120 protein-coding genes (2 of these 120 running past the window's edge) are annotated in these 115,343 nt (G+C 47.3%); 69 read left to right on the forward strand and 51 right to left on the reverse strand.

The features are described from left to right. On the reverse strand, positions 1-5 hold the start of the coding sequence (locus RIG61_06905; protein ID MEQ9618887.1) for an FAD-dependent oxidoreductase. It extends 1,270 nt beyond the left edge of the window; 5 of the gene's 1,275 nt are visible here — the first part of the coding sequence; the start codon lies at positions 3-5; its stop codon lies off the left edge, out of view. 176 nt (positions 6-181) lie between these two features. Here RIG61_06905 and RIG61_06910 point away from each other — a divergent pair, with 176 nt between their 5' ends. Continuing rightward, positions 182-388 (forward strand): CopG family transcriptional regulator, encoded by a 207-nt coding sequence (locus RIG61_06910; protein ID MEQ9618888.1) that lies wholly within the window; start codon positions 182-184, stop codon positions 386-388. A 439-nt stretch (positions 389-827) separates the two neighbouring features. On the opposite strand, the gene RIG61_06915 is transcribed toward RIG61_06910, so the two are convergent. Beyond that, entirely contained in the window at positions 828-992 is a 165-nt protein-coding gene (locus tag RIG61_06915; GenBank protein ID MEQ9618889.1) for a hypothetical protein, read from the reverse strand. Here RIG61_06915 and hflX point away from each other — a divergent pair. Further along, positions 984-2,384: a GTPase HflX gene (gene hflX / locus RIG61_06920; GenBank protein ID MEQ9618890.1), complete on the forward strand. Its 1,401-nt coding sequence runs from the start codon at positions 984-986 to the stop codon at positions 2,382-2,384. The two genes, RIG61_06915 and hflX, sit on opposite strands and share 9 nt — an antisense overlap. Positions 2,385-2,453: 69 nt before the next feature. Here the strand turns inward: hflX and RIG61_06925 are convergent, their stop codons facing one another. From RIG61_06925 to alr, 7 genes are all read right to left on the reverse strand, one after another. Beyond that, positions 2,454-3,371, reverse strand: coding sequence for a MaoC/PaaZ C-terminal domain-containing protein (locus RIG61_06925; GenBank protein MEQ9618891.1), 918 nt, complete (start codon positions 3,369-3,371; stop codon positions 2,454-2,456). 462 nt (positions 3,372-3,833) lie between these two features. Continuing rightward, the gene (locus tag RIG61_06930; protein MEQ9618892.1) at positions 3,834-4,781 is read right to left on the reverse strand and encodes a hypothetical protein; all 948 of its coding nucleotides are present in this window, start codon (positions 4,779-4,781) and stop codon (positions 3,834-3,836) included. Beyond that, on the reverse strand, positions 4,782-5,774 hold the full coding sequence (locus tag RIG61_06935; GenBank protein ID MEQ9618893.1) for an MlaD family protein: 993 nt from the start codon (positions 5,772-5,774) through the stop codon (positions 4,782-4,784). Between the two features lie 6 nt (positions 5,775-5,780). Further along, a complete protein-coding gene (locus RIG61_06940; GenBank protein MEQ9618894.1) occupies positions 5,781-6,617 on the reverse strand; it encodes an ATP-binding cassette domain-containing protein in 837 nt (278 codons plus the stop codon). Positions 6,618-6,628: 11 nt separating this feature from the next. Then, entirely contained in the window at positions 6,629-7,396 is a 768-nt protein-coding gene (locus RIG61_06945; protein ID MEQ9618895.1) for an ABC transporter permease, read from the reverse strand. After that, positions 7,397-8,887 carry a hypothetical protein gene (locus RIG61_06950; GenBank protein MEQ9618896.1) on the reverse strand — a complete coding sequence of 497 codons (1,491 nt, stop codon included), beginning with the start codon at positions 8,885-8,887 and terminating at the stop codon, positions 7,397-7,399. 76 nt (positions 8,888-8,963) lie between these two features. Further along, positions 8,964-10,052, reverse strand: coding sequence for an alanine racemase (gene alr / locus RIG61_06955; GenBank protein ID MEQ9618897.1), 1,089 nt, complete (start codon positions 10,050-10,052; stop codon positions 8,964-8,966). Between the two features lie 61 nt (positions 10,053-10,113). On the opposite strand from alr, the gene RIG61_06960 reads away from it, so the two are divergent. The 7 genes from RIG61_06960 (at position 10,114) to RIG61_06990 (ending at position 21,397) form a co-directional block, all read left to right on the forward strand. Then, on the forward strand, positions 10,114-10,899 hold the full coding sequence (locus RIG61_06960) for a methyltransferase domain-containing protein (GenBank protein MEQ9618898.1): 786 nt from the start codon (positions 10,114-10,116) through the stop codon (positions 10,897-10,899). 200 nt (positions 10,900-11,099) lie between these two features. Continuing rightward, the gene (locus tag RIG61_06965) at positions 11,100-11,537 is read left to right on the forward strand and encodes a hypothetical protein (GenBank protein MEQ9618899.1); all 438 of its coding nucleotides are present in this window, start codon (positions 11,100-11,102) and stop codon (positions 11,535-11,537) included. Positions 11,538-11,654: 117 nt separating this feature from the next. After that, positions 11,655-13,076, forward strand: coding sequence for a TolC family protein (locus RIG61_06970; GenBank protein ID MEQ9618900.1), 1,422 nt, complete (start codon positions 11,655-11,657; stop codon positions 13,074-13,076). Position 13,077: 1 nt separating this feature from the next. Next, positions 13,078-14,301 (forward strand): efflux RND transporter periplasmic adaptor subunit, encoded by a 1,224-nt coding sequence (locus RIG61_06975; GenBank protein MEQ9618901.1) that lies wholly within the window; start codon positions 13,078-13,080, stop codon positions 14,299-14,301. A 19-nt stretch (positions 14,302-14,320) separates the two neighbouring features. Next, positions 14,321-17,440: a CusA/CzcA family heavy metal efflux RND transporter gene (locus RIG61_06980; protein ID MEQ9618902.1), complete on the forward strand. Its 3,120-nt coding sequence runs from the start codon at positions 14,321-14,323 to the stop codon at positions 17,438-17,440. Positions 17,441-17,908: 468 nt separating this feature from the next. Further along, the gene (locus RIG61_06985) at positions 17,909-19,123 is read left to right on the forward strand and encodes a Glu/Leu/Phe/Val dehydrogenase (GenBank protein ID MEQ9618903.1); all 1,215 of its coding nucleotides are present in this window, start codon (positions 17,909-17,911) and stop codon (positions 19,121-19,123) included. A 252-nt stretch (positions 19,124-19,375) separates the two neighbouring features. Then, positions 19,376-21,397 (forward strand): ATP-dependent helicase, encoded by a 2,022-nt coding sequence (locus RIG61_06990; protein MEQ9618904.1) that lies wholly within the window; start codon positions 19,376-19,378, stop codon positions 21,395-21,397. A gap of 51 nt (positions 21,398-21,448) precedes the next feature. Here the strand turns inward: RIG61_06990 and RIG61_06995 are convergent, their stop codons facing one another. Beyond that, a complete protein-coding gene (locus RIG61_06995) occupies positions 21,449-21,979 on the reverse strand; it encodes a carboxymuconolactone decarboxylase family protein (protein MEQ9618905.1) in 531 nt (176 codons plus the stop codon). Between the two features lie 149 nt (positions 21,980-22,128). Beyond that, complete coding sequence (locus tag RIG61_07000) at positions 22,129-22,455, reverse strand: hypothetical protein (GenBank protein MEQ9618906.1); 327 nt, start codon at positions 22,453-22,455, stop codon at positions 22,129-22,131. A 174-nt stretch (positions 22,456-22,629) separates the two neighbouring features. On the opposite strand from RIG61_07000, the gene RIG61_07005 reads away from it, so the two are divergent. After that, a complete protein-coding gene (locus RIG61_07005; GenBank protein ID MEQ9618907.1) occupies positions 22,630-22,938 on the forward strand; it encodes a hypothetical protein in 309 nt (102 codons plus the stop codon). Here the strand turns inward: RIG61_07005 and RIG61_07010 are convergent. Continuing rightward, complete coding sequence (locus RIG61_07010) at positions 22,935-23,114, reverse strand: hypothetical protein (GenBank protein ID MEQ9618908.1); 180 nt, start codon at positions 23,112-23,114, stop codon at positions 22,935-22,937. The two genes, RIG61_07005 and RIG61_07010, sit on opposite strands and share 4 nt — an antisense overlap. A gap of 51 nt (positions 23,115-23,165) precedes the next feature. Continuing rightward, a complete protein-coding gene (locus RIG61_07015; GenBank protein ID MEQ9618909.1) occupies positions 23,166-23,483 on the reverse strand; it encodes a hypothetical protein in 318 nt (105 codons plus the stop codon). Positions 23,484-23,743: 260 nt separating this feature from the next. Between RIG61_07015 and RIG61_07020 the strand changes: the two genes are divergently transcribed. The 4 genes from RIG61_07020 to RIG61_07035 all read left to right on the forward strand — a co-directional run bounded on the left by RIG61_07020 (position 23,744) and on the right by RIG61_07035 (position 26,725). Beyond that, complete coding sequence (locus RIG61_07020) at positions 23,744-24,160, forward strand: hypothetical protein (GenBank protein ID MEQ9618910.1); 417 nt, start codon at positions 23,744-23,746, stop codon at positions 24,158-24,160. Positions 24,161-24,383: 223 nt separating this feature from the next. Continuing rightward, the gene (locus tag RIG61_07025; protein MEQ9618911.1) at positions 24,384-24,809 is read left to right on the forward strand and encodes a CBS domain-containing protein; all 426 of its coding nucleotides are present in this window, start codon (positions 24,384-24,386) and stop codon (positions 24,807-24,809) included. A 265-nt stretch (positions 24,810-25,074) separates the two neighbouring features. Continuing rightward, positions 25,075-25,794 carry a transporter substrate-binding domain-containing protein gene (locus tag RIG61_07030; GenBank protein ID MEQ9618912.1) on the forward strand — a complete coding sequence of 240 codons (720 nt, stop codon included), beginning with the start codon at positions 25,075-25,077 and terminating at the stop codon, positions 25,792-25,794. Continuing rightward, positions 25,784-26,725 (forward strand): cation diffusion facilitator family transporter, encoded by a 942-nt coding sequence (locus RIG61_07035; GenBank protein MEQ9618913.1) that lies wholly within the window; start codon positions 25,784-25,786, stop codon positions 26,723-26,725. Before RIG61_07030 ends, RIG61_07035 begins: the two co-directional genes overlap by 11 nt. A 30-nt stretch (positions 26,726-26,755) precedes the next feature. Here RIG61_07035 and RIG61_07040 read toward each other — a convergent pair whose 3' ends face one another. From RIG61_07040 to RIG61_07050, 3 genes are all read right to left on the reverse strand, one after another. Continuing rightward, a complete protein-coding gene (locus RIG61_07040; GenBank protein ID MEQ9618914.1) occupies positions 26,756-27,337 on the reverse strand; it encodes a DUF421 domain-containing protein in 582 nt (193 codons plus the stop codon). A 324-nt stretch (positions 27,338-27,661) separates the two neighbouring features. Next, positions 27,662-28,096, reverse strand: coding sequence for a DUF4112 domain-containing protein (locus RIG61_07045; GenBank protein ID MEQ9618915.1), 435 nt, complete (start codon positions 28,094-28,096; stop codon positions 27,662-27,664). Beyond that, positions 28,093-28,275: a YqaE/Pmp3 family membrane protein gene (locus tag RIG61_07050; protein ID MEQ9618916.1), complete on the reverse strand. Its 183-nt coding sequence runs from the start codon at positions 28,273-28,275 to the stop codon at positions 28,093-28,095. The genes RIG61_07045 and RIG61_07050 overlap by 4 nt, the downstream gene beginning before the upstream one ends. Positions 28,276-28,550: 275 nt before the next feature. Between RIG61_07050 and RIG61_07055 the strand changes: the two genes are divergently transcribed. The 3 genes from RIG61_07055 to RIG61_07065 all read left to right on the forward strand — a co-directional run bounded on the left by RIG61_07055 (position 28,551) and on the right by RIG61_07065 (position 31,370). After that, complete coding sequence (locus RIG61_07055; GenBank protein MEQ9618917.1) at positions 28,551-28,817, forward strand: hypothetical protein; 267 nt, start codon at positions 28,551-28,553, stop codon at positions 28,815-28,817. A gap of 627 nt (positions 28,818-29,444) precedes the next feature. Beyond that, on the forward strand, positions 29,445-30,161 hold the full coding sequence (locus RIG61_07060; protein ID MEQ9618918.1) for a protein-L-isoaspartate(D-aspartate) O-methyltransferase: 717 nt from the start codon (positions 29,445-29,447) through the stop codon (positions 30,159-30,161). Between the two features lie 261 nt (positions 30,162-30,422). Beyond that, entirely contained in the window at positions 30,423-31,370 is a 948-nt protein-coding gene (locus RIG61_07065; protein MEQ9618919.1) for a diguanylate cyclase, read from the forward strand. 70 nt (positions 31,371-31,440) lie between these two features. Here the strand turns inward: RIG61_07065 and ppc are convergent, their stop codons facing one another. Then, complete coding sequence (ppc, locus tag RIG61_07070) at positions 31,441-34,227, reverse strand: phosphoenolpyruvate carboxylase (GenBank protein MEQ9618920.1); 2,787 nt, start codon at positions 34,225-34,227, stop codon at positions 31,441-31,443. A 320-nt stretch (positions 34,228-34,547) separates the two neighbouring features. Between ppc and RIG61_07075 the strand changes: the two genes are divergently transcribed. The 9 genes from RIG61_07075 to RIG61_07115 all read left to right on the forward strand — a co-directional run bounded on the left by RIG61_07075 (position 34,548) and on the right by RIG61_07115 (position 43,565). Further along, entirely contained in the window at positions 34,548-35,816 is a 1,269-nt protein-coding gene (locus tag RIG61_07075; GenBank protein ID MEQ9618921.1) for an alginate export family protein, read from the forward strand. Positions 35,817-35,895: 79 nt separating this feature from the next. Continuing rightward, on the forward strand, positions 35,896-36,570 hold the full coding sequence (locus RIG61_07080; protein MEQ9618922.1) for a response regulator transcription factor: 675 nt from the start codon (positions 35,896-35,898) through the stop codon (positions 36,568-36,570). Continuing rightward, complete coding sequence (locus RIG61_07085; protein MEQ9618923.1) at positions 36,551-37,930, forward strand: HAMP domain-containing sensor histidine kinase; 1,380 nt, start codon at positions 36,551-36,553, stop codon at positions 37,928-37,930. The genes RIG61_07080 and RIG61_07085 overlap by 20 nt, the downstream gene beginning before the upstream one ends. A gap of 134 nt (positions 37,931-38,064) precedes the next feature. Further along, positions 38,065-38,904 (forward strand): hypothetical protein, encoded by an 840-nt coding sequence (locus RIG61_07090; GenBank protein ID MEQ9618924.1) that lies wholly within the window; start codon positions 38,065-38,067, stop codon positions 38,902-38,904. A 436-nt stretch (positions 38,905-39,340) separates the two neighbouring features. Further along, a complete protein-coding gene (locus RIG61_07095) occupies positions 39,341-40,069 on the forward strand; it encodes a hypothetical protein (protein MEQ9618925.1) in 729 nt (242 codons plus the stop codon). Between the two features lie 453 nt (positions 40,070-40,522). After that, on the forward strand, positions 40,523-41,020 hold the full coding sequence (locus RIG61_07100; GenBank protein MEQ9618926.1) for a GFA family protein: 498 nt from the start codon (positions 40,523-40,525) through the stop codon (positions 41,018-41,020). 373 nt (positions 41,021-41,393) lie between these two features. Then, a complete protein-coding gene (locus RIG61_07105) occupies positions 41,394-42,383 on the forward strand; it encodes a mechanosensitive ion channel family protein (protein ID MEQ9618927.1) in 990 nt (329 codons plus the stop codon). 144 nt (positions 42,384-42,527) lie between these two features. Beyond that, a complete protein-coding gene (locus RIG61_07110) occupies positions 42,528-43,016 on the forward strand; it encodes a MarR family winged helix-turn-helix transcriptional regulator (protein MEQ9618928.1) in 489 nt (162 codons plus the stop codon). 288 nt (positions 43,017-43,304) lie between these two features. Continuing rightward, a complete protein-coding gene (locus tag RIG61_07115) occupies positions 43,305-43,565 on the forward strand; it encodes a hypothetical protein (protein ID MEQ9618929.1) in 261 nt (86 codons plus the stop codon). Between the two features lie 82 nt (positions 43,566-43,647). On the opposite strand, the gene RIG61_07120 is transcribed toward RIG61_07115, so the two are convergent. Then, positions 43,648-45,177: a VWA domain-containing protein gene (locus tag RIG61_07120; protein MEQ9618930.1), complete on the reverse strand. Its 1,530-nt coding sequence runs from the start codon at positions 45,175-45,177 to the stop codon at positions 43,648-43,650. Between the two features lie 100 nt (positions 45,178-45,277). Between RIG61_07120 and RIG61_07125 the strand changes: the two genes are divergently transcribed. Next, positions 45,278-46,444, forward strand: a complete 1,167-nt coding sequence (locus RIG61_07125) for an MFS transporter (GenBank protein ID MEQ9618931.1) — start codon at positions 45,278-45,280, stop codon at positions 46,442-46,444. Between the two features lie 120 nt (positions 46,445-46,564). On the opposite strand, the gene RIG61_07130 is transcribed toward RIG61_07125, so the two are convergent. Next, complete coding sequence (locus tag RIG61_07130) at positions 46,565-47,539, reverse strand: MerR family transcriptional regulator (protein ID MEQ9618932.1); 975 nt, start codon at positions 47,537-47,539, stop codon at positions 46,565-46,567. A 392-nt stretch (positions 47,540-47,931) separates the two neighbouring features. On the opposite strand from RIG61_07130, the gene RIG61_07135 reads away from it, so the two are divergent. The 6 genes from RIG61_07135 to RIG61_07160 all read left to right on the forward strand — a co-directional run bounded on the left by RIG61_07135 (position 47,932) and on the right by RIG61_07160 (position 54,452). Beyond that, positions 47,932-48,393: a fasciclin domain-containing protein gene (locus tag RIG61_07135; protein ID MEQ9618933.1), complete on the forward strand. Its 462-nt coding sequence runs from the start codon at positions 47,932-47,934 to the stop codon at positions 48,391-48,393. Between the two features lie 85 nt (positions 48,394-48,478). After that, a complete protein-coding gene (locus RIG61_07140) occupies positions 48,479-49,636 on the forward strand; it encodes a sigma-70 family RNA polymerase sigma factor (protein MEQ9618934.1) in 1,158 nt (385 codons plus the stop codon). 494 nt (positions 49,637-50,130) lie between these two features. Continuing rightward, a complete protein-coding gene (locus RIG61_07145; GenBank protein MEQ9618935.1) occupies positions 50,131-51,504 on the forward strand; it encodes a deoxyribodipyrimidine photo-lyase in 1,374 nt (457 codons plus the stop codon). Positions 51,505-51,805: 301 nt separating this feature from the next. Continuing rightward, on the forward strand, positions 51,806-52,591 hold the full coding sequence (locus tag RIG61_07150; protein ID MEQ9618936.1) for a hypothetical protein: 786 nt from the start codon (positions 51,806-51,808) through the stop codon (positions 52,589-52,591). Between the two features lie 77 nt (positions 52,592-52,668). Then, the gene (locus RIG61_07155; protein MEQ9618937.1) at positions 52,669-53,655 is read left to right on the forward strand and encodes a DUF523 and DUF1722 domain-containing protein; all 987 of its coding nucleotides are present in this window, start codon (positions 52,669-52,671) and stop codon (positions 53,653-53,655) included. Between the two features lie 182 nt (positions 53,656-53,837). Further along, on the forward strand, positions 53,838-54,452 hold the full coding sequence (locus RIG61_07160) for a hypothetical protein (protein MEQ9618938.1): 615 nt from the start codon (positions 53,838-53,840) through the stop codon (positions 54,450-54,452). A gap of 173 nt (positions 54,453-54,625) precedes the next feature. On the opposite strand, the gene trpS is transcribed toward RIG61_07160, so the two are convergent. After that, on the reverse strand, positions 54,626-55,633 hold the full coding sequence (gene trpS, locus RIG61_07165) for a tryptophan--tRNA ligase (protein ID MEQ9618939.1): 1,008 nt from the start codon (positions 55,631-55,633) through the stop codon (positions 54,626-54,628). A 339-nt stretch (positions 55,634-55,972) separates the two neighbouring features. Here trpS and RIG61_07170 point away from each other — a divergent pair, with 339 nt between their 5' ends. Further along, positions 55,973-56,428, forward strand: coding sequence for a DUF488 domain-containing protein (locus RIG61_07170; protein MEQ9618940.1), 456 nt, complete (start codon positions 55,973-55,975; stop codon positions 56,426-56,428). A 6-nt stretch (positions 56,429-56,434) separates the two neighbouring features. Here RIG61_07170 and RIG61_07175 read toward each other — a convergent pair whose 3' ends face one another. The 3 genes from RIG61_07175 to RIG61_07185 form a co-directional block, all read right to left on the reverse strand. Then, positions 56,435-57,022: a hypothetical protein gene (locus tag RIG61_07175; GenBank protein MEQ9618941.1), complete on the reverse strand. Its 588-nt coding sequence runs from the start codon at positions 57,020-57,022 to the stop codon at positions 56,435-56,437. Between the two features lie 108 nt (positions 57,023-57,130). Further along, positions 57,131-57,739 (reverse strand): hypothetical protein, encoded by a 609-nt coding sequence (locus RIG61_07180; GenBank protein ID MEQ9618942.1) that lies wholly within the window; start codon positions 57,737-57,739, stop codon positions 57,131-57,133. A 35-nt stretch (positions 57,740-57,774) separates the two neighbouring features. Beyond that, the gene (locus RIG61_07185) at positions 57,775-58,032 is read right to left on the reverse strand and encodes a DUF4186 family protein (protein ID MEQ9618943.1); all 258 of its coding nucleotides are present in this window, start codon (positions 58,030-58,032) and stop codon (positions 57,775-57,777) included. A 211-nt stretch (positions 58,033-58,243) separates the two neighbouring features. Between RIG61_07185 and RIG61_07190 the strand changes: the two genes are divergently transcribed. Together RIG61_07190 and RIG61_07195 are read left to right on the forward strand one after the other, a co-directional pair. After that, entirely contained in the window at positions 58,244-58,792 is a 549-nt protein-coding gene (locus tag RIG61_07190) for a c-type cytochrome (protein ID MEQ9618944.1), read from the forward strand. A 316-nt stretch (positions 58,793-59,108) separates the two neighbouring features. Then, a complete protein-coding gene (locus tag RIG61_07195) occupies positions 59,109-61,157 on the forward strand; it encodes a PAS domain S-box protein (protein MEQ9618945.1) in 2,049 nt (682 codons plus the stop codon). 113 nt (positions 61,158-61,270) lie between these two features. Here the strand turns inward: RIG61_07195 and RIG61_07200 are convergent, their stop codons facing one another. The 3 genes from RIG61_07200 to RIG61_07210 all read right to left on the reverse strand — a co-directional run bounded on the left by RIG61_07200 (position 61,271) and on the right by RIG61_07210 (position 63,034). Beyond that, the gene (locus RIG61_07200; GenBank protein ID MEQ9618946.1) at positions 61,271-61,690 is read right to left on the reverse strand and encodes a hypothetical protein; all 420 of its coding nucleotides are present in this window, start codon (positions 61,688-61,690) and stop codon (positions 61,271-61,273) included. Between the two features lie 323 nt (positions 61,691-62,013). After that, positions 62,014-62,382 (reverse strand): hypothetical protein, encoded by a 369-nt coding sequence (locus RIG61_07205; protein ID MEQ9618947.1) that lies wholly within the window; start codon positions 62,380-62,382, stop codon positions 62,014-62,016. A 448-nt stretch (positions 62,383-62,830) separates the two neighbouring features. Beyond that, positions 62,831-63,034: a hypothetical protein gene (locus RIG61_07210; protein MEQ9618948.1), complete on the reverse strand. Its 204-nt coding sequence runs from the start codon at positions 63,032-63,034 to the stop codon at positions 62,831-62,833. 119 nt (positions 63,035-63,153) lie between these two features. On the opposite strand from RIG61_07210, the gene RIG61_07215 reads away from it, so the two are divergent. From RIG61_07215 to RIG61_07225, 3 genes are all read left to right on the forward strand, one after another. Beyond that, the gene (locus RIG61_07215) at positions 63,154-65,049 is read left to right on the forward strand and encodes an NHL repeat-containing protein (GenBank protein ID MEQ9618949.1); all 1,896 of its coding nucleotides are present in this window, start codon (positions 63,154-63,156) and stop codon (positions 65,047-65,049) included. A 119-nt stretch (positions 65,050-65,168) separates the two neighbouring features. Next, the gene (locus RIG61_07220; protein ID MEQ9618950.1) at positions 65,169-65,348 is read left to right on the forward strand and encodes a hypothetical protein; all 180 of its coding nucleotides are present in this window, start codon (positions 65,169-65,171) and stop codon (positions 65,346-65,348) included. Between the two features lie 102 nt (positions 65,349-65,450). Continuing rightward, positions 65,451-66,020 carry a hypothetical protein gene (locus tag RIG61_07225; GenBank protein ID MEQ9618951.1) on the forward strand — a complete coding sequence of 190 codons (570 nt, stop codon included), beginning with the start codon at positions 65,451-65,453 and terminating at the stop codon, positions 66,018-66,020. Between the two features lie 155 nt (positions 66,021-66,175). On the opposite strand, the gene RIG61_07230 is transcribed toward RIG61_07225, so the two are convergent. Beyond that, a complete protein-coding gene (locus RIG61_07230) occupies positions 66,176-66,676 on the reverse strand; it encodes a hypothetical protein (GenBank protein MEQ9618952.1) in 501 nt (166 codons plus the stop codon). A gap of 331 nt (positions 66,677-67,007) precedes the next feature. On the opposite strand from RIG61_07230, the gene RIG61_07235 reads away from it, so the two are divergent. Beyond that, the gene (locus RIG61_07235) at positions 67,008-67,163 is read left to right on the forward strand and encodes a hypothetical protein (protein ID MEQ9618953.1); all 156 of its coding nucleotides are present in this window, start codon (positions 67,008-67,010) and stop codon (positions 67,161-67,163) included. A gap of 136 nt (positions 67,164-67,299) precedes the next feature. Here RIG61_07235 and RIG61_07240 read toward each other — a convergent pair whose 3' ends face one another. Continuing rightward, positions 67,300-67,587 carry a hypothetical protein gene (locus RIG61_07240; protein ID MEQ9618954.1) on the reverse strand — a complete coding sequence of 96 codons (288 nt, stop codon included), beginning with the start codon at positions 67,585-67,587 and terminating at the stop codon, positions 67,300-67,302. Positions 67,588-67,735: 148 nt separating this feature from the next. Between RIG61_07240 and RIG61_07245 the strand changes: the two genes are divergently transcribed. Continuing rightward, the gene (locus RIG61_07245) at positions 67,736-68,149 is read left to right on the forward strand and encodes a hypothetical protein (protein ID MEQ9618955.1); all 414 of its coding nucleotides are present in this window, start codon (positions 67,736-67,738) and stop codon (positions 68,147-68,149) included. Positions 68,150-68,866: 717 nt separating this feature from the next. Further along, a complete protein-coding gene (locus RIG61_07250; protein MEQ9618956.1) occupies positions 68,867-69,427 on the forward strand; it encodes a hypothetical protein in 561 nt (186 codons plus the stop codon). Positions 69,428-69,530: 103 nt separating this feature from the next. On the opposite strand, the gene RIG61_07255 is transcribed toward RIG61_07250, so the two are convergent. Beyond that, positions 69,531-70,253 (reverse strand): GH25 family lysozyme, encoded by a 723-nt coding sequence (locus RIG61_07255; protein ID MEQ9618957.1) that lies wholly within the window; start codon positions 70,251-70,253, stop codon positions 69,531-69,533. Between the two features lie 122 nt (positions 70,254-70,375). On the opposite strand from RIG61_07255, the gene RIG61_07260 reads away from it, so the two are divergent. Beyond that, on the forward strand, positions 70,376-70,747 hold the full coding sequence (locus RIG61_07260) for a hypothetical protein (protein MEQ9618958.1): 372 nt from the start codon (positions 70,376-70,378) through the stop codon (positions 70,745-70,747). Positions 70,748-70,938: 191 nt separating this feature from the next. On the opposite strand, the gene RIG61_07265 is transcribed toward RIG61_07260, so the two are convergent. Continuing rightward, the gene (locus RIG61_07265) at positions 70,939-71,334 is read right to left on the reverse strand and encodes a hypothetical protein (protein ID MEQ9618959.1); all 396 of its coding nucleotides are present in this window, start codon (positions 71,332-71,334) and stop codon (positions 70,939-70,941) included. A gap of 135 nt (positions 71,335-71,469) precedes the next feature. Between RIG61_07265 and RIG61_07270 the strand changes: the two genes are divergently transcribed. The 9 genes from RIG61_07270 to RIG61_07310 all read left to right on the forward strand — a co-directional run bounded on the left by RIG61_07270 (position 71,470) and on the right by RIG61_07310 (position 76,600). Next, a complete protein-coding gene (locus tag RIG61_07270) occupies positions 71,470-71,751 on the forward strand; it encodes a hypothetical protein (GenBank protein ID MEQ9618960.1) in 282 nt (93 codons plus the stop codon). A 185-nt stretch (positions 71,752-71,936) separates the two neighbouring features. After that, complete coding sequence (locus tag RIG61_07275) at positions 71,937-72,122, forward strand: hypothetical protein (protein ID MEQ9618961.1); 186 nt, start codon at positions 71,937-71,939, stop codon at positions 72,120-72,122. Positions 72,123-72,186: 64 nt separating this feature from the next. After that, positions 72,187-73,263, forward strand: coding sequence for a phosphotransferase (locus RIG61_07280; protein MEQ9618962.1), 1,077 nt, complete (start codon positions 72,187-72,189; stop codon positions 73,261-73,263). 53 nt (positions 73,264-73,316) lie between these two features. Next, positions 73,317-73,748 carry an SRPBCC family protein gene (locus tag RIG61_07285; protein MEQ9618963.1) on the forward strand — a complete coding sequence of 144 codons (432 nt, stop codon included), beginning with the start codon at positions 73,317-73,319 and terminating at the stop codon, positions 73,746-73,748. Positions 73,749-73,865: 117 nt separating this feature from the next. Further along, positions 73,866-74,210, forward strand: a complete 345-nt coding sequence (locus tag RIG61_07290; GenBank protein MEQ9618964.1) for a nuclear transport factor 2 family protein — start codon at positions 73,866-73,868, stop codon at positions 74,208-74,210. A gap of 52 nt (positions 74,211-74,262) precedes the next feature. Then, positions 74,263-74,607: a DUF1801 domain-containing protein gene (locus RIG61_07295; protein ID MEQ9618965.1), complete on the forward strand. Its 345-nt coding sequence runs from the start codon at positions 74,263-74,265 to the stop codon at positions 74,605-74,607. 66 nt (positions 74,608-74,673) lie between these two features. Next, complete coding sequence (locus RIG61_07300) at positions 74,674-75,705, forward strand: LLM class flavin-dependent oxidoreductase (protein MEQ9618966.1); 1,032 nt, start codon at positions 74,674-74,676, stop codon at positions 75,703-75,705. Positions 75,706-75,727: 22 nt separating this feature from the next. Beyond that, complete coding sequence (locus RIG61_07305; protein ID MEQ9618967.1) at positions 75,728-76,000, forward strand: hypothetical protein; 273 nt, start codon at positions 75,728-75,730, stop codon at positions 75,998-76,000. Continuing rightward, the gene (locus RIG61_07310; protein ID MEQ9618968.1) at positions 76,001-76,600 is read left to right on the forward strand and encodes a hypothetical protein; all 600 of its coding nucleotides are present in this window, start codon (positions 76,001-76,003) and stop codon (positions 76,598-76,600) included. It abuts the gene before it with no gap. Between the two features lie 155 nt (positions 76,601-76,755). Here RIG61_07310 and RIG61_07315 read toward each other — a convergent pair whose 3' ends face one another. Further along, positions 76,756-78,627 carry an alkaline phosphatase family protein gene (locus RIG61_07315; protein ID MEQ9618969.1) on the reverse strand — a complete coding sequence of 624 codons (1,872 nt, stop codon included), beginning with the start codon at positions 78,625-78,627 and terminating at the stop codon, positions 76,756-76,758. A 176-nt stretch (positions 78,628-78,803) separates the two neighbouring features. Between RIG61_07315 and RIG61_07320 the strand changes: the two genes are divergently transcribed. Further along, complete coding sequence (locus RIG61_07320; GenBank protein ID MEQ9618970.1) at positions 78,804-79,181, forward strand: hypothetical protein; 378 nt, start codon at positions 78,804-78,806, stop codon at positions 79,179-79,181. A 9-nt stretch (positions 79,182-79,190) separates the two neighbouring features. Here the strand turns inward: RIG61_07320 and RIG61_07325 are convergent, their stop codons facing one another. Continuing rightward, positions 79,191-79,718 carry a hypothetical protein gene (locus RIG61_07325; protein ID MEQ9618971.1) on the reverse strand — a complete coding sequence of 176 codons (528 nt, stop codon included), beginning with the start codon at positions 79,716-79,718 and terminating at the stop codon, positions 79,191-79,193. Positions 79,719-79,868: 150 nt separating this feature from the next. Between RIG61_07325 and RIG61_07330 the strand changes: the two genes are divergently transcribed. From RIG61_07330 to RIG61_07355, 6 genes are all read left to right on the forward strand, one after another. Then, complete coding sequence (locus tag RIG61_07330) at positions 79,869-80,264, forward strand: hypothetical protein (GenBank protein ID MEQ9618972.1); 396 nt, start codon at positions 79,869-79,871, stop codon at positions 80,262-80,264. Positions 80,265-80,463: 199 nt separating this feature from the next. Beyond that, on the forward strand, positions 80,464-80,856 hold the full coding sequence (locus RIG61_07335; GenBank protein MEQ9618973.1) for a MerR family transcriptional regulator: 393 nt from the start codon (positions 80,464-80,466) through the stop codon (positions 80,854-80,856). Beyond that, complete coding sequence (locus tag RIG61_07340; protein ID MEQ9618974.1) at positions 80,853-81,245, forward strand: nuclear transport factor 2 family protein; 393 nt, start codon at positions 80,853-80,855, stop codon at positions 81,243-81,245. Before RIG61_07335 ends, RIG61_07340 begins: the two co-directional genes overlap by 4 nt. Positions 81,246-81,380: 135 nt before the next feature. Then, the gene (locus tag RIG61_07345) at positions 81,381-82,982 is read left to right on the forward strand and encodes an LA2681 family HEPN domain-containing protein (GenBank protein ID MEQ9618975.1); all 1,602 of its coding nucleotides are present in this window, start codon (positions 81,381-81,383) and stop codon (positions 82,980-82,982) included. An 81-nt stretch (positions 82,983-83,063) separates the two neighbouring features. Then, a complete protein-coding gene (locus RIG61_07350; protein ID MEQ9618976.1) occupies positions 83,064-83,384 on the forward strand; it encodes a hypothetical protein in 321 nt (106 codons plus the stop codon). 4 nt (positions 83,385-83,388) lie between these two features. Next, positions 83,389-83,784 (forward strand): PPOX class F420-dependent oxidoreductase, encoded by a 396-nt coding sequence (locus RIG61_07355; GenBank protein ID MEQ9618977.1) that lies wholly within the window; start codon positions 83,389-83,391, stop codon positions 83,782-83,784. A gap of 185 nt (positions 83,785-83,969) precedes the next feature. Here the strand turns inward: RIG61_07355 and RIG61_07360 are convergent, their stop codons facing one another. Next, a complete protein-coding gene (locus tag RIG61_07360) occupies positions 83,970-84,125 on the reverse strand; it encodes a hypothetical protein (GenBank protein ID MEQ9618978.1) in 156 nt (51 codons plus the stop codon). 441 nt (positions 84,126-84,566) lie between these two features. On the opposite strand from RIG61_07360, the gene sigZ reads away from it, so the two are divergent. Together sigZ and RIG61_07370 are read left to right on the forward strand one after the other, a co-directional pair. Beyond that, a complete protein-coding gene (gene sigZ, locus RIG61_07365; GenBank protein MEQ9618979.1) occupies positions 84,567-85,166 on the forward strand; it encodes an RNA polymerase sigma factor SigZ in 600 nt (199 codons plus the stop codon). Between the two features lie 134 nt (positions 85,167-85,300). After that, complete coding sequence (locus RIG61_07370) at positions 85,301-85,663, forward strand: STAS/SEC14 domain-containing protein (protein MEQ9618980.1); 363 nt, start codon at positions 85,301-85,303, stop codon at positions 85,661-85,663. Positions 85,664-86,067: 404 nt separating this feature from the next. On the opposite strand, the gene RIG61_07375 is transcribed toward RIG61_07370, so the two are convergent. Then, complete coding sequence (locus RIG61_07375; GenBank protein ID MEQ9618981.1) at positions 86,068-89,244, reverse strand: hypothetical protein; 3,177 nt, start codon at positions 89,242-89,244, stop codon at positions 86,068-86,070. A gap of 2,387 nt (positions 89,245-91,631) precedes the next feature. On the opposite strand from RIG61_07375, the gene RIG61_07380 reads away from it, so the two are divergent. Further along, complete coding sequence (locus RIG61_07380) at positions 91,632-92,006, forward strand: hypothetical protein (protein ID MEQ9618982.1); 375 nt, start codon at positions 91,632-91,634, stop codon at positions 92,004-92,006. A 492-nt stretch (positions 92,007-92,498) separates the two neighbouring features. Then, positions 92,499-92,906 (forward strand): hypothetical protein, encoded by a 408-nt coding sequence (locus tag RIG61_07385; GenBank protein MEQ9618983.1) that lies wholly within the window; start codon positions 92,499-92,501, stop codon positions 92,904-92,906. 980 nt (positions 92,907-93,886) lie between these two features. On the opposite strand, the gene RIG61_07390 is transcribed toward RIG61_07385, so the two are convergent. The 14 genes from RIG61_07390 to RIG61_07455 all read right to left on the reverse strand — a co-directional run bounded on the left by RIG61_07390 (position 93,887) and on the right by RIG61_07455 (position 105,665). Next, positions 93,887-94,216, reverse strand: a complete 330-nt coding sequence (locus tag RIG61_07390) for a hypothetical protein (GenBank protein MEQ9618984.1) — start codon at positions 94,214-94,216, stop codon at positions 93,887-93,889. Positions 94,217-94,296: 80 nt separating this feature from the next. Then, positions 94,297-94,866 carry a hypothetical protein gene (locus RIG61_07395; protein ID MEQ9618985.1) on the reverse strand — a complete coding sequence of 190 codons (570 nt, stop codon included), beginning with the start codon at positions 94,864-94,866 and terminating at the stop codon, positions 94,297-94,299. 300 nt (positions 94,867-95,166) lie between these two features. Beyond that, the gene (locus RIG61_07400) at positions 95,167-96,642 is read right to left on the reverse strand and encodes a phage tail tube protein (protein ID MEQ9618986.1); all 1,476 of its coding nucleotides are present in this window, start codon (positions 96,640-96,642) and stop codon (positions 95,167-95,169) included. Between the two features lie 137 nt (positions 96,643-96,779). After that, complete coding sequence (locus tag RIG61_07405) at positions 96,780-97,907, reverse strand: right-handed parallel beta-helix repeat-containing protein (protein MEQ9618987.1); 1,128 nt, start codon at positions 97,905-97,907, stop codon at positions 96,780-96,782. Between the two features lie 273 nt (positions 97,908-98,180). Further along, positions 98,181-98,882, reverse strand: a complete 702-nt coding sequence (locus tag RIG61_07410; GenBank protein MEQ9618988.1) for a hypothetical protein — start codon at positions 98,880-98,882, stop codon at positions 98,181-98,183. Positions 98,883-98,926: 44 nt separating this feature from the next. After that, the gene (locus RIG61_07415; GenBank protein ID MEQ9618989.1) at positions 98,927-99,652 is read right to left on the reverse strand and encodes a hypothetical protein; all 726 of its coding nucleotides are present in this window, start codon (positions 99,650-99,652) and stop codon (positions 98,927-98,929) included. After that, the gene (locus RIG61_07420; GenBank protein ID MEQ9618990.1) at positions 99,649-100,362 is read right to left on the reverse strand and encodes a hypothetical protein; all 714 of its coding nucleotides are present in this window, start codon (positions 100,360-100,362) and stop codon (positions 99,649-99,651) included. The genes RIG61_07415 and RIG61_07420 overlap by 4 nt, the downstream gene beginning before the upstream one ends. Before the next feature lie 30 nt (positions 100,363-100,392). After that, complete coding sequence (locus RIG61_07425) at positions 100,393-101,037, reverse strand: hypothetical protein (protein MEQ9618991.1); 645 nt, start codon at positions 101,035-101,037, stop codon at positions 100,393-100,395. Between the two features lie 382 nt (positions 101,038-101,419). Continuing rightward, a complete protein-coding gene (locus RIG61_07430; GenBank protein MEQ9618992.1) occupies positions 101,420-101,605 on the reverse strand; it encodes a hypothetical protein in 186 nt (61 codons plus the stop codon). Between the two features lie 467 nt (positions 101,606-102,072). Continuing rightward, a complete protein-coding gene (locus RIG61_07435) occupies positions 102,073-102,546 on the reverse strand; it encodes a hypothetical protein (protein ID MEQ9618993.1) in 474 nt (157 codons plus the stop codon). Then, positions 102,543-102,794 carry a hypothetical protein gene (locus tag RIG61_07440; protein MEQ9618994.1) on the reverse strand — a complete coding sequence of 84 codons (252 nt, stop codon included), beginning with the start codon at positions 102,792-102,794 and terminating at the stop codon, positions 102,543-102,545. Before RIG61_07440 ends, RIG61_07435 begins: the two co-directional genes overlap by 4 nt. Positions 102,795-103,243: 449 nt before the next feature. Further along, positions 103,244-103,372, reverse strand: a complete 129-nt coding sequence (locus RIG61_07445) for a hypothetical protein (protein MEQ9618995.1) — start codon at positions 103,370-103,372, stop codon at positions 103,244-103,246. A 395-nt stretch (positions 103,373-103,767) separates the two neighbouring features. Continuing rightward, complete coding sequence (locus RIG61_07450; GenBank protein ID MEQ9618996.1) at positions 103,768-104,733, reverse strand: alpha/beta hydrolase; 966 nt, start codon at positions 104,731-104,733, stop codon at positions 103,768-103,770. 86 nt (positions 104,734-104,819) lie between these two features. After that, complete coding sequence (locus RIG61_07455; protein MEQ9618997.1) at positions 104,820-105,665, reverse strand: hypothetical protein; 846 nt, start codon at positions 105,663-105,665, stop codon at positions 104,820-104,822. A gap of 1,071 nt (positions 105,666-106,736) precedes the next feature. Between RIG61_07455 and RIG61_07460 the strand changes: the two genes are divergently transcribed. Further along, entirely contained in the window at positions 106,737-107,618 is an 882-nt protein-coding gene (locus RIG61_07460; GenBank protein MEQ9618998.1) for an SDR family oxidoreductase, read from the forward strand. A gap of 342 nt (positions 107,619-107,960) precedes the next feature. Here the strand turns inward: RIG61_07460 and RIG61_07465 are convergent, their stop codons facing one another. Both RIG61_07465 and RIG61_07470 read right to left on the reverse strand, forming a co-directional pair. Continuing rightward, positions 107,961-109,217 (reverse strand): MFS transporter, encoded by a 1,257-nt coding sequence (locus RIG61_07465; protein MEQ9618999.1) that lies wholly within the window; start codon positions 109,215-109,217, stop codon positions 107,961-107,963. A 513-nt stretch (positions 109,218-109,730) separates the two neighbouring features. Beyond that, positions 109,731-110,174, reverse strand: coding sequence for a hypothetical protein (locus RIG61_07470; GenBank protein ID MEQ9619000.1), 444 nt, complete (start codon positions 110,172-110,174; stop codon positions 109,731-109,733). 214 nt (positions 110,175-110,388) lie between these two features. Between RIG61_07470 and RIG61_07475 the strand changes: the two genes are divergently transcribed. Next, positions 110,389-111,885, forward strand: a complete 1,497-nt coding sequence (locus RIG61_07475) for a serine hydrolase (protein ID MEQ9619001.1) — start codon at positions 110,389-110,391, stop codon at positions 111,883-111,885. 168 nt (positions 111,886-112,053) lie between these two features. Here RIG61_07475 and RIG61_07480 read toward each other — a convergent pair whose 3' ends face one another. Further along, on the reverse strand, positions 112,054-112,305 hold the full coding sequence (locus RIG61_07480) for a hypothetical protein (protein ID MEQ9619002.1): 252 nt from the start codon (positions 112,303-112,305) through the stop codon (positions 112,054-112,056). A 241-nt stretch (positions 112,306-112,546) separates the two neighbouring features. On the opposite strand from RIG61_07480, the gene RIG61_07485 reads away from it, so the two are divergent. The 4 genes from RIG61_07485 to RIG61_07500 form a co-directional block, all read left to right on the forward strand. Next, a complete protein-coding gene (locus tag RIG61_07485; GenBank protein MEQ9619003.1) occupies positions 112,547-113,170 on the forward strand; it encodes a YigZ family protein in 624 nt (207 codons plus the stop codon). Positions 113,171-113,236: 66 nt separating this feature from the next. Beyond that, positions 113,237-113,596 carry a hypothetical protein gene (locus RIG61_07490; protein ID MEQ9619004.1) on the forward strand — a complete coding sequence of 120 codons (360 nt, stop codon included), beginning with the start codon at positions 113,237-113,239 and terminating at the stop codon, positions 113,594-113,596. 732 nt (positions 113,597-114,328) lie between these two features. Next, complete coding sequence (locus tag RIG61_07495) at positions 114,329-115,120, forward strand: hypothetical protein (protein ID MEQ9619005.1); 792 nt, start codon at positions 114,329-114,331, stop codon at positions 115,118-115,120. A 172-nt stretch (positions 115,121-115,292) separates the two neighbouring features. Next, positions 115,293-115,343: the start of a PF20097 family protein gene (locus tag RIG61_07500; GenBank protein ID MEQ9619006.1), read on the forward strand. It continues 690 nt past the right edge of the window; 51 of the gene's 741 nt are visible here — the first part of the coding sequence; its start codon is at positions 115,293-115,295; the stop codon falls past the right edge of the window.

Below are 115,343 nucleotides of genomic sequence, written 5' to 3' on the forward strand. Positions count from 1 at the left end.
ATCATCGAGACAAATTATAACCTAGAAGACGGGGGGTAAAACAATAGTGAAACCAGCGGTCAATATAATCCGAACGAGGAGATATAAAAGCAAATATAATGATACGGAAGCCGGATATTTCAAATTAGTTATACGAAGACGGGAATGATATGTTAGTATAAAAATACGGGGGTAGATAACCATGGCAAAAGAAACGAAGAAAATCACACTCGATATAGATTCGGGAAAATGTGAATCGCTGGAGAAGATAGCCGGAGCCTACGGAAAGAACCTGAGCATGATAATAAACGAAGCGATAGACAATTACATAAAAGACCACAAATGGCAGGCGAGCGAAACCCGTGAAAAAGCCGAAGAGGCGGAAGAGGGCGATTTCGCCACCGACTAAAAGCAATCAGGTTTTCAGACACCGCCCTACGGCATGGAATCAATTTAGGGCTTGGAAGAGATTAAATCTCCCGTACAGGAACTGCGCGGATGCTTCACCCTACATAATATCGCGTCAGACTATCACTACTATCCATAAAAATACTACTAACTATGTTATGTAATCACCGTACAGACTCCAAGAGAAAGGGTTCATGAATTCAGGCGGGCACCTAGATGTAACAATAAAATTCCGCGAACACTCCATAAATTCCTTGACTGATTAGCGCAAATGATTATCATAAAAGTAGAGGTAAATACACTCAGGAGGCGCGAATATAAGCAAAATATACGGAAAGACTTCCGGACTTACGAGAAGTGAACTCAGTAACCTTGAAAGACTTTACAGAAGAAAAATCCCCCCTAAAGAAATAATCACCCTAGAGCTTGCAAGAACATTATCACAGCTTACATACGAGCTGAAGAAGGGAATTTCCGTACTCATAGACAGAAAGGGGAAAGTTACGGTCGTTTTTCTGGGCGACTCGCACGAGCTTCCGTTCGACGAGCTTCTGGGAAGGTCGAGGGAGGCGAAGTTCAGGCTCAGGGGCTACAGATTGGTCCATACGCACCTCAAAAATTCGAGATTGAGCGAGCCCGACCTCGTCACGCTCGTAAACGAGAGGCTCGATTTGCTGGGCCTTCTTGAAGTAAGGGATCAGGGCGGGCCCGGCAAGTTCCATCTAGCTCATATCCTTCCGCCTAATCATGAAGAAAAGAAGTGGGAGGTGTCCGAGTACCACGACCTGGGAAGGGTGGACGTAAGGTGCGACGAGCTCATAAGGGACGTCGAGCAGGACCTCGAAAGATCATACTACGAGCAGGGCGGGGAAAAGGACCGCGAGGGGGTGCTGCTTGTAGGATTCTCCACCAAATTCCGCTCGGAGGCCGAGGAATCCCTCGAAGAGCTGAAATCCCTCGCAAAGTCCGCAAATAAGGCCGTGCTCGGCTCCACAATTCAGATAAGAAAAAAAATAGACCCCCGATACCTCATCGGAAAGGGCAAGCTCGGAGAAGTGATACTCACCGCCAGGCAGGTAGGGGCGGAAAAGATAATATTCGACGTCGAGCTTACTCCCGCGCAGGTGAAATCCATATCAGACGAAACGAACCTGGACGTGATGGACAGAACGCAGCTCATTCTCGAGATATTCGCCCGTCACGCTACAACCGCCGAGGGTAAACTGCAAGTAAAGCTCGCGCAGTTTAAGTACAACCTCCCGAGGCTCGTGGGGCGGGGCGTCGAGCTTTCTCAACTAGGAGGCGGAATCGGCACGAGAGGGCCTGGCGAGAAAAAGCTCGAAGAGGAAAGAAGAAGTATCAGAAAGCAGATAGATAACCTGGAAGGGGAAATATCACATCTGAGCAAAAGGCGAGAGCATACGAGAAAAAAGAGAAGGGAGACGGGAATACCCACGGTAACCTTTATAGGCTATACGAACGTGGGCAAATCCACACTCTTTAACGCGCTTACGAACAGCGGCGTTATCGTTCGAAATAAATTGTTCTCCACACTGTCGCCTACAACCAGAAAGATAAGGCTGCCCGGAGGAAAAAATATACTGATTACGGATACGGTGGGGTTTATAAGCGACCTTCCCGGGGAACTGGTAAACGCTTTCAGGGCGACGCTCGAGGAGCTCGGAGGCTCTTCGCTTCTTCTCCACGTGGCGGATGCGAGCGACCCGATGGTCGGGGAAAGGATAGACTCTGTGAATAAAATACTCGAGCAGACGGGCTATGATTCCATCCCTCAGATGGTAGTACTCAACAAGCAGGACAGAGCGCCCCGGACGGAAGCCGCGAGGCTCGGCAGGATATATAACGCACCTCTTATCTCCGCAAAGGAAAAAGAATCTCTGCCCGAGCTTATGGAATTGATAGAAAGGGAAATACAGAGAATTACATCACCGGGCGATGAGGGAACAGGAATTGCCCTGAAATTAAAAACCGCGTAAAAAAAAAGCGGCGGGTCCTGGTAGCCGCCGCTTTTTAAATCATTCATCAAAAAGGCTTAATTTTAATTGTCAGTCTACTTCTACTTCGGCGGAGCCGCCTTTTATAACTTTGACGTTATCGCTTTTTCTCGTCACATCGAATCCCAGCTTAACGTGACCGTTCTCTCTCCCCACTTCCCAACCGTCAACCATGATTGTATCTCCCGGATATACTGGAGCAGTGAACCTGACACCCAGTGATTTCAATTTCCCGGGATCGCTGTCGAGATAACTCTCTATTATCGCCCGCATGGTCATGGACATAGTGCAGAGACCGTGAACGATAATCCCGCTCAGGCCCGCCTCCTTTGCCACATCCTCGTCAATATGAATCGGGTTCATGTCGTTTGAAGCCTTCGCGTACCTGTAGGTGATGTCCTCGGGTATCCTGATTATATCCCTAAAGGCGAGCGGCGGCGGCTCGGGAGTCTCCTTGGGCTTATTGCCGTTAGACGGCGCTTTTTTGGGCTTCTGCCCGCTTCCGCTGCCCCTTATGAAGAGACCCCAGTCGGACTCGACAACCTTCTCACCGTTCCCGTTCGTAGTTAGTACGTTTATTTTAAGAAGCTCGCCCGATCCCTTGTCTTCGATATCGGTGATTTTGGGAGTAAATGTGAGCTTGTCACCCGGTCTTATGGGCCTGTAGAATTTCATGTGCTGATCCCCGTGGACAAGCATGAGCACGTTCTTTTTGGCCTCATCAGGACCTCCGTGAAGCGCGGGGTCGCTCCAGAGCTTCTCCAGTATCGGAAGCTCGTAGGTTACGGCATAGCTCGGCGGGGCCATACCCGCCGGGTTTTCGTGATCAAAGGCGAAAGCGCCGTTGTAGTTGAAATAGCTCAGGTTGCGGGCGCCTATCGCCCACGCGTAATCAATAACCTCCTCCGTGCTTACCACATGCACGGTGGGTTCGAATTCCTTTCCTATATATTCTTTATTGAGTCCCATTTTCATCTCCTTCCTGCAAATTTCAGTATTTTTACCAAGCATTTCTTCGCTATTTTATATTGCATTAGCTTACATTTTTAAGACTGCGAAGAAAAACGTTATTATTCAAATTCTCAAAAGCAATTGTATTGCGTATACCAGATAATATGCCTGAAAAGATTGACTTAACAAAATGAAATAATCTAAGATTACTTTGGGAATTAATCATAGACAGTATATAAATTAATCGGAAAAGAGGCTTTTTGTCAAGTGATTTATTCGCACATGCAAATAATTTAGGCGATAGAGCCTACGCCGTTGCGAATGGCTTGTTAGGATACGCCGGAAAGAAATTTACAACTCTTTAATCAAACCGGGAGATCGGTATGGACAATAACCCTCACGGCAAATTATTTTTTAAGTAAAAACCTGTGATTCGGAAATCTTTGACGCATTTAAAGACAGATAATTCTACAAATTAGTCTATTCTCCTTCTCTTACGATGGAGATGAGTTTTCCGATAGCTCCGTCGCCGCACACACCTTCGAGACTTGAGATGGCGTCCGACAGCTCCTGAGCGGACTTCACCCGTATTCGGATTTCTATGTCGTTTCCCTCGAAGTAAGGTCCGGTCGTTATATTCACGTTTCCCGGTAAATTCATTGACTTCAGCGCCTCTGAGTACGTCTCCTCCACCCCTTTGAGTAAAGGGTAGCGAAGCTTCCCGAGTTCCGCTCTGAAATCGTCCCTGCCCCGGTCGCCAATCACGCCCTCTATCTCGTCTATTAGCTCTGAAACAGGCCTCTTGTCCCTTAAGGCGACCTCTTCAATTTCTTTTATAACCTGCCTGAATTCATTGTTATTTAATTTGTATTTGTCGAGAACGCGCGTGAGGATTAAAACCCTTTCATTCAGCGCCGTCTCGCTTAGAGTCTGGCACTGCTCTATGGTAATCCTTTCACGGTAATACGCCTCTTTTATTTCCTTTGCAAGCGAGGCCAGACCCAGATATCTGTCGTATTGCTTCCGCGAGGGAGGGATACCGAGAAAGGGAAGCGTATCGCTTATCATTTCCCTGTCCCCGAGCCCGAGCATGTCCCTGAACTTGATTACAAGGTCAGCAAGCTCCATATCGTCTAATCTTCCGCTATTGTCGTGGTATATGTATTTGAGGCACGCCTCGTCGGATAATTCACCGGGCTCGTAGATTTTAGACATGACTTCATCGAAACCGAGCTCCGTGAGCGCGAATATTCTCTTCCAGCCCGTTACCACCTGGAGGCTTTCGCCGGTGTCTCTGAGGACCGGAAAATTGATCAGTCCTATTTCCCGGATTGAATCCCTGACAGGTGAGAATGACCCCTTGTGCCCGGTGAGAAACGTAACGTCGCCGGTATCAATGTAGGATAGGGAAACAGGCTCTATCTTCATTTAAAACAGCGTGACGACGCCGAGCGCGGTTCCGAATACTCCGAGCGGCGCAAGGTCGTCGAGGGTGTCTATGCTCTTGTCAACTTTAAGAAGCGTATCCTGAGCGTCCCTGTAGAGCTTATCGTCGTTTACGAGCTGACCGAGAGTGCCCTTTCCCGAATTAATCTTCTCGAGTATCTGATTCAGGTTAGTCGCGGCTCCGGTGGCCTCGTTGTAAAGCGTATCGTCGTTAAGCAGCTTTCCTATCGTGCCCTTTGAAGTATTGAGCTTCTCCGCCATGTTTCCGAGATTCGCAATAGCGGTTTTTGTTTCATCGTAGAGCGAATCGTCCACGAGCAGCTTCCCGAGGGTGCCCTTGCCCGCCTTGAGCGACGCGGTGATATCATTGACATTGCCAAGCGCGTCTCTGGCCTCGTCGTAAAGCTCGTCGTCCTTGAGCAGCTTACCGAAAGTCCCCTCCCCTTTCTCAAGCCCCTCCAGCACCGAATTCAGATTCGTAACGATATTATTCAACTGCTCCTTGTTGTCGCCGAGCACGTCGAAAGCACCGACAGCCGACTCTATCGAGCTCACCGCAGAGTCCACCTTTACGAGTATCTCGTTTATGTCGGTCGGTTCCTCACTGGGAAGCACCGTGCCGTCAACAGCGGGAGGGCTATCGGGCGAGCCGAAGGAAAGGTTAATGTAGCTTGTGCCGAGGAGACTCGTGAGCTTGATGGTGGCCAGGGAATCGGTTTTTACGCCGCTATTCTTATCGACTTTCATCTCGACCTTGATTTCTCTGTCCGCGATTCTGATCCTGGATATCTTTCCTATCTCGTAGCCCTCTATCTTTACGGGATTTCCGACCCTCAATTCATCAATGGATTTGAAGTAGGTCTTGAGCTTATAGTCGCTTCTGAAAAACGGTATGTCGCCCACGAAATCAAATACCGCAAGCAATATCAAAAGGCCCACCAGGAAAAATATCCCGACTTTTACATGCTTATTCATCTGCCGCTACCTCCTTTCATGCTCGAATTGAGGGGTTATAAATTCTTTGACTGCCACATCCTCGCTGGAACGTATTTCATCAGGAGTCCCGAACTCTATTATCTTTCCGTCGTTTAGCACGGCTATCCGGTCCGCCACATAAAACGCGAGGTCTATATCGTGTGTTACTACTATTTGAGTGATCTTCACGGTGTGCTTCAGGTCAATTATGAGGTCACCTATTGTGCGGGTCATCATCGGGTCAAGCCCCGAAGTGGGCTCGTCGAAAAGAAGGAGGTCCGGATTCATCACCAGAGCCCTCGCCGTGGCTACCCTTCTTTTCATTCCGCCTGACAGCATCGACGGCATGATATCCTCTTTCTCGTCCAGACCCACAATTCCGAGCGCGCTGGATACTATCTCCCTTACCTTTGAGTCGTCCTTAAAGACCTTGTGCTCTCTCAGATAGAGGGCGACATTATCCTCGACGGTGAGGGAATTGAAAAGGGCCGAGGACTGAAAGACCATCGCAATGTCGTGGTGATCCTTGAATTCCGGGTCGTTAATATCCTCGCCGCCTATCGTAATGCTTCCCGCATCGGGCTTCTCAAGCCCGATTATATGGCGGAGCAGAACGCTCTTTCCAGTTCCGCTCTTTCCCAGAATGACTACCGTCTCACCCGCCTCTACTTCGAGGTTCACGCCCCTTAAAACCGGGTTATCCCCGAACGATTTGGTAAGGCCTTTTATCGACACCGAGACGGGTTCGGACTTCAGGTAACTAAGAAGCGCCCTTCCGTTGGAAGCTGTAATGCCTTCCGAAATTTCTTTTCCCGTTTCTTTTATTTCCTGTTCCTGAGCCATATCCGTTTAGTCTAATCTATATTAAGAAATAACAAAATCCTGGTTACATAATAGTCAAAAACCAGTACGAGCACGAAGGACAGAACCACGGCCTTCGTCACGGAAGTGCCTATCTCCCTCGGGCCGCCCCTTGTTTTCAAACCGACGTAGCAGCATACGATAGAGATAATCACTCCGAATATCATCGCTTTTATGAGCCCGTTTATAAAGGCGGTGAAATCCACTAGGTCCGCGAGATTCCTGTAGTAAACGCTGAAAGAAAGACTCACCTCGGGGTTTATATATGACACTAAAGCGCCCCCGAACCATCCGATCACGTCCATGTATATGACAAGCGTGGGCAGAGCGAGCACGGTCGCGATGAACCTCGGCATTACAAGGAACCTGACCGGGTTGATGTCCATAGTCTTGAGCGCGTCTATCTCTTCGTAAACGCTCATGGACGCGAGCTCGGCTGCCATCGCGGAGCCTACCCTTCCGGCTATCAGTATGGAAGCCATGACGGGCCCTAATTCCTTTACCAGCGAAAGTCCGACGAGGCCCCCTACGTTCTCCTCGACCCCGAATTGCGCGAGCGTAGGACCGGCCTGAAGCGCTAGAACCCCGCCAGTGAAAAGCGCGATGAGGGCGCCTACGGGGAGTGTCTGATAGCCGATAACCAGCAATTGAGAAACAACCTTATCCATGTTGCTGAAAGCGGACTTGCACCAGTAGAGAGTCTCGATCAGAAGACTCAGCAGTCCCCCGGTTATCTTGAAAAACGACATCACTCCGTTCACTCAGGATCCTCCGTTTGCATCGCCATCCGTCTCCGAACTTTTATCTGAAGAAATATTAACAGGAATAAAGAGAATTCGCAGGGTTTTTTTCTCGGGCGTACCCTTGTATCCAAAGAGACCCCCCAGAAGGTAGAACTTCGATCTCTCCTCGGAATCCTCAAAAGATATAACCGGAATAATCGGCCTCAGTTCGAATTTTTTCGCGCCGTCACTCGTGCGTTCGGCCCTTATAGTATTCCACAGGAACGATGACTTCTGATTACCCTCTTTGTCCATCCTCCATTCGAACAGCCTCCAGAAAGGGGACCAGTTCCTTTCCCTAGGAGGGTTATCGGGTAAAAAGGTTTCAAGAAGAGAGAGAAAACGGAAATAGCTCTCTCCGTCGGGCTTGGTTCTGTAAGAGAAAAGCGGCCACAGATGAACGGCTTTACCGCTCTTTCCCCCCTCCGCCGTGGGTGTGTCCGTAATGTCTTTGTATATGAATAATCCGAGCGTCGTCCGCGTTCTTACATAATCCCCGAAGTCGAAACGCTTATAGCCGTATAGAGGCCACATCAGGTATCCGGTCTGATAATCTTCTTCGGTTTTGAGTGAATAGAAGGGCCAGATTCTCTTGGTGTTAATCGCGCCCCTGGAATACGTAGCTATGGGCCAGGGGATATCCCATCTCCTGAAATCCCTGTTAGTATCTTCGATCGTGGTTATAAAAGGCCAAAGGTATGTCCTCTGCTTTCGTCCGGGCATGTCCATTTCGTAATAAAAAGGGAGGAACGCGGTCGAGCTTACTTTCTCCCCGTAAAAATCCTTTTCACGGTGCATGTAGATCGGCCAGAACGCGAACCTGTCTTCGAAAACGTCCTCTTTTTCCCTGAAGCCGTAAACGGGCCAGAATCTCCCCCCCCTGACTCCGTCTCCGGAATAGGCTCCGAAAAAAGGCCAGAGCACGTTATTGTTCGCCATGCCGTCTTTTTTTGTCTGTAAAAACAGTGGAAACAGATAGAAATTGATTTCGTCCTTTCCGAACTTCTGTTTCATACGTCCGAAAAAGGGGAAGACGGCGAAGAAGCTCCTTTCCTCATCCTCCGCGTGTCTTCCGAAGACAAAAGGAAACAGAGTGTACTCCTTTTCCCTGAAGCCGCTAGGCCTGAGGTCACTCTTGTAATAGAAGAGATAGACAAGCAACTGTAGCTTCGTATCCCCCTCAAACGAGCGCTGTGTCAGAAGCGGATATAGAACATCGACCCCGGTTCGGTCTTTCCGGTAATTACGGTAGTTGTAAAAAAGGGGGCGGAGACCGTATTCCTCGCCCTCAGGGGATTTTTTATATGTCACAAAAGGGCCGAGAGCGTCTATCGTTTTCTCGCCCGTCTCCTCGTTCCTGTCTATATATAAGAGAGGGCCCATGTTGAGCACCTCTTCCCCCGATGCATGAATTACGCTTAGAAAGCACAGTGATAAAGCGATTAAGACGGCGAGATTACCTGTATTCACAAGAACCATTCCCTTAAATGTAACTAAAATCACCCCAATATCTATGAAAAATTTACGAGAAGAGCAAATATAGAGCTTAAATGTACCGGCGCGGCACCCTTTTGCCGGTAATCGAGAGCAATTCGTAGGATATGGTGCCGGCCCAGAGCGCTACATCGTCCACGGATACGAGCTCGTCGCCGAAAAGCACGACTTCATCTCCAGTCCGCACGCCGGGCACGTCCGTTACGTCTATCATCGTGAGGTCCATGCATACAGCACCCGTTACGGGAGCTGTTTCGCCCCGGACGGATACCCTGGCGCTATTCGAGAGCCGTCTCATATAGCCGTCGGCGTACCCTATCGGAAGTGTCGCAATCAGAGAGGGACGTTCGGTTACAAATGTGCCGCCGTAGCTTACCGGGGTATTCTCCGGCACGCGTCTTATCTGTATGATTTTCGTTTTCAGCTTCATTACCGGCTTAAGATCATTATCCCCTTCACGTCCCGAGCCGTAAAGCATTATTCCGGGCCGTACGAGGTTCATGTGAGACTCGGGGAACCGCTGAATCGACGCGCTGTTAGCCGAGTGTATGAAGCGCGGCCTGAAACCGTGCGCGCGGACTATATCAAGCGTATCGGAGAAGGAATCAAGCTGCGAGAGTGTATACTCGCGAGACTTGGTAAAGGCCGAGGCAAGGTGGGTAAGCACCCCTTCCATCTCTGTATTTTGAAATGAGGAGAGCTCTTCGACAAACGATGCGGCTTCCTCCGGCCTTATACCCAATCTGGTCATGCCCGTGTCTATTTTCAGATGGTAGGGTGAGCGTTTTCGGGCCTTTCCCGCTTCGTTATCGAGCGCCCTGGCGACATCGACGGAGAAGAGGCACGGCGTGAGGTCGTGTTCGACCGTAACGGCGGCCTCCTCGGGCCTTATTCCACCCAGCAGCAGAATCGGAACCTCTATTCCGTAGTCCCTCAGCTCGGCCGCTTCCTCCACAGTGGCTACACCCAGCATATCGGTGCCCGCTTCCTCCAGAATTCCGCCCACCTCGACCGCGCCGTGGCCGTAACCGTCGGCCTTAACTACGGAAAGCACACCTACCCCGTCTCCCACAAGTTTCTTAACAAGGTTGAAATTATGAGTTAAATTGTCGAGATTGATCTCGGCCCAGGTCGGTCGCATATGGATTAAGTAATTAACCTTAATATACAGGGCCGGTCAATGGATAAGAAGATGACGGCATATGAATAAGATTAATATATCGAAACATAACAGCGCCGCATGGGACGAGGAATCGATTGAGGGTAGCGAGTGGTGCACGCCTGTCGATGGTGAAATTATAGCCAGGGCTAAGAGAGGAGAAGTACTACTCAAATTAACCCCTAATAAATATGTCCCTGACGCATGGCTTGACGGTGTTCGGGGCAAGGATGTGCTGTGTCTCGCTTCGGGCGGAGGACAGCAGGCGCCTGTTCTGGCGGCCGCAGGGGCGAGCGTGACGAGCCTCGATGTTTCAAAAGAGCAGCTGGCCAGGGACGAGTTCGTCGCACAAAGGGACGGCCTCACTCTACGAACAATTAAAGGGGATATGTCCGACCTCTCTGTCTTTGCGGACGAGAATTTCGACCTCGTTGTTCATGCGGTATCCAATATCTACGTTCCGGATGTAAACATAGTATGGAAAGAGTGCTACCGCGTGCTCAGGCCGGGGGGAGAATTGTTCGCAGGGTTTATGAACCCGAGCTTTTTCTTATTCAACCATAAGAAATCGGAAGAGTGCGGAATATTGACCGTTGAATACAAGCTCCCCTATTCCGACTTTGAGAGCCTGGACGAGGAAAGGAGACGGCAAATTATCGACGATCAGGTTCCCATTGTATTCAGCCATTCACTCGATGATCAAATCGGGGGGCAGATAGAGGCGGGATTCGTAATTACTGGGTTTTACGAGGACTGGTGGTCGGATGAAGCAACGCCGTTAAATGAATACTCGCCTACCACGATTGTTACAAGGGCTGTAAAGCCCTGAATTTGAGGGAGCGCTCAATAATAAAAGAGCGTCCGTTCTGATTTCATAAAAACCGCAGGTTGATTACCACGACAAACAATATGGGGCTGCCGGCAGTTTACAGCCCTTCAAATTTTTGCATTCCGGTAAATCTCACTTATAATTTGAAACGAAACGCCATGCATTGTCCGAAGAAGAAAACCGGAATCGGTAATATCCTGATGCCGCATAATCGAGCTAGCTATAAACTCGTCCTGGCAATCCTGCTCCTCCTCCAGATATATATACCCGGGACTGCGTTTTGTCTTGAGGAAAACGGTAATGCGGCGATCGAGAATTATTCAAACGGGCTATGTTCAGACGTAGTATCGGATGGCGTGCCCGGTAAAGAATATGCCGGTACTGTTATCAGTGAATACAATTCAGGTGACGGACACTGCGGCTCATGTATAGATATACCCGTTTCCGAAAGAGCCTCCGACAAAAAGGTCCAGTCCGAGAACGAAATGGAATCGGATATGGGGATACATTCCTTAGCCCTGTTTACATTACCGCTCATAACCGTTGAGGCAAACCTATACCAACCGGCATTAAAGACGGTTTCCCTCGCGGCCATATCATCAATCGTCTCGCTGCAAACGACAGTAATTATCTGCTAATCCCCTCCTTAAACTTCATTTTTCCCGTCAGCTCTTGTAAGGGTAAGGCGGCGTTCTATGCGCAATTTCTATATACATGATGCGCATTCTCCATTTAATTCAGGAAGGAGAGGATATATGATCAAGAAACATTTTGGAATACTCGTAACAGCGGCAGTCTTGAGCTGCGCCGCCATAATTCATGCGGCCTACGCAGAGGGGCCGTCCGCTCAACACGGAGTCGACGAATCATACGGCGGAGCAAATTCCGAAACATCCGCAGATAAAGAATTAGAAGAACCAGGGGGTCCCGTTACATTAAGGCAAGCCCTGGCGCTCGCCCTTATGAAAAACCCGGAGTTGCAGGCGTTCTCACTGGAGATAAGAGCGAGGGAAGCACAAGCGCTTCAGGCGGGACTGCCGCCTAATCCCGAGATCGGCTTTGGGCTTGAGGACTTCGGCGGCACAGGCTCGGTAGAAGGCTTTAAGGGGACCGAAACCACCGTGTTATTAAGTCAGCTTATTCCGCTGGGGGGCAAGCTGTCCAAAAGAAGAAAGGTAGCCGCGCTCAACACGGACCTCGCAGAGTGGGATTATAAAACCGTAAGGCTTGATGTGCTTACTCAAACTTCTCTTGCGTTTCTGAATCTGCTCGCGGCTCAAAAACGGCTTGCCCTGGACCTGGAGCTGGTAGGCCTGGCTGAAAAAGTTCACACAACTGTGTCGGAGCAGGCCGGGGCCGGTCAAATTTCACCGATACAAGCGAAAAGGTCTCAGGTGGCCCTATCCCAGGCCAGAATAAGATTAGAGCGAACCAAGCGCGAGCTTGAAGCCGCTAAAAAGATACTGGCTTCTACATGGGGGAGTAAAGATATTAACTTCAACGAGGCTGTAGGGAAACTCGATTCAATCTCCCCCGTACCGGAATATGAAAAGTTGACGGACCTTCTTTCACAAAACCCCGATATCGCCCGCTGGGCGACTGAAATGGAGCAAAGGGAGGCGAAGCTCGGGCTTGAGAAGGCCAATGCCATTCCCGACCCCTTTGTAAGCGGTGGATACAGACGCCTCGGCGAAAACGACGATAACGCATTTGTCGTAGGTATATCCATACCGATTCCCGTCCTTAACCGCAACCAGGGCGGCATTTCGGAAGCACGCCGCAGAGTGGCAAAAGCGATTGAAGAACAAAAGAACGCTGAGGTTACGGTTAACGCGGCTCTCGCAAGCGCGTTCCACAACCTGTCTGCCTCGTATGAAGAGGTGATTCTGTTAAAAGAAGATGTATTGCCCCAGGCAGAGAGCGCTTATGATTCAATTTTCGAGGGCTATCGTGAAGGGAAATTCGCATTGCTGGACGTGTTGGACGCCCAGAGAACGGTCTTCGACGCAAGAGCTCAATATATTGAGGCGCTTCGTTCGTATCACAGCTCGAAGGCAAATGTAGAGAGGCTTATCGGGGCTCCGATAGAGGGGATAGAAAATTATGATCGACGAAATACAGGACGCGGGGAGAGTGAAACGAAAGATCAAATAATTGTGGAGAAAAAGGAACAATAAAATGAAAAACAAATGGATAATTACGATAAGTTTAATTTTGGTACTTTGCACGTCTCCTCTTCTTTCAGGTTGCGGCGGGTCTGATTCTAACAAAACCGGGGGCAGCGAACAGGAGCACGAAGACCAGGCAGGCGAACATTCCGAAGAAGAAGGGCATATAAAACTCTCTCCCGAGGCTCTTAAAACATTGAGCCTTGAAACCGCTCCGGTTGAGCTGCGCAATCTCGGTGGCGAGATTACGACAACCGCCGTCATAGAGCCCGATCAAACCAGAATTGCCCACGTAAGCCCGCGTATTCCGGGGAGGGCAATAGAAGTCAAAGCCTTTCTGGGGGACCGCGTCACAAAAGGCCAAATACTGGCAGAGCTAGACAGTATTGAGCTCGGCCAGGCCAAGGCGGATTACCTCAAAGCCAGGGCGAATCTACAGGTAGCGCGCGCGAATTATCAGAGGGAAGACCGTCTTTATAAAAAGCAGATATCGTCGGAAAAGGAGTATCTGGATGCGAAAGGAGAATTCCTTCGTTCGGAAGCGGAGATGAACTCGTCGCGCGAAACACTCAGACTTCTGGGTCTTACGGATAAGGAAATCGACAATCTCTCATGGGGATCAGGAAAACATCCGCCCTCCCATTTTCCTTTGCTGGCGCCGTTTGACGGAACGGTAACAGAGCAGCACATCGTGCAGGGCGAGCTGATCAAACCCGAGGACAAACCATACACCTTGGCTGATCTTTCGCACCTCTGGATTCAGCTCGATATATACGAGAAAGACCTTGGCTGGGTGAACACGGGTAAGGAAGTGGCTATAAAAGTTGATTCTTACCCGGATGCACATTTCAACGGAAAGCTCAAATACATAAGCGATATGCTCGATGAGTCCACACGGACAGCGAAGGCAAGGGTAGAACTTAATAACCCGGATCGCAAACTGAAGCCCGGCATGTTCGCCACTGCTATTATCTCAACACCGTCCGCAGGCACAAAAGAGGTAATTTCGATACCAAGCTCGGCCATTCAGCAAATACGGGGAAAAACATCCGCATTCGTCGCGGAGAATGAAAACAGTTTCGAATTAAGAGAACTCGAACTGGGCAATGAATCGGGGAATTTCGTCGAGGTATTAAAAGGACTTACACCGGGTGAAAAAGTAGTTACGACAGGAGGATTTTACCTTAAATCTCTCTTGTTAAAGGAAGAAATGGGCGAAGAGCATGCTCACTAAATTACAGGAGTAATTTTAAATGCTAAATCGTATTCTTGAATTTTCACTAGACAACAGATTTCTGATCATAGTATTTACTCTCGTGATGATAGGGATCGGCGTACGCGCTATGTTTAAACTCCCGATAGACGCAGTGCCGGACGTAACCCCAAACCAGGTGCAGATACTCACCAATTCCCCCGGTCTGGGTCCCGTGGAAGTGGAGAGGTTCATAACCTTTCCGGTCGAAACCGCAATGTCCGGACTACCGGGTATAGAGAGCATAAGGTCTGTATCGAGGTTCGGCCTTTCCGCCGTAACCGTTTATTTCAAGGAGGATATGGATATCTACTTTGCCCGAAGGCTGGTCATGGAAAGAATGCCTCAGGCGCGGGAGATGATTCCCGAAGGGTTCGGCACCCCGGAGATGGGCCCTATATCGACCGGCCTGGGCGAGGTCTATCAATTCGAAGTAAAAGGCGAAGGCTATTCGTTAATGGAGCTCCGATCGATTCTGGAATGGGACATCGCGTTTAAACTGAAATCCGTTCCCGGCGTGGTCGAAGTCAATACATACGGGGGAGAGCTTAAAACCTACGAGGTCGGGCTCAATTCCGAAAAGCTCGTCTCATATAACCTTCCCATCAACCGGGTTTTCGAAGCACTCGAAAGAAACAACTCTAACTCGGGCGGCGCGTACATAGAGCGCAACCAGGAGCAGTACCTGATACGGGGCGAGGGACTTATAAAAAACCTCTCCGACATAGGGAATATAGTCGTGAGCACCAGAAACGAGGGTACTCCCATATACATTAGAGATATCGCGGAAGTGAAGTTCGCGCCTATGGTCAGACAAGGGGCGGTCACCCGCGACGGAAAGGGGGAAGCCGTAACAGGCGTTGTTATGATGCTCATAGGAGAGAACTCCCGAACCGTCGTAAATCGTGTGAAGGAAAAAATAGAGGGAATAAAGAAATCGCTCCCCCCCGGCGTCACGATCGACACCTACTATGACCGCACGGAACTGGTACGAAAAACCATTAAGACCGTCACAAAAAACCTCACGGAAGGGGCTCTCCTGGTGATAGTTATCCTATTCCTCATACTGGGGAATTTCAGGGCCGGTCTAATAGTGGCTTCCGCAATCCCCCTCTCGATGCTTTTTGCGTTTACGGGAATGAATTATTTCGGCATTTCCGGAAACCTGATGAGTCTCGGGGCTATAGATTTCGGACTCATAGTGGACGGCTCCGTGGTGATGATCGAGAACATCGTACGGCACCTGTCAGAAAGAAGAGCTAAAGACGCGAAACATGAAACCGGCGCGGGGACGGGAAGAAGAGAAAATATTACCGGAGTCATACTCGAATCCGGAAAAGAGGTCGTGCGCCCCATTGTCTTCGCTGTAGGGATCATCATAATCGTTTACCTCCCGATACTCACGCTCAAAGGGGTTGAGGGAAAGATGTTCACGCCCATGGCGCTCACAGTCATTTTCGCCCTTATAGGCTCTCTCATTCTGGCCCTTACACTGATGCCCGTACTGGCGTCCTACTTTCTCCGCAGAACCACGGACGAAAAGGAAACATTTATTATCAGAAAGACCAAAAAATATTACCTTCCCCTGGTCGGCAGGACCATTCAGAGACCAAAGAGGACCGCGGCCGTAGCAGCGGTGATTTTTCTTATGACTCTCGTCATTGTTCCCTTTATGGGCGCTGAGTTCATACCGAGGCTCGACGAAGGGGCAATCGCGCTTCAGGCATGGAGACTCCCGAGCGTATCGCTCGAAGAGTCCATTCGAAATACGACGATGGTCGAAAAGGTTCTTAAGAAATTTCCGGAGGTGATTACAGTTGTCTCGAGAACGGGGAGAGCGGAAATCGCGACCGACCCTATGGGGGTCGAGATATCGGACATTTACGTCATACTCGAGCCGGAGGATAAGTGGAAGTCAGCCGAAACGAAAGAAAAACTGATAGAAAAAATGGATGAAGCGCTGACCCGGTCGTTGCCCGGCACCGCGTTCAGTTATTCCCAGCCGATAGAACTCAGAGTGCAGGAATTGATAGCGGGGGTCAGATCGGATGTAGCCATAAATATTTACGGGGACGACCTCGATACACTTAAGGAAATCGGGGATAAAGTGGTAAGAGCGGTGTCAAAGGTCCGCGGCGCAGCCGATACGAAAGCCGAACAGGTAGCGGGACTGCCGTATATGAGGGTGATAATAAACCGCGACGCTATAGCGCGCTACGGAATAAATGCGGAGCAAATCCTTGATACCGTGGAGGCTATGGGGGGTAGGACCGCGGGGCAGGTTCTCGAAGGGCAGAAACGGTATTTCATGCAGGTGCGTTTTGCACCTGAGGACCGTGAAGACCTGGACCGGATCAAGAATATAAGGGTATCGGGTCAGCAGGGAGAGCTAATACCCTTAAGCCAGCTGGCCGATATCAGGGTCGAAGAAGGTCCGGCTCAGATTAGCAGGGAGAATATTCACAGACGCCTGTCGGTTGAGGCCAATGTGAGGGGGAGAGACCTCGCTGGCTTCGTTGCCGCCGCGCAAAAAGTAGTGGATGACGAAGTTGAGCTCCCCTCCGGTTACTGGATCGAGTGGGGCGGGCAGTTCGAGAATCTCCAGCGGGCGAGCTCTACGCTCGCGCTCGTAGTACCGATGGCGCTGTTCCTGATATTCGTGCTCCTCTATACGACGTTCGGATCCGTACGTCCGGCAATCATGATTTATCTCAATATCCCCATGGCGGCCACGGGGGGAATCATAGCTCTTTTTATGCGAGGCATGCCGTTCAGCATTTCAGCCGGCATAGGATTTATCGCTCTTTTCGGCATAGCGGTTCTGAACGGAGTCGTGCTCATGTCTTACATAATCCAGAAGAGGAAGGAAGGGAAAAGCCCCGCAGAGGCGGCCCGTGAAGGAGCGGAAATACGTCTCCGTCCGGTGCTTATGACTGCGCTTGTCGCGAGCTTCGGCTTTGTGCCGATGGCGCTTTCAACGAGCGCTGGCGCTGAGGTGCAGAGACCGCTTGCAACAGTCGTGATCGGGGGTCTCATAACTTCAACTCTTTTAACATTGCTGGTGCTTCCTGCCATATACAGCTGGCTCGAAAGAGATGAGGTCGTGGATGAAAATAGGTGATACCATAGGATTTAAGAAGCTTTTATATAATAACGAATATTTTGATTTTCCTGTATGTTTGATTATGCAATAGCGGAACTAGAAACGCCCGCTCAACATAAGAAAGGCTCGGGGACGAAGAAGCAGACAAAATCGCTCTATTCACCGGGACGCTGAGACGCAAGCAGTACGAGGTTATATACCCCCGCCCTTCCGCCAAGCAGAGACTATACGCCTCGCCCCGCGCTGGAGGAGATTATAGATCAGAAGACAACGGGTTATAGACAAGCAGGAGCGCTTCTCGTCCGTTACGCGAAAGCCTTCATGTAAAAACCATATTCCCCATTACTTGCCCGCGCTCAATTCATGATTGTCACGGCTTAGCCATTCCGGTTATCGTAATTCTTCGTTTCTAATCATTACTATTTTTGAAGCGCAAAATCATTTAATCTCTTTATTCGAACTCTTACATAAGGGGGGAATCATTAAATGAAAAAGCTCTTCGATTCTGCCGCGCACGAGGAGGCACTGGTTCAGTTTGACAGGGCGAGCGAGCGGATAGAAATGACGAACGGCCTGAGGGAAAGACTAAGGCAGCCTCAGCGGGCTCTCGTAGTAAGCTGTCCTGTCAGAATGGACAACGGCGAGATAAAGGTTTTCACCGGATTCAGGGTGCAGCATAATCATACTCTCGGCCCCTGTAAGGGAGGCATTCGTTACCACCCGGAGGTCGATCTCGGGGAGGTCGCCGCGCTCGCTATGAACATGACATGGAAAAGCGGACTCGCCGAGCTTCCCTACGGCGGGGCCAAAGGGGGCGTATCCGTAGACCCGTCATACCTGTCCGAGCACGAACTCGAAGGCTTGACGAGGAGATATACGACCGAAATACTGCCCATATTGGGGCCGAACAGGGACATACCCGCCCCGGATATGGGTACCAACTCCAAGGTCATGTCATGGATTATGGATACGTACAGCATGACTCAGGGATATACCGTTCCCTCGATAGTAACGGGGAAACCTATCATAATCGGAGGATCGAAAGGCAGGGAGCAGGCTACGGGCTACGGAGTCGCGTACATAACGGAAGACGCGGTCAAAAAGTACGTAAAACACCTGGACGGTACGCGTGTAGTCATTCAGGGGTTCGGCAACGTGGGAATCTATGCCGCGTTAAAACTGGCCGATATGGGTATTAAGGTAGTAGCTATAAGCAAATCGGCGGGCGGCGTTTATAACCCGAACGGACTTGACATCAAGAAGGTAATACGGACTGTCGAGGAGACAGGATCGCTCGAAGGCTATAAAGGGGCCGAAAAAGTATCGAACAGGGACCTGCTCACGCTCGAGTGCGAGGTGCTCATTCCCGCCGCGCTCGGAAGGGTAATCACGAAGGACAACGCCGACAAGCTCAGGTGCGGTATTGTAGTCGAAGGCGCAAACGGCCCCGTCACCGCGGAAGCGGACGACATACTCCGGGAAAGGGGGATAACCGTAGTACCGGACATTCTTGCCAATGCCGGGGGGATAATCGTATCTTATTTTGAATGGGTGCAGGGTATCCAGAAATATTTCTGGTCTGAGGAAGCCGTACTGGATGAGCTTAAAAAAAGAATGAAATCCACATTCAGCAAAGTCTCGGAGCAGACTGAAAAGGACAACCTCCCGATGCGCCTCACACCGCGCTCAGGCTCGGCATAGAGCGGGTCGCGGAGGCCGCGAAGCTGAGGGGGCTTTATCCTTAAGTCCGTATAAGACTAGCCCCTCCCGTTGTTTCATCCTGGATATATAGCGTTACGAAATTAAGACGCTGCGCGATCGTACTCTTCGGGCACTAACTTGAGCGCCAGCAACTAAATACCTATATCTTTACTAGACAGATGAACTACGTACAAGATACAATTATTATTAAGTTATTTTCATGATCTTAAAATTCATTGTAGGACAAAGATAATGCCAATAACTTTACAACAAAAAAATGCTGCTGAACTTATTCAAAATGCAGCCGCTCACGATAACAGTCAACAAATAAGACTCGTGGCAGGTCCTGGAACAGGAAAGTCTTTCGCAATAGAAGAGCGTATATCTTGGCTTATAGACAATGGAGCAAACGCAAACAATATCTTTGTTGTTTCTTTTACAAGAGCAGCATACATCGACTTACGAAGCAGAATCATGTCACACTGCATCAATAGGGGTATTACAACCGCTGAGCAATTGAATGTGAGCACATTGCATTCTCTGGCACTTAAGATTTTGAGAGCAGCAGGTTTACTCGTTGCATATCCCGCTGATCCAATAGTAATGGATCAATGGGAACTTGAGAATATATTTGACGCAGAGTTCTCTAATGTATCAAATATCACAAATAGTCGATGTCGAGATATAAGAAGAAATCATGAGGCATTTTGGAGTACTAGTCAGTGGGGTCCTCCTAATTACATACCACCAGACCCATCAATTACAAGCACAGAAAGAAGCCAATTCGATCAATTTCATACTCCTAGAACTCAAATATATTCATGCGTTTTGCCAGGTGAAATTGTACGTCAATGTAACGAATCTATTACTTCCGGTACTTTGAATCCAGTTGATTTACTCAATATTGAACACTTAATAGTAGATGAGTATCAAGATTTAAATCCATGTGACTTGGAGTTTGTAGACAATTTAATTCAAAGAGGTGTAAAAACTTTTGTAGCTGGTGACGATGATCAAAGCATATATTCATTTCGCTTTGCTTCTCCACAAGGTATTGAAGATTTTGTTAATAAATATCCATCTGCCGGTGATCATGTATTACAAGATTGCTTCAGATGTACTCCAAACATAGTGAATACTGCTGAATCACTTATAACCACACATGCACTTACAAGTCGAATACCAAAGACGTTAAATTCGTTATATTCAAATTCTAATCCTATTGTGCAAGGATACGTATTCCGATGGCAATTCCCTAGTGGTATTGCAGAATCTCGAGCTATAGCAGAATCGTGCAATGATCTTATACAAGCAGGGATTTCACCAAGAGATATATTAATCTTGCTAAGTAACACTAGAGTACTAGAGGCTGATTTACTTAATAAAATGGACGAGGCTCAGGTTCCATATGAAGTATCTCGAACTAATGAATATATTAGTTCCAATGATGGGCGGTTCTTATTAGCATGTTTGAGGATTCTATGTAATAGGGACGACTATGTAGCACATCGAATTATAATTGGATCAATCCAGGGAGTCGGAACGGGAACGTGTAATAACATTGCGAATGATGTGCTACAGAATAATCTTAATTTTAGAGATATATTTTACATAAACTTACCTTCCGGTGTATTTAGAACTCGAGCACTAAACGCTATCAATTCGGCCCGAACAATAGTAAGTGAAATTAGCAGATGGCAACCAACAGATACATTAAATCAACGCGCTACCGATTTAGAAAGCATTATCAATGGTATTTTTGGAAGTAGTGGCATTCAGAACTGGAATAATTATATATCAACTATTCCAGGCGAGATTACGTTAAGAGAATTGAGAGATTACCTTTGGGCAGATAATGAAGAGCAAGAGATTAGAATATTGAACGCATTGTATGAAAGAATTGGACAGCCTTTACCTAATGAAGGCGTGCTACCTCAAAGAGTACGCATAATGACTATGCATGCCTCAAAAGGACTCAGCTCAAAGATTGTATTTATACCGGGTCTAGAGGAAGAGATACTACCTGGCGGGTTAAGGAGACCTTACCCCGGACTTATCCTTGAGGCAGCGCGACTCCTATATATGTCAATAACAAGATCCAGGGTTGCTTGTGTATTAAGCTTTGCATCAACAAGAATTCTTCATGGAGGATTTTCAAGACACACAGCTTCCCGATTTAATACCAATTTAGGTGGGATTTTCAATTATTGCCATAGCGGCGGCCTATCCAGCCGAGAAATTGCAGATATTCTCCAAGATACTGCTAATCTATAAGTTTAGATTAGACATATGTATTTATAAATCGCAATGCCATTAATTTAATACTCAGTACTCTTCAAGGTCGAGCTTAAGAGCTTCGTTGAACCTGTTTATCATATTGTAGAGCGCGGCGATCATCGTGATCTCAACTATCTGGGACTCGCTGTAGTAATTACGCAGTTTGTTGTAAACCTCGTCCGGCATGCTGCCCGGGTTAACCGTAAGCGCATCTGCATAACCTAGCGCGGCCTTTTCGGCGTCGCTTATCTGAGCAGACTGTGGATCGTCCATCTCTCTGATTTCCTCTGGCGTAAAGCCCATTTTCGAGCTTATCTGCTCGTGCGCGTGGCAGCAGTAGGCGGAGCGGTTTATCTTCGAGACCCTGAGTATGATCCTCTCCTTGAGCTTGGCGTCGAGCTCGTCCGGCTGCTGCACCGACGTAACGAACGGGCCGATGGTGCTCAGAATCGAGGGCTTATGGGCGAGCGCCTTGTATATGTTCGTAACCTTGCCCCTCTTCTTACGCATACGCGCAAACGCTTCCTTTACAATTGGATTACTTGTGGTGTTTTCCTCTACGTAATTAACCCTTGCCATAACGCACCCCCTTTATACGTACATTAATTAGATTTTAAACCCGGAGGATTTTCCAAGCAAGGTTAACATTAGGGTTAAGGAAATATGCAGGAGGGCTCAGTGTAGAATTTTTTTTACCCGCAAGAGAATTGAGGTCGAAAAGGTTACTCCTAAGTCTTTCTCGGCGAGCCTCTCAAGAGGGCGACGAAGACTAATTTTTCGTCTGCAGCCTGAATAGAATGCTTTTCATCCTGCTCGTACTTTATACATGAATTCTTCCCGAATTCCCTGACATTGTTTTCACCGTCGGAAAAGAGCCCCTTGCCCTCGAGAATTATTACATAGACGGGGGATGACGGAGCGCTGTGCTCCTTTATGCTCTGACCTGGCAGGAGACTGAACCTTATAAGCCTCGTATCTTTATCGACCAACATGGATTCCGCAACGGGATGTTCGGATTTAAATTCGACGTCTTTCGTTAAATCAAGGCTGTTCATTTCCTGGACCCCCTATCTCGAATTATATTTATATAATAACGAGTTTTGAATACCGGAGCCACACAGTCTCTCTAAAAACGCCGTTACGGATTTAAATATATTTCTCATCTTTATCTGAACATACGTATGTTAGTATTTAAGCAGGGACAACAAATCTTCAAAGGAGGTTTATTCATGTACTATTTCGTGACGTTCGACCCGAAAGAGGGCGCTACGAGAAAACAGATTACAAACTCTTACAGCAAGTTTGTAAAGAACTTCGAGAAAAAACTTCCTCAATTCAAGTTTTCAGGGCTCTACGCAAGGAACGTTCTGCTCGGTTCCAGACCGCATTATACCGCTATATGGGAATTTCCGGACTTTTCCGCGCTCGATGAATGGAATGAGTTATTCCGTAAAGACGTAAAGGGACAGAAGCTGGCCAAAGACCTCGCTGATATCGCCACCGGGTGGGAAGCGAAGGTCATGTCGAAGCTCATTTAATACCTGTCGGGCACTATGTTTATTTTCATCGCGGGCGGCTCGTAGCCTTTTCTCTTCTGAAGCGGGGGCATTTTAATCTTTTCTCTGGGCACTTCTTTATAGGGAATCAGGCTCAGGAAGTGGCTAATCGAGTTACGGAATATAAAAGGACATGAGATCAAAGCTCTCTTATGCAAAACTTCCCGCAAGCGATATAACACGAACCTCGTAAGACGAAAAAGGCATAATCAGTCGGAGACCACGCGGAATACCTCCCATCGTGCCGTACCGGATACGATTAAATTTTCAAACTCTTGTCCCCACTTCTTGTGAGGGGCAAGTTTCGCCAGCTTGATCCACGCGTCGTCGAGCTCTTTCAAGTCCTTGATCTGTACCTCCGTCTCGATAACGGATTCCAGCGCTCCTACGGAACCCGTAAGAATCCTGACCCTGTCCGGAGTCCAGCCTATTTGAGACCCGATTTCCTCTATCCATCTCTTCATGGAATCCAGAGCGGCTTGCTTGTGTCCGAATTTCGCCTGTATCTGCCATCTGGCTACCATCATAAGAGTATCCTCCCGACCCCTCTAAAATTAATCAGAGTCTAGTTGAATATTTTTAAACGATCCATCTTTATTTACCTATAATAGAATTATGGGAAATAAAATTCAACCGGAGCCATCAAGATTAGGGCGGAGCTGGAATTATGGATATATAGCGGACAGAATAAAAACGAATTATCGTTAACGACACAACTTAAACTATGATGTTAAAGGACGCTTAATAATTTGAATTAAATTTATTCGACAGGGAGGGCAGATTAGAAATGAACATATCGGATTCGTTAAGCCTATCTAAAAACATGAAGGAAGAGGTAGCCAGGGACCTGTTTGCGCTTGGAGGCTTACCCTTTTATCTTCTGGTCTTAGTCAGGGCCACAATTGGAAATTATCACACCTTTCTCTATCAGGTAGTGATTGCGCTACCGGTTATGTTCCTGATGTCAAAGTTCGTCAAAAACTCAAACCTGCACATCGCCAGAGGTCTTATTCTGGTTGTTTTCACATCGATTTTCTACGAGGCATTGTCATTTACGATTTTTTCGATTTTAGTATGGGTTTTTATGATACTTTCGCTGATCTATCTGAAAGTAGATACGAAAGAAATTATAAAGGGAGTAGCGTTAGGTGTCGTGAGTGTAGTGATAAGCTACTCGCTCACGCTGTTAATTATTCCAGCTTAAATTGACCGGCCCGGCTTCTTTTTTTCAAAATAGCGCTGTATGATAAATTCTTAAAGTTGTGCTTTGTACTACTATCTGACATATGTTTTTCAACTTTTCCGGCACGTAAATATTATTTCCTATATAAATCAGTACCTTACAGAAGTGCTTCCATATGGCATCCATCTTGCAATTTATAAAATATAAGAATAGTTGATACAAATATATTTGGGGAGGTATTTGCATGAGTATCGGACACATGTGCCGGACAGAGGTAGTAACGGTCAAGCCCGGAACTACGGTGAGTGAAGTAACCAGAATTATGGAAGAGAATAACGTTGGGTGCGTTCTTGTAAACGACGGTGAGGATAAATTCGGAATCGTGACGGACAGGGATATAGCTCTCAGGGTAGTCAACAGGTGTCTCGACCCGGTCAGGACTCCCGTAGATGACGTTATGACGAAAGATATCGTGCTTACCCTCAGGGAGGATATGGGCCTTCTCGAAGCCCTCGATCAGATTAGAAAAAGCGCGGTCAGGAGGTTTCCCGTAGTAGATGTGGACGGGAGGCTCAAAGGCATAATTACTCTTGACGATATCGTAAGGCTTCTTAGCAGGGAAATGGCTGATGTCGCCGACGTTATAGAGAACGAGGGACCGGTTTTTTAGTTAAGCGGTGTTGTAAAGCCGGACCGCACTCGTCATAACAGGTCTTCTATTATTACAGATGCAGCCGATGCATTGCGAGGTGTAGGAACCTTTAATATTTACCTGGCCAATATTCAACAGTTAAACTGAGTTCCTGTCTAGTATTTTGCAAATCTTTTATTACATCCCCTCTTGAATATCCAGGATTGGCCTCTAATTTCCGGCCAATTCCGAGCATTGATGAACTTTCCCTAAATGGTATGAATATTGCACAGTTTCACAAAACATGATTAGAAAAGCATTTATATTAAGTTCCAAGATATGTTTAATTCTCCTCCTAATTGCCAGTACAAGCTGCGAGTACCCGCGCGACCCCGAGAATACTCTTAACCATGTGCGGGGAGGCACTTTAATCGTTGGTATATCCGAAAACGAACCCTGGACTAAAAAGGTAAACGGCAGCCCTTCGGGTATAGAAGTTCAGTTGGTCCAACAGCTTGCAGATGAGTTGAACACCAAAATAATATGGAGATGGGGTTTACTGGAAGAGAATTTACTAGCGCTGGAGAATTATGAACTGGACTTAGTAATAGCAGGTATGACCAAGGCTACCCCCTGGCGAACGAAGGTCGGACTTACGAAACCTTACTATTCTAACGATTTCGTCGTAGGTGTGCCCCGAGGGACGGAACACTTGAATGCCATTAAAGGTAAAACCGTTGCTTTCAAAGACGGCAGCAACGTACTTATTTATCTTAAGGATAAAAATGCCAAACCTCTCCCCTTAAGAAATCCATTTACTTATAAAGGGCCGGTGGCAGCTCCAAGGTGGCAGTTAAAGAAAAGGGGATTTAAGCCCACAAATATATTATTACACACTGATGAGCATGTTTTGGCCGTACCTCCCGGTGAAAACGCATGGCTGACAGAAATAGATCGTTTTTTGCACAAAAACAGCCCTGGCATCGATGACAGGCTCAGTGAGGAAATTACTAATGAAGATTAGGGAACAATACGTCCTGCCCAAGGATAAAGAGGACAAACTGGACAGGGCGAAAAAACTTGAGTGGGTAAGTATATTCTTCCTGCTGTCTATTACGGTGATTATGTACATAACTATGGGATCGTCTCAGGCTATGAAAACGGCCTGGGTCGAGGATGTGCTGAGCCTTGTGCCACCCATTTCTTTTCTAATAGCACTGAAGTACAGGAATAAACCGCCCGACGAGAATTTCCCATATGGTTATAAAAGAGCCGTGCAAATAGCCTTTTTGTGTGCCGCTACAGCTCTGCTGTTTTTTGGCATTTATCTACTCTATGAAGCTGTTAAAAATCTAACTGAAAGAATTCACCCCACTATTGGGTTGGTAAAGATTTTCGGTTTGCATATCTGGATGGGATGGATAATGATAGCCGCGCTTATCTACAGCGCTATTCCTCCACTTATTCTCGGAAGGATGAAGCTGCCTTTAGCTAAAGAACTCCACGAAAAAACGCTTTACACCGATGCTTCAATGAACAAAGCCGATTGGATAACGGCATTGGCCGCTGTTTTCGGTATATTGGGCATAGGAATTGGATGGTGGTGGGCCGATAGTGTAGCGGCGGGTGTAATCTCACTTGATATCCTTAAGGACGGAGTTACAAATATGAAAAGAGTAATTGCAGATCTGATGGATAGAAGACCTACTACTGTCGAGAGCGGTGATCCGGAAGACATAGACGAACTCATAAAAAATGAGCTAATCAAATTAAGCTGGGTTTTGGACGTCGATGTGAGATTGAGAGAAGAAGGTCATGTATTTACCGGTGAAATATTTATAATCCCGGACAATGAGACAGGAATAATTGACAAATTAAAAGAAGCCTCAGAACTTGCCGCTTCTCTAGATTGGAGAATTCATAACGTGATTGCTTTACCCGTCAGGGAGTTGTGATCGGCTTTATGAATTCTTTCCTCGGTGATATCAATTGGTCAGTTTAATCTGTATTGTCTGCACACCGTCTTCCACTTTAACATCCAATATTCGAGGCACATCGTCCTTTGGTATTACGCTTACATCACCATTACGCTCGAAATAAGATTCTTTAACCCTGGAAACGTCATCGAAGCTTGCGTTTCTGCGTAACGCCTCAATCAGATCCTCTTTTGTTAGCTTATTGTCATTCATGCTATCCCAAATGATTTCCCCGTCCTCTATTATTTTACCGGGCTGACCCTTGACTATAGTATCCATTCTGCTTGAGTAGAAAGTTATGGCAGCGAAAACCCAGTGAATAATCACAAGTATTGCTGCCGCACCTAAAACTATGAAAAATGGACCGGTTCCTATTATAGCGCTCGTTAGAACCGTGCCCAGCATAAACCCCAGAATTGCGTCAAAGGCGGTACTTTTACCTACAAACCGGTTCTTTCCCAATCTTACTAACAAGAGTCCTACAAGGTATACAATTAATGCTCTGACAATAATATTGACTACCCCGAGCGATTTGGGGTCGGCCCCCAGCGCCAGCAAATCACTTATAAATTGATAGATTGCTTCAAACATGACAGACCTCTCTATAATTATATTTTTTTAAAGAATGGATATTGGATTCAAGAAAATACGTATTCGTTGGTGTTCAGTGCAAAGCGCACCCGGAAGTTATTCGGCCTTCTCTATTTTCTCCTCAGCCTGAGGCTCATACCCAAGCCCGGCATAGATCGGAATCTTAATTGAAATCGTTCTTTCAAGCTCCTAAAACAACTATTCCGCGAATAATGAGTATGAATTAAAAGGTCTGCTTATTACGGCCGTGAATTCACAGTCTATGAAAAAAATCAATACGCGTTGTATTTGTATTATTTCCCTAAGTCAAATAAGACGTATTAGTTATTTATCGTACTTCTTTAAATGTTTTTCTAAAATACGGCAATTCCTGGCATTCGCTTTCCAGGCGGCGTCGAATACGTCTCCGAGAACAGGGATAGAGCCGATCACGGTTTCGAGCGCTACATTGTATATCATCTTTGCCCTGGCTCTCTTGGAAATCTTGAGTTGGTGAGCCTGGTATATGATATAAATTGATAACCCGGCACTGATGGCGTCGCCGATAACTGGAATGAATCCGATAATGGAATCAAAACCTATACGGTAATCTACAACAGGTAGCTTTATCGAATTATCGAGAAAATAACTAAGAGCGCGGACCCTTTGCAGCCGATCTTCTTTTACGGAGCTAACGTCTAATCGATCATCGGGGTTGTATTTTATAAAACCAGCTATTTTATCCAGATAATTATCACTCTTTATCGTAGATGCACTCATGTACTTGCCGGATTACTGGAAGATTTTCTCGCTATAACCCATACCGCGTGTACGATCCCTGGTATATATCCCAATAAGGTCAATAATATGTTGATCCAAAAATCCTTCCCGATGCCTACCTGCAGGAAAACTCCAAGCGGTGGGAGCAAGATAGCTACTAGAATTCTTATAAGATCCATTTATGCCTCCTGGTTACTATTCGTCAATATTGTTAGAAAGCAAAACTTGTACCATAAATTCTATATTAATAAATATTCAAGCAGTACAATAGGTTAGAATAATCTGAAAAAGAGATTTGAGGAGTTTGAAAGCTTGAATTGTTGGATAATTCTCTATTCCTACTGTTAATAAGCGAACAATATCAGAACGGTGCGCATGAGTACGAGAATAATAACTATCGACAGAAAGGAGATGTTGTAATCCGAACTGCACTGATTATACTAAATTTATTATTATGACAGACGTAGATAAAGCGATGCTGGACCCGGGGAGTGTCTTCGATAAACCTTCAGACCTGCTGAATGCGGAGGACCTGACACGCAAGCAGAAGATCGAGATTCTCAGGAGATGGGAATACCACGCGCGGGAGCTTCAGGTAGCCACCGAGGAAAATATGCCCGGCAACAATTCGGATTTGCTGGACCAAGTGCTGAAAGCGCTTAACAGTCTAGGAGCATTTTCGGAAAAGAGTGATTCGCCCACTAAACAGGGCGGTTCTTAAATTTAAACCTGGAAACCTTCAGGCTATATATAATTCTTCCCCAAGTGATTTACCCGGAATGAGTGCATTAAGACGCTTAACAGTGTCCGATCGGAATTATCTCTCTCTTAAGTTGATATAAAAACTTACAGAGCGCGTGTGAGACCTCTTCGGAGACCAGGTCACTTACGGTATCGGGATGGCCCACCCTTTTCTCTCCACGATTTTCACCGGATAACCCCGCGCGGCTCACCCGTGATCGCTCCTACAAGTATATCCCAGCCATATTCTGAAAATGAATACAACCATAAGCGGACTAACCAGTGTAGATATAGTTTTCCCGTTGAATTACATGCTGTGTGTCAGATAAAACGACACGGCGAGTTCATAAAATAGACACATATCCAAATTACGATAAACAGCAAATAAAAAGCCAGCCGATAACCGCTCACATAAATTATCATTATAAACACAATAATAAAAGAAACTTAGAGCCGAACCTTACGGCTATAAATGCTTATTTAAGTCTTTTCATTCCTCCCGTATTCATCCCCCCGGCAGAAAATATCACATGGCATCAAATTTGCAATCTTAAAAAATATAGAATTTAAATCCCGCAGGATGAATTATCAGGGACAGGTGTATAAAGTGGAAATCTTAATCTTAAGTTCGTTATTAATGACCCTTGTCGCTATGACCGCTATTGAAGCAACCCCGGATGAGGAACCCCTTTATGAGGCCAAACGCCGGGAAATGGTTAAAACCCAGATATGCGGACGAGGAATAACCGACTCCGGGACCATAGAGGCCATGCGGAGGGTGCCGAGGCATAAATTCGTGCCGCAGCATATGAGACATCTTTCTTACAGCGATATTGCCCTTCCGATAGGGATGGGGCAGACAATCTCACAGCCCTATATAGTAGCCCTTATGACGGAGCTGCTGAATGTAGGGAAAGGGGACAGGGTGCTTGAAGTAGGGACGGGCTCGGGCTACCAGGCCGCAGTGCTGGCCGAGATGGGATGCGATGTATATACGATAGAAATAGTCGAGCCGCTCGCGCTCCATTCGAGATGCGTTCTCCGGGAAGCCGGATACACGGAAATCCATTTCAAAGTCGGTGATGGATACCTGGGTTGGGAGCAGCACGCGCCCTACGACGCCATTATTGTTACCGCTGCGCCCCATGAAATCCCTTCACCGCTGATACGGCAGCTCAAGGAAGGCGCCAAAATGGTTATCCCTGTAGGCGATGAATTTCAGGAGCTTATACTGGCAACAAAAAAAGGGGACGGGATAGAGGAGGAAAAAATCACCCCTGTAAAATTCGTACCCATGACAGGCGAGGCGGAAAATCAAAATTAACCGCGTTTGCGAATAATTTTCCAAGTTCTCATCTTACAGCATATATTAATAATTATGAATCTTTACAGCAACTTAAAGAGAATATTAAGGTGCTGTTTTCTTTAAATTTCACCTCAGTAACCCCCCGCACCATAAAAAGCAGTATAATTATACTATTTGTCGACATATCAAGCATATAAGCACTATGATTATCAATAATTTTGGCTCAATACTTACAAAGATACTATATATTTAATTAATATACATTACTCGATAGGCATCATGCTTAAAAAGGTAGATAAACATCAATCTGAGGATAAAATAGACGCTTTAGAGCTTGCCGACGCGGTGCTTGACTCGCTTTCGGAACAGATAGCCATAATCGATCCTGACTGGACAATTACGACGGTCAACAAAGCCTGGAAGAAGTTCGCAGAAAAAAACAAGGGGCAGATAATCGACAGGGCGCCTGCAGGGGCCGATTATTTTAACGTTTGCAGGGAGTATTCCCTCAAAGACAAAAGATTCGCGAGTATTTTAAAGAACATCAAGTCGGTGCTAAACGGAAGCAGGGACAAGTTCTCTACCGAGTATTCCCGTGAGCTCAAGAAGAAAAGGGAATGGTTTCTTCTTTCGGTAACGGCTCTCAAGACAGACGGCGTTATATCTGGTGCGGTCGTCTCGCATACAAATATCACAAGACGTAAAGAGGCGGAGCTTGAATCCAGGAGACTGGCTGTGACAGATTCGATGACCGGAATTCTGAACAGAAAAGCCGGACTTGATTTTATAAACAGCCGCCTAAAATATTGCAGAAAGCATCATACGAGCCTGACCGTTTGCTATATAGACCTTGATAACCTTAAACAGGTCAACGATAACTTCGGTCACAAGGAGGGCGACAGGGTCATCAAAACCGCGGTCAGGGCAATAAAAAGCGTTTTGAGGACAAATGATGAAGTATGCAGGATGGGAGGAGATGAAATATTGATCATACTGCCCGATACTTCAATTGACGACGCAAAAGCGGTAATCGAAAGGATAATCCGCCGAATAGACGAAAAAAACGAGAGCTCTAATAAACCCTACAAGGTTAACTTCAGTTACGGACTCGCCGAGTATAATCCGAAGAATAAATGCTCCGCAGAGGAGCTTGTACACCAGGCTGATAGCAACATGTACGAAATGAAATCCTCGAAAAAGAAAGAGTCAACGGGCAGCTACGGCTGAACCTGGCATCGCCGCTCCGTGCAGACGGCCTGGCACCTGATACATAATGCCGGGGCTTGAGCTTCTTAAACTATCCCGTGTTCTTTATACCCGCCGAGATGCCGTTTATGCTGAGCTTAATGTTGTCTGTAAGAACGGTTTTCTCCTCCGGGCCGTAATCCCTATTGAGTAGCCTCCTCAAAAGACCTACCTGTATATAGCTAAGCGAATCGATGTAGGGGTTACGAAGCTCTATAGACTTTTGAAGGAACGGGTTATTGTCCAGTATGCGTTTCTGGCGCGTGATGCTCAGAATAACCTCCTCCGTACGTTCGTATTCCCGTTTGATTTTGGAGAATATTCTCTTTCCTTCATCCCTCGGACTTACTAAAAATGAGTATTCAAGCGCGATCCACATATCCGCCCTGCTGAGCGTCATTTGTACGTTATCGATATGGGACTTGAAGAATCTCCAGCCCCCGTACATTTCTCTCAGTATTCGGATATTTCTTCGGGGGCTCTTTTGTATAAATTTGTCCAGAGCGGAGCCGACCGAGTAGTAACCGGTAATGAGATGTCTGTTCTGGGTCCAGCTAAATACCCAGGGTATGGCCCTCAGATCCTCAATACGCCTGGAGCGCTTTCTTCTGGCGGGGCGCGATCCTATACCCATCTGCTGAATAACCGAAATAGGAGTCGATTGCGCAAAATATCGGTAAAAAGCAGGGTCTTCGTAGACGAGCTCCCTCCATAAAGACCTCGCCTCTTGAGCCACCACGTCCATGACTTCTTCCCATTCGGGTTTTACTTCCTCGCTGTTCAGACTCGTCAGCACGACGGACGAAAGCACAAGCTCAAGGTTGTCCTCGGCTATATCCGGAAGAGAGTAGTTACCGTATATAACCTCGCCCTGCTCGGTTATCTTGATGGCCCCGTCAACCGTGCCCGCGGGCCTCGCGAGTATCGCCTGATTCGTGGGACCCCCTCCCCTGCTCACGGTGCCGCCTCTTCCGTGAAAGAAAATGTTTCGCACGCCGAACTCATCGGAGACCTCTTTAAGCGCCCTCTGGGCCTTGTGTATTTCCCAACCGGCGGATAATATTCCGCCGTCCTTGCCGCTGTCGGAATATCCGATCATTATCTCGGACACGTTGCCCCTGGCCCTTATATGCCCCCTGAATAGAGGATTTGAAAAGAGCTCCCTCATTATCCGCGGCGCGTTCTTGAAATCATCTATCGTCTCGAAGAGAGGGACAATATCCATGTCACTCGTAATCTTTCCCTTATCGGAGATATAAAGACCCGCCTCCTTTGCGAAGAGGAGCGCTTCGAGCACGTTCGCCGCGCTCCGCGTCATGCTTATGATATAGGTGTCTATACACTCAGAGCTTATCTCCGCTCTGCACTTTCTTATGGTCTCGAAGGTCGCGAGAACTTCCCTCGCCTCATTCGACAATTGAAGCCATTCGGGAACCAGCGGCCGGGGATTGCCTATCTCCACACGGAGCCAATTGAACTTCTCTTCGTCGCTCATTGTCCCGTAAGACGAGATGCCCAATCGTTCAGTGATTTCAGTTAGCGCGTCCGCGTGTACTTCGCTGTTCTGTCTAATATCGAGACTCGCCATATGGAAACCGAAAATCTCGACCTGCCTTATGAGCCGCTTCAGTGTGGAGTCGGCAAGGTGATGCCCTTTATTCCGGCGAAGGCTCGTGTCCAGAATGCGCAGTTCTTTTAAAAGCTCCTCCTTGTCCCGGTAACCCGAGAACTCTTTACCGCTGCCTGCTCCACTCATCGTATTGAGAAGCTTTTCATGCATGTATTCAAGCATTATTCTGTAATACTCATTTGGATTCTGAATCCCATTTTTGTCGGCAAGCAGCTTTTTATCCCTTGTAACCATCTCCTCAAGACCGGCGCTCACGGGGACTATTTTCAGAGACGAGCTGAGCTGCCTTTTGAGCCGCTCGATTTTCTCTATATGCTTTTCCAGAACGAGTGTCTTCTGCATATCCAGCACTTCCCTCGTTATATCGTGAGTGATGAAGGGATTTCCGTCCCTGTCCCCTCCCACCCAGGAACCGAACCTGAGGAAGGGAGGTATTTTTACATCGCGTACGCCGTAGTGCTCCTTTATTTCCTTTTCAAGCCGGATGTAGATGCTTATCAGAGCTTCAAAAATCACTTCCCTGAAGTAATAATGTATGTTTCTGGCTTCATCTAGCGGGGTTATTTTATACGGGGGCACCTCTTCCGTCTGCCAGAGACCCACAACCTCGGTGTGTATCTCTTCCTCTATGTACTCTCTATCATCCGTACTCAAGACAGGATTCTCATGCTGCGCAAGCAGGGTGGAGATGCGCCTGAACTTTTCCAGCACGAGGTGCCGGTTGACCTCCGTAGGGTGCGCAGTAAGCACGAGCTCTATTGACATCCTGCTCAGGAGATTAGAGAACTCCTCGTAAGGCACTTCTTTTTGTCCGAGAACCTGGAACAGGTTTTCGATCGATCCTTCGCTTGAATCCATTACATCGGATATGTACTTGTACTCGCGTCTTCTCCTTATACGGTGTATCTGCTCGGCTATGTTCACGAGCTTGAAATATATCGTGAAGGCGCGGGTGACTTTATAAAGGTCGTCATCGGAAAGGCTCTTGATCGTAGATACAAGCTCGTCTTTCTGACTCTTTTTGTAATCGGACCTCATTTCCTTCGTGAGAGCCCTTATCTTCTCCTCTATATCGAACATGCCCTTTCCTTCCTGCTCTATGAGCACCCTGCCCAATATGTTCCCGAGGAAGCGCACATCGTTACGAAGCGGCTTTTCCTTGTCCGTCTTAGCTGTTTTCCCCCCGGGCCTGGCCGACTTTTTAACCATTGCTATATATTATACGAGAGTAATTCTATAATCTAAATATTAACCGAGGTTAATAGATGCACGGATGGATTAAGCCCCCATTACACGTACATTGCCGGAATATTACAATTTTGTAATGTTCGGCCTGCACGCTCCAAAGAGATAGATTGTACTCCCCTAATGTAGTAGAATCATTATAAAAAGTAGCGCCGGGTATGGCATCTAGATATTCAGGCTAACCTACGATGCAAGCCCCGGACATTTGAGCCAGTTCTAGTATTCGGAGGCGTATGTATCAAATCCGGATTGTACTGAATTCTTGTCAATATAGTGCACATACAATGCTCACGACAAACGGAAAACTATTTTCGCTGTTTACTGTCCTTTTCTCATTGTTCCTGAGCGTCACGGAATCAAACGGTCAGGCATTCGATCCCGACGACCCCCCCGAGACCACGATAAAGCTGGCCCCGTATCTCAGTTTCGGGGCACAGATCGAGGTCGAATATAAATACCAGAGGAACCTCGACCTCGACACTGAGAATGACGAAGACCTCAGCACGCTTGAGCCCGAAATAGTGTTCGCCTTTCTTTTCAATCCGAGCAGGTATTTCGAGGCATTTGCCGCGCTTAAGTTTGCCGGGGAATTTGAATTCGAGGACGGTGATACGAAAAAAGACCAGGCCATACTGGAATTCGAGCAGGCTTATCTGCTGTTTAAGGACCTATGGGAAGAGAGGCTCGCGTTTCAGCTCGGCCGCCAGCGGTTCGAGGATGAGCGGCAGTGGCTGTATGACGCGGAGCTTGACGGCGTGAGGACATTCCTCCAATTCTCGAGTTTCTTAGCGGAGTTCTCCGTTAGCACGGGTGGTCTTGTGAATAGAGACTTATTGAACAAGGACGCGGGGGACAAGATAAACAACTACATCGCTCACGGGACGTACGCTATTTCCGAGGAGTCAAACGTCGCGGCTTATTTTATTTTTCGCGACAACACTAAGGAAAACGGCGACAGTCCCATCTTCTTCGGTATCCATTCTGACGGCGAACTGGCTCCCGACTTCGACTACTGGCTCGAACTCGCCTATGTGATCGGAAAAAACGGGACAAAGGATATAAACGGGGTTGGTTTCGATATCGGCTCCACCTATGTTTTCGATGTCGATTACGAACCGTCCGTAACGCTCGGGTATGCGTTCGGCCAAGAGAAATTCAGGCAGACAGGGCTTCAGGCAAATGAGAGTGACTTCAACGGGGCTGTGGACTTTATATATTACGGGGAGCTGCTCGACCCGGAGCTTAGCAACATGTCGATATTCACCGCGGGAGCGGGCGTGAATCCGACCGAGGAAAGCTCACTCGACCTGATCTATCATTACTACCTTCAGACGAAGGCCTCGGACAGTCTCCGGGACGCGGAAATAGACGCCGACCCGGAGGGCAGGAACAAAAGCCTCGGGAGCGAGATCGATTTCATCGTCGGATATGAAGGATTCGAGGAAAAATTCGCGCTAGCCCTTTCACTCGGCTACTTCATACCCGGAAATGCCTTTCCGTCGGATTCCGAAAACGCCTTTTTGACTAAGGTTATAGTAGAGTATCAGTTTTAGCGCTGGACGGCCAAAAAGGATTTGGTTTATTATTTAATATGGACAGACACATAGACTACAATTTAAACGGGGATTAGTAATGAGAGTACTGGTTGTAGAAGACGATAAAAAGATCGCCTCCTTTATCCTGAAGGGGCTTAAAGAGGCGGGGTTCTCGGTTGACCATGCCCAGAACGGTGAGGAAGGCGTTTATCTGGCTCTCCACGAGGAGTATGACGCGGCGGTTATCGATATAATGCTCCCGAAACTGGACGGCTTGAGCCTTATAGAAGAGCTCCGGCAGAGCAAGATAAATACCCCCGTGCTGATTCTGAGCGCCAGGCGCAGCGTTGACGACAGGGTTAAGGGGCTTCAGACCGGTGGGGACGATTACCTTACCAAACCCTTCGCGTTCTCGGAGCTTCTCGCCCGCATACATGCTCTTATCCGCAGATCGAGCGGAGCCACCGAGGCCACAAGCCTCACCTTTGGGAGCCTCTCTATGAACATCCTTAAACGCGAGGTTAAAAGGGAAGACACGATGATTTCACTCCAGCCGCGTGAATTCGCTTTACTCGAATACCTGATGCGTAACGCCGGGAGGGTGCTTTCAAAGACCCTTATCCTGGAGCATGTGTATGATTACAGCTTTGACCCGCAGACAAACGTGATCGATGTGCTGGTCTGCAGGCTGAGAAACAAAGTAGACAGGGATTTTGAGAATAAAATGATTCACACTATAAGGGGAGTCGGCTATGTTCTTAAGGAATCCTAGGCTGCTGCTTAAATCGAGCAGCTTCAGGCTCATAACGTGGTACACACTATTATTCGTTCTCAGCTCGCTCGCTATAAACATTTACATATACACAGTTATCTCGGCTTACATTTACGAGCAGAGCAGACTGGAAATCACGGAAGACCTGTATGACCTTGCGGAAATCTACCGGGAAGAAGGGATCGAAGCCCTTCGTACCGAGATCTTCGAGGATGAGGAAGACCCCTTTATTTTTCAACTCTCCGAAGGCCGGGAAAATACGGTTATGTTACGAACTCCAAAGGACCGGGAAGATTTCGACGCCGGGGCGCTTACTCAAACGGGCGATGCAGAGGAGGGAGAATGGCTGTCTTTCAGTCAAGGCGACGAAGAATATGAAATAACATCTTTGACATTCCCGGACGGTTACATCCTCCGAATTGGCCAACACATCTCCGGGCGTGAGGAGTTGCTGAGCAGGATTCGGAACGTATATCTGTACGCTGTCATCCCCATAATACTGATTGCATACCTAAGCGGACTGTTCATTGCGGACCGGGCGCTTAATCCCGTACGGCAGCTCATAAATACGCTCGATTCGATAGTAACAAGCGCCAGGATAGATTTGAGGGTTCCGGTCAGACAGGGAGATAAATTGAACGATGAGCTTATCTCGCTGTTCAACACAATGCTGGATAAAATCGAGGCGCTTATGAAAGGAATGAGAAACGTGCTGGATAACGTCGCTCATGACCTCAGGACGCCTATGACAAGGCTCAGAGGCACCGCTGAAGTTGCGCTCCAGTCCCGGGATAACGAAGAGGCCCTGCGCGAGGCTTTGATCGACTGCATAGAGGAATCGGAACGGATTCTCATAATGCTGAATACGCTCATGGACGTATCGGAAGCGGAGACCGGAGCCATGAAGCTCGAAATGGAAAAGATAAATGTCGCTCCGATTATAGACGACGTGGTCGACCTGTACGGTTATGTCGCAGAGGAAAAGGGTATTTCCATCCATAAAGGCTTTCCGGAAGAGCTTTATCTGAACGCAGACCGCAACCGGCTGCGCCAGGTACTGGCCAACCTGCTCGATAACGCGATCAAGTACACGCCCGCTGGAGGGAGAATAGAAATTGAAGCGAGCCGGAGGGAGAAAGGGGTGGAGATTACTGTGAAAGATACCGGACTCGGAATATCCGAGGAAGAGCTTGATAATATCTGGGAACGTCTATACAGGGGCGACAAGAGTCGCTCCCAAAGGGGGCTCGGGCTCGGTTTGAGCCTTGTAAAGGCCATCATAGGGGCTCATAAAGGCCATGTCAGGGTTGAGAGCAAGCCCGGAGCGGGTTCCATCTTTTCGGTTTATCTTCCTATATAAACCCTTACAAACCGGGCTTCCGCTTCATTCCCTATCTATAATCCGGAATCATTTCCAAGATGTAATGTTCAAGAAACCTCCCCGCAATACTCTCCTGATAACATCTGTTTAAAACCAGATTCAGGAGGTGTTCCATGTTTAGAAATATTCTACCAAAGACGCTTTACGGGGGTAGTGTCAGTAATGGGAAAATTGCCGGATGTTTGTTCGTTATTCTTACGGTATTACTTATTTTGTCCCTCCCCGCCGACTCACGTCCTGACCGTGATAAAAGAGCCGATGACAATGACGGAGACGAGATCCCTTTCTCCGCCACCGAGATACGAATTGAGGTAAACGGAACCGATGGAGACGCGGGGCTTCAGATATTCCTGGACGGGGAGCCCTGGAAGAGAGTCAGGGTCGAGGGCCCGGACGGACGCCTGGTCTATGCGGTCGACAATCTCGGTAAGCTTAGGAGGCTTGGAAGCACCGAGCTATTCATGGAGAGCAACGAGCCAAACTTCGAGGAAGAGCTATCACTGCCTGAGATTCTGGAACTCCTGCCCGAAGGGGAATACGAGTTCGAAGGCATGACGATTGACGGCACGGAGCTTGACGGCACAGCGACACTTACTCACGATCTGCCGTGCGGACCTGTAATTACCATGCCGGTAGAAGAAGACACGCTCGACCCCACGCTGCCCGTTGTAATAGTTTGGGAACCCGTAACAAACGGTCTTGACACGACTTCGGACGAGGGCGAGTGCGACGAATCGAAAGAAGTCGAAATTATCGGTTACCAGGTTATTGTGGATAATGAAGACTCCGATCCCCTAGAGAGGTTCGATATAAAGCTCCCTGCCGATGCCGCTTCTGTTACTATTCCGCCAGAATTTATTGTTCCGGGCACTGAGTATAAGCTTGAGATACTCGCTATAGAGGTGAGCGGGAACCAGACGATAACAGAGAGTTCATTTTTCACGTCTGAATAAAATACGATTTACAGCAAATGTCATGCAGGGGCTTCTTCCGTACTTTGCATCATCGCACAGGCGGTATCGCGGGGGAAGTCCCTGCCTCTTATAGAACTATTTACAAGGAGAAAGGCAAAAGGAGATTTTCCCAGGTTATGAAATAGATTGAATTACCGCTGTTCTCTCTCTCACTTACTTACTTCCTGCCTCTAGCAACCCTACTCACTAAATTTAAACCCGTGAATGGGGCGGATTATTGTTCACTCAAAAATCAAAAGCATCTTAAAATTCCCGGCCCGTGAGAATAAGCAGGGTTATTCACTAATACCGACAGGCTCATTAAAGGCGCCGCCGGGCACTAAAAACCTTACAGATTTGTAATATTGTGGAAAGGTGCCTGCAACTTTGCTCGTCTATTATGTGAATAATTCCAGATTAAAGAGGAGATACTGCTATGATGCAAAGAATAGGCTTATTAGTTTTCGCGGTAAGTTTGTCATTTCTGGCTGTCGGCGGTTGTAACGGAGGAAGCGGAGGAGGCGGCGGGGGGAACGGCCCCTGTCCTGAAACCAATACCAGCATCGCTGTTTGCGACCCGGATGCAGGACCCTTTTCACTCGTTATAGACAACGGATTCTTTCCGCTTGTTGTAGGCACTGAAACCGTGCTCGAGGGTGAGGACGACGAAGGCACCGAGCTGCGGATCGAGATTACCGTTCTGGATGAGACGGAAGTGGTTGCAGGAGTTACAACGCGCGTGGTGGAGGAGGCAGAGTTCGAGGACGGAGAGGTTGTCGAGATCTCCAGAAACTTTTACGCGCAGGCTCCGGACGGAACGGTATGCTACTTCGGTGAGGACGTTGATGACTTCGAGGACGGCGTGGTCGTCTCGCACGACGGAGAGTGGCGCGCAGGAGAGGACGGCAACCTCCCGGGGATTATTATGCCAGCTGATCCTCAGGTCGGAGATATATTCCAGCAGGAGGCGGCCCCCGGTATAGCCGAAGACCAGGCGGAAGTGGTTGCGCTCGGAGAGGTCATAGATGTTCCGGCGGGAATATTCAGCGATACCGTTTCCACGCTCGACTGTAATCCGCTCGAAGACGGTGCGATGGATGAGAAGGTGTACGTTTTCGGAATCGGACTGGCGATCGACGAGGACGCGGAACTGACTGAATTTTAGAGTAAAAGTCCCCCCTGTTTAACAAGGGTAAAAAGGGGAATTGGTCATCGCTACGTTTCCCTTTTTACCCGCTCTATCGAGCCATAACATCAATCGAGAATTATTTTGTATACAACTCACCCGATTCTGCCGGAGACTATGTGGTTTTTGAATCCTGCTCTTTACACTTACCGAGCTCGCTATATGCCTCGTCCGGTTCATCAAGCTCCTTTATGTTGATCCCGGTCTCTGTAGCAGATTACGATTCTCCAAGAGAGCTCGTTATCATATCCGGCTTATCGCCATACGCTCATACCCGAACCTCGCTTCGGATGCCACCACGCTACAAACACGGTAATGTAATCTCACTGAAAAGATTTTCAGCAACCCGTATAGAATCATGCATTCAGCTTCCACCTTCAAAATCAAAATTCTGTTAATATATGAAATACAATAAACAACGAGGAGGGAAACGTGATTATAGACGGATCGTGTCATTGTAATAAAGTGAAATTCTCCTTGAAGTCCCTGACCCCGTATCCATATATATGCTGCTACTGCTCTATATGCAGGAAAACCGCGGGGGGCGGGGGTTACTCCATTAACATCATGGGGGAGGCTCGAACGCTTGAAGTTACAGGAAAAAATAATTTAAAAATTTACAAGGCAGAAATTCCAGCATCAGATGAACCCGGACAAACAAAAACAAGCACCGTAGAGCGTAATTTCTGCAAACACTGCGGAAGTTTTCTCTGGTTTTATGAACCCGCCTGGCCGGACTGGATTTATCCCTTCGCTTCCGCCATAGACTCCTCTCTGCCCAAGCCGCCCGAGCGCCTGCATATATTTCTCGATTCCGCGGCCCCCTGGTGTGAAATAAGGGAGGATAAAAAGAACAGGAAGTTTCCGGCGTACCCGGACGAATCGATAATGGACTGGCACAAGCGTCATAAATTAATGGAAAAAATGTAATCATGTTTCTGCGAATTCACTTCTGACTCTATTCATTTTCCTATTCCCGGACGGTTATATTCCTTTTCTAACACCCTCTGTATGGTATAATTTGTGTAGGTTATTTCTTTGAAAAGACGGTATCTTAATTACAGCCTGCCTATGTAAACCGGTGTTATACCCTTTTTAATAGATGATAAAGAACATCTGCCCGCAAGGGTGAGGGAAACTATATGCGATCGCCGCAAAATTTCTTCGCCGCGATCCAACCCGGTACATATGAAGCGTAAGAATGTGGTCTGGAGCTTCGTAAATTGCATTCTCGCCGGGCCGATAATTTAATTTGCCGCCGTAAAGAAATATTTGTTAATAAACACAGAACTGGAGGCTTTAAATGTTGTCCGATTTCATATCGAAAATATATAACCCGGCTTACGCAGAGAAGCTGCTGGACTGGTTCATTACGTCCGGCTTCCGGATAGTGATCATTCTCGCCGGAATCTACATACTGCTCAGGGTAATAAACAAGGTAATTAACAGGCTCGAAACCAAGATTGCGGAACGGAATGGGGACATGGTAAGCGCGCTTGAGACCGAGAGGAGACTCAAGACAATTACGTCCCTTCTAAGACATATAGTTTTCATAGTCTTATTCGGGATCGCGATGGTCATGATATTGAAAGAGGTCGGAATGGATATAGGGCCGATAATCGCCGGGGCCGGTATCCTCGGTCTGGCCGTGAGTTTCGGCGCTCAAAACCTGGTGCGCGACATAATCAGCGGCTTCTTCATAATTCTGGAAGACCAGGTGCGCGTAGGGGATATAGGAGTTATAAACGGAACCGCTGGGACGGTGGAGGAGATAAACTTCAGGACTATTGTTATAAGGGACCTGGAAGGAACCGTGCATGTTTACCCTAACGGCGCTATAAACGAGCTTGCAAACAAGAGCAAGGGCTGGTCCCGTTATGTCATAGACGTGGGTGTCGCATATAAGGAAAACGTGGACAACGTGATGGAGGTGCTGAGGGAAATAGGAGACGAGCTTAAGGAAGACAAGCATTTCGGCGCCCTTACAATGGAACCGCTCGATATACTCGGGGTCGATAACTTCGGCGCATCGGAGATCGTAATAAAGTGCATGATAAAGACTCATCCGCTCAAGCAGTGGGAAGTCGGAAGGGAGCTCAGGAGAAGAATAAAGAATAAATTCGACGAAAAGGGTATCGAGATACCGTTCCCTCACCTGAGCGTCTATTTCGGAGAAGAGAGCAAGCCCGTAAGCCTGAATGTGGAAAACAAAAAGGGAAACGGCGAAACAGGAGTTGAAACAGAGACTGCTTCGAACGAGTTTTCAAGCGTTGGCAACAGACACGAGAGTTAATTTCACATTAAGTTACGGGATATTTTAATTTCCTCCAAAGCTCTGGCAAACAAATACAGGTCGAGATATAAAATCGGGCTTATCATGAATATGATTATCATTTAATTACACACATTCCTGTAAATTGGGTTTAAAATTACCTCGATGAAAAGGAAAAACGATACCGGGGAAAAAGGGCCTGGCACCAGATTCGAAGACATAAACCTTGAGGAATGTCTCGACTGCGTCTGTTACGAAGTCAGTAAGACTTCCCGTTACGTAATCAATTATTATGACGCGGCCTTGAGGGATATAGACCTCCGCAGCAACCAGTTTATCATCCTGGCCGCCGTGGCTAACATGAAATCCACCAATTTCAAGAACCTCGCCGGGTTTGTAGGAATCGATCCAAGCACTCTGGCCCGGAACCTTACGACGCTCGAAAAGCAGAGTTTCGTGCGGGTAAAAAGCGGGGAAAACCGCCGGGAGAAAGTAATCTCGCTTACCCGGAAAGGGAAGAACAAATTCGAGAAGGCCTACCCGCTCTGGAAAAAAGCTCAGGCCGGCATAATAAAGGAGCTGGGTAAAAAAAGATGGAGAACTATCAGGGGAGACCTGTCCGATATCGTCTCCATTACGCGGGAGCAGGATTAATCGCCCCTCAATCTCTCCGCTCATAACTCCTTACACTGAATTGACTGACTGATAAAAATTCAATCAGCTTTAATCAATTTATATTGTTCGTTCTTTCTTTCTTACGAAAACGCCTGATTGACCCGTTTTGGAGAGATTGCCCATCCACATTTGCAACTACACAGCTGCACGGAGAGTTGAAGAGAATGGGTTAAGTCATTATATCTAAAAGAAATAACGGATGTCGGATTCATTAAAATGCACTATAATTTGTGTAATCATCCTCGTATAGCAAAGGAGGGTACACACATGAGTGAAGTTACGAGCGCTAAAGGTTACGATACATCGCCCATGACGGTGGGCGACTGGCTTATTACCATGATAGTTCTCGGTATACCTCTGGTCGGTCTCATAATGCTCCTTTATTGGTCGCTTAGCAGCACCGGAAACCTGAACCGGAGGAACTACTGCCTGGCAACCCTGGTAGTGGTGGCGGTGATACTTTTACTGTTCGTCATTTTCGCAGTATTCGGCGGCCTCGCTATGTTCATGTCCCGGCAAGGCGCCTAGATCGGGCAGCTGAAATATATTTTGATGCACCGGGTAAATACGAGTACAGCTTATAGAGTTAGCGTGCCAGACCGGGAATAAATCAAAGGTCGATAAATATGCCTTTGGCCTCTTTGGAGGTGAGACGGGAGACGGAGGTGACTTTATCGCTGAATGTCGCGAGTGTGCCCCATGATTCCCTCTCGGATATATCTATCAGTACGGAATAGACCTTAAAGCCGAGCTTCTCTTTCGCGCTTTTGAAATTCTCCAGCCACGCGTTCCCCACGCCCGCCTCCCCGTCCGTTATAAAAACAATGTCGCCTCTTCTGAACTTTGACTCCCGGAGGAGATCAAGCGCCCTGTTGAGCGGCTCTTCGAAATTCGTGCCGCCGCCCGGGAAATATTCCGCAAGCTCGAAGATATCCCTCTCCTTCATGCCCCAGCCGGCCAGCCCTTCTCCCGCTTCGGACTCGAACACCTTGAGCGGCGCTCCTCCGGATGAGAACACGACTATATTGAGCTTTCGCCTCTCCCTCCGGGCAATCTCGAGAAGAGTAAGGCAGACGCCTTTGGACCACAGCTCCTTTTTACCCTCCATCGACGAGCTTCCGTCGAGGCAGATAACAAGGGGCCCTCTCCCTTTCTCCTCCTTGAGTGAATACTGAAGAAGCTTGCCCTCGACAAGCCTCTTCCTGAAATCGGTTTTAAGCACCGGATTGCTCAATGTGGCCAGCTCGGAAGGAATTATCCTCCCTATGTCATCCCCCGAGGCGATATCGAATACTTCGCTGCCCCTCCTGGACCACGACTTCTTCCTCCCGCTGAGCATCTCTTCCCTGAGGCTGCCGACAATTCTGGACAAACGTCTCAGCTTCTCGTTAGTGTAGAGCTTTGACGCAAGGTCGAGCTTCTCGCCCGCGGACTTCTGGCTCTCAGCACCCATGGACGCGTCCCAGGACATTAGCTCTTCATCCACATCGTCCACTCTCCGGGCGGTCTCGTCCATGGAATTCTTAACCATATTTTTGAGCTTGTGGCTCTTATCCTCATGCCTGCTCTCAAGGTCCTGTTCCAGCGTGTCAAAATCATCCTCTTCCCTAGCAAGCTCGGACTTCTTTTTGCTGCGGACTTTTTGAAATTCCTCCCCGGGCTCCCCCTCCACATCGCCCACTTCGTCCCAAGTCTCCATTTCTTCTCTCGACTCCTCGAGCTCCTCCCCTGCCTTCTCGGCTTCCCATTCTTTTATGAGGGTCTTCTCGCCCGGGCCGTCTTCGGACAGGAGCCAGCCGAGTATCTTGTGGCCCAAATCTATAGCCGCGAGCGAAGACCTGAACCCGTCGAGTACCGTCTCCTCACGGAGCCCGGCGTAGCTCTTGTCCGCCAGAACCTCGGTCAGAATACGTCTTCTCAGCCGGGAGCCCCGCTTTACATCCGTTTCGGGAAGAAAAATAACGTTATGCTTGTAGAAGGAGGCGAACAGATCGAGCATAAGCTCCCTGAAACCGGGCAGCAGGTTTGCCCCGCGCTCTATAAGCCCCCTAAGTTCTACGGACTCGGCTTCGAGGCCGGAGAAAAGCTCTCTGTCGAATGAATCCGTCTCTATATTCTGTTTAGAACGAACGCGCGCCATATACATCTAAAAACTAACACGGGCGCGGGGGAGTATCAATTTACCTATTGCGTGTTAAAATAAAAAACCCTTCTTCAAAGCGTGAACGGATATTGACACAATGAAACTCGACTCAAGGGAAATGAAAGCCGTAATAACGGTCGCTATTATTATGGCTTCGAGGCTTCTCGGCATATTCCTCATACTACCGGTATTCAGCGTTTATACGGAAAAGTACCCCGGCTCGGACCTCGCGCTTGCGGGTATCGCGTTCGGCATATACGCGCTCGTGCAGAGTCTGCTTCAGCTTCCGTTCGGCTGGGCGAGCGACAGATTCGGAAGAAAGCCCGTCCTCCTGCTGGGTATAGGGATATTCACCGCGGGCAGCGTCCTCTGCGGCATGGCGGATACTATAAACGAGCTGATACTAGCCCGTATAGTGCAGGGAGGAGGCGCAATCACCTCTGTAGCAATAGCCTCACTCGGCGACGTCACGCGGCCCGGGGTAAGGGCGCAGAGCTTTACGATAGTAGGCATAGGCGTGGGGACCTCATTTCTCCTCGCTATAGTTCTGGGGCCTCTTCTCGCGGCGCGAATAGGATTTTCGAGCCTCTTCTATATACTCGCCGCGCTCGGAGCTGTTTCCATTCTAATCACCTTCTTTTTCTTCCCGGAGATACAAAAGGAAACCCCGAAAGCTCAAGAACAGGGAATAATGAAGCTGATTACGGACCCGGAGATGAGGAGGCTTCTGGTATCGGCACTGATACTGGCGCTTTCCGTAAACCTCTTCGTCTTTATTTACCCGCTCACATGGACCGCTCTCGGAGTGAGCGAAGCCGCTCTGTGGAAGGTATATCTCATGGCGCTCATACCGTCCGTGGTCTTCGTTTACCCGTATGTAAGGTACACGGAGATAAGGAACAGCCTGGGCATTACCGCCAAGGCAGGCTGGGCCCTGATAGCGCTCGCTTTTTTAATATACCCCTTTGGAGCACGCGCCGCCTGGATATTGTACGGAGTAGGCATGGCATACTTCGCCGGTCACAGTATAATACAGTCGCTCCTCCCGGCGTTTCTCACGCAGAGAGTGGGACAGGAAAAGAGGGGCGCGACGACCGGCATATACAACCTCGCCAGCTTTTTCGGCTCCTCGTTAGGAGGCATGATGGCGGGCTTTCTCTATCAGCTTAATCCGAATCTACCTGTAATCACGGGCCTACTGTTCGTAATCGGCTGGGGGCTCTTCGGTCTTCCGAATGCGCCTGCAATCAGGCGTCATGAGTGAGGCTGCGGAGATTATGTGCATACTACTTGGTACTTCATCCCGGAATTAATCAAACTATTATAAAGCCGGTTCAGAAATGCAGGGGAGTTATTCAAAAATACGAGTGGCGCTTACAGGGTGTCAGGCTATACCGTTGGTTCTGATGTTTTCGAGTGCCGTGCGGGTCTGATAGAGGTCCGAGACCTGCACCGCGTCTATCTCGTCAAGCACCTCGGAGTAGCTCTCCCTCGCCCTGCCGCCCGCGATCACGGGCACACCGGGAAGGTGGCTCCTGAGCTTCCTCAGCTCCTGTATTACGGCAGTATCTTTTTCGGGATAAATCAGGCTCAGAATCACAACTCTTGAGTTATTATACTTCGCGGCCCCGGCTATTTCTTCTGAGGGGAGGTTCGGACCGAGGTATGTGACGTTCCAGCCTTCGCTCGCCGCCGTTACCGCCGCCGCAAGGGCCCCTATATCATGCCACTGGTCGGACGGTGTCGTGACCAGAACGTTCGGAGCGCCCGGAAAGGCCTTCTGCGATGAAAGGAGGTTTCCCAGGAATGTCCTCACGACGTGTGACGCCAGGTGCTCATGGGAAACCCTGATCTCTCCCTTCCGCCAGAGCTCCCCTATCCTCTCCATCAGGGGTAGTATTACGCGCTCGAGAAGGGCATTGCGTCCCATTTCCGTCTCGCAGCTTATAAGCAAATTTTCCAGGGTCTTGCGGTCCATCTGATTGAGCGCGGACATGAAGGATTCTATGTAGACCTCGTTGTCCTTGACAACGCTTATATCTCTGCCTTTGACCATTTCAGGCGGCTTTCTAAGCGGCATATCGATGACATTCATCTCCCCCACGATTTCCCTGAGCTCATCGTCAGTGTAGCTTACGACCTGGCTAATCGGGAAACCGGCCTCGGTGGCTTCACGTAAAAGAGTAAGGCGCTCTATATCACCTTCAGTATAATGCCTTCTATTATTGGAATCTCTCTCCGGTTTTACAACATTGTAACGCCTTTCCCAGGCTCTGATCGCGTGCGGCGTGAGCCCGGTTCTTTTGGAAGCAACCTTCATCGAGTATTTCTTTTCCGTAATCGGGCCGTTTGTACTCATACTTGTATGTTAAACAATCGTCTAACAGTTGTCAAGATAATGTAAATTCCACGATTTTTAAAATTCTTCTCAACTTCTAATGATTATTCAAAAAAAGCCAATAACCACGAGCAATGCAATGATATTGTTTGTTTTGGCTGTACAAAAGGACCAGGTAGCGCGAGAGATGCCAAAAAAAATAATGCTTGACATATGCTATACATTAATTTACTATAGTAGACATGCTATAGACAATCATTAGATTCACGTGATCCAAGATACGTACGTATGAATAACGATGTGTATTGCATGTAAGTAGTAGGGGAAAATCATATCAGGAGGTAATCGTTATGAGATTACTAGCTAAATCAGGATTTGCAGTAACATTTTTTATAGCAGTAGCAGCTTTGGTAATGGGTTCTGTTCCGGCATATTCAGGCTCATACGGAGAGAAGCAAAGGGACGTTGTGGACACGGCGGTGGATGCAGGCTCTTTTACCACGCTTGCGGCGGCGCTTGAGGCGGCGGGGCTCGTGGAAACCCTGAAGGGAGAGGGACCGTTTACCGTATTCGCCCCGACTGACGAGGCTTTCGCAAAGCTTCCCGAGGGCACGGTAGAAACCCTGCTCAGGCCCGAGAACAAGGACAAGCTCGTGGCAGTCCTCACCTACCACGTTGTTCCCGGAAAGGTAACGGCGGAGGAGGTTGTAAAGATGGACTCCGCGAAATCGGTAAACGGCGCTGTAATACCGATCAAGGTAGATGAGGGCGTTGTAACGGTTGATAACGCAACCGTAATAAAGCCTGATGTCATGGCCAGTAACGGAGTAATACACGTTATCGACGCGGTTATACTGCCGGACGATAATGAATAACCAGAGTGTCCCGGGGCCGGGTATAAGCCCGGTCCCATTTATATATAAACGTTGATCAAAAAATACAATATAAGAGAGAGAGAAAATGAACACACTTGAACAAAATTTCGATCAAATGATCATTCGTGAAGGCAGTTACCAAGACTCGGAAGATTCAGATCACTACTCCCTGGACAAAGAATTCAAGGATTACGGAAGCGAGGCATCAAACAGCTTCATGGCGGAAAAGAGGAATTTCAGTAGATTCGGCGGTAAAAGTCCCTCGGACAGAGATAACAAATGGATGAAATACGATGAGGAAAGGGTTCTGCACGTATATTTCAGGGACCTGCTCACGGAGCCACTTCTTACGGCTAACGGCGAAAAGGAGCTTGGCGCTAAAATTAAGGAGTGTGAAACAAAGGTCAGGGAAATACAGAAGCAGCTGGAGGATTTATCCAAACCCCGGTGTAAGAAAAAAGACGGTTCGGTCAGGGACAGGAAAAAACTATCCGCTTACAGCAAGGTCTACACAGAGAAGGCAAATGAGCTTAAAGCACAGTTTATTAAGTCAAACCTGAGGCTCGTCGTGAGCATAGCCAAGAGGCATCTGGGAAGAGGGCTCCCCCTTACGGACCTCGTGCAGGAGGGGAACCTCGGACTTATCAGAGCGGTAGAAAAATTCGACTATAGAAAAGGATTCAAATTCTCCACATACGCCGCGTGGTGGATACATCAGTCCGTAACCAGGGCCATAGCGGAGAAAACGAGGACTATTAAGGTTCCGGTATACGTGCTTGAGCAGTCGGGCAAGGTGTTCAGGGCGAAATACGCGCTCCAGGATGAGCGGGGCAGAAAGCCTCTCCCGGAGGAAATATCGGAGAAAACGGGGCTTTCAATAGAAATCGTACAGGCTGTACTTGACGGAAACGACAGCGTCCTTTCGCTCGACAAGCCCGCAAACGAGGAGAAAACCAAATCATACGTTGACTTAATGCCCGATGAAGACTCTTTAACCCAGGAAACGGCGATTGCGGCGCAGAGGGTGAGGAAGCTGATCGACGACTCACTCTCATCCCTTTCCGAAAAGGAAGAAGAAGTAATAAGGATGAGATACGGAATCGGCGCGCAGAAGGTGTTCACGCTTGATGAGATCGGCGGAAGGTTCGGTGTAACGCGGGAGAGGATAAGGCAGATCGAAAAAGGAGCGCTTGAGAAGATAGCCAGGTCCGATAAGGGAGAGGCGCTCAGGCAGTATCTTTAGTATTTAATCGAAAACCAATCAACGGCATCGCCCTGTACGAATCATCATGCTGAATTGGAAATTCTCGTCACAGGCGTTACAAATTACTGAGGCCGGATCCAGGGAACGCGCCCCAATCACTCTGATACGGGTTTGGGATGTTGTCCGCCGAGGCTCAATATAACGAGTTCAAAATCCGATATCAGGCGACACTATGCTGGCGGTCTCAGCCGACTATCACAAAAAAACACTGAAAATTTTCTTAAAATCAAATTTCTTCTGGATTGAAGTAATTCAACCAAGTACAATTGACTGTATCCGGGCCCTAAAATCGATAGTTATTAACTTCGAATATTGGCGCTCTGTCATCTAATGAACAGCAAAAGTGTTGAAATTGAATACTTTAAGCGGCTTCGTCATTATAGCCTTTTCTATGATAAGAATAAAAACGCCGAACCAAAGAGACAAAAGCGAGCAAGGGCGCTATTTACAGGAGGAAATACAAGTTTAAGGCCATGATGCACTCAAAATCCATATTCTGGTTTAAGAGGGATTTAAGAACGGAGGACAATACGGGTCTATGCCGCGCAGCGGCAGAGAGCGCCGAAATTATACCGCTCTACGTACTAGAGGACAAGATTCTTGCCCAGTACCCCTCAAAAAGCAGGCGTCTCGGTTTCTTTGTGGACGCGCTGCACAACCTCGATAGCGAGCTAAGGAAGCTTGGCTCCCGTCTTCTCGTTTTAAGGGGAAAGGCGGAGGAGATTATCCCGGAGATGATAAAGACTCAAAAGGTTGAGGCCGTCTACACGAACCGCGCATACGGCTTTTCGGGCGTGAAGAGGGATATTGGAGTCGAGCACGAGTGTAAATCACTCGGTATCGCCTTTAAAAAGTTTGAGGACACCTTTCTGGTTCCACCGGAGGAGATTGAGCAGAGAAAGGTATTTACCCCGTTTTACAGGCTCTGGCAAGGCAAGAAAAAGAGGACCGTTCTCCTGAGCCCCGAAAAAATCGTTTCTCCCAAAATCGAAGCGCCTGACTTGGCGAGTATGACGGCTGAGCTCGATTACGAAGAGAATAGACACTGGCCGATGGACTTCCCGGACGGGAGACTCGACAATTTTGACTTTGATGAATACGAAAACACGCGTAACTATCCCTATATCGACGGCACATCGAAGCTCTCCCCTTATCTCAGGTTCGGAGTGGTCTCGGTCAGAAAGGTTTATAAGGCTGCTACAGGAGGGAGCCCCGAGCCGAACGCCTATGTGTCGGAGCTTGCGTGGAGGGAGTTCTGGTATCACATCATGCACAATTTTCCTGAAACGCGCACCCTGGAGTTTCAGGAAAAGAGACGCAATATCAAGTGGATAGACAACGACGCGTGGTATGAAGCATGGAAGGAGGGGCGCACGGGTTATCCGATAGTGGACGCCGGGATGAGGCAGCTCAGGGAGGAAGGCTGGATACATAACCGAGTCAGGATGATAGTCGCATCGTTTCTTACAAAGGACCTCATCATGGACTGGAGGCTCGGTGACAGGCACTTCTTCGACCACCTGGTCGATTACGACGAGATAGTGGACATCGGAAACTGGCAATGGACCGCCTCATGCGGGGCGGACCCCAAGCCCTTCAGGATTTTCAATCCCCTGCTACAGTCACAGAACTACGATCCGGAATGTGAATACATAAAGCGGTATGTACCGGAGCTTTCGAGGACCGAGCCGGAGAAAATACACAATCCGCTCACATACAAGCTGCCCTACCTCACACCCATCGTTAACCACTACGAAATGAGAAACCTGGCCCACGAAGCGTACTCGGGAGGACGCATTGACGACGAGTACATCTCGCAGATTAAAAAGGACCGGGGCTTTTTCTAACCGGGGGCACTATTCCCGCCAGGAGATTCATCAGCTCCGAGAGCAGTCTCCGTGTCTTGTCTCCCCACCCCGGCCCTCAAGGCGCAGACCACTCATTTCGAGTTTCAGTGAAGGCGCGCTCACGGGCTTATAAAAACCATCCGGATCAGGACCGCCGGGTGGACGACAGGGTCATCTCTACTGTTTATCGCCGCCATTGTCGCCTGCGAAAAGGCCCGCGGCCTTTAGTTGCTATTTTGCTCCTTGAAAGAGGTTAGGCGTTTTTTAAAGAAACTGCTACACTTAGATATGTGAGGAAGTAATGGCGTTAAGCGTATTGATGGTTTACGAACCTGTTTCATCCACAAGAGAAAAGGAAAATTACTGGCGGAGCTACATCTCGTTTTATGAAAAGTTCTGGGACAGACCCGCAACGCCGCAAAGCTCATGGTACGGAAGTGAGTACGACCAATTCAGGGGAGCCCTCGCAGAAGAACTCGGCCTGGATAAGAAGGAAATACAGGACTGCTTTTTCATGAAGGACGCGGAGGGCAATTATTATGTAGTGCCGGTAGGATCGAAGGTCAACCTGAACATATTCAGCGCGGAGAACTTCATACCGCTCGAATGGTTTCTGATGTATGAGGGCGGCGAGAAGAAGTATTTCTATACTCATACGGGCTTCGGCGCAATACACCAAGACGCTATTTACTACACCGCAAGGATTGAGGACGCTTCACACAGGTTAAAAGAAGCGGCCCGGGAAATAGATACCGCAATCGCACCCGATGGAGGGGTTCCGACTCGGTCTCTATCGGAGGCCCTGACCGACATAAAGCGGGGCATTTTAAACATTACGGACTGGCTCTCGGGATTCAACGCGGCGGGGTACGTGCTTCTAAACTACGGGGAGATATGCTCTCACATCGAGCCTGACTCGATGAAAAACGAGGATTCCGTCTCCGAGCTGAGACACGCCATCAGGCTTGCCGGCGAGGGGAAGCACGAGGAAGCCGAGACATCTCTAAGAATATTGCTCGGCAAATGGGATGAGATACAGAGGGCGGCATCAGGGGATAAACCGCGGGTCTCCTCCACATTACAATAAAGAACAGCATTTCGCTCTATTGTTATACATCTGGCGATGACGCGCTCTTAAAGACACACTCCGCCCAAGGCTTTGATATGACCGGCAGAACACTTAAGAAACAGTTTCCGAGGCCTGTAGTGGTAACCAGCAAGTGCTTTGAATTCGACGCCTGCAGGTACAACGGCCAGATGATTCCCAACAACTTCGTGCAGAGGCTTGAGCCGTTCGTCGACTTCAGGCCGGTTTGTCCAGAGGTGGAAATCGGCCTCGGTATTCCGAGGGACCCGGTGAGGGTCGTGAATAAGAAGGGGGACAGGAAACTTGTACAACCCTCCACAGGGCGTGATCTTACGTCGCTCATGAGAAGCTTCTCGGAAAAGCATCTGAATTCGCTCTCTCATGTGGACGGTTTCATACTCAAAAGCCGCTCCCCGTCGTGCGGACTAAAGGACGCAAAGGAATTCCCGAACGCGGATAGCGAGATAGCGACCGGAAAGGGCCCGGGGCTTTTCGCGGAAAAGGTGCTTAAAAGGTTTCCCGGACTCGCCGTTGAGGACGAGGGGAGGCTGAGGAATTTCAGGATCAGGGAGCATTTTCTCACAAAACTCTATACCCTCGCGCGTTTCAGAGAGGTGAAGAGAAAGGGCGCCTCCGGAGAACTCGTAAGATTTCATACCGAGAACAAGCTTCTTCTAATGTCCTACAATCAGAAAGAGATGAGGGAGCTTGGGAAGATCACCGCCAACATGGGCAGAAAACCCTCAAGCGAGGTAATAGCGGAGTACGGAGAGCGTCTTCATCATGCGTTCGCTAACGTGTCCAGACGGCCCTCCAACATAAATGTCCTCATGCACGCTCTCGGTTATTTCTCCGACAAACTTACCGGCAGGGAGAAGGCTTACTTCCTCGACCTTCTGGAGAGCTACCGGAGCGGAAAGATACCGCTGAGCGCGGTGCTTACCGTGCTTGAATCCTGGATCGTAAAATATGAAGAGGAATACCTGGCCCGTCAGACGTTTTTCGAGCCATACCCGCCCGAGCTGATCGACATAGGCGACTCGGGGAAAGGGAGAGCTATTTAAACCAGGTCCGGATAGCTTTAGCTGTCCATGCGAAGCGGTCCAGGTAATTCCCATCGAGACGCAATCCATCTCGAAGATTCTATATTCCGTAAAAGCTTATTCTACTCCCGTATTCCGAATAAAAAATTTATAAACATTTCGTGTTTTATATGTTAAATTTTTCAAAGGAGATGTCCGCACCCATGAGAAAACTTATACTGATACTGCCGATACTGCTCGTAATTGGCTGCAGCAGACCGAGAGTTTATATACCCGAGTCATACAGGGTGAAGAAAGAACCGGTAGAAAACGGTGAGACTGTAGAGAAAGAAACCGCCATAATCACCACCGGAGAGGCGAATAAGCCGAAAAAGATAAACGCGACTTATAGAGAGTCCTGGGGAGCGGCTCTTGAAAGCGTAAATTATCTTAAGTGGCCGCCAGCATTCATGGAAGAGCAGGATGGAGTAATAAGGCTCAAAGAGGCCTATGTATACAGAAAAAACGGTAAACTGATCAGGTCTTACACATTCCCTTCCAGGACGGATATTCAGAGGTCGGATATAAACGATTACCTCGAGAAGGTCGCACGATATACACCCGGTACAACCAGAACTACGTTCACTCAGGAGAATCTTAAGATCACGCTCAGTAAAATCTCGGACGATACGACAGAAATCAAAATCGACTACTCGATAAGGCCCTACACCTTCGACGGCAAAATCGGGTATGAAGTCATTTCCAACGGCTACATCGAGTCGATTATTCTCGACCGAATGAAAGAAGACCTGGGCACAAAGCCCGTCGCAAGAAACTAGATGAGCTATCTTCTTACAGGTCTCGGAATCATCGCCTGTTTCGCGGTCATTTTCTGGCTCGACAGATATTACGAGGATGATGACAAAGAAGAATAATTCTCCCTCCTCATGGTTCAATTACAGCTCTAGGGTAGCCGCTTGTTAGCTAATAGTAGTAGGCTGCAACAATAAATTCAGGGTTTGAAAAGCCCCATGTGGGTTATTATCTCGTCCATGTTTCCGTGGGCGATCTCGTTTGCGCGTTTTGTGCCTTCCCTCAGAATATCCCTCACGTCGTCTGGTCTTTTCTCGTACTCGCGCCTCCGCTCTCTTATGGGTTCGAGGAGCTCGTTTATGGCGCGGGCGAGCTTTTTCTTAACCTCCACGTCCCCTACGTTTCCGGTCCTGTAGCGCTCCTTCAGGTCCTCAATTTCCTCCGTATTCCCGTTAAAGGCGTCGTGGTATATGAACACAGGGTTGCCCTCTACCGTGCCCGGTATGTCGGCGCGGATACGCTTGGGGTCTGTGTACATGGTCCGCACGCGCTTCTCGACTTCCCCGGGGTCGTCAGACAGGTATATGCAGTTATCGAGACTTTTGGACATCTTCCTGTTGCCGTCCGTACCGACAAGCCTCGAGGTCTTACTGATTACGGGCTCTGGCTCGATGAAGAAATCGCCGTAGAGGAAATTGAACCTCCGGGCAAGCTCCCTCGTGAGCTCGATGTGGCTGAGCTGGTCGTCTCCCACAGGGACTTTCGTCGCCTTGAACATAAGTATGTCAGCAGCCATGAGAACCGGGTATCCGAGAAGCCCGACCGAGTAGTTCTCCCCTACCCCCATATCCTGTATCTTTTCCTTTAGAGTGGGAATCCTCTCGGCACGCGGGACCCCGCAGATCATGGCCAGCATGGCGTATAGCTCCGTAATGTAGGGTATCTGAGACTGCACGTAGAAGGTCGCCTTCTCAGGGTCCATCCCTACTGACAGCCAGTCCATGACCATCTCGATCGTGTTCTTCTCCACTTCCTTAACTTTGTCGTAATGGGTTGTAAGCATGTGGAGATCGGCCACCAGAAAGTAGCAGTCGTAGTCGTCCTGGAACTCTATACGGTTATAGAGCGAGCCCACCAGATGCCCCAGATGGAGCCTCCCTGTGGGTCTGTCCCCTGTGACGAGAATCGGTTTCTTTATCGTGGCCATTTAAGGAATAATCCTCCAGTTAATATCCAGTAATTAAGGGCATTAATATACACGGTCAAAATAAAAATGTCCCGTAAAATTAATTGACTGATCCCACCTAACCGAACGTCTGCCATTCCGAATCATATCGAGGGCTTCTTGAGACAACTCATTGCGCCCGGCATACTAGCTTAGTCCGTAGAATAGATACTCGGTGCGACTGTGTTCGGTATCGCAGTTTAGAATGACAGATTTCACCCCCACCTTTATCCTCCCCCCTCAAGGGAGAGGAAATGCAGGAGCATTGGGTCAAAGCGATCCCCGACTGATGTAAAAATAATGCTCCAATAATGGAAATAAATGACGAATTCAGACCCCAAACCCAAAATCTTCTCCATCGGCCATTCTAACCGCACTTTCGACGAGTTCGTCGGGATTTTGACGCACTACGGTATCGAGACATTAGCCGATATAAGGAGCTATCCGCACTCGGGAAGAAACCCGCATTTTGACAAAGAGCGGCTCGAAAAAGAGCTGCCGCCACTCGGCATCGAGTATATATGGATAAAAAAACTGGGCGGTATGCGGAAAGAAGGATACGGGGAATATATGAAGACGGACGGTTTCTCGGAAGGTCTCGGGGAACTCGAATCCAAAGCAAAGGGAAAAAAGACCGCGTTTATGTGCTCGGAACTGTCGTGGCGGAACTGCCACAGGAGCTTCGTCGCAAGGGCCCTTCACAGCCGGGGCCGTGAGGTCGTGCATATTCACAACATAGACGAGGCCGAGATACACTCGGTCCTGCCGGGCTTATAAAACAGCTTATTGAGGGGTATTACCCTTTCCCCTGGGCGGCTCGTATCCGCATACGAAGTTGGCTATGATTTCACTTACCGTGCCCCCGGGAATTGGGTTCCTGTTCGTAGCTATGTTCTCCATATAGACCATCTTGCCGAGGGAGTCATAGAATTTGGACGACATGTACATGTATGTCTTTTCCTTACAATTGATAGAGGAAGCGATCATCACCTCCCTGTAAAGGAGGCCGTCGGAATCCTTCTGATCGGCGTCGAACACCAGTTTGCTCCACGACATAACCTCCCCTTCTATAGTGTCGATTGTGGAGGTGTCAATGTAAACTTTATAATCCCTGTCTCCCTCTACTTCGGTTACCAGGAACCAGGCCTCATCTTCATTAAGCGCAGCGGTTTCAGTGCCCCCCGGGGCGGCCTGTCCATTATCAGCACCCGAGACCGGGGCCCTTTCCGCTCCGGCTTGGGTATTAGAGGCCGGATCAGCGGCAAACTCTCTTCCCGCGCACGAGGCAAGAACCGTGAGCAGTATTAAAGGCACAACCGTCAGCTGAAATGTTTTCAATAAATAATCGAGCATTACGTGTGATTTTGTCATGGTTAATTACTCTCAATTTATACGCAACCGCACCGGCAGATAAGGGAAATCCGCAAACCCGCAGGCCGGATAAGCTCTTAAATGTTCAGGATTTTAGTATATAAAAAGTTACTCTTGTTTATCCGCGCTGCTTTTTTCGGTATCGGCGCTTTTAGCTTCACCCGATTCTTCGGTTTTAGGGTCCGGCTGCCGCTTCATCTTTTGTGACCTTAATTTCATAATTTGCTTTCTTCTTAACTGGATTAAATCCTGCTCATGTTGTTCTATAGATTTATTTACCTGCTCGTACATCTCCTTACCCAACGCGTCGCGAACAATAACGAGGGCGTCAACGAAATTATTCGAAGCCTTATTATTAATTGCGTTTGCTTCCTTAATTTCCTTCTTCAATTCTTCAGGGTCAAAGGAAGGGTCCTCTATCTTTTTCATTATCTGAAAATGCAATTTTTTTAATTCATTCTCTTCATTACTCAAACTGACCACGTATTTTTTCCGTACTTCTGAAAGCTTTTGCTTTTGTGCATCAGTTATTCCCATACTATCGGCAGTGGAAATTATATCACCAAGCATTTTGCTGTACTTCCCGGCCATAGGGGTTATAACCCTTTTGCCTAATCTCATTCTGTTATCAGGATCCCGGGACTTCCTCCCCTGCTCGGCGAAGCACAAGCCAAATGAGAGCATAAAAATTAAAGCGGATATCAGTGCTAATTTCATCTATATACCTCCAATGTATTCAATGACGGAATAGTTTAACCAATATTTTTCTGTTTTTCGTCAGAAATTTTATTAATCCCGTAACGGGAGAGCCATGCCTTCAGCACTTCCAGCATATAGTTCTTTTCAGCACTGGTAAGCTCGTGGTCTTCCGCTTCGATCCCATGCCACTTAAAGAGGCATTTCCTGCAGCATGTGGCGGTCGCGTGCTGCGCGATAAACACGGGATGGTTCCGCATGGGTGTCTGCCTTCCGTCGTTCGGAGGATTACGAGGGGCAAGCCTTTCAAGCATTGAACAGATGTGTCTTAAGCCACAATAACAGGTGTAGTATATTCTACAATTGCCTGCTAATTCTATATTGACAATCAAGCCCCAAACCTATAACCCGCTGAAAATATTAAGTTTCCTGAATATTTATATACTTGGCATGGCTTTTGCACTTATATACAATATACAAGCATCTATGAAGTTTTGATTTGTTACAGGAGGGGAAAGCAAAGAAATGTATAAATTGAAGAGAAAACAGATAAAAGAGGTTATTGTTATAGGGGTACTTTTTGGTTTGGTTATCCTTCTATCCGCATTTATGACTTCCTGTACTCAGGATGAAAACAGGGAGGATGAAGTAGTCGAAGTCGAGAATGAAAATGTAGACACCACTACCGAAGATGAAGAAGCCGTTGAATCCTTACAAAATGAAGTAGAAGAAGCAGAAACAGATAATGATAAAGACCCCGCTAAAGCCAGTCCCGCCGAGGGCAAAGAAATATTTGCACAGAATTGTACGCCGTGTCACGGTCAGGATGGAACAGGGGAAGGTCCCACGGCAGCTGCGCTTGATCCCAAGCCCAGGGATTTAACGGATGCGTCATACGTGTCCACACTGAGTAATGAGCATCTGTTTAAAGTAATTAGCGGCGGGGGATTGGCGGTCGGTAAATCCGCTGCAATGCCTGCATGGTCAAACAGTTTGTCGGATGATGACATACAGGATGTCATTTCTTACATAAGAAAGGATCTATGCAACTGTGAGTTTGAATCTACAAACTAATATCCGGAGGATTCTTCCGGTTTTAATCGGGAAATAGCTGGAAAATTTGCTCTATAACTATCCACACACCTTTCCTGTAGCGGGAATAGATCAAGTCCTGAATGATTTTTACATTCCAACCCAGGAATCATTACTCTTTATTTTTTCTTATTCAACTAATTTATGATCAATTGACATTGGACCGTATGTGCACTAATAATTATTAATGATGACGGGCAATTGTTGGTCGAGAATCGGATATTACCTCGGTAGCAGGGAATATTATGCTGGGATGACTATAAGTCACAGTCTTTTTTAAGAAACCAAGAGGCGCATTTTGCCAATAAAGCCGATAAAAATGAGGAATGAGGAAAAATCCTATCTGATAGACATGGATGAACTATTCCGTACGATTTTTGAAAGAGCGGCGATTGGAATAGCTCTGGTAGATCTTGATGGACGTCCGATTACGATTAACCCAGCCCTCCAAGAAATGCTCGGCTATACCAAAAATGAAATAAGCAAAATGGTTTTTACCGAGTTTACTCACCCCGAAGACGCGGCTAAAGATTGGGAATTGTACCAAAGACTTGTATCCGGGGAAATAGATCATTATCGAATGGAAAAGCGATATTATCGCAAAAACGGTGAAATTGTACACGGGTTGTTAAATGTATCGCTAGTAAAAGCTGCGAAAGATGATTCGAACTATATTCTGGCTACGGTAGACAATATTACAGACCGAAATGAAGCGGAGTCAGACATAGCCCTGCTTAATCAACTTATGCAAGCGGTGCATAATTTTCTCGACCTAGAAGAACTTTATAATGTTGCGTTGGACAATATTAAGTCCATGGATAGTGTAGACATGGCTATAATTTATTTGGTAGACGAAGAAACCAATGAAGCGGTAATGCAGGCGCAAAGAAATTTCCCCGAGACATTCTTAAAAAGGGCATCGAGGATACCTCATCCGAAGGGAATAACCTGGAAAGTAATAAACAGAGGGGAAATCATCAATATCGAAGACGCGCAGAAGGATCCGGATATCGGACCCGCGGGCAGAGAGCTTGGACATCATAGCATATTGGGAATACCGATATCTTCAAAAGAAAAGACAATAGGCGTAATATGGTTTCTCAGCTACAGGGAAAGAAAGTTTAACAAGAGAGAAGTACGGGTGCTTTCCGCTTTTGGTTATGAAATTGGTATCGCCATTGCAAAGGCAAAAATGATTCAAGAATTAAAACTCAAGCAGGAGCAGCTTATACAATCTGAAAAGCTGGCATCAATGGGACAGATGATATCCAGCATTGCTCATGAAATTAACAATCCGCTCACCCCCATTATCGGTTATTCACAGAAACTTTTGACGAGAACCGATCTGGATCAAAAGCTCAAAGGATCTTTGGAAATAATGCACGACTCAGCACAAAGGGTCTATAAAATAATCGACAAACTATTGTCATTCTCAAGAAAATATGCTCCTGCCAGAGAGCCGGTAGATATCAACAGCCTGGTGGAAGAGTCGCTTGAGTTCAGAGCGTACCAGCTAAATCTGGCGAATATAGAAGTCGTTAAAGATTTAAAACCCGATATCCCTAAAGTAACGGCGTCCCCCAATCAGATTCAGCAAGTACTTACAAACATGATTATAAATGCCGAGCAGTCTATTTCTTCATCTAAAAATCATGGCCGTCTGCAAGTTAAAACAAAAATTAAAAACAAGAAATGGATAGAAGTATTTATTGCAGATGATGGTCCGGGAATTCCAAAAAAAATAGCAGGAAAGATATTCGATCCATTCTTCACCACTAAGGACCCGGGAAAAGGAACAGGTCTGGGCCTCTATGTCGCCTATGGGATTATAAAAGATCATGGCGGTAATATTGAGCTTCTAAAAAACGGCAAAAAGGGAGCTAAATTTGTAATTGAGTTCCCTATAGAGGATTCGATTATGAAACCAAAAATAAATCCTGAAGAGCAATCGGGTAATAACTTAAATACGATTAAAAAGAAACGAGTGCTCATTGTAGAAGACGAAGATATGATAACAGAACTAATTAAGGTAGTCCTCGAACAAGAAGACAATACAGTGGAAATTGCCAAAAATGGAAGAGAAGCGCTAGAGAAAATAAGAACAACACATTATGATGTGATTGTGTCCGATGTAAAAATGCCGGAAATCAATGGAATACAATTCTACGATGAAATCAGAGAAAACAACCCCGGGCTTATCAGGAATATTTTATTTATAACTGGTGATCCGAGCTTTGAAACAATGGAATTTCTAAATCAAATAGATAACCCTTTCTTGGTCAAGCCATTTAAAATCGAGAAGTTTATGTCCTGTATCAGTGAGCTTATGGCACATGAAAATCTCTAGTCCAGGGAGCTTACAGTTCTTCTGGACAAGTGAAAATGTGATTGAGCCTCTTATCATTCCTCACCTGCTTTATCGTAATTCCAACTCCCTCGTTAGAGAACCGCTAGCTTGTCTCAAGCCGTGCTCAGAAGATCGCAGTACGTATCGAAAGCGGAGATGGTGCTTTCCACAGCCTTTCTATGATATCTCTGAAGATCCCTGGTGAGCTTCTCGACTTTCCTCTTATTAATCTCCAGGAGCTCCCTGTTAAACTCACCTACATTTCCAATATGCTCCGCATACGGGCTCAGGCGATGCTCAAACGGCTTTATCATAGGCTTTATTTCCAGAGTGTTCTGAAGAAAATCGAGAAACCCGAGCTGCATGGAAAGCATGAGCTCCAGCTGCATATCAATGGCTTTGAGCGACTCTTCCATTAAAGACTTATTAAAAGCGATCCATCCCTGATAATTTTCTTTCGCACTCTCGGCCTGTTTCCTGACGCTTCCTTCCACATCGACGACTTTAAGTCTTTTTTGTCCTTTTTTAACCATTTCTTGCCTCCCCGGTATTAATTTTATACATATTAATTGTGCATAATTCGTGCCGTACATACTATATATGCTTAACTAAGCGTTTTAGGGTGGTTACACGGTCCGCGAAATACCGGCACGCTGTACTGTGTCAGAAAATCTTACGCGTGTATCAGCCCTTACCGCTTAGCTTTTTTTATTTTCCGGCATACTGAACTTACCCAATGCTTCCTGGCTTCGGCCCCGGTGCTTTGCTCCGGAGCGGGGCCTTTCCTACCTGGTCTTCGGATATCACTTCCCAAAAAATCAGCGGCAGATCAGATGTATCTCAACAGGAGTGCTTTTTAGACAATTTCTTCAAGATTGAGGACTTCTAGGAGCTTCAAGCGAAGTTCATAGGCTTCTCTCGCGCGGCTCTGGGGGAATTTTTCAATGGGGAACTTGGCTATCGCTTCTCTGAGAGCGTCCAGGCTGTGGTCAGACGCTGTGGATACTACGCGCAGGAATGTCGGATGTATCTCGGCTTCGATATCAATATAGTCTATATAATGGTGAACAGGGGGCGTGCACATAGCGGTCACCGGACTGCAAAGGATGTCCTTGCCTCTTATATCCGTAGGTTCCGCGTTCGGCGTGGGCTGGTGGAGATACCACTCTACTTTATCTTTATGTTTAACGAACTCCTCTATGAACCCATCTACAGAGTTGATCATTTAACCGTCCCGAAACCAGTTAATGCTTTCTTCAATTTCAATGTGAAGACCCAGTACTTTTATTATGCTTGTTTGGTGTCGTAAATGCAAATACGGTGGGCTGAGTTAACCTGACCAGATAAGGCAGAATTTTGGGGAAGATAGCGAAAAAGTAGTTGCTCCATTGTTTTTTAAGACTGGATTGCCGCGGTCGCATAATTCGCTCTCTCGCAATGACGGTATTGGGGTTAGGCGGAGGAATAAAGAAGAAGGGATCGCCCTTCGATTGGACTCAGGACGAGCGGGTTTTTAAATGCTCATAATTGGTAAATCCCCCTTAATTTGGCTTTAAATATTCGGTGCCGGGAGTCGATCAACGCATGTGCTATTAGCCAAGGGCATCCTGTTCCTCCGATTTGTCGGAACCGTTCCCCTTTTTCTAAGGGGGTATTTATGATCTTCTCGGCGATTACTCCTGAAACAGCTCGTCGTCAGGGTATATAGGCGCGGGGACTTTGTTTTTTACAGGCCCGATAGCCTGAAGGTAGAGAAATATGGAACGTATCTCTTCATGGCTCAGCTGTGACTGAACGTTTTCAGGCTTGAGCGGGAAGAGCGCCCTCCCCTGCCTGCCCGTATAGTCCTGCTCATTGTGCAGAAAAGGCTTCTCCATGCCCGGTCATTCGTTTTTTAACCAGCAATATGGGCCGGTTTCCCCATTTATAAATTTTGAATATATAATTTCATATCAATCAGCTTTTTATCAACTACACCTTAGAAGGAGGAGAATCGATGTTCAATCTCACATCTTTAGACGTGCGCAAAAAGTTTATTTTAGCGCTCGTTGTACTGGCTTCACTATTCAGCGGCGCTGCTCTAACCTATGCACAGGATGCGGCGGGTCTGTTTGTAAGCAGCTTCGGCAACAACAGGGTAAACGAGTATAACGCGACCACCGGGAACTTCGTCGATATATTCGCCGAGGGAATCGTTAGCGGACTCGACGGTCCCTGGGGTATTGCATTCGGCCCTGACGGCAACCTGTATGTAAGCAGCTTCGCCACCGATGAGGTAATCCGGTATGACGGGGAAACGGGAGTTATGATTGACATATTCGTATCCCAGGGCTCGGGCGGACTGGACCAGCCCTTTACTCTCGTATTCGGTCCCGACGGCAACCTGTACGTCGTTAGCACCGGCACAGGACAGGTACTGAGCTACGACGGGGAAACCGGCGCTTTTCTGGATGTATTCGTAAACTCCGGAAGCGGGGGCCTTGACAACCCTTACGGTATAGTATTCGGTCCCGACGGCAACGCTTACGTGACGAGTGCCATCTCAGACAGCGTGATACGCTATGACGGAGAAACCGGCGTTTTTATTGATGTTTTCGTTCCTGCCGGAAGCGGAGGGCTGGCTCTACCGAGCGGCCTCACGTTCGGTCCCGACGGGAATCTGTATGTTAACTCGCGGGGCGATAATTCAGTGCTCAGTTATGACGGAGAAACCGGCGTTTTTATCGATGTTTTCGTTCCTGCCGGGAGCGGAGGGCTAGATTCCGCCGAGAGCAACGCTTTCGGCCCCGACGGGAACCTCTATGTAAGCAGCCGGGGAAATGATTCCGTGCTCCGGTACGACGGGGAAACGGGCGCGTTCCTGGACGCTTTCGTTCCGGAAAGCTCAGGCGGCCTCGACGACCCCTTCGGATTTGTTTTCGGACCCGATGAGGATCTCTATGTGACCAGTTTCGGAAGAGACCAGGTGCTTAAATATGACGGGGAAACGGGAGCTTTTATCGAAATTTTCGTTTCTCAAACGAACATTGGTCTCGACCAGCCCGAGGGTCTCGTATTCGGTCCTGACGGGAACCTCTACGTAAGCAGCCGGGGCAGAGACGAGATACTCCGTTTTAACGGAAACACAGGTGCGCTGATAGACGAGTTCGTCCCTCCGGGGAGCGGCGGACTGGATAACCCGCGCTCGCTGGTTTTCGGTCCCGACGACAACCTGTACGTTGCCAGCTCCGGGAGCAATGAGATACTACGCTACGACGGCGTGACAGGAGCGTTTATCGACGCATTCGTAACCACAGGGAATGGCGGATTGGAAGACCCGTTCGGTCTCATATTCGGTTCGGACGGCAATTTATATGTAGCGAGCCGCGGGACAGACGAAGTATTAAGGTATAGCGGCCTGACGGGGGCGTTTATAGACGCTTTCGTTCCTGCTGGCAGCGGCGGGCTGGAGCGCTCCTGGGGACTTGATTTCGGACCCGATGGAGACCTTTACGTAACAAGCGTCGGCACCAATGAGGTGCTCCGGTATGACGGAGTGACGGGGGCGTTTATAGATGTATTCATAACCGCTGGCAGCGGCGGATTGAGTGGCGCTTTCTGCCTGCTGTTTAACCCCGACGGCGACCTACTTGTATGCAGTTTCTTCACCAATGAGGTGCTGCTCTATAATGGCCAAACCGGGGCGTTTATTGACGCTTTCGTTAGTGCGGGCAGCGGCGGGCTGAACGGTCCGACCGGCATTGTCTTCAGAATAATCTCAAGCAACGGCAGCAGCGGCTGTTCCATTGCAGAGGCCGGAACGAAGGCATCATTTCCGCTCGTTCTTCTACTGGCTCCGATTTTATTCCTGATGTCGAGAAGGCTTATGCGTGTTAGCAGAAAAACTGTTTAAATAATAACTATGGAGAGAGCTGGGGGCATAGTAAGCCCCCTTCCTCTCTCCGCTTTTATACCAACCGTTTCAATCAATGACGGGTCGGAGTTTGTCCTGAGTTTATTATCGGGGTGAAAATGACATCCTTCGACCGGGGTCAGGATGAAGGGATTTGCGGGATTGCCGCAGCCATAAAAGAAGCCGCGCAATTACAGCTTTCACTCGTCATTGAGAGCAACGGGGGCTACCCCCCTCATTCCACTCACGTGCATGTACCTTGCATGGTCATGTCCCTTAATTTTATTATAGCAAAATAGTGAGATTATAGAGCTTAAAATAAAAAACTTGAGAAAAAGGGTTAACAAGTTTAATATAATGCATTATAATTAGATTGATTTTCTCTTAAAGGAGGATGTACCATGACGCGCCTTTTCCCTGCGGTTACGGCACTCTTGCTAATATTTTCAGCATATGCGCCCGGGGCGCAAGCCCAGAATCCGGAGGGAGTAGGCGTCGTTGTGGATATACACTGGCCCTCCCAGCCGAACCACCTCCGCTATAACGTCGGGAACGGGGATGTAGTTACCGGGCGCTACGGTTATTACAGGCCGCCCGGTTATTATAATCTCCCGATTACGCACAGCGACAACAACGTGCTTATCATAACCAAACCCATAAGCAAAGCGCGCACTTATATAATGTTCGAGGGTGTCAATATAGACCCCGAACTATTGAAGAAAAAGCTCGGCAGGCTCGAAGGGGTGATAATGGATGTGGGCACGGATGAATGGGCGCTGCAACTGGGAGACCAGGTACATATTACTACAGAGGACTTTTACGGGGCTACGAAAGTAAACCTTACTTTCATACGGTGCGGCAGGTGGGAGCCGATTGCCGAATTTTCTTTCGTAAACCACCTAATACCGCCGCATACTCAACCCTCGGCTGAGGCGGCGCCTTATATTCCGTATATCTCGCAGATTGAGTGACTCTCACGAACATACTTTTTAAGCATACGCTTACTTCTAAGCTGGAATTTTGAAGATTAGTTATAAAGGACCGCGGAGGTTACCCCCTACGTTATATTCGGAAGTAATCCCCCGCGGATTATTTTCTAATGTCTAAAGACCGTTACCGGACGAGCTTACTGTAAGACGCTTTCCGGCGGGGCCTCGGATTCGGCCGGCTCGTAATAAGGCGACTGCGGCTGCTGCAGAAGAATATTATCCGTCGGAAGGTCTTCCGCCGTATAGACTATATCCGCAACATCCGGCGGAACGCCCATTTCACCGTAGGAGACGAGCTTGCCGTCCCTTATCTCGGCTCTTATAGCGTATCCGCTTGTAAGCGCCTTCTCCTGAGCGTCCGTTACCTTGATTTCGTGCTCGATTCCGCTATCCACCTCGACGAGCCTGATCATGTCATCGCCGACTAGTGTAACGATGCCCGTAACACTGCCAGATGATTCGACATGCCCCGGCATAGCTTGCGGCTCGTGCATCCTAGAGTCGCTATTCTCCGCCGGCGCTTCCATCGCCTCATCGAAGCTCGGCTGTTCATAAGAACCCTTTTCCTCGGCATAGCCTGCGGAAGCGAGTCCCGTAACAGCTAAAAGCATTAATGTCGTCGTCAGTATCTTTTTCATTTTTACTACCTCCTGTACATAAAATTTTTACCGACTTTCGGATATACATAATTGCAACCGGCATGCCAGAACCGGGCATGAGGATAAAATACAGTTATAATAGAGAGTTACGGCTCTCCGGGCTCTCGCAATAGTTTTGAACAGGTTGACTATTGTATCGTTAAATACAGTGAGGAGTGTATGAAAAAACACAATATATTGAAAAAGGAGGGAACGCGAGACGAAAGATGAGATTGCCGCAGGGAGTATATCCTGAGTTTATCGAAGGAATCGCAAAAATAAAAAAAGGCAAAGACCGGATTTCTCATGTATATTCGAAATGATAGGGCGGGTGAAGACAAACATTCATGCCCCCCATCCTAATCCCCAGCTGCAGAGGGGAAGGTTAGGATGGGGGGGCACGGAAGGCGGAGTGGGGGAAATAGGGGCGTCCTTCGATTGGACTCAGGACGAGGGGCAGATAACCTGTACTCGTATTCGGGAGTAAGCGAACTGAAGACGGTGATTGGTCAGGCCGGGGAAATAGGAAGAAATCGTATATGAGCACAGATTCTGCGCAGAATTCGTATGCCGGCGGGTGCTTACCTGCTAAAGCCGATGCGGATGCTGGAATGCTGTAAATCTCAATCCTTTTTCTTTGCGCCCTTTTCTTTTTTTGCGGGTTTTTTCTTCTTTTCCGTATTATCCACTACCATTCCGGTGTGAAGGACGTAAACGATGCGGTTTATGATATGGTGCACGTTACGGTATTTATCCTCAAGCTGATACTGCGCAAGCTCGAGCCAGTCAATAAGTATTTCCGTTATTGGAATATTCTGTTGCTCACTGCGGCTCACTATCATCTTTTCCAGATCCTCTACCCCCATCCCCAAGAGCTCGAATTCCTTTTCCCTGTCAGTCATCTCAGCCATAAGTTATTCTCCTTGTTCGGTTTAAATCGAAGACGGGCGTTATATCCGAAGATTACTGCGTCCGCCCGGATTCTGACCCCAACTATATTACAGTACGATTAAATCATTAACAATTGCGTATCGCAGCAAGTATCAATATACTATTTTTATGAAAAGAGCGATATTAATCGCAGCATTGGTGTTTATTCCTCTGACAGCCCTGAAAGCAAACGCTCAAAATTACCTGGAGGGCATGATGTCAGAGCACCCCGAATGGTATATCAATGTCACGGATTGGTCGGTTTACGCAACCTGGAGCGCGGTCGCGATAATCCATCACGTAACTATCGAAAACACGAGCGATATAACGTATAAGGACGTAAAAGTCAGGGTCTGCTACACATCCAATTCCCCCGGAGGAGCGGGCTCAATCGTAAGCCAGGAGGTGGGGGTTCTTCCCGTAACGCTTCCACCCAAAACCAAGGCGACCTATCTCAAGTCGGGCGTCACCATAGGGGCGGGGTCCCAGTTTATGAACGCTGTCGATATACAGGTTTTAGGCGCGACCCCTGTGCTCGATTAAAGCGGTCTATCCAACGGCCGGCATAACAAGCGCTTTGATTCAGCCTATGTATCCTGAAAATCAAGGGTTTTAAGCAATGAATATTTAGCCCGGCTCCTGCTTTTAGCTCGGAATTGCTTCAAAAATTAGGAATTTCTCACCAATCATCCAAAGAATTTTTCATTTTATGAAAAAATATGCACAAAAAGTGATGCAAAAAATTTTAAAGTTTGCTATACTCTTTGTTAACCGGTTGTTACTACCTGAGCCCCGTCAACAGAAGGTGCGGGTCCTCTTGGCAGGGACCAGTATTCTTTCGGGGCTCACTCGGCATAATATTTACTGTATTAAGTTGCTAAGATTTTGAGTGTTTGTTTTAGATAAATCTGGCAAAAATGTAGTTGGAAGAAGTAGAGAAGTATTGGATTGTCCGTAGTGGAAGCAGAGAAAAACTATGATTTTATCAACGGTTTGCAATTCGTTACCGTAGAGTTGTATCTTCAATATATCTCCAAGGCATGTATAGCGCCAGGCATTAACCTCTCGCGATAGCATTTATCCGATCGTTTCAGCCTTCATTTTTATAGAGAATAAAATTATCCCTTCACAAACTATCTTTTTTTGTATTATAATTGGATTGGGGTTATCGAAGTACATTATTGCTTTCAGATTTACGCCGCTTACGGCGGCAGGGTCGTTGCCGTACGGTTAAACACAAGCCTTAAAGGTCGGAAGAAAATGGCAAACCAGTGGGGGACCATCGGGATTCCCTCCGAGAGCCGCTTTGTTAAGCTCTACTTTGAGCCCGCGAGCGAACAGTTCCTTGCCCACTTCTACAAGGGTCTGGGAGAGGGATACGGCGTAAAGAGCATATACGCGAGACACTTCTCGGACGAGACATATAGGAAGATCACACCCGAGGACGAGAGCCTCACGTATGAAGACGTTGTGCTCTGCCGCGATCTTTCAAGGGTTTTCGTAAACGTTTTCAAGGTCAGGATGCGCAGCAATAATTTCGTAGGCTATGAATGGCACTCGGTGCAGGCGATCGATACCGACACCGGGGAGGTATGCGTTTTGCTGTCCGCGCGCGATCTGGCCGTAGAACCCCCCTATGTCAAAGCATGGATAAGCCGCCTGAGGAAGGTGAAGGAAAGCGGAAACGCGATTATCTGCACAATTGCCTTTAAAAGAATGAGGGAGGGTCACGGGACCGCAATCGAGAATTACATTTGTAAAATCAATTCCCGGACCGGGCAGTACAAGAGAGTAACCAGGCTCGGAAACGAGCAGCCGTAAAATAATCCAACGCAAAAATTCCACATCTAAAGGGATTTAACTACCAGCTGGTTTTTACAGTATTGCAGATTCCTTTCAGAAAATATTACCTGAAGTGTGAGGCTTATCTCTTCCCGTCCACCAGCTCCATAAACTCCTCGCGGTCGCCGTTAAAGACGTTCAGATCGACAAAACCCTCTATGCCGATTAGCCTTCCCCGGTTGGCATACTGCCAGAAGCTCCATTCCCTCTTATCCGGGAGACGGGGCGATGAATAGATATCCCGTATCCATATCTTTTGCCCGGGCAGCTCACCCGCCAGAAACTCCTCATAGGACTGCCGTGTTGCGTATATGAGAGGGCGCTTGCCGTACCTTGACTCCATAATATTGGAAAATTCCGCAATCTCCTCCAACACTTCCTCTTTGGAAGGCCTTGCGCTGCAGTTACCCCCGAACTCGAGGTCGATCACAGGCGGAAGAGTGTTTTCCTCCACAGGGACCGTGTCGATATAATTCATCGCCTGCTCATAGCCCGTTTTGCAAAACGTGAAGAAATGATAGGCCCCTCTGACAAGGCCTATCTCGTGCGCTTTATTCCAGTTCTCCTCGAACTTCGTATCCTTGTGGTCTCCGCCCTCCGTAGCTTTGATGAAGGCGAAGTCGAGCTCCTCCCGATCGAGAAGCGGCCAGTCTATCGCGCTTTGATGGTGTGAAATATCTATACCGCGCACAGGGAATCTGGATGTACCGGGATAGTTGAGCCGCAGATAACCTTTCTCGAAGAAAATGAAGGTCGTCACGCCAAGGACGATAAAAAACGCTGAGACGGCGATTATCCTGTTCATAACGCGCTCATACCTCACCAATATTATACTTATTAGGCTCGGATAATCACTTCGCACATTCATCGCCTCAGGCGCCTACCGTAAATATGGAATCAAACATCCGGTATCCTGTATGAATAAGAATGGAGAAATATATTCTAATCTACCCCGCCCTTTTCGCCGTCGGGTTCGTTAACGGGGCAATGAGAGAGCTTGCATACGGGAAGTATCTGGATGAGTACCCGAGGCACGTGGTCGGAACGATAACCGGGACAATCCTTATCGGCCTGGTCATTTACGCCATTAATTATTTCTGGCCGTTTCAGGGCAGGAGGCAGGCTTTTCTTGTCGGTGTAGTCTGGGCGGCACTCACGATAATTTTCGAATCCGCCATGATTCTCTTCATGATGAAAAAGGGTATTAGTCACGTATTAAGGGAATATGACGTGACCGAGGGCCGGCTATGGCCGTTTGTGCTGCTTTTCGTGATAATTTTTCCCGTGCTGATAGCATGAAGCGGTAAGGAAAAATGAATATAGTGACAAAAATTGCCGATTCCCGCTCTAAGGATTTGAAAATCGAGCTTGCTTGGCTTCTCACCCGGAATCCGGCAATGATCAGTTGCGATTTTAACGCTTAACTACCCGTTATGGTTCAAAGAAATCTCAGAAAGATAGGTAATAACTGTATCTGAATCCGGCCTTTATTAATCTTCCTCGACCTGATACTGCCTCTTCTTTCCGCTAACGGAATGGACCAAAGCCTCAATGACCTTTAACTGCCCCTGTTTTTCCACAACAAGAAAATCTATATCGTAAAGCGTACCATCATCGTCCGTGAAATCGGCACAGCTTACGTAGAAATTTCCCTTTTTAACTATTCCGCTATGGAGATCTTTAAATTCAAGCTCTAACAGTTTTCCCTCAACGGCATCGTAAATAATATAATCCCCATCATAGGTATTACTCTCAACATGACTGCTCATCGCGGAATGAATATTCTCGCGCAAGTCACCACTTATATTGGGATCATCCGCAGCCGCAGCGGGCATAACAAGGCCCGTAATAAACAATAAAATAGTACCCAGTAATAGAATTTTCATTTAAACTACCTCCTTTCATTATTGCCTTACAATTATAACGGATTTCTCGGCTCGAGGATTGCATTTCACAGGAAATGAGGCGGACAAAATAATCCCCCCTGCCTCTGGATCCGCGCGGAGAACAAAAATATGGCTATGAAACTCGAAAACGTGGTGCCGTTCGGGAGGTCTTACGACGAGTACAGGCTAATGTTCGCCCTGTCGGAGGAAGATCTCGACAAGAAGATAATCAGCGTCGCCGACGCGCCCGCCGCCTTTAGCGTAAGTATGAAAAAGCGGGGTAGCAGAGTTATATCGGCGAATCCTCTGTACATTTTTGGCATCGATGACATCGAACGGCGGTTCTATAAAGCCCTAGATGAGGTAATAGGACAGGTTAGAGACTCGCCCGGTGGCTGGATATGGGCCATGAGATGATGCGGGTGGGGAGAGTGGAATAGTTACTTAAGAAAGTTAATATACTTTAAGAAGCGGGGGGAGAGAGACTTTCACATTTTTTAATAAAAAGGAGCTATCCTATAAACCCGGATGTAATATATTTATAAGTCGTGAACGTATTCAATCGGACCGCCAGAAAATAAGAAATGTCGGAGGGTGATTAGATGAAAGGTATGATTTTGTTGGGATTGGCTTTGTTCTTATTAAACTGCTCCGGGGCATCCAAGGCAGATAGAGCCCGGGAACACCAGGAGTATCACAATAAAAGAATAGACTGCGAGCAGACCAAGAATACAAGCGAGAACGCCAACATCACTCAATGCACGACTATCAGACCGGACGCCAAATGATTCCGCCTAACACCGTAAAAAAAGACCTTGCCTGTCCCGGCTGTGGCATAATATAATTCCCGCTATGACAATTAAAGACCCGATGCACCCTGATGAGATAACGCCTGAGTGGATAACCCACGCGCTCAGAGAGGGAGGAGTGCTTAAAAAAGCCTCCGCTAAGTCTCTCGCAAAGGATATTCTGGGACAGGAAATAGGCTTTCTAAGCAGTGTCGTGCGGGTGAGAATCGAATACGATGCTCATGAGAAAGACGCCCCCCTGTCGGTAGTGGTTAAAATCGAACCTGAGGAAGGGGACTTCCGGCAGTTCGGCGATGAGCTTCACGCGTTTCAGAGAGAGATACGGTTTTATAAGGAAGTAGCGGTAAATGTTCCGGTACGGCTTCCCCGCGTTTACTATGCGGTGGACGAACCGCCTGCTTTTTCGATGGTAATGGAGGACCTGAGCTCTTTTACGCCGGGTGACCAGCTCGTGGGTATGCACGAGCGGCAGGTTATGGATACGGTAGAAGAGCTGGCCAGGCTGCAGGCCCGGTACTGGAACAATGAAGCGCTGGAAAAGCTTGAATGGATGCCGGATAGAAACGGGGTAAGTGACGATTACGCTCAGAAGTGGGAATCTTTCGTTACTCACTTCGGCCAGTACCTGGAACCGGAGGGGCTTGAATTGGGGGAAAAGTTATGCCGTTTTATCGACTGGAAGAATAAAGAGATCGCCAAAAGGCCAAAGACGATCGTTCACAGCGACCTGAGAGAGGACAATCTTTTATTCGCGCCGCCGGGTTCTCCGGACCCGATCATAATAATAGACTGGCAGCTTGCGGTGAAAACCCTCGGGACGTTTGACGTCGCGAGACTAATGGGCGGAAGCGAGCTGCCCAAAGAACGAAAGAGGCATCAGCTCAGGGTGCTGAGAAAGTGGCACGATACGCTTCTAGAAGAAGGGGTGAGCGGTTACACATGGGAAGAGGCCTTGTACGATTTCCGCCTGGCCGCGCTCTCCGTCCTATGCTTTCCGGTACATTTTCATGTGGGAGTAATCGGAGCCGAGGGCCGCACAAAGGAGCTGGCGAAGGTTATTGTATCGCGTAATTTCTCTTCAGCGGTTGACCTGGACGCCGGGTCAATACTGAAAGAGTGATTTCGATAATTGATGGGGCTTATGTTAATTCCTAGACCGCAGGTGAGCGTTCTATGGCAAACGGTTTTACTGTAAAGGAAAAGATTGATCGCCCATCGGATGAAGTTTGGTCATTCCTTACGGATATGAGTCAAGCCGGTAAATGGATGACGGGCGTTGAAAAAATAAAACCTGTTACCCCTGGGCCGATTGGTTTGGGCTCACGGTTTAGTTTTGTCTCTCGTGGCGCAGAACGCGAGACGGAAGTGTCCACTTGGGAACCACAGAAGGTGATTGCTTTAACCTCAACACAAGGCGGGATTACTGCAACATACGAGTATTCAGTTAGTAGCCATAATAACTACACTGAGGTTCGACTCAACGCCGTATGCAAAGCCAAAGGATTTTGGAAGATCATTCATCCACTTATACTGTTTCTAATGAAAAAGAGCGATTCAAACCATTTGGCTCGTTTGAAGAATGCAATAGAAAATTCAGGCTCTTGAAGGGTGGATTTGTCCAACAATAGAAATAAGATTATGAGGATTTCAAGTGAGATATATGTTCGCCATAATATGAAAATAAAGTAATATGGTTGTATAAAGTGTCTACGGAGGGCCAGCATGTCAGAACAAATATTGGACCACCACCTTAGCGCGGTCAATGAAGGGGATATAGAGGCGATTCTCGAGGACTATACGGACGAGTCCAAAATAATTAATTCCAGAGGCATAATTACGGGGCTGGATAATATCAGAGACCTTTTCACGACCTTTACAAGGGATATCATTCCTACGGGCGCAAAATTCGAGCTTACGAACAAGACCGTGGACAGCAATGTCGCGTACATAATCTGGAATGCCGAGTCCGCCGCATACAAAATTCCCTTCGCTACCGATACATTCCTTTTCGAGAACGGGAAAATCAAGGTTCAGACTGTCGCGTTAATATTGGAACCGAAAAAATAGCTGTAACATAAATTCGTCTCGAAATTCGACCCGGTTTGTGAAATCCGAGATTATGACTATTGACGAGTATATGGACAAGCTCCCGCTCGACAGGCGGGAGAGGATAATGAAGCTTCTCCGGCATATTAAGACATGGTTTCCCGGTGCGGTCGTAACCATGAAATACAAGATGCCGACCATTGAGAAGAATGGAAACTGGGTAGCGGTCGCGAATCAAAAAAACTACATCGCGCTTTATACATGCTCCGAGGAGCACATTGCCCCTTACATCGAAAAGCACCCGGATATAAGACACGGAAAAGGCTGCATTAATTTCAGAGACAACGATGAAATCCGTTATGACGACCTGAAAAACGTCGTGTCAGGCGCGCTTAACGCTAAGAATACGCACACATAAGCGGCTTTGCCCTCTCCCTCGTCACCCGTTAAATTAATTTATACAAATAAAGCAAAAGGTGGTCTTATGAATGAAGGCTCAAAGAGGAATCTAAGGTTCGGCCTGTGGTACGATTTCAGAAACCCCCCGCAGTGGAGACGCCCTTATGAAAAGGTATATTCGGAAATACTGGATCAGATAGCGTGGGCGGAGGATATAGGGTTCGATGACGTCTGGCTCTCGGAGCATCACTTCACCGAGGACGGATACTCCCCTTCCCTCCTCCCCATATCCGCTGCGATAGCGGCAAAAACAAAGAAGATAAGAATAGCGACCGGAGTAGCGCTCCTTCCGCTTTACGATCCGGTAAGGCTGGCCGAGGACGCGGCGACGGTGGACATAATTTCGGGCGGCAGGTTCGAGCTCGGCGTGGCGGTCGGGTATAAAGTGGACGAGTTCCGGGGGCTCGATATAGACATAAGCGAGAGAGGCGGGCGCACGGACGAGGCGCTCGAAATAATCACAAGGCTCTGGGCGGGAGAGAAACTGGACTACAAAGGGGAATATTTCAGGGTCGGTAACGTAAGTATTTCCCCCGAACCCGCGCAAAAACCGGGACCACCCTTATGGATTGGCGGGTTCGTGCCGGCGGCTCTCAAGCGCGCGGTGAAATACGGGGACGGATACATGGGCGGAGGCGGGCCTATCGAGGAATCCTACAAATTATATGTGGAGGAACTCAAGAAGGCGGGCAAGCCCACAGACAACGTTAAGATCGCAGACGGCATCCACTGGCTTATTGTATCCGAGGACCCTAAGAAGACGTGGGACGAGGCAGCTGAGCATGTGATATACCAGGCGAACAAATACAACGAGTGGTTCAAGGAAGCGGGGATGTCCGGCGTATACGAGCCGATAAGGGACAAGCAGCACCTGCGAGAGCTCGGAAGGCTTAACGTAGTCGACCCCGATATCTGCATAGACATGATTAACAAGCACCTTGAAAAAGCCCCGCTTACGCACTTTCTCTCGTGGACGCTTCCGCCGGGGCTTCCCGCCTCGTGGGCGGAGCCGCATTTAGAGTTATTTTCAAAGAAGGTTATTCCCGCTTTCAGATAAGCGCGGAAGGAAGGAAGGTAATATGCATCTCAGAATCGAAATCTGGATGAATGATAATATAGAGTGGTCGCTCGAAGGAGAAGGCTCGCCTCTTCAGTTTCAGCAGGCGGGTATAAAGCTCCGCCACCTTTTCCCCGAAGAAGAGGAGTTACAGCTCGTATTCGATAAGGATAATATTGCGACTGTCGAGCTTTCAAACGCTATGGAGCAAATTAAATCCCTCTCCGGGGGAAAAAATGTAATGCTATGCGACAAAAATTATGAAAAGATGATGATGTTCATCTATAATGATTGAATGAACCGCCGAAATAAAATCAGCCTGGCCGGCATATCGATATTCCTGATCGCTCTTTTACTGTCATTCACCGGATCCGCCTCCGCCGCCGAGGGAGAAAAAGACAGGGAAAGCGGGAATAAGAAGACCTCTGCTGAGGTTTATAAGAGCAGGCACGGATTTTCCATAAAATATCCGGAAACATGGAGGCTTGAGACCCAGGTCGAGCTGTACGAGAGCCTCGATGAGGCGGAAAAGGAGGGCGGGAACTACTTCGCCGTTATGAGCTATCAGGAAGACGAGCCGCGCATGAAGGGTTTTCACTATTTCCCCGCCGATACGCTCAAGATCGAGGCCTGGATATTCCCGGATTACGGGAACTCCCTCGCCGAGCTTATTACAGAGACGAAAGGAATCGCTCGTATAGATGACTTTGAAATCGGAGGTAAGAAAGCCAAGAAGGTATGGCAGGTGATTGAAGAAGGGATGCTCGAAGGGGAAGAGGTTTACTCGATCTATTTCGTGGATGGAGGGAAAAAAGTAATATTCACGTGCTATCCGAATTATACGAGGCTAACGGATAAGTTCGAGGAAGTTGTCGGGAGCTTCAGGTTCGAGTAGCGGAGATTAATCTCCCCTTGTTGCACAGTACACACAAAGAACCCTTAATAAAGAATGAGTCCATGACCACACTTCTGTTCGCCGAACCCGTGTTTTTGTGACGAAATACAAAATGATGCGACTTGGGGAGGGCATGTACCGGGCCTGAAATACCCTTAGTCGAATAATTCAACGAGCGGGTTTCCGGTCGCGCCGTTCGGGAAGGGGATTTTCAAGAGCGCGGAAATAGTAGGGGCTATATCCGTAATCTCAACAGGCCTCACGGACTCCCCCTCTTTTATCTTCCATCCGTAAAATACGAGCGGCACGTGAGTGTCGTAGTTGTAGGGTGCTCCGTGGGTCGTGCCCTTCTTGTCGAACCTCTTCTTGTACTCTATCCAGGAGGGCTCCATGATGATGGCGACATCGCCCGACCTCTTTCTGTTAAAACCGTTCTGTACCATAAGCTTCCTGCCCCGGCTGAATTCCGCCTTGTTGAGATCGGACGCCGTAACCGCGTCCGCAACACCGTCAAGTGCCATCATATACCTGACGACCTCACTTTCGACCTCCACAATATTAAGCCTGGAGTCCTTTGCAATAGCCTTCCGGTCGAGATACACCTGCTGGTTGCTGTAGCTTAAAACCGCGTCCGTATCCCCCAAGTCGAATTTCTCTTTAAGGTATCGGTTGAGATTGTCCTTCACGTCGTCATCGTCCATAAAATAACCGGCGGGGATGCCCTCATCCTGAAGGTAGAGCGGAACATCGACAGCACCGTGGTCAGAAGTGAGAAACACGAGGTAATTCCCCTCCCCTACACGCTCGTCTATCTCATCGAGAATCCCGGCGATATCCCTGTCGAGCCTTATGTAAGCGTCCTCGATCTCCATGGAGCGCGGCCCGTAGCTGTGGCCGATTATATCGGTAGCGGAAAAGCTCACTGCCATAAAATCGGTGATTTCGTCCCTTCCAAGCGCAAGCTCATCGTCCCTCAAAGCCGCAATCGCGAAGTCAGCCGTAATCGAATTTCCGTAAGGGGTGTGTTTGATGAGCCTTCCCCATTTGCCCCTGAATTCCTTTTCATTCTCCGTTAGGACCTCCACCAGATCGTACGGGAGAACAGGCGGTCTGTAGTTCCCGCCCTCATCCTTACCCCTTATGGACTTTTCGTATTTCTCGTTGCCCTCGTCACTCGCGGAGTATTTCGATTTATCGAGGAGGGTCTTCCATTTTCCGTCTATACCCGGTTGTTTCAAATATTTTTCGGCTGAATACTTCTCGTTAAAAGTTCTTACCCAACCCGGCAATTGAAGCGTCCGTTTATCTCTATTCCCCTCCGCCCTGTAATAATATGAGCTTGTAATCCAGGTCCCGGTGTTATCGTCGAGCCAGTACGCAGCGTTGCCCAGATGCCCCGCAGGCATTATCGCCCCTCTGTCCTTGAGCGATATCCCGATTACGACCGACTCCATGTTCGTCGCAAGTCTGAACTCGTCCGTTACGGTTGTGACAAGCATGTTTCCCGGCGATCTTCGACCCGTTGAATCATCACTATCTCTCCCTTTTTCAATCCCTACCGGAAATACAGCGCCGTCATAGGCGCAGTACATTTCATCGCCCTTGTTTCCTAAGGACCTGTCGAACCAGCTATTTCCTATAATCCCGTGCACGGAAGGTGTAGCGCCAGTGTAGATAGATGTATGTGTGGGACAGGTTTTGGTAGGCGCAAAGTTGTATTTTGTATTATTGAAACTGTATCCGCCCTTTACCAGCTTCCTGAAGCCGCCGTCCCCGAACCTGTTCCAATAGCGCGGAAGGAAATCATAGCGCATCTGATCGACGATTATTCCCAGGATGAGCCTCGGCGATGAATCGCCACGCACTACGGGAGCGGGGCCCATCGTTGGCGAAGGGCTCTGAGTCGCGGCAATCTTGATGCTTTCTTTCCTTTTCGTCCTTTCAGGCCTCTCACAGGAATAGAGAATAACGACGGGCAGGATCAAGAAAATCAATATTCGGACACGGGATAAAAATAAGAATTTCATTGATGCGCTTCCTCTATTATTCCCACAAGCAGATTTTACAACGGATTTGTTAACTTTGCGTTAAAATATAATTTCATAAGTGGATCGGGTTCGAATATCAAGCGCATTTACTTTATAAGAAAATCGAATTCAGTCATACTTAAGACTACTATACCGACGAGGAAAATTGTACGCAATTGTCCGGAAAGAAATTATTTATATTCATTCTCGCGTTTGCGGTAATTATCACGGGGCTGCTCGCGTTCCGCTACCTTCACGGAACGCATACGGAGTATTGCCCGCTCTCGCATAAATTAAGCGACACGGCGGACTGCGTCGTTCTGCACAAAGCCCGGGGCAGAGTGCTCATACGCCATGCCGACAGATACAGGGTCGATTACTATATTGAGATAATCGACGGCGGAGAGTCCTATAAATACGAGATCCCCGAATACAGCGTGAACGGACCCGCCCCTAAAAAATTCAGGGTAAGGATGATCGAAAACGAACTCGGCGCCGTTACCGTGAACGGCGAAAGACTAACGCTCCTTCCAATTTCAAGCGGCGGGAGATAGAGCCAGAGACTAATCAAAAGTAATCACTTCAAAACAGCGGGGCGGGATGGAGTCGGAGCAGAAATTGCATGTTGCGTTTTCTACCCTAACACCGGGGATATTGATAAAGAGCGAGAGCTTGTCTATCTGAAAAGGCCTTATATCCTCCAGAGTCCCCGCGAATTCACCCTTCACGAATCTTCCGAGCTGGTTCTGGGATGTTTCAAAGAGGTTCATCGTTTCGCAGTCGGAGAACTCAGCGAGCCAAAGTGCGGAGGTGTTCAGGAAACTGAAGATGGTTCCGGGGTTCGGAGTACCTTCGAGAACCGCAACAACCCAGTCAATTGAAAACCTGTCCCCAGTCTCCTGACCGGTGCACTTGATGCAGCTGAGCCCGTCCTGCTGCCCAATGGCCAGGATTGTCTGGGACGGGCAGGAGCTCCGCTCGAGGTTCACGCCGAAGCATCCGTCTATTTCGGAATCGCAGGATATGAATACAAGAGTTGCAATAGCGGAAATAAAAACAAAGAGTCCGGCTTTGAGGTATTGATTAACCATTATATTTAAAGTATAGCTAAAAACGACGGGACTTAATTTATTTTCTTTGATTGTTATAATATCAGCAGCACGATTTTTCTATCACCCCGTTTTTGCAGTTAAAATTAGTCCCCTGGAAATTTATGAGAAAGAATATTGTAGGAGAAAAGAATGGTTTATGAATACAAATATATAATTTTAGTTTTATTCGCAGTTATTTTGCTGTCGGCCGGATGCAAGGAATCCCCGAACCTTCAGCCCGAGCTTACAGGGGTGTGGACAAGAACAATAGGCAGCGGAGAAGACACGATAGAGGGGATATTGAAATTCGACCCCGACGCCACATTCGACTTTACGTTCAAGGGCGATTCGAAAAACCATGAGGACACGGAAGGCAGGTACAGCCTCGAAGGGAATCAAATAACCTTCATAGATAACTCATGCGTCGACGCCGGCACGTATACATTCATGGTCAGGAACAATGTACTGACATTCAAAGAAGTCAAGGACGACTGCGGTCCCCGTAAAGCGGACCTCAACGGCGGATGGAAGCGGGTGGAGAAATGATTGCTGGTTTTTATGACGGTTATTTCTTCGATACTTAATAGTTAAGCAAGCCCTCCGACCGTGCGCTCGCAGGCAGTCAAAGAGTACCTACCCCGGCGCCTGAATCGAACCTACAGCATAAATCACAATGCCGCTTGACTTAGAGTGCGCTCTAACTTGTATACTTTCAATTGATTCAGAAAAGACGAGGAATAATAGGATGAATAAACCGTTAAAGATAAAAGACGTCTCGGAGTTAACGGGGCTAAGTAAACATACTCTCAGATACTATGAGAAAATAGGCCTGATTGACCAAGTAAAAAGGAGGGGTGACGGCCATCGTTACTACTCCGAAAACGATGTAGCCTGGATAGAGTTCCTGAATAGACTCCGAGTAACGGGAATGCCTATAAGCCGGATGAAAACATTCGCAGATCTCAGGCGGAAAGGTAATTCAACAGCGGGGGAACGCAGGGAGATGCTCGAGAATTTTAAGGACGATTTATACCAAAGGCTGACTGATCTTAGTAAACATCTGGAGGCAATTGAGAAAAAGATAAAACATTACAAAGAACTTGAAAAAAAGACGAAGTCAATGAGGAGTAAGTCATGAACAAACAAAATGCAGTTGAAAAATTCTTCTCCGGAATCGGAGGGGGTAATATGGATGAGATTCTTGAAGCCGTTCATAAAGACGCGGTTTTTGAGGCACAGGGACCCGGTACAGTACCCATTTACAATACATTTCACGGGAAAGAAGGAGTAACAGAGTTTGTGCGGATATTAGGTGAATTGTTCGATACAGAGGACTTTAAGGTGTATGTAACCGCCCCTCACGAAGATTATATTTTCGCCTACGGTCTGATGAAGCACCGGGTCAGGGCGACAGGAAAGATATTCGAGTGCGAATGGGCTCTGGTGTGTAAAATAAAGGAAGGTAAGATAATATCCTACAAGATGTTTGAGGATACCTTCGCGCTTGAGAGAGCATTTAAGGCTTAGCGCATGAGGCATTCGAAAAAAAGAGACAGATACAATATGCTTATAAGCAATTTAAGAACTCATACAGAGTAAAACCAGTATATAAACAAAAAATAGAGGATTGAATTAAATGTATCCTAGTTAATAATTTATATTATGTCTTCAGAAATAGTCAGATACATAAACAAAAAAGACGCCGAACTGCTTCATGAAATAGAACTAGCAGCTAACCAATCAGATCACGACACAGCTCTAAGATTAACAGAAGACAGACTCGCTAAACCTATCGATTTGTCTCGGCCATCAGAAAGACTACTTAAAGGATCACTAGCCGGTTGGCTAATTGACATAGGGACTGAATCCGGACAGGAACAAATTGTTAAAAAAGGTCTTTCTATCTTGGAGAATGAGGAGGCGGTCCTTCGTAAAAATGTAACTCAAGCCAGCTATGATTATAATATTGGAAACGCTTATAGTTCATTATTTGACCTTAAAAAAAGTAAACCTGGTTTCAAATTAAATCCATCCGAAATCCAAGACATCGTTAAGAGTAAATCTCGATATTGGAGAGCTTACAAATCCCTACAAACACACGATAGAGCGTTCTGGGCAAAGTTGTGGGTCAACCTTGGTAATTGTTTGTTAAAATGCAACCGAGTTGTAGAAGCGATTATATACTATGATGATGTAATTACTGAATATCCGAAATTTCCACAGGCAAATGCAAGCAGGGCTGATGCCTTACTCAAATTAAATGAAATATCAGATACCTATTCAATCAATTTACTCGCTCAAGCGATTGAGGGGTATTCAGTAGCAAGCGATTTTGCAGATACATTGTACAATCGTCAAGCTTGGCATATGCGCTCAGAATTACTGAAACAAAAATTATTAGAACATGGATACGACAGCAAAAATATAGAACATGAAACTTCCGAAACTGAATCAGAACATAATCAGCACTCAAAATATCGTAAATTTTGCTTAGAACAACATCTATCCCTTTCTGAGCATTCTATTTACTGTGGATGCGCTGGAGCTAGAAGTGATGATCTCACAGTACCTAAATCATCCGGGCCAATAGGAGGTAATTTTGTTCCTAGAATGGAGTTCATATTAAATCGAGTTAAGTCAGAGTTTACATTTGCTAGATTGATGTATTACCAAGCAGTACTTCCTTTAGAATCCGAATGGGACCTCTTGGAAGATGAAATCCGAATAACACAACTATTTGAGGATGAGATGCATGGCCCTCGCTCTGAAATGCTACGTCTGAGTTTTCGAAATTGTTTTGCAATACTTGATAAAATTGCAATGGCAATTTGCGAATTATTCGAATTAGCTCAGCCTAAGGAAGTATTATATTTTGAGAGCTTCTGGCGATCCCGATGGGAACGTATAAACCAAATCGATAATCCGGCAATAGTTGCCCTATACGCACTCGCTACAGATTTAAATAGCAAAACAGGAGATTGGCCTGAGTTTAAAGAATGGCGTAATGCAATTGAACACAGAATCTTTTGTGTTCTTCAAAAGGAAAATTTTCACTCTGACCCCTATTCTGTAGTTAATCAAAATGCAGGGGACCTAGTCGTTCCGTTAGATGTATTCCATCAGCGCGCTTTATTTTTATTAAGATTGACCCGTTCCGCTATATTCAGCTTTGTATTTTGTGTACGTTATGAAGGTTCTAAACTTACCGAAGGTGATCCTAGCAAAGCAATTACGCTAAGAGGCCGCAATGAGGAAAGCGGATAAGCACTTCAATTTGACTTTCCGATATTTTGCTCTATTTAATGTATTTTAATATCAAAACACTGACTATGGAGGTACAAGTTAATGATATGTCAGAATTGTCGAGAAAACATAGATAGTGAAGATGCAAATCTGCCTTGTCCAAAATGCGGCTCAATGGACAGACAACTTCACATTAAGGATTCAGCAAATCTTGCTGATGCAGGCAACTTGATTAAAACCTTTTATAAAATACATCCAGAAATTCTTGTTTTGACAATATTGCTCGCCTTCATTGGAATATTAGTTGGAATACATTTGAATCCGATTTATGGGGTAGTTATTAACTTTATAGATTTGACCTTGTTTTTTCTACTTCCACATTGGATAGAAAAAACAAATGAAAACTCTATCTTTAAGGAGTGAAAAAATGAAACTAGATGAATTCATTTACAAGCTGTGCACTGAGGGGAAAAACTTCGCCGCAGTCGCAACAGTGATGCCCGACGGCTCGCCTCATGTGAGTCTCGTCTGGGTGGACTCGGACGGGGAGCATATAATTATCAACACCGCGGAAGGACGCCTTAAGCCCGAGAATATCAGACGCGACAACAGGGTCGCCGTATCTGTTTTCGACGCCGAAAATCCCTATAAACAGGCAATGGTACAGGGAGTAGTCGTTGAGGATACCCACGAGGGGGCGGAAGAGCATATTAACCGTATGGCTAAAAAATATCTGGGCGTGGACGAATATCCTCATGGCGGGCCCGACGAGAAAAGGGTTATATTTAAGATTAAGCCCGAGAGTGTTTTCAAGCTCACGTGATACCGTACTCAGTGCTCAACGCTTTATTAGGATACTCGGACCGTCATCCACTGCCCGCTTTACCTGAAATACAGTAGATCGGCGGCTTCAGAACTTCACATGAGAGCCCTTTAAAAAAGCCCTCGAACAGCCGCATCGAGCCATTCCAGGGCTTTTTCAAAATCTGATAAATATTTAGAGACTTATTATGACTGGGTTCCGGAATCACCCGAGTCAGATGGCTGCTCCGTTGTAGCGCCTTTATCTTTACCGCCGCACGCTAGTACGTTTGAGGTAGTCAGAACCGCGCCGCCGAGGGCCAGTCCCAGAGTTATCGCGAGTGTGAATAAAATCCTTTTCATGAATCTTACCTCCTGCTGGTTTAAGAATAAAGTGTAGCTTAGAGTGTCGGATTTTACCAGTTTTATTATCGTAATTAAAAGAAGTAATATGCAAATTTTTCTTTAAGGGGCGAATAGAAGAAAGATTTTTGCGTCTTTTTTCCCTTTTCGCGTCTATTCTGATGAGAACAAAAAATAAGGAGGCCCGACATGGCAGAGCAGGAAACAAAAGAAATCAGGTGTGAATGCGAGAATTGCAAGTGTGAGAACTGTGTTTGCGAATGTAAGTGCACTAGCTGTGATTGCGGTTAAAGAGCCGGGGAAGATTCCGCGCGGGCGCATCTACCCTTTATGCCATATAATATAAGGTATGCGCCCGCGGGATAATTATTACTCATAATTCCTTCCCCCAATCGGGGGGAAGGTTAGGATGGGGGATATATCAATTAAGAGAAGTTGGACATGGCGGAAACAATAAATGGCAGGAATATAATTATGGAAAACACGCCGGAGACTGCTCAGGTATGGGAGGAATTTTCGGGGAACATCAGGTCGCATCTGCTCAGAAAGCTCAGGCGAAAGGACGACGCGGATGACTTGATGCAGGAGATTTTTATAAAAATACACACGCACATCGAATGCCTGAGGGATAAGAAAAAACTCACGTCCTGGATATATACGATAGTCGAGAATACGCTCAACGACTATTACAGGAAGAACAGATATGATTCGGAATTTGACGAGAGCAGGGCCGCTACCAAAGATTCGGCAGAAGAAAACCCACTGCCCTGCATTACGCAATGCCTGAACGTATTCATAGACCGGTTGCCTATGAAGTACCGTGAGCCGCTCATGTTGAGCGATTTAGAGGGTAAAAAGCAGAAAGAAATAGCGCGGCGAATGGGTCTCTCCTATTCGGGGCTTAAGTCCAGAGTGCAGAGGGGTCGCCGGATGATAAAGGATATGTTCATCGAGTGCTGCAAGCTTTCTTTCGATGAAAAAGGGGTAATAAATAAAGAATATCAGGGGATGGAGAACTGTAAAATTTGCGGCGGGGCTTGATCCGGGTCGGAAGGTTGTTTGGAATCCGGCTTTAGTGTAGCTTCAACCAAAATATTATCACTAACCATAGCTATATAAACAGCGTCTCATAGCGTTTATATTATAGATAACTACACTAGAAAGGGGGCCGAGAAATGATAGAACCAATCACGGGTCTTCCGGAAAATGTTCTCGGGTTTACGGCCAAGGGAAAAGTAACGGCCGAGGATTATGAGAAAGTCCTCATACCGGAGGTTGAGAAAAAGCTGGCCAAATTTCCCAAAATTCGTTTCCTTTATTACATAGGGGACGATTTTGAGTCATACGAGGCCGGAGCGATGTGGGAAGACGCTAAGGTGGGTTTAGGTCATATCACGTCGTGGGAGAAGATAGCGATTGTGACCGATGTCGAGTGGATACGCGTTATGGGGAAAGTATTCGGCTTTGCAATGCCTGGGATAGTCCGTATTTTCAACAACGATGAGCTCAAGTCCGCAATTGAATGGGTGAGTGAGTAAAAGTCCGTCCTCGATTCAGAATGTTATTTTTTTACTTTTCCCGACATCACAGAATTGGTGTGAAGAAAATCGCTTGTTAATGCGTTAAGAAATATTTTAGGACGATTCCGAACAAGCGAGGAATCGGACGCCCTACGCTATATACAATAATGTTCACATTCTTGCCTCAGCTAACCGCGAACTAATCAAGGAGGAATTAAAACATTTTAGCGTTAACATGAGATTTTTAGCCATATTCTGTGGAGTCGATGATTTTTGCTTCTTTTCATCAAGGAAAAGAAGAATCTATCTTTGCCTTTTAGTCGCTATTCTGAAACGTTGAAGCCACTGCAGCGATCCCGCCTACTCTTTCTTTCCCTCCCCCTCACAGGGGGAGGGTCAGGGCGGGGGTACTAACTCCCCCCTCAATTCAGTCTCTTCGCCCCCGCATCCTGTATCGCGCTCCTCAGTCTTCCGCCCTGCCGTATGCTCCTCACCAGCATGTTCTCTATCTCGGTCCCTATCGACGCCGCCGTAGCCCCCGAGCCTCCGTTCACGTTCACGTTGATATCCACATGCATCTCGCCTGAGCCTCCCTCGTCTCCGCCTATCCTCTCGACAAACCTGCTTAACAGTCCGTCCCCTGTGCCTATACTCTCACGGAACTGGTCCGCAAGCCCCGGCCCACTCGCCACAGCGCTCACGAACTGATTTATCAGCCCGGCCCTCAGCTGCACGAGCTGGTCCTCGGTCAGCACGGCCTCCCTTCCGTGCAGCACCGCAAGCGTCCCCCTGCCGAAGTCCCGTATCAACCCTCCCGTGCCCTCGGCGAAACCCTGCACGTTCTGCAGCACCGACTCTATCGACCTCAGCACCACAAGCTGCTCGTCGTTTATACCCGCTATCGCCTGAAGTCCCTCGATCTCGTTATCGAATCCGAACTCGCTCACTTCCTCGAGCTGCGCAAACCTCTCCTCCAGTATCCTTATATACTCCCCGCGTATGAACTCAAACAGCTCTATCAGCCTCTGCGACGCCTGGAATGTATTCTGCGCCGTCTGCTCCCCTATGGCCGACAGCCTGTCCTGCAGCGCCTCTATCCGCGCGTCTATCCGCTCGATCTGCGCGTTCTGCTCCTGGGTCAGCCTCTCTATCTCGGCGTTTATCTCCTCTACTGACCGCCCCCTCGTCTCGGTCAGCTCCGCAAGCGCGTCGAGCCCTCCTGTTACCTGATCGAATATAGCCACGAACTCGGGCGAATTCACTCCGAACGCGTCCCCGGCCACGTCGAACAGGGTTTTGAACGCGTCCTCGAGCCGGGCTACGATCTCGACCTGCCTTTCGGGATCTACTGTACCGGCAAGCTCCTGCTGAAGCTGCGCAATATTCGACTGTAGCGCGTTTACCTGCTCCACTCCCGTGAGCACCGACTCCGGGCTGAACAGTATCGAGTCGAGCGTACGCCTTATGGATTCCGCAAGCGACGCGAACTCCTCCGCCAGCCTCAGCTCCTCGTTAAGCGCGTCTATACGCTCGTCAAACGCCTCCTGTATCCGCTCCTTCTCCTCGTTAAGCCCGTCTATTCTTCTCTCTATCGCCGCTCTTTGCGCCTCGGCAGCCCTTCGGGCCGCTTCCTGCCGCGCCTGAAAAGCCGCCTGCTCTTCGGCGAGCAATTGGTTCCCCAATCCCGCTAGGTCGTCCAGCAGCGCCTCCTGCTCCGAAAGCGACAGGTTCTCTATATTGTCCGTAAAGAAGCCCTGCACCTGCCCAATCGCCGTATTGAGGAACCCGGTCAGGTCCACTGAGCTTCCGCCGAATCCCGCGATAGTGCTGTTAAGCTGGCTTATCTTCCCAATCAGGCTCGATATGGAGCTTACGATTTCCGACGTCAGCGACAGTATCGCGTTTCTCAGCTCGACGTAGTTCTGCACCGTCTCCGGGTCAAGCTCTGCGTTCTTGATTAATTCCCCTAGCTCTTCCGTCAGTTGATCAATGGACGGCACGGCGTCGAATCCGAGCGTCCGGGAGAGCGAATTTACGGAATTAATAGTCGTCCCTATCGCGTCATTTATATTCCCCTCTACTATGTTGAACGCATCGACAAAGGCGTTCAGATCGGCAAGCAGATCCTGCCCCACTGCCGCTCTCGCCTCCCTCGACCCTGCGCTCTCGAATTCCCGGAATCTCTCGTCGAGGAACGATGCCGCCGCATCGGGCAGTACCCCGAGCGACTCGAACATGGTCTGCAGGAATCCGTCCACCGCGAACAGGAACTTCGCCTGTATCTCCCCGTTTATAAGCTGATTGAATTTCTCCGCTATCTTCTTCCCCTTGGCGTCAAACTCGAAAAGCCTCTCCCCCGCGACTACCGTCTCCGTATCAAGCTCCGTATTCAGAAGCTCGTCCGTGAGCTTGTCCGCGAGGTCAGCCGGAAGCTTGTTGATAATATCCAGAAGGTTATTTACTGCCCCCTGTATCGCGTCGCCTAGAATCTCCTTTATCTTATCCGAGCCGCCAACGCCCAAACCGGCGCTTCGCTTTACGGATATGTCTATTATGTCGTTTATCAGGGTATCGGTGTCGAGCAGTTCGGATATAAACGCCGCCCTGCGCTCGCCTTCTTCTTTTATGCTGTCAAACTCTATGTCCAGACGAGGTGTCTTCTTGAATAAGCCGGATAGTAATGGGATGGCTAATGCCGCGGCAACGGCAACTGCACCGAGAATTGACAAAGCTCCACCTATCCCGCCAATACCTGCAAGAAATCCGGTTGATGGAAGCTCCCCGGCAGCTAAAGTCCCTACACTCACTCCACCGGTCAATCCTCCGACACCGAGACTTCCTGGCACAGCTGTAGCGGGTATTGTTGCAGCCGCTCCGCCTGCAAATCCAAATAGACCTGCAATTCCGGAACCGCCACCTAATATATCTCCAATACTTCCGCCTATACCACCAACACCGCCAACAATATCTGCGCTTCCTCCAGCGCCTCTGGCACTTCCTGCCAACCCGAACAGTGCCCCAATACTTACCACAATCTGCTTTGTGACAATCGCCGCAACAAGGTCGAGAAACGACCTGAGTATCGCCTCAAAAGCCTGCTTCACCAAGTCCTTTAAATCCTCAAACTTCCCGGTCAGCACGTTGAAAAATAAGTCGGAGAAATTCTGACTCATCTGGCTGAGTGTGTTAGCAAAGAAATCCGCTATGAGTTCACTATTCGACCCTACGGATTCAACAAAATCCTCGAACCCCTGTTTTATTCCCTCAAAGAATCCGCCAGATTCATTCAGGTTTTCCACTCGCTCCGAAAACTCATCTAACCCCCCATCCGCCGCCGTTTGAGCCGCAGTATCTACACCCTCCACACTCGTGCTCATCGTGTCTATAGACTTGCTTGCTTGTCCGGTCTGGTCTATCACACCTTGAAGCCCGTCTTGACTTAGGTTGTTGGTAGATTCTGTAACATCCTCAGTAACACCGAGAAGTTCCCCCAACTCTTCTTTCGTATGCCCGAATATTACTGCCCCTTCCCCCGCGTTTTTAACTAAATCAACAAGAGATGTCGAAAATTCACCCTGCGCTGTAGTCCCTTCCTTCATCGCCGCAGACTGCTCCAAGGCCGATTCTCTAGCTTTATCGTATTGCAGACTAAGACCCTGTAATGTCAGACGGAGGGTCTTAAAACCCCTGTCTTGTTCATCAATTGCCCTTTGTAATTGCGTTGATACTGATGGTCCAATAAATTCCTCTAAGCCACGACGTTGAAAATCCTCAACTTTTAGGTCAGGAATGTCAACCGTTAATTCAGGAATTTCTATACCCTCGATTTTACCAAATTCTTCATTCAAATCACTCTGTAGCGCTTCTCTATATGCCTGCGCTAACTCTTCAATTGTTCTTCCTTTCGCAAGAAATTGTTCAAATTGTCTTTTAGCTATTTCTTGCAAATTACCTTCAATAGGTTCTGCTTTTTGGGGATTAACAAAAGGTCTTAGATCTACTGGCAAATCAACTATCACGCTTTCATTAGTGAACGGTTCCAGAATATCTTTAATAAGCAAGTTGATATTATGACCAATTTCCGCAGCCTGTTCACCACCAATCAACTTTGCAGCGTTCGTTAAAATATTTCCAAATGGAGAATTTGTTTTAAAAACTCTGTCAAATGCAGATTCCGCTTGTTTCATTGACGATTCAACATCTTTATTAAACTTGAAAAAAGTAGATTCTGATGTTTTAGTAATAAACTCAAATCCGTCTCTAAATTCTTCGAATGTACTATTAGCTGTCTTTCCTAATTGTATTAATTGCTCATCTTCTACAATAAACTTGACCGTAATTTCATTTATCTCTGCCATTTCCAGTACCTTGATTAACGTATCGACAAATTAATCTTTCACTATACGTTTACTTTATTCCTTAGATAGATTTATAGGTGTTTGCTTGCAATCCCTCTATATTTAGAACCCTTTATTTATATTGTTGATTAATGGATACATATATGTAATTACTTAACTAGACTTCATATTCTTATTCTTTTATAATAGCGTGATGAAAGAAATCTGCTCCAATTGTCTTTACACCGGTGAGTCCGGTCATAGCGGAAGAAATGCTTGCAGGTTCCCTTTGGCGGGCCTGCTATTGGGAGTGGGTGTAAACGGTATTACAAGCGTAATACCGGATAGTGAAACTTCCGGTTCCACGCTCGTACTCGTAATAATTACTATTGCTTGTTTATTTACCGCCTTCTATTTACTTTACAGGTGTATCAATAAGAGCAGGAGAGCATGTCCCAAGTGTAACTATGGCGATATGATTGAGATGAATACCCCGGAAGCGGACAAACTAGTGGAGCAACATAGCCTGAAAAATTAGTTTTATATTCTCAAATACAAACATGCAAAAACTTTGCCCAGAATGTAACTATATTGGATACGAATCCCGTGGACAGAAATCACTTTTAATATGGGGAATAGCTTTAACTATTTGGGGAGCAATAACACTACTTGGCGCACTTATGCTTTATTCCTTTTCCGTTAGGATACTTGCGTCAGTAATTTGGCTCTCATTTGGTGTTGTTACCTTATATTACTACATTCATTACCCAAACATATGCCCAAACTGCAAGCAGAAAAAAACCATGATCCCTCTCGACACTCCCAAAGCCCAGGCCCTAATTAAAGATCACAACCTGACTATCCCGCAAGAAACATCACAACAGTCCAGCCCCAAAACCACTCAATAACCGAACATATCTACCATCCTTTTTTATCTGTCATTCTGAATGTAAATTAGAAATCTCGTCTTTGTATTACCCTTCTCGACATTCACGGAATTGGCGTTAAGAAAATAGAATATTGAGGCGTAAAAATCTTTCCGGGACGATTTCGAGCTAGCGAGGAATTGGACGCCCTTTCCTATAAGAAATAATGTAATTAGTCTCGCTTCACTAAACCACGATTCTAATCAGGGTTGAATTAAAAGATTTTAGCCGAGATAGCCCATTTTTAGCCACATTCCGTGCAGTCGGTGATTTTTGCTTCTTTTCATCTAGGAAAAGAAGAAAGATGATTTATCTTTTTCCCGCCCAGCCTGAACCTTTCGAAGAATGTCATTTAGAGCGCAGCCGAGAAATCTATTCATTTATCCTTTAGAGTCTGTCATTCTGAACCCTGTCCTGAACTCGTTTCAGGATCATTTCAGAATCTCGATTTTCATCTTTCAATCCTTTAATTCCCTCCTTAGTAAAAGGAAACGAATGCGAACGTGTGAGCATTTAGACGCCTTTAGTTAAAAGCACTTATGCCCATTATCTACCGGCACATAAACTCTTGGAATAAAATAGGGTGGATTTAAAATACAATATAAAAACCTCACCTACGCCGCTAGCCTATACTCCACTTCCTCTACATTAACCTTATTATCATATAACTGAACGACCACTCTCCCTTCATCCTCAAAATCCCAACTGTGTTATAATTTCCTGATGCAAAAACTCTGCACCAATTGCAATTTCATCGGCAAAGGTAAGCACGGCCTCTTGTCCGGCAATATCTATGTCGGAATAATAGAAGTAGTTGTGGCGGTAATTATACTCTTTACAGGCCAGAAGCTCCTTCAGTCTTTTATATACGGAGCCGTGGTCGCGGCAATAGTAGCAATAGCCGGACTGATAAATATTATGGACTCGTTCTCGGAGGGCCGGCTCTGCCCTAACTGCGGCAAGGACAAGATGATCCCGCTCGACACTCCCAAAGCCCAGGTCCTCATCCAAGAACACAACCTCACAGTCGGCGATAATGTCCCCCAAAACACGCAGAATGACCAAAAACCAGACCAGTTTGAAGCCCCCAAATCTTAAATCCATCTCTTAACTTCCATTCATAACCAACTATTATTCCAACATATTTATAGTAACACTGCAATACTTCGACCCACCTTTGCAACCACAGCGCCACAACCCCGCTTTTGTTTTTTTCATTCCCCCCCTTAGAAAAAGGGGATACAGGGGGATTTTTCCTATTTCTTATTCCCTAATGCCTTTTCCTTTCCCGACATTCACAGAATTGGCGTTAAGAAAACAGATTATCGAGGCGTGAAAATCTTTTAGGAATGGGGCTGAATTAACAGATTTTAGCCGAGATGGTCTGTTTTTAGCCAAATTCTGTTAAGTCGATGATTTTTGCTTCTTTTTATCAAGAAAAAGAAGATATAATTTTTTGCTTTTTTCCCTTGTCACTACATGTCGGGTAAAACCTCTCGGCAATCTCAAACCCCCCTTATCCTGAGCCCGGTCAAAGGATAAATACATGCCCCGCTTTCAATCCCTCACCCATCCATTATCCTATCCCTGGTGAAAAAACTCTGCACAAACTGCTTCTACATCGGATACGAAGACAGGTCCACACACGGGAGCTTCAAGACCGAGTCCATCCTCTGGGCGGTTGCCTTTGTCCTCGCATTCACGGGCGTTTTCGAGTCCGACCTATGGCTGCCGGCAACCATAACATTCGCACTCGCCTTTTTCTATACTCTGACCATCTTCAGGGTAAAGATATGCGTCTGCCCAAGGTGCGGCCGCGACTCCATGATCCCGCTCAAAACCCCCAAGGCGGAGGCTATAATTCATGAGCACCACCTCGTGATGCCCAGCGAATTCAAAAATCCTGCGCGCACGATCTTCGGCCTCACATTCCGCGACGCGCTCCTCATCCTCACCACCATCCTTATAACCGTCATGCTCTACAACCACTTCACCTAACTACTCATTCCCACTTAATCCTTTTTCTCCCTCTCTCTTGAGGGAGAGGGTAAGGGTGAGGGGGCACCTTCTGTTAAGTCGGCGATTTTTACTTCCTTTCATCAAGGAAAAGAAGATATAATTTTTTGACTTACCCTTGTCATTGCGAGCGCAGCGCGGCAATCCCAAATCCGTCATGCTGAACTTGTTTCAGCATCTAACCCTTTGCCTTTCCCCTTCCGTCATTCTGAATTCATTTCAGAATCTAGAATTTTGCTTTTGCCTCCCTTTCACCCCTCCATAATCTCAAGAATCCTATTGACTCCATACCCCCAAATCATCTATAATAATTACGGAGGTAATTATGACAAGCGAGTGTGACAGCCCACCAGACAGGTTGGTCGAAAATTCGTGAGATCCGAAAATGGTGAGTACTTAAACAATCACCATAAATAATAGCTAAAACTAGCTATTGCTTAAAAAAAGCATACAAACCAAAAAGGGAGCCACAGTGCTCCCTTTTCCATTTCTAGATATAGTAAACATTATTTGTCATTACAAACGAATGTGAGAAATCTAACCCTTGCTTTTTCTTCGTCATCGCAAACCGCAAAGTGGAACGACAACGTCGCATTATCGAAGTTTGTCATGCTGAACTACGATTTCGAGTAAGTAAGGAATCGGGTCCATTGACAAATTGCAACCGAGTAAGTATTCCCCTATCATGCCAGTCCAAACCCAAAACTTTCAGCATCTAGCCTTTCGTCTTGTCCATTCTGACATTCACATAATTAGCGTCAAGAAAATCTTATGTTGATGCGTCAAAATGTTTTGGGCCGGGGCGGAATTAAAACATTTTAGCGTTAACATGAGATTTTTAGCAATATTATGTGCAGTCGGTGATTTTTGCTTCTTTTCATCTAGGAAAAGAAGAAAGTCTTTATCTTTTAGTCATTGCGAGTGGAGCATATTATGCGTAGCGCGGCAATCTAATCTTTTCATTAAGAGCCAGCAATACCCCTACGGCGCCCGAGAGCCTCAATCCCTTCCCCCTTGGCGCCCCTTTTCATTTTCCTCTCCTGAGACTTCAGGGCAAACTCTCTGAACGCCTCATCCACGGCAATCACTACCCGAAACGCCCTCATCTTCGGATGCCCCTCGAACTCTAGCTTCTCCAGGTTATTCCATATCTCGGAATGCACCAGTGTGCCTACGGTCATCCCCTGCCCGTAGCGCTGAGACTGGCATAGCTCCCATAGAGATACCCACTCCCGCTGGTGCTGGGGGAGGTTCCGTATAAATCCTTCCGTCTCGTCCCCCGCCTTTTTCAATATGCGAAGCTCGTCCCTGTCGTTCTTTTCAAACTTGAGCCTGTTCTTCCGCCTGAGTTTCCTCTTTTCTTCGAGCTGACTTACCCTGCGTCTGATTGAGTCTGCGCGGTACCTTCTTTTTTCCCCTTTGAAGCGGACTTCGAATCCCTCGTATATCCGCTCGAAGTACTCCCTGACTCTTCCAAAAAATTTTCCTCTTCTTTCTTCTCCTCCTTCGTGACCTTGCCGGCTATGAGCTCATAGCTCGACCTGAAGTTGCTAAGCAGGAAAGAGGACTTACAGAACTCATTGTAGAGCCATTCTTTAGTGTCCTTGTCGTATAGCACCCGCTCGCCCTTGTCGGTAAGCCCTGTAATGTCCTGTATGAGGTTATATACCAGGAACTTCGCGGCGCGCTTCGGGTCTCCTCCGAGAATCTTGAAGCTCCTGTCCTCGACAGTCAGGTCTTGCGTAAGGTCCCTTATCTGAGTAAGCCTCGCCACTGTCGGGTACGGACACTTGAACCCCACCTCGCGCCAGCCCTCGTCGTAACCCACCCACTCGCCTTTCTCGTCCTGGTAAGCGGGCCAGTCCTCATCCTCTATATCCCTGTAGGGATATATCGTCACATAATTTGATACATGTTTGGTCAAACTCTTAATTTCAGGCATATCCCCTCCTTTACACTATTGCACTATGTCATTCTGAACTTCGTCCTGAACTCGTTTTTCAGGATCTATTCAGAATCCAATCCCTTCCCGCTCATCCTGAGCCTAGTCGAAGGATGTCATTGAGTGGTTGCAAAGCAACAGCGGCAATCCCGTCTTTCTCTCGTCATTGCGAGCCGCAAAGCGGCGCGGCAATCTCGTCCTTTCCCCTCAATCATTTAATCCCCTACCGGGAAAAGAAAAGCTAAAAAAGGGCTGTTAGCATTCATTTATTGAATATAAACAGCCCCTTAGCAATAATCCTTAAACAACGGCCTCAACCATATCCTCAACTGTTGGCTGGTTGTTCTTCACCGTAACTGTAATGTCCGTATTCGGCGCGCTGCTGGTATCAAGCCTGCCAAGGAAGCTCTTCTCATCCGTCACCGGGTCCTTCGAGCTCACGCCCGGATGCGGACTCCCCTCGAACTTGGCTTTGGGCACGCTCATTGTCACCTGATGGCTGTTGTCACCGATATAGGTCCATATAAAGTCGAGCTGCGTCTCTGTTCCCGCAACTGTCTTCTCAGCGAATTGCTGGCTTCCGTACTGATAAGTGAATGAGCCGCTTACAGATCCTTCCCCGGGGGTGATCGCGCCCTTGATCGGCGACCCTACGACGAAGTTACCCTGTATGGTATTCTCGATCACGAGACTCAGGTTTTCAAACTGGTTTGTGGTCTGCTCCACACTGTCCACCTGCACGCTCGATTCCCAATGTGCGTAAGGAATGTTTTCAATCGAGGCCGGAGTCCCGAATATGTTCTCTGACAGTATTTGAAATGCCTTCCCTACTACGTTCATATTGAGCTGCGGAAGGTCGGTCGGGTCCACGTTAAGAGTAAGATTGCTTACCTTGTTCCCCCTGATAAGCATGAGCGATTCAATATCGGTAAACCTCAGAAGGAAACTGATACCCTCGGGAATGGTGGAGCCTCTATAAATCGTATGTGTGAAGGGTTTAATTACTTCATCGCACGCCGCCCCGTTAGAGTGAGCCTTCCTGAGCCCGTTGGGATGAGCAGCCGAGTCCAGCGTAAGCTGCCCCGCAGCCGTGCTGCCTATCTTTACAATCTCTGCGTCATTTCCCGTGCTTAACTGAGCAAACTCACCGGCTGCGAAACCAACTTCGGATGTCACTGATACCGTTGTATCTCCGGCGGAAGCCGCTGCCGACAAAGTCGTACTTGCCCCCGCTGTTGACGTTCCGACTGTGGTGTAATCACTATTCAAGGCGTGTAAGTAAAACAGCCCCACTGTCGCTATATCGAGCTCAACAGTCATATCCGCTCCTGTGTCATAGTTTCCCTCACGGAAGTTTGAAAGTACACGCGAGCCGGAGAGCGCCTGCGACCTCTGCAGATCTCTTCCGCCGGACGGTGTGAAGGACCTCACGTTACCTAGCTTGAACCAGTTATTAGCCGGGTCTACCTCAACCACAGCCTCCCCCGATTCATGCCTGTAGTTTATCTTTGTGTTCGCGTCGAGACTCACCGTCGTGCCAGACACGTAACCTGCATCCACCTTTACGAATTCCATATTGTTGTCGTTCCCGACCTTAAGAATATCCCCCGCCGCGATATTAGTATCGCTCGCTACCGTAACGCTAGTCGCTCCGGGGTTAACAGCTGCGGCAAGCGTAGTGGACGCTCCGCCCCCGACCGCGGCTGACGGCGTCACGCCGTTTACCTGTTCAATCTTGTACCAAATCTCCGCACTTGAGCCTGAAGCCTGTGCCATATTGTTCCACCTCCGGTTTTTATATAAAAAAGCCCGGAACGGCCTGAACCGCCCGGGCTTATATTTTTAATTTGTTATTAGTCATCCTGAATTTATTCAGGATCTAAACTTTTATGATCTAATCCGCTTTCATGAGACTAGTAATTGATAATCTTCCCGTTCTCATCCCATCCTGTAGTCCTCTGATACTGGCTTTGAAAATCATTACGCCAACTGTCGTTCCACTTCCAGTCGCCGCTTTTTATCTTCCACGTGTTATAGTCCACACTGTTGTCAGCCGATTCGGCATCGAAAACTTCCAGCGCAGCTACACCGGGGTTAGCGCTCTGGAAATAGTTATTTTGAATCTCATTATTCGAACTCTTCCATATGCCCAGATGAGTATGGCTCGTATCGTCTGTTGAAGGATACTTTTCAAGTATAAATTTATTATTGGTAATTCTAGAATTTCGCACATGATGATATATGGCCATTCCCCAGGAATTATCCTCGATCAGGTTTTTTTCGATATCCAGATTTTCTATCCAGGTTGAGCATTTCGAGCCGTTCATCTGAATCCCCCTGCCCCCGTGATTTCGTATTACGTTACCGCGAATAGCAACTCCGGAAATCCCCTTGCACTCGAAATCAGATAGATATATGCCGTGGCAGTGTTTGGGACTCGAGCCCCGCCAGTCCTTGTTGTAGCACTCCCCTTTTCCAGTCCCGTTCGACTCTATTATGTTATTTTCGATTGTTATATTATCAGTCGATATGATCAGGATTCCCTGATACGTGTTTCGGTGAATTTTATTATTCCGTATGATATTATTGCCTTTGTAAAGCTTTACCCCGTCCCAGCCTTTCATTACTTCAAAACCCTGAAACACGATCCATTCGGCGTCGATCTCGACCCTGTCGCCTTCGCCCTTTCCCGGAACGATAATAGGCTTATGTCCGGGGTAGGCTTCGATTGTAATCGGTCTCAGACGTGTCCCGCTGTTTTTGACAACAATTTTTCCGGTATAGACACCGCCTATTACCCTGATAATATCACCCGGGACTGCTGAATCGACAGCTCCCTGTATGGTTGTGTAATCGCCGTTAGCGCCCGGCGCAACTATCTTCACAGATGGCAAGCGCGCACCTGCTGATTCGACGCAATCAGCGCAGCTGGAAGGATCGGAGAGAGTGTAAACGCCTCCCACCACAGCCGGGGCCTGGTCGATAAAATATAGAGGTAAAATTGCAGTCAAGACAACTGACAGAATTGCCGTCGATTTCATAATTTACCAGTTGGCTTCCAGACTTGGCGCTGGATAACCGTTTAATATTATAACTGCCAGACATAGTAAATAGCTTTTTACGAATTTAATGCATCTTCCACCAGCCTCAGAACCCGACAAAGATTTTTATTTTCCCCTTCCTTTAACATTTTTTACCTTTTACGTTTTTAAAAATCATCCTGAATTCATTTCAGGATCTCGTCTTTTATAGATACATTCGCAATTTCCCGCCGGTTTCTAGAGCACAACGTCCGTCTATATAAAAATCGGCTATTAATAAATAGTCCTCCAGGCATAAGCATCCGCCGCGTCCTTTGCGCAAACTTCAATAGTATCCTTTACTCCCGCATTACCTTCTACCATCCAAAATTTGCCTCTTTCAGAAACGCTGCAAGTTGGTTTAACAACAGCCCCTCCGTTATCAGAAATTTTAATCCCCCCCGCTTCAACGGAAACCAGGCTCTTTGCATAAATACTATCGGGTCTATTGGCGCCGGTTTTCCCAATATCGCCGCTTGCGTCAGTATTAAATATAAAATCACCATCGTAAATTCTAACTCCAATAACACGAGAAATACTAGCTACAACAACTCCGTTACCCCAAAACTCAATATTGTTAACACCATTCATTTTAATTCCAGTATCGTCATCTTCGCCTACCAGTCTCTGGTCAAATATAATTATGTTGTTAGCACCACCTTGGCCTATAACTGTCTGGTCACTTGTATTGACTGAAAGTAAATTTATATCTGCTGTATTAGCTGCGTTCCTAGCTTTTATAAGAGTAGAGTTATTAGGACCTTTCAGTGAAGCAGAACCAGTTAGGTTGATATCGCCCGCCATACTCCCGCCGGATTTCGGCAGGACATTGGAGGGAATTATAATGTCTGCTTCAATAATATCCTCATTGATCTGCGATTGAGCATAACTTGAAATAAGAATTATAAATACGATAACGAGTATAAATTTTCTCATGGATTTCTTTTTTACCTCAATTCACCATTCATTCCGAATGTCCCTCAGTTTTTCCAAACTCTACGAGTACTGCCTCCTAGCGGCTGCTTTATTTCAGCTGCTACAGCAGCCCAATCATTACTTGCACTACCGCTCCAATCATATGTTTGACTTGATGAACTTATGGCAGTAACCCCGCTGATGGACAAATCAGGTCCCTCTGCTATATTTGCTTGCTCTGTCTGTCCAAGATCAGCAGAAAAAGTCAATGCCGCATTGTCTTTATAACACCCTAATGCAATATTTGCACTTTCACCGTTTATGGCATTAGGCACGTGAGTAAGAGCTATGCTTGTAGATGCAGCCGCTGTATTTGAAGCGGTTATATCAGGTGCTTCATCGGCTGCATCTATAATCGAAACAGCTATCGCTATTCTGTCTGCTGAATTTGCGCTCAAATCGAATGAGACTGTATTTATGCCGATTGCCGGATTTGTAAGATAATAAATAGAACAAACACGTAAATTATTATTTATCTGGTCAACGGCTTCCGTCAAAGCAACACCGTTATAAGTTAATGAGCTCACAGATTTTGCGGAGGTACTCTCTACACCTACTAACACTACCAGGTAATCACCGTTATTGTCATGATTAAAGGTAAGAGTTGCTTGGTTCGTACCCGATCTCTGAGCAGAGGTTACATTACCAATAGAGATAGAAAAAGCACTCTCATAAGCTCCAAAAAACATTAATAATAAAAATAAAGCCATATTAACAATAAAACGCGTCATTTCCAGATTCTCCTCGAATTTCCACTTGCCTGCGGTTCAGGGATGGCAAAGGCTATAGCCCCCCAGTCTTTTGCGCCACTGCCAATTGTCCAATCCATAAGGAATGTCCCAGTGCTTGCCATGTTTTTTGTTGACGAGCCTATCTCCAAACTAAAGGAAAATGCTGCTGAATATTGTAAAGTTTGCCCTATTCCATCGGCCGTAAAACCTGCGTTGGCGTTATACCCGACGCAATCTACAATTATAGAGTTAGCGTTTGTGGTCGTTACGCTGATTTGTGGGTCATTACTAAGTCCGGAGGCCGTTTGTGTCACATCCGGCGCGCCGTCATTCGCTCCATTTAAAGTCATACCACCCGCTGTGATATTCTGAGAAGCCGAAAGTGTTACTTCTATATTCGCTGTCGTTACGGTAGGGCGGCTTAGATAAGCAAACCATATAGTTGTACCGCCCTGAGTTACTGTCGTAACCGTCATTGCTTCGGAGGTGTTGAATTCGACACTAGATACTGTTGTGGTGCCGCTGTTATAAACTCCGCAGGCAGTCAAATAATCCTCACCTGTATTTACGACCTGACTCCATGAATGGGTCGTTGCCGTTCCATTATAAGTTGACGTAGTTCCTACGGTCGGGACTTGCGAATAACTTGCAGTGGCAAACGGAAACAATACGACAAATAAAATAAATGTATATCCAAAAACTTTAGTCAATTAACAAAACTCCCTTAATCTATTGGGAAATTAGTCGATGATATACCCCACACATATCATATAAGTATCTGTTTCAGGTGATACTGCGTTATCAACATCGAACCTAAGAACCTCACGTGCGGTCAGGGTATTTGCCGCAGTAACCGACTGCGCAGTTGCTACAGTCCCAGGCCCACTACAGGTGGGGGTTGTATGCGTCATCGCATTACCCGCTCCGTCCTCCAGACTAACTTGTGCTACCGTTGTAGGCGCTAGGCCGTTATAGTTACACCAAATGTCCGTGATTGTGACCGCGCTCACGAATGAGCCGAACAACATATCATCGTCAGCAGCCGCCAGATTCTCTATAACTATGCAATCTGTAAATTTCTCGTTTTTTGTCAATATATTCGCATCGGTTATTTGAGTGTTCAGTTCTGAAATAGTATCGAGCTCGGTTTCCTCAATAGGGTCAAAATCAACTTCAGCTGTTGATATTGTTTGACCAAGGAGAGTTACTTCACCAGCAGCATCAGGAAATGTCACCGCTCTTGCGGCAGTCAGTGCCGGTATAGTAATTGTCATGGTGTCCACACCCTCTTGAATCTGAAGGCTCGTATCGTCCAATATCAACGGCCCGGTCATTGTGCCACCGGCAAGCAGTAGATAGTTACTGGCAGTTATAGTATCCGGCACATCCGCATCTGTAATAGAACTACAAGTAGGAGCCGCATTGTCATTCAAAATAATGGCAAACTGGTTAGCAGCGCACGCTCCGATTCCTGAATAATTACTTGCGAGCTCCCCATCCTCTATGGTCTGGCCGAGCAGGGTTATTTCCCCTGTCGCATCAGGAAAAGTTACTGTCCTGTCTGCAGTCGGGTCTGTGATTTGGAATGTTGTTTCAAAACACTAGCAGATATAATCTAGTAAGGAATAAAAAGGGCACAAAAAAAACGGAGATGATGTTCTCAGTCTCCGTTCCTTTTGTTTAAATCTTTGTGGGGCGTTGTTCGCCCATTGATATATAAATTATACAAATTACACCACGCTGTCAACAACCTTTTTTAAGCTTCTTTTAAAAAGTCTCATAGCTCCCATTCGTCATCCCAAGCTCCGCACCCTTTTTTTCATAGGAGAGCATTTTGCCGTCAATAAAGCCGAACCTTAGCTCAAGCGCCCTCCCCTCCTTCTCAGCAAGCCCGGAGAGAACCTCCTCAGCCCGCTCCCGGTTTACGGTATCCCTCATATCTGCCGGCAGCAAATGCAATATCCTCACAATTCCGTTATTATATTTCTACATGTCTTTAACCTTAAAAAAACGTCATACTGATTTCATTTCAACGTCTCGTTTTTCAACCCCCTCATCCTGACCACAATCGAAGGATGTCATCCTTTCGTCTTTTTCTTTCCCGACATTCACAGAATTTGCGTTAAGAAAATAGTTTGTTATGGCTTAAAAATCTTTTCGGGACGATTTCGAGCAAGTGAGGAATCGGACGCCCTTTCCTATATGCAATAATGTCATTAGTCCTGCTCCACTAAACCACGATGCTAATTACGGTAGTATTAAAGATTTTAGACAGAATGAACTATTTTTAGCCAAATTCTATGCAGTCGGTGATTTTTGCTTCTTTTTATCAAGAAAAAGAAGGAAATTCTTTATCTTTTCTTTTTTTCATTATGAAGAGACAACCTATGCGACACAGCCTCATGGCAAAGCCGCCCCCCTCACGCATCCCACTCTTCCATCATCTCCGCCTCCCACATCTCCCTGTGCGGGCACACCGAGCCGTGCGTCCTCTCGCGGTACGTACCGTCACCCCATCTTTTTTGATCATGGCAGAACGGGCAGAAGCTCGCCTTCCTTATAAACACCCCGAACATCGTATTCACGAGCCCGAACTGCTCGCGGTTCCCAAATATCCAGACCCTTATATCGTTCAGCGAGACCTTTTTTCGCCTGAATATTTCGCTCCCGCGTATTGCCTCAGCACGCTTTCCGTCGAGATACATAGATACCGCTTTGTGCTCGAGGAGCCTTAAACCTGTGACGTAGTTCTCTATGGCCCGTTCCTCTTCGAGCGTCTCCAGATAAGCCCTGAGCAGAGGCGGCACACCCTCGCCCCGCTTGTATCTGGAGAAGTACAAAAGAGCTTCCTGTATGTGCCGGTAAATTAGCTGCCTCTCCGCCCCCTTTATCAATGCCTCTCCCCATCCCTTGACCTGGTGCTTTCTATGAGGTCTCTTAACGACTGCAGGTTATAAGAGATGTTGCTGCCGAGTCGCCGCTTCTTTGCAGTCTGGCCCATGCTGGCAATCGCGCCGATAATCGTCATCACTATGAGCGGCGTCATGACCCAGAACCATGACCACTGTATTCTGTCCCACAGCTTCGCCGCTACAAATAGCAGATTCAAATAAACCGCAAACGCAATATAAAAATTATCCATATCACTACCCCTCCTTTATCTTTCACCCCCATCTTCTTTAAACGCCATTGCGAAGCTCCGAAGGAGCCGCGGCAATCTCATCTTTAAATAAGTCATTCTGAACTACGATCTGGAACGTGTGAGGAATCGGGTCCACCGGCTAAATGTAATCGAGAAAATGTTCCCTGGTCGTAGTTGTTCGAATTCAAAATTTTCAGTGTCTCGTTTTTGTTTTTTTGCTTTTGCCCTCCCGACATTTACAGAAATCGCGTTAAAAAATAAATTACGAAATCGTAAAAATATTTTTGGGCTGCAGGTGGAATTAAAATATTTTAGACGTAGTAATTTATTTTTAGCTATTTCTGTTAAGTCGATGATTTTTGCTTCTTTTCATCTAGGAAAAGAAGAAACTATTTTGCTTTTTATTTGTTATTGCGAGCGTAGTAACACGAAGCGCGGCAATCTCATTCTCAATCCCTCTTCATCCTGAGCCTGTCGAAGGATGCTCCCCCCTTTTCTTTTTCTTCCTCCCCATCGAGGAGGAAGTTAAGGTGGGGGGGGACACTATTCTCTTTTATATCCCACAGGCATATACCCACAAGCAATATGCTATCAAGCTATTATATAAAGTATATCCCTTAGAAATATAAACTATCCCAAAACGGAAAAACACACAAGGGGGTTTTTTACATCAGAGGCAACTAGTCATTGCGAGGCTCCGAAGGAGCCGCGGCAATCTCATCTTTAAATAAGTCATTCAGAACTACGATTTCGAAGGTGTGAGGAATCGGCCAATGGCTGAATGCAATCAAGCATGTGTTCCTAGTACATACTTACCCGTACACAAATCTTTCAGCATCTAATTGTTCAAATATCACTTTCATTCTGAGTCCAATCGAAGGATACCATTGCGAAGGGGCGAAGCAAGGTACGACAACCTCCCTTCCTTCCCTGATTTACAATCTAAGTCCCCGCCAAAACGTCTTGCTCACCTCTACCGCCCAGCCTCTACAAACTCTACAATCTCCCCAGCGTTCACGTTCAACGAGCTTATCCTGTGCACCCCACCCTCCGTCGTAACGAACTCGTGCCTTATACTCGCTTCTGTAAGCGCGTCTGCAAACGCCTTGCTCTCCGTCCAGGGAACAACGCAGTCCCCCGTGCCGTGCGCGACGTACATGGGCGGGTCAGAAGCGTCCAGATGCGTCGCCGGGTCCGCAAGCTCGATATCCTCGGGCCTGCACCCGTCTACGTTGTACCTGTCCTTGTCCATATCCGGGCAGTCGAGCAGCTCAAGCGCGGGGCTGGAGTAGCCCGGCTTCATGCAGTTCTTGTCCTCTATCTGCCGCCTTTTTTCCTCGGCGAGCGTCGCCATGTTATAAGGCGCGAAGAAAAGCACCGCCGCCGATACTTCCATAGAGACCCCCGGGTTCTCAGTTCCTTCCAGCTCCGTAACGCCGGTTGTTACAGCGGCCAGCGCGGCGAGGTGCGCTCCGGCAGATTCCCCCGCAAGTATAATCCTGCCGGGATCAACGCCAAGTTCTTCAGCATGAATTTTTATCCACCTAATAGCCGCCTTTATGTCGAACACTATCTCGGGCCAGGGGGCGGATTCATCGCCCGCGTACCTGTAATCGACCGATATAATCTGGTATCCCCCAATAGACGCCATATCGAACGCAATCGGGTCCACATTCTCCTTTATACCCCTTATCCATCCCCCGCCGTGTATCCACACAAGAGCCGGGCGCGGCCCATTCACGCCCTTAAGGCGGTAGAGGTCGAGCCTTTGAAGCTTCGTACCTCCTTCGACATAAGAGAATGTTTCAGGCTTTTCTTCGAGCCGGTACTCACCCGCCGTCCCCTGCCCGTTGCCTGAGCATGACGCGCCGCCCCTGCAGCCTGAAACCGCTATCATGATAAGTAAGGTTATTAGTGATACGGATCTAAAAAGTGACATCGGTAAAACCCGGATATATGTTTGAGGTACTATCTTAAACGATTGCGAGATTACATCAACTTTTCATCCCGGCCCGTCCTCTCTCTTCACGGTTTGTCCCAATCAAGGAGGCTTCCCCAGGAAACATTCCCTGGCTCGTATCTCTTCGTAGTAATAACGTCCACATAGCCCCCGGAGGCCTCCTCAGCCGCCCTGACGAGCTGGTTTAAGTCCCCGAGCGAGTCGCTTTTCCTCAAGAGGAATTCCTTCGTATTATAATAACTCCTGTCCCTCATCCGTATCCTGAGCGAGTACCATTCTCTATCCGGGGTCTGACCGTCCCCGTGCTGCACTAGTTCCAGATACCATATATCCTCGAACTTCAGATGAACAGGCTTTATGCTCTCCTCCGTGCTGTAAACGATTCCCTCATATGTAACGTTTACGTACATATTATAAAACCACAAATTGGCCGCCGCGCATACAATGCCGGCTGCGATCGCAACAGCCTTATACCGTGGTATCTCTCTATAAAGGGGCCATCCTTCATAGGTCCTGAGTAGAAATTTTCTGACATCGTCCTCCCCTCGCCTCGCGTAAAGATAAGAAAAAACGAACAGCATCAGGAAAAGCGCCATCAGCGCGGACGGAAAAACCGGGTACATAAAAAAATCAGTGTATCTGGACGAGTACAGGAGCCCGGAGCCACTCGCGAAATCCCACAGGAGATATGCCTGAACTATGCTCAGGAACAAAGCGGCGAACAGATAAATAAAGAATATGTGTAGGTAGTCCCTCGTTTTAAATTTATAAGGTGTTAATCCGTGCCCGAGGGTTTTTATCTCTCCGGACGCAAAATAATCCTTCAGGCTGATTGGGAAAAAAACAGCCAATATAACAGCGGCAACCAAAGGAAAGCCTACCGCCAGATATGCCTCCCAGCTCATGCCCACCCGTAGGGTCCTCCTGAGAAAAGATATTCAAAATATATCCTACCTCCCCGCAACTTTCACCGTTTTCCGCTATTTATTTTTTATTCCTTCCCTCTGTGAGTGGAAGGTCAGGACAGGGTGTCATTTCGACCAATAGGAGAAATCTTGTCTTCGCCTTATCGCCGTCATTGCGAGGCTGCAGCAACCGCGGTAATTCCATCTTCCATCCCTTCTGTTGTAGGAGGGGCATCTTACCGCGAACAAACACCCCCTCATCCTGAGCCCAGTCGAAGGATGTCATGCTTTCATCTTTTGTACGTTATTGCGAGCATTCGAAGAATGCGCGGCAATCTTGAATCCGCCACTACTATTATGAACAAGTAACAGTTCTGAGCAAGCGAAGAACTGGTCGCCCTTAGCCAAATGCAATAATGATATTGTTTTGCTGAAGATTTACTGTACCCAAAATAAATCGTGTCCATTTGTTGCGTATAACCGTGAAATTATCCCATGTATTCTTTCATCTCTGATAGATTTCAGAACCCCTTATTGAGTAGAAAAAATATATAACATATATTCAATATGTTTACTATATCACATAGTTTAATACCTTTCTTTTTTTCCTGAGCCAGAGCCATGGATTCCATAGTTAAAGTTAAATATCACCGTGCCCGGAGGGTCTGTTAAAGTAAAAAACGAACCGTTAATGAAGATTATGTAATATTTTATGTTTACTATTATATATATTAAGTACAAGATCTTAGCTTCCATATTTTATATATACTTTATATTTTCTCATGCCTTTCCAATAATACTTAACAAACTTCAATTCAGAATACAGGTACTAAATTAGAATGCACTTTAAGTCGTTTTTGCGCACTTTGCATGCCCTATTTCCCCTATGGCTCTTGTAATTCTTTCATTGTTGTGGCTATCAACTCTTGGCAAACTCGAGAAAGCCGGGCGTTTACCCCACAACCTGCAATGCATCAGCACAGTGAATAAATTGCAATTTTCTCTCCCTCTATTTTCAAACGTCTCGGGATTCGGATAGACTGTCATATATTCCATCCCTGAGCCAAGGAGTAAAACATGATATTGTTGACTGGCGCTACCGGCACGACGGGCCGTAGAGTTGCCAGGCGGTTATCAAAGTGGGGATATAAATTCAGCGCTCTGGTGAGAGACCCCGAAAAGGCGCAGAACCTGAAGTCTTCCAAAATAGAACTTATAAAGGGCAATCTCGATAAGCCCGATTCTCTTAAAAGGGCAATGGACGGTATCGAACATGCTTTTCTCCTGTCGCCAAACACCGAAAATCAGGTAAGGCTTGAAAAGAACTTCATTGAGGCCGCAAGGGAATCCGGTGTACGTTATATCGTAAAATACTCCGCCATCGGTGCCGACCCCAACTCCCACTGCGATCTGCTTCGTTGGCACGGAGAGTCCGAGGAGTATCTGGAGCACTCGGGACTTAGATATTCCATTGTCAGACCGAATATCTTTATGCAGAATTTCGTCAACTTCTACGGTGTCCCCATAAGGGAAAACAGGGAGTTCCACCTCCCGCTCAAAGACGCTAAATGCGGATGGGTGGATGTAAGAGACATAGGAAGACTGATTGCAAAGATACTAACTCAAAACGGTAACGCCGAAAAAATATACACCGTTACTGGGCCCGAGTCCCTGAGCGCTGAGGAATTGGCTGATATCTTTTCCCACGCCTTAGGAAAGAAGGTCAAGTACATAGACATTAAACCCAAGGAGTTTAAAAAAGACCTGCTGAGCGGAGGCGTATCCGAAACACTGGCTTCGGCCTACACTGAGCTGTACAAACTCGTAAGTGATGGCCTCTGCGACGTAGTAACCGATACATTCTACGAGACCACGGAAAAACAGCCCCGCACCTTCGATGAATTCGTGGACGATAATCTGTCCGAATTCCTCAAAAAGAAATCCAAGTCCAAGAAGTAATTACTACTTAATATGGCCAGGTGCGCGTAAACAAACCCCCTCATCCTGAGCTTGTCGAAGGATGTAATTCTTTTGTCTTTTGCCTTTCCAACATTCACAGAATTAGCGTTAAGAAAATAGCACGAAGCAACCTCGTCTTTTCATCGCTCCGTAGGAGCCGCCTCTTGCCGCAAACAAAGACTTGTTTATACCGAACGCACTCACTGTGTGCAGTCGAAGAATGCCATATCAATTGACGTAAGCAAGCAAATATTTAGGTCTTATTGCATTTAAATCTGGTAATACCGGAATAAATTAGCCACCCTCGAAAAAATGCAATCAAGTGCCTCTATACACAAAAAACTAAACTCCTCTCCCTTCTCTCCCCTCTCTTCCACTCACAGTGAAAATAAGCATCAGAGCTGCTAGTAACGCAATAATAGAGAAAACAACCAGGGGCAGCCTGACAAACATTGCCGCGAGAAAACCCGCCCCCAATCCCGACGCCACCTCAGCCGCGACTTCAAGCGAGAGATTATTCCCTAGCACACTCCCCTGCTCGTCGAGACCGGCTTTCAGTGAAAGCATTGACGCCGAGGCAGGAAGCGCTACCGCAAGCGCGAGTCCGGGAAGAAATATCGTTACCCAGAGGGCGGGCTCAGGCTGCGGAACAATGACGAATACCATAAAAATCGCGAAGAGTATCATCGAGAAAAGTGTAATCGTTCTCGGCGTGTAGAACATTGCAAGAAACCCCGTGAGCCATATGCTTGCTATCACCACGGGTACTGCGTTCCATGCGATAAAATTAGATACCTTTGACACTCCCATACCGAACTCGTCCACCAGATACATGGGGAACGCCCGGAAGAATCCGAAGATAGCGAAATAGACGAGGAAATTTATAAGGTAAATAACCCTGAGCTTTCCCGGAGAAAACACTGCCAGAAAACTCGTGACCGCTTCCCGGTAATTCACACCGGTTCTTGTTTCCGGGGGGCGGGTCTCCCTGAAGAGCGCATATGTGAATATCGTAGTCAGTACCAGAAGTATGAAGACAGCCCAGTAAGGTGTTGCGTAGCTGAACCACGGCACGAGGTCCTTATCCGCGAGCTTGCCCCCGACCAGCGGCCCTATTAAGAACGCGCCGCTGGCGCTCAGACTGATATACGCGAACAGCCTTGTCCTGTTTTTGACAGTAGTCACGTCGGATACAGAGCTTTGGGCGATTACAATATTCCCCTCCGCAAGTCCTGTTATAAAAGCCGCGGCCATGAACAGTGTCAGATTTTTTATTTCGAGGGAATAAGCAAAGACCGCGTAGAAGAAGGTGGTTATCAATAATGAGACGAGAAGCACGGGTCTCCTGCCAAAACCGTCAGATATCGCCCCTATGATCGGCGATCCGAAGAACTGTCCGAGAGGATAAATGGCAAGCACTATACCTAGCGCAATAGTGCGGTCTGTGTCGAATGGAAACGAGCTTAGAATCCCCCCTGTATTCTCCAGAATCAGAGGGGTCATAATTGTAATCATTAGGCTGTAGCCGAGAAACCCGATGAAAATTACGATATACAAAGGAAGCAATCGGAATAATCCGGAGCCCTGCCGGTCTGTCATAGGATAATCCTCCTCCCGTTATAAGGGAGAAACCGGCAACTAATATAATATATGAGCGTGACTATTTATAGTTTTTTATTCTTAAAGCTGACGAGCGATAGCTTTATCAACTTTGGTACATGGGGTTGATTTACTCCCCCTGGCATAGTTGTATTAAATAAAAGGAACAGTACACACTTACCCCAATAACAATTATGCTATTCAGCATCCGACGGTCGAATTCCTAAACTAAACCAAATCAGATCAGGATAGGTGCCCTTTAGAATAAACCGATTCCCGTCACTCCGAAGGGGCAATGCTCCTGCGGCAATCCCACATCCGTCATTCTGAATTCATTTCAGAATCTCATCTTTTGCCTTTACCTCTCCCGACATTCACGGAATTGGCATTGAGAAGATATCTTTATCCAAATTTTTCTTGTCATTTCGACCCCTTCGATAAACTCAGGATATACTCTCCGCTGCAATTCCGTTTTTGTCCTTTATTTCCCGCTTAGCAAAAGCGGGTCGATCCCTACTCGCAGTTATTCTCCTTAGCCTGCTTCTTTAGAGCGTCCAGTTTTGCGTATGTCTCTGCAGCGTTTTTCTTTGCAACGTCAAGCTCCGCTTTCGCTTCCTGCTCACCGGACGTTAGTTTTTCGTATTCCTCAAGCGTTCCCTTACAGTAATCCCCGCCGTGGTCCTCCCCGGATTCACACTCCTCCGCGGTATCTGCAATCGGTTTTTCAGATCCGGCATAGGTATCCGAATGAAGCTGCTTATAATACTTGTCCCAGTTCCGAAACGCTTTCACCTGCTCGTCGTGTGCGTCCTTGTATCCTTTCTCCGCTTCCTTTATCTCTACGGATAATTCCGTGCAGTCAACATCCTGCCCGTGGGACGAATCATAACCACCTGACAAAACAATTATCGAAAGCCCGGCGATAATCGCCAATCTTAAACCCTTACGTCTCAGCATCAATTCCCTCCTGATCAAGATTTGCCTAAATCAAATTAGTTATTCTCAATTATATCAAACCCACCTGAAATTACACACAATAAATTAAGAGTAAAATTCTTTTTTTTACTTGAAATTCCAAACCCTTAGACTCCCTGGCAATTCACCGGATTTTTGATATTGCAATAGATTATGTTATTTTCAATCCGTTTTGAGAGAACATTAGGAGGCAAAAATGAAAAACTGCATTACCGCTGCAATCGTCTTTTTTCTTATTTCAACATTAGCGGATACAAATCTTTACTCGCAGGAAAACATCGAAGGCCTTGACGCCTTCATAGAGTTGGCAATGGAGCAATACGGGGTGCCCGGGGCGGTGGTCGCGGTTGTTAAAGACGGGGAGGTCGTCTATCTCAAGGGACACGGCTTGAGAAAAATCGGCTCTAAAGAGAAAGTAAATGAAGATACCGTATTCCAGCTTGCCTCGGTTACCAAGACATTTACCGCCGCCTCCGTAGCTTCGATGGTAGACAGGGACAAGATCACGTTCGATGATAAAGTAGTGAATATAATCCCGAACTTTTCTCTGAAAGACCCCTACCCCACGCGTTACACGACGCCGCGCGATCTCCTCGCACACAGGACCGGGCTCCCCGCGTTTACCGGGGATTTATTCGACCACCTGGGTTACACGAGAAAGGAAGTCATCGAGAGGATTCGCTATATCGAGCCCGCATGCAGTTTCAGAGAGGAGGCAAACTACTCCAACATCGGGTACTTCCTCGCCGGCGAAGTAGCCGCATACGCGGCGGGTAAAGAATGGGAGGAAGTTGTGGAAGAGAATCTGTTAAAGCCGATGGGGATGAAACATACCGGCTTCACGAGGACGCTCAGCAAGGAAAAAAACGTAGCCTCCCCTCACGCGCTCGTCGATGGCGAGACTCGTGTAATTCCCCCTAATCAGCAGATGGTGCTTGCCCCCGCAGGGGCGATGACATCCACAGCCTCGGACCTCTCGCGTTATATGACAATGCTCCTTTCAGGCGGAAAATACGACGGCAAGGAAGTACTGAAACAGGATTCTATAAGCGAAATGTTCACGCCAGCTATGGTAGACAAACCGAGCTTCTCGGAGGTTCCCCCGATTTCGGAAGAAACGGGATTCGATTACGGACTCGCATGGGGTATCTACTACTGGAAGAACCATAAAATTCTTGAAAAAGGCGGCGCCCTCGACGGTATGAGGTCCGTAGTCGTTCTCGTGCCTGAAATAGATCTCGGCATAGCCGTCCTCGCGAACATGAATCTGACTGTTCTGCCCGAAGCAGTCCGGGCATTTATTCTTGAGAATTATCTCGGGCAGGCTGGGTACGATATGCAGGCGGAAATCATGGAAAGATCCAAAAAGATCGCATCCATGCTGGGGCTCGACACCACTGCGAAACCGGAGAACCCACAGCCTCCTAGTAAAGATCTAAGCGCCTATACGGGTACCTATGAAAATGAGCTTTACGGGCAATTAGTCATTTTAAAGGACGTTGATAATTTAAAGGCAGAAGCCGGCCCCGCGAAATACACGGGCAAGCTGACGCATGTAAACTTCGATACTTTCTATTTAAAATGGCCCATATTCATATCCGCTCCGAATGAGGTAACTTTCTTAATCGACGCCGAAGGTAACGTAACAGAATTTCTCGACAGCGGACTCGGCACATTCAAAAAAGTGAAGTAAATTCAATAGTAACACGTCGCGCCAAAACCAGATATTCGACGAATGAGCGAATTTCAAATATTCAGATACTTTTTCCTTCCTCTCCTGGAGGGAGGAGAAGCTCGGGACGCGGAATGATTTTAATATTAAATTCGCGGTATGATTATTACTTTCCGCACCACACTAAATCTACGGCCCTGTACACGGCACGTCCGGCGGTGCATCCCACGCCATAATATCCGTACACCTTTCTAGGTCAGCGCAGCTGATTTGAAACGCCTTATCCTCAGGGTCTGCCGCCGCCAGCCTCTCAACGCCCACCGGAATATTATTGCAAACACTCGGATCAAACCCGTCTTCCTCGGCGGTCTGCTGTCCCGCGCAGGCGCCGAGCGCGAGAGCCCCGATCATAAGAGCCGCATATAAACTCTTCCCTGTCATTAATCAATCCTCCTTATGCTAATTTTCGCAATCTCATTATACACTAAAAAAAGCGGTCTTTAGCTAAATAATCCACAAGCGGTATAAAGCCTTTCGTCCTGAGCTTGTCGAAGGACGTACAACAAATGATACTTTGTTATCAATTGTAAAAGCCTCATTGCCCGCCCGCTTTATTTCCGTTTCTTCTCTTCCCGGCACTGGCGCTTATTCCTCAAATCCGTAAAAATAATATTCAAAGACAATGAGTAGAAAATCAACTTACCTCATTCCCTCCCGCACCGTTACCGCCGAGCAGGAGATAAAAAAGAGCAGGTTCATCACAACGGCGGGCCATGCGTCAGATAAAGCCGCAGCCATGCGTTTCGTCGAATCGGTACGAAAGGAGCACCCCTCCGCGCACCATAACTGCTACGCATATATAGCGGGGAGCCCGTTCGACACCACTGAAATAGGCTTCAGCGATGACGGAGAGGTGAACGGCACCGCGGGAAAACCCATCCTTAGCGTGCTTCAGCATAAGGGAATCGGTGAGATTGTTACCGTCGTCACCCGCTATTTCGGCGGCATCAGACTCGGCACGGGCGGACTCGTAAGGGCCTATACGGGCTCGGTCACGCTCGCGCTTGATGTATTGCCTTTAAAGAAGCTCGTAACGACGAAGAAGGCCATCATCACCGTCCCCTACCAGTATGAAAACGCGGTCAGGCTTGCGCTGGATAAATTCAACATAGCGATAGAGGAGGCAGTCTACACAGACGAGGTTTTGATTGAAGCCGGAATCCCTGAGGACACGTTAGACAAACTCGCGGATGAAATAATGAATGCCACACGCGGAGCCGCTCGGATCAAGATCAATAAAACTTGATTTAAAACTATATACCTATTGCCTTTATCACACCTACAATTATATTTTTTCGGGAAGGGATCTAATATGACAGACGACACGACAAGAGTAGGAAATGATATCGACACCAATATCGATAAATATTACTACTATCTCAATATGATTACTGAGAACGCCCGGAACGGTTACAATTATATGGTAATAAAATACTGCGCGCTGTCCCTGCCGCTCATCCCGAGCCTTATAGAAAAAACCAAACAGGATTTTGGCGAATTCGACATCACTACGATCCCAGCGATTGAGCTCGGAGCCAAAATCTGGAGCTTTCAGGGAAACGAAGAAGGTGTAAAGCAGATCGAGCGCCTTGTCGTATCCTATCCCGAGCTTTCCCCCTGGCGAATCCACATCGACCGCGCTTATAAACAATTAAAACAAATCGACCGATAATTTCCCCCCTCTAGTGCCATAATCTTCAAACAAACGTGAAACGCCAAAGGATGCCGCGTCTAACCTACGCGAGAAATCTTTCTTTATTTTTTATTTCCTTCCCTTCGGAGAGGAACGGTTCTAAGCAACGATTGCGCGCGAGTAAGCAGTCGAAGTAGCTAGTCTAAATGCAAGCCTGCAATATTTTATTTCCTTCCCCCCTATAGGGGGGAAGGTCAGGATTGGGGGTGCAGATGCGACTAAAAAGAGCTACCAGACGCCTTCGCTTACCTCGCCATACCCCCTAAATCAGCGACCTATATTTCCCTCCACGTCATTAAGAACTACGATTGCGAAAAAATGTTTTAGTGCTTTGGGTGGAATTAAAAGATTTTAGCCGCAATAATCTATTTTTAGCCACATTCTGTGCAGTCGGTGATTTTTGCTTTTTTTCATCAAGGAAAAGAAGAAGTTATTAATGTAGTCACTGCGAGCCGTAAAGCGGCACAGCAATCTCGTCTTTTGCTTTCCATCGTGAATCCTGAATCGTGCATCTTTCTTCGTTTAAACACCCTCATATTGAGCCAATTCGAAGAATGTAATCTATTCATTCCCCTCTTTCCATTATCTCCCTGACTTCTATCGCATTATCCTGAGCAGCACGTCACCCGGTCGCACTTCCCACTTTGAATTCCCACTTATATCCTTTATCCTTTTTCCCTGCATTAACAATAAGAGAGGAGCGGAAATAGCTTGAAACGCAAAATAATATCTGTGGCAATCATTTCATTACTCTTATACCCGGGTTATGCACCCGGGCAGAATAATAGTTCATCACAAGCGGAGAGATCAGCCACGCAGAAAGAAAGCAGATCCGGCGACCAATCACCAAACCTGGAATACGTTCTCACAAATTATTACAAGGCCATAGGCGGTGTACTGAATTGGCGTAATGTACAAACACTGGTCATAACAGGCACGCTGGATACGGGAAGCGCAAAGCTGTCGACGATTGCAAGAAACATGCGGCCGGACAAGTGCATGGTCGTCTACTCAAAAGACGATTTAAAAATTATCCAGGCCTATAACGGCAGCAGCGCCTGGGAGCTAAACCCACTGACCGGAATCAACGAGCCTCAGGTAATAAAAGGAGAACTCTCGGAATCCATTAAAGATAAGTGCGATATCGAAGGACCGCTCATTGAATTCAGGGAAAAGAACCTGAAAGTCCAGCTTGAGGGCAAGGAAAAGGTAAAGGACGTGGAATCATATAAAATTAAAATTAACTATCCTTCGGGCAATGTGCAGTACTACTTCATCGACTCCGAGACTTTTCTCCCGCTCAAAACCGTAAGGGTTATAAAGAGCAGCGGCGGAGAAAACACCGTAACTACTACATTCAGAAATTATCGCAAATCAGGCGGCATTGTAGTCCCGCACCTTCTCATATTCGAAAACACCGGCCAGACGCCCCCTCACAGACTGATAATAGATTCGGTCAAGGTCAACTCTCCAATCGATACAGATGTCTTTACTATGCCTTAAATCTTAAACTCTAAGCCCCAATATAAACTATATTATATCCTGACAAAAAATTCTTATTTATAATAAATAGTTATACCAATTAGCTAAAGAAGTGTATCATTATTGTTTAGCGTATCCGGAGCTCCCCTGCAATACCTGCTTGACGGATTCGACCAGACAGGCAGAAGAAAATATGAAGAACCCGAAGGAATTAATACTACCCCTCCTCGTAGTCGTGACGCTG

The sequence above is a fragment of the Deltaproteobacteria bacterium genome (assembly GCA_040223695.1).
GTDB lineage: Bacteria > Desulfobacterota_D > UBA1144 > Nemesobacterales > UBA2774 > JAVKFU01.

Excerpts from the sequence above, each read along its gene's own strand:
- RIG61_06910 (MEQ9618888.1), top strand. The coding sequence starts at position 182 with ATGGCAAAAGAAACGAAGAAAATCACACTCGATATAGATTCGGGAAAA.
- RIG61_06915 (MEQ9618889.1), bottom strand. The coding sequence starts at position 992 with ATGGACCAATCTGTAGCCCCTGAGCCTGAACTTCGCCTCCCTCGACCT.
- RIG61_06925 (MEQ9618891.1), bottom strand. The coding sequence starts at position 3,371 with ATGGGACTCAATAAAGAATATATAGGAAAGGAATTCGAACCCACCGTG.
- RIG61_06930 (MEQ9618892.1), bottom strand. The coding sequence starts at position 4,781 with ATGAAGATAGAGCCTGTTTCCCTATCCTACATTGATACCGGCGACGTT.
- RIG61_06935 (MEQ9618893.1), bottom strand. The coding sequence starts at position 5,774 with ATGAATAAGCATGTAAAAGTCGGGATATTTTTCCTGGTGGGCCTTTTG.
- RIG61_06940 (MEQ9618894.1), bottom strand. The coding sequence starts at position 6,617 with ATGGCTCAGGAACAGGAAATAAAAGAAACGGGAAAAGAAATTTCGGAA.
- alr (MEQ9618897.1), bottom strand. The coding sequence starts at position 10,052 with ATGCGACCGACCTGGGCCGAGATCAATCTCGACAATTTAACTCATAAT.
- RIG61_06960 (MEQ9618898.1), top strand. The coding sequence starts at position 10,114 with ATGAATAAGATTAATATATCGAAACATAACAGCGCCGCATGGGACGAG.
- RIG61_06965 (MEQ9618899.1), top strand. The coding sequence starts at position 11,100 with ATGCCGCATAATCGAGCTAGCTATAAACTCGTCCTGGCAATCCTGCTC.
- RIG61_06970 (MEQ9618900.1), top strand. The coding sequence starts at position 11,655 with ATGATCAAGAAACATTTTGGAATACTCGTAACAGCGGCAGTCTTGAGC.
- RIG61_06975 (MEQ9618901.1), top strand. The coding sequence starts at position 13,078 with ATGAAAAACAAATGGATAATTACGATAAGTTTAATTTTGGTACTTTGC.
- RIG61_06980 (MEQ9618902.1), top strand. The coding sequence starts at position 14,321 with ATGCTAAATCGTATTCTTGAATTTTCACTAGACAACAGATTTCTGATC.
- RIG61_06985 (MEQ9618903.1), top strand. The coding sequence starts at position 17,909 with ATGAAAAAGCTCTTCGATTCTGCCGCGCACGAGGAGGCACTGGTTCAG.
- RIG61_06990 (MEQ9618904.1), top strand. The coding sequence starts at position 19,376 with ATGCCAATAACTTTACAACAAAAAAATGCTGCTGAACTTATTCAAAAT.
- RIG61_06995 (MEQ9618905.1), bottom strand. The coding sequence starts at position 21,979 with ATGGCAAGGGTTAATTACGTAGAGGAAAACACCACAAGTAATCCAATT.
- RIG61_07000 (MEQ9618906.1), bottom strand. The coding sequence starts at position 22,455 with ATGAACAGCCTTGATTTAACGAAAGACGTCGAATTTAAATCCGAACAT.
- RIG61_07005 (MEQ9618907.1), top strand. The coding sequence starts at position 22,630 with ATGTACTATTTCGTGACGTTCGACCCGAAAGAGGGCGCTACGAGAAAA.
- RIG61_07015 (MEQ9618909.1), bottom strand. The coding sequence starts at position 23,483 with ATGATGGTAGCCAGATGGCAGATACAGGCGAAATTCGGACACAAGCAA.
- RIG61_07020 (MEQ9618910.1), top strand. The coding sequence starts at position 23,744 with ATGAACATATCGGATTCGTTAAGCCTATCTAAAAACATGAAGGAAGAG.
- RIG61_07025 (MEQ9618911.1), top strand. The coding sequence starts at position 24,384 with ATGAGTATCGGACACATGTGCCGGACAGAGGTAGTAACGGTCAAGCCC.
- RIG61_07030 (MEQ9618912.1), top strand. The coding sequence starts at position 25,075 with ATGATTAGAAAAGCATTTATATTAAGTTCCAAGATATGTTTAATTCTC.
- RIG61_07035 (MEQ9618913.1), top strand. The coding sequence starts at position 25,784 with ATGAAGATTAGGGAACAATACGTCCTGCCCAAGGATAAAGAGGACAAA.
- RIG61_07040 (MEQ9618914.1), bottom strand. The coding sequence starts at position 27,337 with ATGTTTGAAGCAATCTATCAATTTATAAGTGATTTGCTGGCGCTGGGG.
- RIG61_07045 (MEQ9618915.1), bottom strand. The coding sequence starts at position 28,096 with ATGAGTGCATCTACGATAAAGAGTGATAATTATCTGGATAAAATAGCT.
- RIG61_07050 (MEQ9618916.1), bottom strand. The coding sequence starts at position 28,275 with ATGGATCTTATAAGAATTCTAGTAGCTATCTTGCTCCCACCGCTTGGA.
- RIG61_07055 (MEQ9618917.1), top strand. The coding sequence starts at position 28,551 with ATGACAGACGTAGATAAAGCGATGCTGGACCCGGGGAGTGTCTTCGAT.
- RIG61_07065 (MEQ9618919.1), top strand. The coding sequence starts at position 30,423 with ATGCTTAAAAAGGTAGATAAACATCAATCTGAGGATAAAATAGACGCT.
- ppc (MEQ9618920.1), bottom strand. The coding sequence starts at position 34,227 with ATGGTTAAAAAGTCGGCCAGGCCCGGGGGGAAAACAGCTAAGACGGAC.
- RIG61_07075 (MEQ9618921.1), top strand. The coding sequence starts at position 34,548 with ATGCTCACGACAAACGGAAAACTATTTTCGCTGTTTACTGTCCTTTTC.
- RIG61_07080 (MEQ9618922.1), top strand. The coding sequence starts at position 35,896 with ATGAGAGTACTGGTTGTAGAAGACGATAAAAAGATCGCCTCCTTTATC.
- RIG61_07085 (MEQ9618923.1), top strand. The coding sequence starts at position 36,551 with ATGTTCTTAAGGAATCCTAGGCTGCTGCTTAAATCGAGCAGCTTCAGG.
- RIG61_07090 (MEQ9618924.1), top strand. The coding sequence starts at position 38,065 with ATGTTTAGAAATATTCTACCAAAGACGCTTTACGGGGGTAGTGTCAGT.
- RIG61_07095 (MEQ9618925.1), top strand. The coding sequence starts at position 39,341 with ATGATGCAAAGAATAGGCTTATTAGTTTTCGCGGTAAGTTTGTCATTT.
- RIG61_07105 (MEQ9618927.1), top strand. The coding sequence starts at position 41,394 with ATGTTGTCCGATTTCATATCGAAAATATATAACCCGGCTTACGCAGAG.
- RIG61_07110 (MEQ9618928.1), top strand. The coding sequence starts at position 42,528 with ATGAAAAGGAAAAACGATACCGGGGAAAAAGGGCCTGGCACCAGATTC.
- RIG61_07115 (MEQ9618929.1), top strand. The coding sequence starts at position 43,305 with ATGAGTGAAGTTACGAGCGCTAAAGGTTACGATACATCGCCCATGACG.
- RIG61_07120 (MEQ9618930.1), bottom strand. The coding sequence starts at position 45,177 with ATGGCGCGCGTTCGTTCTAAACAGAATATAGAGACGGATTCATTCGAC.
- RIG61_07125 (MEQ9618931.1), top strand. The coding sequence starts at position 45,278 with ATGAAACTCGACTCAAGGGAAATGAAAGCCGTAATAACGGTCGCTATT.
- RIG61_07130 (MEQ9618932.1), bottom strand. The coding sequence starts at position 47,539 with ATGAGTACAAACGGCCCGATTACGGAAAAGAAATACTCGATGAAGGTT.
- RIG61_07135 (MEQ9618933.1), top strand. The coding sequence starts at position 47,932 with ATGGGTTCTGTTCCGGCATATTCAGGCTCATACGGAGAGAAGCAAAGG.
- RIG61_07140 (MEQ9618934.1), top strand. The coding sequence starts at position 48,479 with ATGAACACACTTGAACAAAATTTCGATCAAATGATCATTCGTGAAGGC.
- RIG61_07145 (MEQ9618935.1), top strand. The coding sequence starts at position 50,131 with ATGATGCACTCAAAATCCATATTCTGGTTTAAGAGGGATTTAAGAACG.
- RIG61_07150 (MEQ9618936.1), top strand. The coding sequence starts at position 51,806 with ATGGCGTTAAGCGTATTGATGGTTTACGAACCTGTTTCATCCACAAGA.
- RIG61_07155 (MEQ9618937.1), top strand. The coding sequence starts at position 52,669 with ATGACCGGCAGAACACTTAAGAAACAGTTTCCGAGGCCTGTAGTGGTA.
- RIG61_07160 (MEQ9618938.1), top strand. The coding sequence starts at position 53,838 with ATGAGAAAACTTATACTGATACTGCCGATACTGCTCGTAATTGGCTGC.
- trpS (MEQ9618939.1), bottom strand. The coding sequence starts at position 55,633 with ATGGCCACGATAAAGAAACCGATTCTCGTCACAGGGGACAGACCCACA.
- RIG61_07170 (MEQ9618940.1), top strand. The coding sequence starts at position 55,973 with ATGACGAATTCAGACCCCAAACCCAAAATCTTCTCCATCGGCCATTCT.
- RIG61_07175 (MEQ9618941.1), bottom strand. The coding sequence starts at position 57,022 with ATGACAAAATCACACGTAATGCTCGATTATTTATTGAAAACATTTCAG.
- RIG61_07180 (MEQ9618942.1), bottom strand. The coding sequence starts at position 57,739 with ATGAAATTAGCACTGATATCCGCTTTAATTTTTATGCTCTCATTTGGC.
- RIG61_07185 (MEQ9618943.1), bottom strand. The coding sequence starts at position 58,032 with ATGCTTGAAAGGCTTGCCCCTCGTAATCCTCCGAACGACGGAAGGCAG.
- RIG61_07190 (MEQ9618944.1), top strand. The coding sequence starts at position 58,244 with ATGTATAAATTGAAGAGAAAACAGATAAAAGAGGTTATTGTTATAGGG.
- RIG61_07200 (MEQ9618946.1), bottom strand. The coding sequence starts at position 61,690 with ATGGTTAAAAAAGGACAAAAAAGACTTAAAGTCGTCGATGTGGAAGGA.
- RIG61_07205 (MEQ9618947.1), bottom strand. The coding sequence starts at position 62,382 with ATGATCAACTCTGTAGATGGGTTCATAGAGGAGTTCGTTAAACATAAA.
- RIG61_07210 (MEQ9618948.1), bottom strand. The coding sequence starts at position 63,034 with ATGGAGAAGCCTTTTCTGCACAATGAGCAGGACTATACGGGCAGGCAG.
- RIG61_07215 (MEQ9618949.1), top strand. The coding sequence starts at position 63,154 with ATGTTCAATCTCACATCTTTAGACGTGCGCAAAAAGTTTATTTTAGCG.
- RIG61_07220 (MEQ9618950.1), top strand. The coding sequence starts at position 65,169 with ATGACATCCTTCGACCGGGGTCAGGATGAAGGGATTTGCGGGATTGCC.
- RIG61_07225 (MEQ9618951.1), top strand. The coding sequence starts at position 65,451 with ATGACGCGCCTTTTCCCTGCGGTTACGGCACTCTTGCTAATATTTTCA.
- RIG61_07230 (MEQ9618952.1), bottom strand. The coding sequence starts at position 66,676 with ATGAAAAAGATACTGACGACGACATTAATGCTTTTAGCTGTTACGGGA.
- RIG61_07240 (MEQ9618954.1), bottom strand. The coding sequence starts at position 67,587 with ATGGCTGAGATGACTGACAGGGAAAAGGAATTCGAGCTCTTGGGGATG.
- RIG61_07245 (MEQ9618955.1), top strand. The coding sequence starts at position 67,736 with ATGAAAAGAGCGATATTAATCGCAGCATTGGTGTTTATTCCTCTGACA.
- RIG61_07250 (MEQ9618956.1), top strand. The coding sequence starts at position 68,867 with ATGGCAAACCAGTGGGGGACCATCGGGATTCCCTCCGAGAGCCGCTTT.
- RIG61_07255 (MEQ9618957.1), bottom strand. The coding sequence starts at position 70,253 with ATGAACAGGATAATCGCCGTCTCAGCGTTTTTTATCGTCCTTGGCGTG.
- RIG61_07260 (MEQ9618958.1), top strand. The coding sequence starts at position 70,376 with ATGGAGAAATATATTCTAATCTACCCCGCCCTTTTCGCCGTCGGGTTC.
- RIG61_07265 (MEQ9618959.1), bottom strand. The coding sequence starts at position 71,334 with ATGAAAATTCTATTACTGGGTACTATTTTATTGTTTATTACGGGCCTT.
- RIG61_07270 (MEQ9618960.1), top strand. The coding sequence starts at position 71,470 with ATGAAACTCGAAAACGTGGTGCCGTTCGGGAGGTCTTACGACGAGTAC.
- RIG61_07275 (MEQ9618961.1), top strand. The coding sequence starts at position 71,937 with ATGAAAGGTATGATTTTGTTGGGATTGGCTTTGTTCTTATTAAACTGC.
- RIG61_07280 (MEQ9618962.1), top strand. The coding sequence starts at position 72,187 with ATGACAATTAAAGACCCGATGCACCCTGATGAGATAACGCCTGAGTGG.
- RIG61_07285 (MEQ9618963.1), top strand. The coding sequence starts at position 73,317 with ATGGCAAACGGTTTTACTGTAAAGGAAAAGATTGATCGCCCATCGGAT.
- RIG61_07290 (MEQ9618964.1), top strand. The coding sequence starts at position 73,866 with ATGTCAGAACAAATATTGGACCACCACCTTAGCGCGGTCAATGAAGGG.
- RIG61_07295 (MEQ9618965.1), top strand. The coding sequence starts at position 74,263 with ATGACTATTGACGAGTATATGGACAAGCTCCCGCTCGACAGGCGGGAG.
- RIG61_07300 (MEQ9618966.1), top strand. The coding sequence starts at position 74,674 with ATGAATGAAGGCTCAAAGAGGAATCTAAGGTTCGGCCTGTGGTACGAT.
- RIG61_07305 (MEQ9618967.1), top strand. The coding sequence starts at position 75,728 with ATGCATCTCAGAATCGAAATCTGGATGAATGATAATATAGAGTGGTCG.
- RIG61_07310 (MEQ9618968.1), top strand. The coding sequence starts at position 76,001 with ATGAACCGCCGAAATAAAATCAGCCTGGCCGGCATATCGATATTCCTG.
- RIG61_07315 (MEQ9618969.1), bottom strand. The coding sequence starts at position 78,627 with ATGAAATTCTTATTTTTATCCCGTGTCCGAATATTGATTTTCTTGATC.
- RIG61_07325 (MEQ9618971.1), bottom strand. The coding sequence starts at position 79,718 with ATGGTTAATCAATACCTCAAAGCCGGACTCTTTGTTTTTATTTCCGCT.
- RIG61_07330 (MEQ9618972.1), top strand. The coding sequence starts at position 79,869 with ATGGTTTATGAATACAAATATATAATTTTAGTTTTATTCGCAGTTATT.
- RIG61_07335 (MEQ9618973.1), top strand. The coding sequence starts at position 80,464 with ATGAATAAACCGTTAAAGATAAAAGACGTCTCGGAGTTAACGGGGCTA.
- RIG61_07340 (MEQ9618974.1), top strand. The coding sequence starts at position 80,853 with ATGAACAAACAAAATGCAGTTGAAAAATTCTTCTCCGGAATCGGAGGG.
- RIG61_07345 (MEQ9618975.1), top strand. The coding sequence starts at position 81,381 with ATGTCTTCAGAAATAGTCAGATACATAAACAAAAAAGACGCCGAACTG.
- RIG61_07350 (MEQ9618976.1), top strand. The coding sequence starts at position 83,064 with ATGATATGTCAGAATTGTCGAGAAAACATAGATAGTGAAGATGCAAAT.
- RIG61_07355 (MEQ9618977.1), top strand. The coding sequence starts at position 83,389 with ATGAAACTAGATGAATTCATTTACAAGCTGTGCACTGAGGGGAAAAAC.
- RIG61_07360 (MEQ9618978.1), bottom strand. The coding sequence starts at position 84,125 with ATGAAAAGGATTTTATTCACACTCGCGATAACTCTGGGACTGGCCCTC.
- sigZ (MEQ9618979.1), top strand. The coding sequence starts at position 84,567 with ATGGCGGAAACAATAAATGGCAGGAATATAATTATGGAAAACACGCCG.
- RIG61_07370 (MEQ9618980.1), top strand. The coding sequence starts at position 85,301 with ATGATAGAACCAATCACGGGTCTTCCGGAAAATGTTCTCGGGTTTACG.
- RIG61_07375 (MEQ9618981.1), bottom strand. The coding sequence starts at position 89,244 with ATGAAGGAAGGGACTACAGCGCAGGGTGAATTTTCGACATCTCTTGTT.
- RIG61_07380 (MEQ9618982.1), top strand. The coding sequence starts at position 91,632 with ATGCAAAAACTCTGCACCAATTGCAATTTCATCGGCAAAGGTAAGCAC.
- RIG61_07395 (MEQ9618985.1), bottom strand. The coding sequence starts at position 94,866 with ATGCCTGAAATTAAGAGTTTGACCAAACATGTATCAAATTATGTGACG.
- RIG61_07400 (MEQ9618986.1), bottom strand. The coding sequence starts at position 96,642 with ATGGCACAGGCTTCAGGCTCAAGTGCGGAGATTTGGTACAAGATTGAA.
- RIG61_07405 (MEQ9618987.1), bottom strand. The coding sequence starts at position 97,907 with ATGAAATCGACGGCAATTCTGTCAGTTGTCTTGACTGCAATTTTACCT.
- RIG61_07410 (MEQ9618988.1), bottom strand. The coding sequence starts at position 98,882 with ATGAGAAAATTTATACTCGTTATCGTATTTATAATTCTTATTTCAAGT.
- RIG61_07415 (MEQ9618989.1), bottom strand. The coding sequence starts at position 99,652 with ATGACGCGTTTTATTGTTAATATGGCTTTATTTTTATTATTAATGTTT.
- RIG61_07440 (MEQ9618994.1), bottom strand. The coding sequence starts at position 102,794 with ATGGATAATTTTTATATTGCGTTTGCGGTTTATTTGAATCTGCTATTT.
- RIG61_07450 (MEQ9618996.1), bottom strand. The coding sequence starts at position 104,733 with ATGTCACTTTTTAGATCCGTATCACTAATAACCTTACTTATCATGATA.
- RIG61_07460 (MEQ9618998.1), top strand. The coding sequence starts at position 106,737 with ATGATATTGTTGACTGGCGCTACCGGCACGACGGGCCGTAGAGTTGCC.
- RIG61_07465 (MEQ9618999.1), bottom strand. The coding sequence starts at position 109,217 with ATGACAGACCGGCAGGGCTCCGGATTATTCCGATTGCTTCCTTTGTAT.
- RIG61_07470 (MEQ9619000.1), bottom strand. The coding sequence starts at position 110,174 with ATGCTGAGACGTAAGGGTTTAAGATTGGCGATTATCGCCGGGCTTTCG.
- RIG61_07475 (MEQ9619001.1), top strand. The coding sequence starts at position 110,389 with ATGAAAAACTGCATTACCGCTGCAATCGTCTTTTTTCTTATTTCAACA.
- RIG61_07480 (MEQ9619002.1), bottom strand. The coding sequence starts at position 112,305 with ATGACAGGGAAGAGTTTATATGCGGCTCTTATGATCGGGGCTCTCGCG.
- RIG61_07485 (MEQ9619003.1), top strand. The coding sequence starts at position 112,547 with ATGAGTAGAAAATCAACTTACCTCATTCCCTCCCGCACCGTTACCGCC.
- RIG61_07490 (MEQ9619004.1), top strand. The coding sequence starts at position 113,237 with ATGACAGACGACACGACAAGAGTAGGAAATGATATCGACACCAATATC.